The 115,343-nt window shown below is 43.7% G+C and carries 92 protein-coding genes, 1 pseudogene and 1 other annotated feature (2 of these 94 cut by a window edge); of the genes and pseudogenes, 76 read left to right on the forward strand and 17 right to left on the reverse strand.

Annotated features, from left to right (window positions below):
• The 49 genes and pseudogenes from pyrH to MKY52_RS21230 all read left to right on the forward strand — a co-directional run.
• Window positions 1-237 carry the 3' portion of a UMP kinase gene (pyrH, locus tag MKY52_RS20990; protein WP_036688491.1) on the forward strand. It extends 492 nt beyond the left edge of the window, so only the last 237 of its 729 coding nucleotides appear in the window; its start codon lies off the left edge, out of view; the stop codon is at window positions 235-237.
• Window positions 237-791 carry a ribosome recycling factor gene (gene frr / locus MKY52_RS20995; protein WP_042189424.1) on the forward strand — a complete coding sequence of 185 codons (555 nt, stop codon included), beginning with the start codon at window positions 237-239 and terminating at the stop codon, window positions 789-791. Before pyrH ends, frr begins: the two co-directional genes overlap by 1 nt.
• 78 nt (window positions 792-869) lie before the next feature.
• Entirely contained in the window at window positions 870-1,637 is a 768-nt protein-coding gene (locus tag MKY52_RS21000) for an isoprenyl transferase (RefSeq protein ID WP_042189423.1), read from the forward strand.
• 21 nt (window positions 1,638-1,658) lie between these two features.
• Complete coding sequence (locus tag MKY52_RS21005) at window positions 1,659-2,462, forward strand: phosphatidate cytidylyltransferase (RefSeq protein ID WP_042189422.1); 804 nt, start codon at window positions 1,659-1,661, stop codon at window positions 2,460-2,462.
• Window positions 2,463-2,482: 20 nt separating this feature from the next.
• Complete coding sequence (locus MKY52_RS21010) at window positions 2,483-3,622, forward strand: 1-deoxy-D-xylulose-5-phosphate reductoisomerase (RefSeq protein WP_341053187.1); 1,140 nt, start codon at window positions 2,483-2,485, stop codon at window positions 3,620-3,622.
• A gap of 247 nt (window positions 3,623-3,869) precedes the next feature.
• Window positions 3,870-5,144: an RIP metalloprotease RseP gene (gene rseP, locus MKY52_RS21015; RefSeq protein ID WP_042189420.1), complete on the forward strand. Its 1,275-nt coding sequence runs from the start codon at window positions 3,870-3,872 to the stop codon at window positions 5,142-5,144.
• A gap of 25 nt (window positions 5,145-5,169) precedes the next feature.
• The gene (gene proS, locus MKY52_RS21020) at window positions 5,170-6,618 is read left to right on the forward strand and encodes a proline--tRNA ligase (protein WP_042189419.1); all 1,449 of its coding nucleotides are present in this window, start codon (window positions 5,170-5,172) and stop codon (window positions 6,616-6,618) included.
• Window positions 6,619-6,892: 274 nt separating this feature from the next.
• Entirely contained in the window at window positions 6,893-11,221 is a 4,329-nt protein-coding gene (locus tag MKY52_RS21025; protein WP_339242107.1) for a PolC-type DNA polymerase III, read from the forward strand.
• A 299-nt stretch (window positions 11,222-11,520) separates the two neighbouring features.
• Entirely contained in the window at window positions 11,521-11,988 is a 468-nt protein-coding gene (gene rimP, locus MKY52_RS21030) for a ribosome maturation factor RimP (protein WP_042128863.1), read from the forward strand.
• Window positions 11,989-12,014: 26 nt separating this feature from the next.
• Window positions 12,015-13,112 carry a transcription termination factor NusA gene (gene nusA, locus MKY52_RS21035; RefSeq protein WP_042189417.1) on the forward strand — a complete coding sequence of 366 codons (1,098 nt, stop codon included), beginning with the start codon at window positions 12,015-12,017 and terminating at the stop codon, window positions 13,110-13,112.
• A gap of 27 nt (window positions 13,113-13,139) precedes the next feature.
• Complete coding sequence (rnpM, locus tag MKY52_RS21040; protein WP_042189416.1) at window positions 13,140-13,448, forward strand: RNase P modulator RnpM; 309 nt, start codon at window positions 13,140-13,142, stop codon at window positions 13,446-13,448.
• Window positions 13,441-13,762, forward strand: a pseudogene (locus tag MKY52_RS21045) (YlxQ family RNA-binding protein); the annotation flags it as partial. The gene rnpM and the pseudogene MKY52_RS21045, both read left to right, overlap by 8 nt.
• Complete coding sequence (gene infB, locus MKY52_RS21050) at window positions 13,757-16,402, forward strand: translation initiation factor IF-2 (protein WP_042189415.1); 2,646 nt, start codon at window positions 13,757-13,759, stop codon at window positions 16,400-16,402. The pseudogene MKY52_RS21045 and the gene infB, both read left to right, overlap by 6 nt.
• An 18-nt stretch (window positions 16,403-16,420) precedes the next feature.
• A complete protein-coding gene (gene rbfA, locus MKY52_RS21055) occupies window positions 16,421-16,768 on the forward strand; it encodes a 30S ribosome-binding factor RbfA (protein ID WP_042128856.1) in 348 nt (115 codons plus the stop codon).
• Window positions 16,769-16,838: 70 nt separating this feature from the next.
• On the forward strand, window positions 16,839-17,816 hold the full coding sequence (locus MKY52_RS21060; RefSeq protein WP_341053189.1) for a DHH family phosphoesterase: 978 nt from the start codon (window positions 16,839-16,841) through the stop codon (window positions 17,814-17,816).
• A complete protein-coding gene (gene truB / locus MKY52_RS21065; protein WP_149646128.1) occupies window positions 17,813-18,727 on the forward strand; it encodes a tRNA pseudouridine(55) synthase TruB in 915 nt (304 codons plus the stop codon). Before MKY52_RS21060 ends, truB begins: the two co-directional genes overlap by 4 nt.
• Window positions 18,728-18,764: 37 nt before the next feature.
• Window positions 18,765-19,712 (forward strand): bifunctional riboflavin kinase/FAD synthetase, encoded by a 948-nt coding sequence (locus MKY52_RS21070; protein WP_341053190.1) that lies wholly within the window; start codon window positions 18,765-18,767, stop codon window positions 19,710-19,712.
• Between the two features lie 148 nt (window positions 19,713-19,860).
• Entirely contained in the window at window positions 19,861-20,130 is a 270-nt protein-coding gene (gene rpsO / locus MKY52_RS21075; protein ID WP_036656390.1) for a 30S ribosomal protein S15, read from the forward strand.
• Between the two features lie 391 nt (window positions 20,131-20,521).
• Window positions 20,522-22,624, forward strand: a complete 2,103-nt coding sequence (gene pnp, locus MKY52_RS21080; protein WP_341053191.1) for a polyribonucleotide nucleotidyltransferase — start codon at window positions 20,522-20,524, stop codon at window positions 22,622-22,624.
• Between the two features lie 247 nt (window positions 22,625-22,871).
• Complete coding sequence (locus MKY52_RS21085; RefSeq protein WP_076285434.1) at window positions 22,872-23,855, forward strand: polysaccharide deacetylase family protein; 984 nt, start codon at window positions 22,872-22,874, stop codon at window positions 23,853-23,855.
• A 76-nt stretch (window positions 23,856-23,931) separates the two neighbouring features.
• Window positions 23,932-25,200, forward strand: a complete 1,269-nt coding sequence (locus MKY52_RS21090) for a M16 family metallopeptidase (protein WP_042189409.1) — start codon at window positions 23,932-23,934, stop codon at window positions 25,198-25,200.
• On the forward strand, window positions 25,175-25,621 hold the full coding sequence (dut, locus tag MKY52_RS21095) for a dUTP diphosphatase (RefSeq protein WP_197071224.1): 447 nt from the start codon (window positions 25,175-25,177) through the stop codon (window positions 25,619-25,621). Before MKY52_RS21090 ends, dut begins: the two co-directional genes overlap by 26 nt.
• Before the next feature lie 195 nt (window positions 25,622-25,816).
• Complete coding sequence (dpsA, locus tag MKY52_RS21100; RefSeq protein WP_042189407.1) at window positions 25,817-26,713, forward strand: dipicolinate synthase subunit DpsA; 897 nt, start codon at window positions 25,817-25,819, stop codon at window positions 26,711-26,713.
• A gap of 1 nt (window position 26,714) precedes the next feature.
• On the forward strand, window positions 26,715-27,311 hold the full coding sequence (locus MKY52_RS21105; protein WP_042189406.1) for a dipicolinate synthase subunit B: 597 nt from the start codon (window positions 26,715-26,717) through the stop codon (window positions 27,309-27,311).
• Between the two features lie 355 nt (window positions 27,312-27,666).
• Window positions 27,667-28,890: an aspartate kinase gene (gene dapG, locus MKY52_RS21110; RefSeq protein WP_340970891.1), complete on the forward strand. Its 1,224-nt coding sequence runs from the start codon at window positions 27,667-27,669 to the stop codon at window positions 28,888-28,890.
• Between the two features lie 13 nt (window positions 28,891-28,903).
• Complete coding sequence (dapA, locus tag MKY52_RS21115) at window positions 28,904-29,779, forward strand: 4-hydroxy-tetrahydrodipicolinate synthase (protein ID WP_341053193.1); 876 nt, start codon at window positions 28,904-28,906, stop codon at window positions 29,777-29,779.
• Between the two features lie 510 nt (window positions 29,780-30,289).
• Window positions 30,290-31,969: a ribonuclease J gene (locus tag MKY52_RS21120; protein WP_042189403.1), complete on the forward strand. Its 1,680-nt coding sequence runs from the start codon at window positions 30,290-30,292 to the stop codon at window positions 31,967-31,969.
• A gap of 215 nt (window positions 31,970-32,184) precedes the next feature.
• Entirely contained in the window at window positions 32,185-32,964 is a 780-nt protein-coding gene (locus MKY52_RS21125) for a ClpP family protease (RefSeq protein WP_179281594.1), read from the forward strand.
• Window positions 32,961-33,173 (forward strand): YlzJ-like family protein, encoded by a 213-nt coding sequence (locus MKY52_RS21130; protein WP_042128829.1) that lies wholly within the window; start codon window positions 32,961-32,963, stop codon window positions 33,171-33,173. Before MKY52_RS21125 ends, MKY52_RS21130 begins: the two co-directional genes overlap by 4 nt.
• Before the next feature lie 78 nt (window positions 33,174-33,251).
• Window positions 33,252-35,912 carry an FtsK/SpoIIIE family DNA translocase gene (locus MKY52_RS21135; RefSeq protein ID WP_341053194.1) on the forward strand — a complete coding sequence of 887 codons (2,661 nt, stop codon included), beginning with the start codon at window positions 33,252-33,254 and terminating at the stop codon, window positions 35,910-35,912.
• A gap of 576 nt (window positions 35,913-36,488) precedes the next feature.
• Complete coding sequence (sleB, locus tag MKY52_RS21140; protein ID WP_341053197.1) at window positions 36,489-37,361, forward strand: spore cortex-lytic enzyme; 873 nt, start codon at window positions 36,489-36,491, stop codon at window positions 37,359-37,361.
• A 136-nt stretch (window positions 37,362-37,497) separates the two neighbouring features.
• Window positions 37,498-38,775 carry an EF-P 5-aminopentanol modification-associated protein YfmF gene (yfmF, locus tag MKY52_RS21145; protein WP_445671002.1) on the forward strand — a complete coding sequence of 426 codons (1,278 nt, stop codon included), beginning with the start codon at window positions 37,498-37,500 and terminating at the stop codon, window positions 38,773-38,775.
• 2 nt (window positions 38,776-38,777) lie between these two features.
• Window positions 38,778-40,058, forward strand: a complete 1,281-nt coding sequence (gene yfmH, locus MKY52_RS21150) for an EF-P 5-aminopentanol modification-associated protein YfmH (RefSeq protein ID WP_341053198.1) — start codon at window positions 38,778-38,780, stop codon at window positions 40,056-40,058.
• A 39-nt stretch (window positions 40,059-40,097) separates the two neighbouring features.
• Window positions 40,098-40,826 (forward strand): elongation factor P 5-aminopentanone reductase, encoded by a 729-nt coding sequence (gene ymfI / locus MKY52_RS21155; protein WP_341053473.1) that lies wholly within the window; start codon window positions 40,098-40,100, stop codon window positions 40,824-40,826.
• Window positions 40,827-40,962: 136 nt separating this feature from the next.
• Window positions 40,963-41,226, forward strand: a complete 264-nt coding sequence (locus tag MKY52_RS21160) for a DUF3243 domain-containing protein (RefSeq protein WP_042189396.1) — start codon at window positions 40,963-40,965, stop codon at window positions 41,224-41,226.
• 176 nt (window positions 41,227-41,402) lie between these two features.
• Entirely contained in the window at window positions 41,403-42,170 is a 768-nt protein-coding gene (locus MKY52_RS21165; RefSeq protein ID WP_042128818.1) for a DUF3388 domain-containing protein, read from the forward strand.
• 48 nt (window positions 42,171-42,218) lie between these two features.
• Window positions 42,219-43,181: a RodZ domain-containing protein gene (locus MKY52_RS21170; protein ID WP_341053199.1), complete on the forward strand. Its 963-nt coding sequence runs from the start codon at window positions 42,219-42,221 to the stop codon at window positions 43,179-43,181.
• 79 nt (window positions 43,182-43,260) lie between these two features.
• On the forward strand, window positions 43,261-43,422 hold the full coding sequence (locus MKY52_RS21175; RefSeq protein WP_179086684.1) for a hypothetical protein: 162 nt from the start codon (window positions 43,261-43,263) through the stop codon (window positions 43,420-43,422).
• Window positions 43,423-43,623: 201 nt separating this feature from the next.
• Window positions 43,624-44,115 carry a YajQ family cyclic di-GMP-binding protein gene (locus tag MKY52_RS21180; RefSeq protein ID WP_042128814.1) on the forward strand — a complete coding sequence of 164 codons (492 nt, stop codon included), beginning with the start codon at window positions 43,624-43,626 and terminating at the stop codon, window positions 44,113-44,115.
• Window positions 44,116-44,268: 153 nt separating this feature from the next.
• The gene (gene pgsA / locus MKY52_RS21185; RefSeq protein ID WP_036688397.1) at window positions 44,269-44,856 is read left to right on the forward strand and encodes a CDP-diacylglycerol--glycerol-3-phosphate 3-phosphatidyltransferase; all 588 of its coding nucleotides are present in this window, start codon (window positions 44,269-44,271) and stop codon (window positions 44,854-44,856) included.
• A 109-nt stretch (window positions 44,857-44,965) separates the two neighbouring features.
• On the forward strand, window positions 44,966-46,252 hold the full coding sequence (locus MKY52_RS21190; RefSeq protein ID WP_042189391.1) for a competence/damage-inducible protein A: 1,287 nt from the start codon (window positions 44,966-44,968) through the stop codon (window positions 46,250-46,252).
• A gap of 299 nt (window positions 46,253-46,551) precedes the next feature.
• Window positions 46,552-47,619 (forward strand): recombinase RecA, encoded by a 1,068-nt coding sequence (gene recA / locus MKY52_RS21195; protein ID WP_042128809.1) that lies wholly within the window; start codon window positions 46,552-46,554, stop codon window positions 47,617-47,619.
• 165 nt (window positions 47,620-47,784) lie between these two features.
• On the forward strand, window positions 47,785-48,516 hold the full coding sequence (locus tag MKY52_RS21200) for a regulatory protein RecX (RefSeq protein WP_094870271.1): 732 nt from the start codon (window positions 47,785-47,787) through the stop codon (window positions 48,514-48,516).
• A gap of 316 nt (window positions 48,517-48,832) precedes the next feature.
• Window positions 48,833-50,374: a ribonuclease Y gene (gene rny, locus MKY52_RS21205; RefSeq protein ID WP_042128807.1), complete on the forward strand. Its 1,542-nt coding sequence runs from the start codon at window positions 48,833-48,835 to the stop codon at window positions 50,372-50,374.
• A 142-nt stretch (window positions 50,375-50,516) separates the two neighbouring features.
• Complete coding sequence (locus MKY52_RS21210) at window positions 50,517-51,311, forward strand: TIGR00282 family metallophosphoesterase (protein WP_042189389.1); 795 nt, start codon at window positions 50,517-50,519, stop codon at window positions 51,309-51,311.
• Window positions 51,312-51,511: 200 nt separating this feature from the next.
• A complete protein-coding gene (locus MKY52_RS21215; RefSeq protein WP_019910496.1) occupies window positions 51,512-51,772 on the forward strand; it encodes a stage V sporulation protein S in 261 nt (86 codons plus the stop codon).
• Between the two features lie 148 nt (window positions 51,773-51,920).
• A complete protein-coding gene (locus tag MKY52_RS21220) occupies window positions 51,921-52,886 on the forward strand; it encodes a dipeptidase (protein WP_341053201.1) in 966 nt (321 codons plus the stop codon).
• 138 nt (window positions 52,887-53,024) lie between these two features.
• On the forward strand, window positions 53,025-53,597 hold the full coding sequence (gene pduL / locus MKY52_RS21225; RefSeq protein ID WP_042128797.1) for a phosphate propanoyltransferase: 573 nt from the start codon (window positions 53,025-53,027) through the stop codon (window positions 53,595-53,597).
• 339 nt (window positions 53,598-53,936) lie between these two features.
• Entirely contained in the window at window positions 53,937-55,292 is a 1,356-nt protein-coding gene (locus MKY52_RS21230) for a DEAD/DEAH box helicase (protein ID WP_341053202.1), read from the forward strand.
• 212 nt (window positions 55,293-55,504) lie between these two features.
• Here the strand turns inward: MKY52_RS21230 and dapA (MKY52_RS21235) are convergent, their stop codons facing one another.
• Window positions 55,505-56,401, reverse strand: a complete 897-nt coding sequence (gene dapA, locus MKY52_RS21235) for a 4-hydroxy-tetrahydrodipicolinate synthase (RefSeq protein WP_341053203.1) — start codon at window positions 56,399-56,401, stop codon at window positions 55,505-55,507.
• Between the two features lie 121 nt (window positions 56,402-56,522).
• Here dapA (MKY52_RS21235) and MKY52_RS21240 point away from each other — a divergent pair, with 121 nt between their 5' ends.
• Window positions 56,523-57,398, forward strand: coding sequence for a LysR family transcriptional regulator (locus MKY52_RS21240; RefSeq protein ID WP_042189369.1), 876 nt, complete (start codon window positions 56,523-56,525; stop codon window positions 57,396-57,398).
• Here the strand turns inward: MKY52_RS21240 and MKY52_RS21245 are convergent.
• Window positions 57,381-57,791 carry a VOC family protein gene (locus tag MKY52_RS21245; RefSeq protein ID WP_042128790.1) on the reverse strand — a complete coding sequence of 137 codons (411 nt, stop codon included), beginning with the start codon at window positions 57,789-57,791 and terminating at the stop codon, window positions 57,381-57,383. The two genes, MKY52_RS21240 and MKY52_RS21245, sit on opposite strands and share 18 nt — an antisense overlap.
• A 283-nt stretch (window positions 57,792-58,074) precedes the next feature.
• Between MKY52_RS21245 and htpG the strand changes: the two genes are divergently transcribed.
• On the forward strand, window positions 58,075-59,955 hold the full coding sequence (gene htpG, locus MKY52_RS21250) for a molecular chaperone HtpG (RefSeq protein WP_076286274.1): 1,881 nt from the start codon (window positions 58,075-58,077) through the stop codon (window positions 59,953-59,955).
• 25 nt (window positions 59,956-59,980) lie between these two features.
• On the opposite strand, the gene MKY52_RS21255 is transcribed toward htpG, so the two are convergent.
• On the reverse strand, window positions 59,981-60,457 hold the full coding sequence (locus tag MKY52_RS21255; RefSeq protein WP_341053204.1) for a DUF4362 domain-containing protein: 477 nt from the start codon (window positions 60,455-60,457) through the stop codon (window positions 59,981-59,983).
• Between the two features lie 128 nt (window positions 60,458-60,585).
• Window positions 60,586-60,847, forward strand: a binding site (T-box leader).
• Between the two features lie 44 nt (window positions 60,848-60,891).
• Here MKY52_RS21255 and metG point away from each other — a divergent pair.
• Complete coding sequence (metG, locus tag MKY52_RS21260; RefSeq protein ID WP_341053206.1) at window positions 60,892-62,538, forward strand: methionine--tRNA ligase; 1,647 nt, start codon at window positions 60,892-60,894, stop codon at window positions 62,536-62,538.
• Window positions 62,539-62,608: 70 nt separating this feature from the next.
• Window positions 62,609-62,755 (forward strand): hypothetical protein, encoded by a 147-nt coding sequence (locus MKY52_RS21265; RefSeq protein WP_341053207.1) that lies wholly within the window; start codon window positions 62,609-62,611, stop codon window positions 62,753-62,755.
• A 257-nt stretch (window positions 62,756-63,012) separates the two neighbouring features.
• Here the strand turns inward: MKY52_RS21265 and MKY52_RS21270 are convergent, their stop codons facing one another.
• A complete protein-coding gene (locus MKY52_RS21270; RefSeq protein WP_341053209.1) occupies window positions 63,013-65,460 on the reverse strand; it encodes a glycoside hydrolase family 38 N-terminal domain-containing protein in 2,448 nt (815 codons plus the stop codon).
• A gap of 28 nt (window positions 65,461-65,488) precedes the next feature.
• Entirely contained in the window at window positions 65,489-67,612 is a 2,124-nt protein-coding gene (locus MKY52_RS21275) for a DUF5054 domain-containing protein (protein ID WP_341053210.1), read from the reverse strand.
• A gap of 155 nt (window positions 67,613-67,767) precedes the next feature.
• On the opposite strand from MKY52_RS21275, the gene MKY52_RS21280 reads away from it, so the two are divergent.
• The 7 genes from MKY52_RS21280 to MKY52_RS21310 all read left to right on the forward strand — a co-directional run bounded on the left by MKY52_RS21280 (window position 67,768) and on the right by MKY52_RS21310 (window position 73,757).
• Complete coding sequence (locus MKY52_RS21280) at window positions 67,768-68,652, forward strand: AraC family transcriptional regulator (protein WP_341053474.1); 885 nt, start codon at window positions 67,768-67,770, stop codon at window positions 68,650-68,652.
• Between the two features lie 90 nt (window positions 68,653-68,742).
• Window positions 68,743-69,417: a GntR family transcriptional regulator gene (locus MKY52_RS21285; protein WP_341053211.1), complete on the forward strand. Its 675-nt coding sequence runs from the start codon at window positions 68,743-68,745 to the stop codon at window positions 69,415-69,417.
• A 542-nt stretch (window positions 69,418-69,959) separates the two neighbouring features.
• The gene (locus tag MKY52_RS21290) at window positions 69,960-70,088 is read left to right on the forward strand and encodes a hypothetical protein (RefSeq protein WP_341053212.1); all 129 of its coding nucleotides are present in this window, start codon (window positions 69,960-69,962) and stop codon (window positions 70,086-70,088) included.
• Window positions 70,089-70,205: 117 nt separating this feature from the next.
• Window positions 70,206-71,282, forward strand: a complete 1,077-nt coding sequence (locus tag MKY52_RS21295; protein ID WP_341053213.1) for a mannonate dehydratase — start codon at window positions 70,206-70,208, stop codon at window positions 71,280-71,282.
• A gap of 33 nt (window positions 71,283-71,315) precedes the next feature.
• Window positions 71,316-71,972 carry an RraA family protein gene (locus MKY52_RS21300; RefSeq protein WP_179086738.1) on the forward strand — a complete coding sequence of 219 codons (657 nt, stop codon included), beginning with the start codon at window positions 71,316-71,318 and terminating at the stop codon, window positions 71,970-71,972.
• 1 nt (window position 71,973) lies between these two features.
• Window positions 71,974-72,969, forward strand: coding sequence for a DUF4432 family protein (locus MKY52_RS21305; RefSeq protein ID WP_341053214.1), 996 nt, complete (start codon window positions 71,974-71,976; stop codon window positions 72,967-72,969).
• A 17-nt stretch (window positions 72,970-72,986) separates the two neighbouring features.
• The gene (locus MKY52_RS21310; RefSeq protein ID WP_341053215.1) at window positions 72,987-73,757 is read left to right on the forward strand and encodes a glucose 1-dehydrogenase; all 771 of its coding nucleotides are present in this window, start codon (window positions 72,987-72,989) and stop codon (window positions 73,755-73,757) included.
• 207 nt (window positions 73,758-73,964) lie between these two features.
• Here MKY52_RS21310 and MKY52_RS21315 read toward each other — a convergent pair whose 3' ends face one another.
• The 6 genes from MKY52_RS21315 to MKY52_RS21340 form a co-directional block, all read right to left on the reverse strand.
• Window positions 73,965-75,425, reverse strand: coding sequence for an ABC transporter substrate-binding protein (locus MKY52_RS21315; RefSeq protein ID WP_341053216.1), 1,461 nt, complete (start codon window positions 75,423-75,425; stop codon window positions 73,965-73,967).
• A 51-nt stretch (window positions 75,426-75,476) separates the two neighbouring features.
• Window positions 75,477-76,229 (reverse strand): response regulator transcription factor, encoded by a 753-nt coding sequence (locus MKY52_RS21320; RefSeq protein WP_076286262.1) that lies wholly within the window; start codon window positions 76,227-76,229, stop codon window positions 75,477-75,479.
• Window positions 76,207-77,958 carry a sensor histidine kinase gene (locus tag MKY52_RS21325; protein ID WP_341053217.1) on the reverse strand — a complete coding sequence of 584 codons (1,752 nt, stop codon included), beginning with the start codon at window positions 77,956-77,958 and terminating at the stop codon, window positions 76,207-76,209. Before MKY52_RS21325 ends, MKY52_RS21320 begins: the two co-directional genes overlap by 23 nt.
• Window positions 77,959-78,096: 138 nt before the next feature.
• Window positions 78,097-79,596: an ABC transporter substrate-binding protein gene (locus MKY52_RS21330; RefSeq protein ID WP_341053218.1), complete on the reverse strand. Its 1,500-nt coding sequence runs from the start codon at window positions 79,594-79,596 to the stop codon at window positions 78,097-78,099.
• 69 nt (window positions 79,597-79,665) lie between these two features.
• Complete coding sequence (locus MKY52_RS21335; RefSeq protein ID WP_340970792.1) at window positions 79,666-80,592, reverse strand: carbohydrate ABC transporter permease; 927 nt, start codon at window positions 80,590-80,592, stop codon at window positions 79,666-79,668.
• An 11-nt stretch (window positions 80,593-80,603) separates the two neighbouring features.
• Window positions 80,604-81,554, reverse strand: a complete 951-nt coding sequence (locus MKY52_RS21340) for an ABC transporter permease (RefSeq protein WP_341053220.1) — start codon at window positions 81,552-81,554, stop codon at window positions 80,604-80,606.
• Window positions 81,555-82,057: 503 nt separating this feature from the next.
• On the opposite strand from MKY52_RS21340, the gene MKY52_RS21345 reads away from it, so the two are divergent.
• Genes MKY52_RS21345 through MKY52_RS21355 form a run of 3 tightly spaced genes read left to right on the forward strand, consistent with a single transcriptional unit; the run spans window position 82,058 to window position 85,579 of the window.
• Entirely contained in the window at window positions 82,058-83,005 is a 948-nt protein-coding gene (locus MKY52_RS21345; protein WP_076300648.1) for an ABC transporter permease, read from the forward strand.
• Window positions 83,006-83,021: 16 nt separating this feature from the next.
• Window positions 83,022-83,930 (forward strand): carbohydrate ABC transporter permease, encoded by a 909-nt coding sequence (locus tag MKY52_RS21350; protein WP_076286257.1) that lies wholly within the window; start codon window positions 83,022-83,024, stop codon window positions 83,928-83,930.
• Between the two features lie 35 nt (window positions 83,931-83,965).
• On the forward strand, window positions 83,966-85,579 hold the full coding sequence (locus tag MKY52_RS21355) for an extracellular solute-binding protein (RefSeq protein WP_076286256.1): 1,614 nt from the start codon (window positions 83,966-83,968) through the stop codon (window positions 85,577-85,579).
• A gap of 93 nt (window positions 85,580-85,672) precedes the next feature.
• Here the strand turns inward: MKY52_RS21355 and MKY52_RS21360 are convergent, their stop codons facing one another.
• The gene (locus tag MKY52_RS21360) at window positions 85,673-87,934 is read right to left on the reverse strand and encodes a helix-turn-helix domain-containing protein (protein ID WP_341053221.1); all 2,262 of its coding nucleotides are present in this window, start codon (window positions 87,932-87,934) and stop codon (window positions 85,673-85,675) included.
• A 216-nt stretch (window positions 87,935-88,150) separates the two neighbouring features.
• Here MKY52_RS21360 and MKY52_RS21365 point away from each other — a divergent pair, with 216 nt between their 5' ends.
• From MKY52_RS21365 to MKY52_RS21420, 12 genes are all read left to right on the forward strand, one after another.
• Entirely contained in the window at window positions 88,151-89,539 is a 1,389-nt protein-coding gene (locus MKY52_RS21365; protein ID WP_341053222.1) for an alpha-L-fucosidase, read from the forward strand.
• Window positions 89,540-89,566: 27 nt separating this feature from the next.
• Window positions 89,567-90,853 carry an alpha-L-fucosidase gene (locus MKY52_RS21370; protein WP_341053224.1) on the forward strand — a complete coding sequence of 429 codons (1,287 nt, stop codon included), beginning with the start codon at window positions 89,567-89,569 and terminating at the stop codon, window positions 90,851-90,853.
• Between the two features lie 29 nt (window positions 90,854-90,882).
• Entirely contained in the window at window positions 90,883-91,908 is a 1,026-nt protein-coding gene (locus MKY52_RS21375) for a carbohydrate-binding family 9-like protein (RefSeq protein WP_076300649.1), read from the forward strand.
• 6 nt (window positions 91,909-91,914) lie between these two features.
• Entirely contained in the window at window positions 91,915-94,530 is a 2,616-nt protein-coding gene (locus tag MKY52_RS21380) for a transglutaminase domain-containing protein (RefSeq protein ID WP_341053225.1), read from the forward strand.
• A 4-nt stretch (window positions 94,531-94,534) separates the two neighbouring features.
• A complete protein-coding gene (locus MKY52_RS21385) occupies window positions 94,535-95,572 on the forward strand; it encodes a glycoside hydrolase family 18 protein (RefSeq protein ID WP_341053227.1) in 1,038 nt (345 codons plus the stop codon).
• A 179-nt stretch (window positions 95,573-95,751) separates the two neighbouring features.
• Entirely contained in the window at window positions 95,752-96,738 is a 987-nt protein-coding gene (locus tag MKY52_RS21390; protein ID WP_076300575.1) for a glycoside hydrolase family 130 protein, read from the forward strand.
• A gap of 50 nt (window positions 96,739-96,788) precedes the next feature.
• The gene (locus MKY52_RS21395; protein ID WP_341053228.1) at window positions 96,789-98,108 is read left to right on the forward strand and encodes a glycoside hydrolase family 125 protein; all 1,320 of its coding nucleotides are present in this window, start codon (window positions 96,789-96,791) and stop codon (window positions 98,106-98,108) included.
• A 19-nt stretch (window positions 98,109-98,127) separates the two neighbouring features.
• Window positions 98,128-100,866 (forward strand): alpha-mannosidase, encoded by a 2,739-nt coding sequence (locus MKY52_RS21400; RefSeq protein WP_341053230.1) that lies wholly within the window; start codon window positions 98,128-98,130, stop codon window positions 100,864-100,866.
• 24 nt (window positions 100,867-100,890) lie between these two features.
• Window positions 100,891-103,335: a glycoside hydrolase family 38 N-terminal domain-containing protein gene (locus tag MKY52_RS21405; RefSeq protein WP_339265537.1), complete on the forward strand. Its 2,445-nt coding sequence runs from the start codon at window positions 100,891-100,893 to the stop codon at window positions 103,333-103,335.
• Window positions 103,336-103,362: 27 nt separating this feature from the next.
• Complete coding sequence (locus MKY52_RS21410; protein WP_339796663.1) at window positions 103,363-105,657, forward strand: glycoside hydrolase family 3 N-terminal domain-containing protein; 2,295 nt, start codon at window positions 103,363-103,365, stop codon at window positions 105,655-105,657.
• 37 nt (window positions 105,658-105,694) lie between these two features.
• On the forward strand, window positions 105,695-108,847 hold the full coding sequence (locus MKY52_RS21415) for an alpha-mannosidase (RefSeq protein WP_341053231.1): 3,153 nt from the start codon (window positions 105,695-105,697) through the stop codon (window positions 108,845-108,847).
• A gap of 129 nt (window positions 108,848-108,976) precedes the next feature.
• Window positions 108,977-112,384, forward strand: coding sequence for a glycoside hydrolase family 2 protein (locus MKY52_RS21420; RefSeq protein WP_341053232.1), 3,408 nt, complete (start codon window positions 108,977-108,979; stop codon window positions 112,382-112,384).
• A gap of 57 nt (window positions 112,385-112,441) precedes the next feature.
• On the opposite strand, the gene MKY52_RS21425 is transcribed toward MKY52_RS21420, so the two are convergent.
• From MKY52_RS21425 to MKY52_RS21445, 5 genes are all read right to left on the reverse strand, one after another.
• A complete protein-coding gene (locus tag MKY52_RS21425; protein WP_341053233.1) occupies window positions 112,442-112,711 on the reverse strand; it encodes a hypothetical protein in 270 nt (89 codons plus the stop codon).
• A 183-nt stretch (window positions 112,712-112,894) separates the two neighbouring features.
• Entirely contained in the window at window positions 112,895-113,134 is a 240-nt protein-coding gene (locus MKY52_RS21430) for a hypothetical protein (RefSeq protein WP_341053234.1), read from the reverse strand.
• Complete coding sequence (locus tag MKY52_RS21435) at window positions 113,124-113,300, reverse strand: hypothetical protein (protein ID WP_341053235.1); 177 nt, start codon at window positions 113,298-113,300, stop codon at window positions 113,124-113,126. The genes MKY52_RS21430 and MKY52_RS21435 overlap by 11 nt, the downstream gene beginning before the upstream one ends.
• Before the next feature lie 57 nt (window positions 113,301-113,357).
• Complete coding sequence (locus MKY52_RS21440; RefSeq protein ID WP_341053237.1) at window positions 113,358-113,852, reverse strand: hypothetical protein; 495 nt, start codon at window positions 113,850-113,852, stop codon at window positions 113,358-113,360.
• Window positions 113,853-114,112: 260 nt separating this feature from the next.
• Window positions 114,113-114,982 (reverse strand): LysR family transcriptional regulator, encoded by an 870-nt coding sequence (locus MKY52_RS21445; RefSeq protein WP_076286242.1) that lies wholly within the window; start codon window positions 114,980-114,982, stop codon window positions 114,113-114,115.
• A 151-nt stretch (window positions 114,983-115,133) separates the two neighbouring features.
• Here MKY52_RS21445 and MKY52_RS21450 point away from each other — a divergent pair, with 151 nt between their 5' ends.
• Window positions 115,134-115,343, forward strand: the start of a protein-coding gene (locus MKY52_RS21450; protein WP_341053238.1) for an ABC transporter ATP-binding protein. It continues 1,527 nt past the right edge of the window; only the first 210 of its 1,737 coding nucleotides appear in the window; it begins with the start codon at window positions 115,134-115,136; its stop codon lies off the right edge, out of view.

Below are 115,343 nucleotides of genomic sequence, written 5' to 3' on the forward strand. Positions count from 1 at the left end.
GTTGATGGTGTATATTCAGCAGATCCGTTTAAAGACAGCACAGCCGAGAAATTTGAACAGCTCACTTACATGGATGTTCTGAACAAAAACCTTGGTGTTATGGATTCCACAGCTTCATCTCTATGTATGGATAATAATATACCGCTCATTGTATTTGCCATTACTGAACAAGGCAATATCAAACGTGTCGTTCTCGGTGAGAAGATCGGAACGATTGTTAAAGGGAGTGTAGATTAATGCCACAATCGGTCAAAAAAAATGCCGAAGAGCGTATGGAAAAAGCGATTTCATCGCTGAAACGTGACTTGGCAACATTGCGTGCAGGACGTGCAACAACATCACTGCTAGATCGCATTCAAGTTGAATATTATGGTTCCCCAACTCCAATCAATCAGCTGGCGAACATCAGTACTCCGGATTCCCGGACACTGTTAATCCAGCCGTGGGACAAAACATCGATGTCTGACATTGAACGGGCGATTATGAAATCGGATATCGGTTTGACGCCTGCTAATGACGGCACAATCATTCGTCTTTCTATCCCTCCGCTGACTGAAGAACGTCGGACGGATTTGGTGAAATTGACGAAGAAATTTGGTGAAGAAGCGAAAGTAGCGATCCGCAACATTCGCCGTGATGCCAACGATGATATTAAGAAGATGGAGAAAAACGGTATCTCGGAAGATGAGTCCCGTGGCCATCAGGAAGACATTCAAAAGACAACGGATAAGTTCATAGCCGAGGTCGACAAAGTGCTTGTATCCAAAGAAAAAGAGATTATGGAAGTATAAAGATATTCTAGAGACTTAAGGCCCCTCCGTTAATGGTGGGGTTTGTCTCTTTCTGATAAGAGCTTGGAGGAAACGGAAATGATCAAACGGGTTCAAGCGTGGCTGAGCCGTAAAGACAGGCAACAGCCAGTCGAGATTTCACCGGATAACATTCCCCGGCACGTGGCTGTTATTATGGACGGCAATGGGCGTTGGGCTAAGCGTCGCGGGTTGCCGCGCGTTGTGGGTCATCAGAATGGCATGAAGGCTGTTAAACGTGCTACAATCGCTGCAGACGAACTGGGTGTTGAGTTTTTGACGATGTATGCGTTCTCGACAGAAAATTGGAAACGACCAAAGGAAGAAGTCGATTATCTGATGCGCTTGCCAGTGGAGTTTCTAGCCATTGAGCTTGATGAACTGATTGAGAAGAATGTCCAAGTACGTATGATGGGGGATACAGATGCACTACCTTCATACACACGCAAGGCTATGGAAGAAGCGGTTTCTCGAACACAGGGCAATACTGGACTTATATTGAATTTTGCTCTTAATTATGGGGGACGTAAAGAAATTGAGGACTGCATGCGCAGCATTGGTAAGGACATCCAATCAGGGGCTTTGTCACCGGAAGATATTACGACTGATCTAATCGATAGCCGAATGTTATCTGGTGGGTTACCAGATCCGGATTTGCTTATACGTACAAGCGGAGAAATGCGACTTAGCAATTTCATGCTATGGCAGCTTGCTTATAGTGAGCTGTGGTTTACTGATGTGTATTGGCCTGAATTTGATAAGGAGCATTTGCATCAGGCAGTTGCTGAATATCAACGCCGTACACGCCGTTATGGTGGACTGAAGTAGCTTGATAGGAGATGGAAACCTTTGAAGCAGCGATTGATTACCGGAATTGTTGCCGGAGCACTATTTTTAGGCTTATGCGTGTTGGGAAACTGGCCATACCAGTTGTTACTTACTGCCATGGCTTTTATCGGGTTTTATGAATTTGTGAAAATGATAGGGATACCTGCGCTTTCCGGTTCTACCGTTCTTGGTTATGCAGCCATTCTAAGTTTTATGATCCCTTGGAATTTGCTTGGGATCTCTGCACCCTTATCGTGGGAACAAGGAATTTGGATTCTGCTGCTGTTGTTCCTTTTAGTTACAGTTTTTACTAAAAATAAATTAGATATTCGAGTAACAGCCTTGCTGTTTACTGGTATAGTATACATTGGAATGGGTTTTTCTTATATGGCCATGGCTCGTGCATCGGATGACGGACATGGTTTGTTCTGGACTTTTTTACTCCTTTTCTGCATTTGGGGTAGTGATGCCGGGGCTTACTTTGTTGGAAGAAGCATGGGGAAGAACAAACTTTGGCCTGCCATCAGTCCCAACAAAACGGTGGAAGGTGCAGTAGGTGGGGTACTGATCTCGATGCTAATCGCGATCGTATTTGCAATATTTGCTCCTGAACATCTAGCGATAGGACGAGCGCTACTTATAGGGCTTTCTTGTGCGGTCTTGGGTCAGCTTGGTGATCTTGTGCAATCTGCCTATAAACGTGCGTATGGTATCAAAGATTCAGGCACACTTCTGCCAGGTCACGGTGGTATTCTTGATCGATGTGACAGCTGGATTATCGTATTTCCATTCGTACATATCCTAACGCTCATGCCTTACTATTAACGGAAGGAGAGGGTATAACTATGAAAAAAATAAGTGTTCTTGGTTCCACAGGTTCGATCGGCACTCAGACTCTAGATGTCATCGCTATGCACCCAGACTCTTTTCAAGTAGATGGCTTGGCAGCTGGAACGAATACAGCGTTATTGCTGGAACAAGTTCGTCGGTTTAATCCTCGTCGTGTTTCTGTTGCAACAAAGGAGTTGGCAGATGAGATTAGATCCAGTCTGCCTTCTGGCATACAGCTATACAGCGGGAATGAAGGTCTTGTTGAGGTGGCAGCTGGTGGAGATGCCGAAATGGTCGTAACGGCTGTTATGGGTAGTGTAGGCCTCCAATCCACGTTAGCTGCGATCGAAGCAGGCAAACATATTGGACTAGCTAATAAAGAGACTTTGGTAACGGCAGGACACCTCGTCACTGATCTAGCTAATCGTAAGGGTGTTAAGTTGTTACCTATTGATAGCGAGCATTCTGCTATTTTTCAGTGCTTAAATGGTGAGAATCTCGCGGATATTGCTTGCATCACTTTAACGGCTTCTGGTGGATCCTTCCGGGATTTCACTCGTGATCAACTCAAGAATGTAACAGTAGAAGATGCACTTCGTCATCCGAATTGGAGCATGGGCGCGAAAATCACGATTGATTCTGCTACAATGGTGAATAAAGGGCTTGAGGTGATTGAAGCGCATTGGCTATTTGGTCTACCTTATGAACAAGTAAATGTACTTTTGCATCCAGAGAGTATCATTCACTCATATGTGGAGTTCCGCGATAGCAGCATTATTGCTCAGCTTGGTAATCCCGATATGCGTGTCCCGATTCAATATGCGCTCACGTATCCTGAACGCTGGGAATCGCCGGCACAGCGTTTGTCGTTAGCTGAAGTTGGACGTTTGACTTTCCGAGAAATGGACTATGAACGTTTCCCTGCGCTTAAGCTAGCCATGGATTGTGGAAAAGCTGGAGGGACAGCTACTACTGCTTTTAATGCTGCGAATGAAATTGCTGTTGCTCGTTTCTTGAGTCATGAGATCCCATTCCTGCGAATTGAGGAGATCATCGGGGAAGTGCTGCATCGTCATATTAACGAGAACAATCCGAATTTGGAACAAATTGAATCCTGTGATAAGCGTGTTCGTGAGCTGGCAGCAACGCTGTAGAAGGTAGAAAGTTCTCTTTTTAAAAATATAAGAAAGTATAAGTTTCACTTTATACATTATCCTTATATTTCTCGCGTAAACGCGTACCGTCTCCTTAAGGGATGCCAATGGCGTTATTGCTTGACTGGAAATACTTACTTTGCCCTAAAAATAGGTTGGGACAGTTGATTCTCTTGTGCCTGATCGGAGAATAATGATAAATTAAGAGGACATACTTCGGTCTTACACCTAAAGGGGGATGATACGTTTGGAAATGGTTCAAGTCGTTTTATTAACGGTGCTCATGTTTTTTGTCCTGGTGACTGTACATGAATGGGGTCACTATTATTTTGCCAAACGCGCCGGTATTCTCGTGAGGGAATTTGCTATCGGTTTCGGTCCGAAACTGTTTTCTTATAAACGGAATGAGACACAGTTCACTTTGCGTTTACTGCCTTTTGGCGGTTATGCTCGGATGGCTGGTGAAGATCCAGAAATTATTGAAATTGGCTCAGGACAGACGATTGCAGTAAGACTCGGTCAGGATAACAAAGTGAAAAATATTTATCTGGACGCACTGGATACACGTAAAAATGTAATCCGTGGTGAGGCTTTGCATACTGATCTTGAAAATGATCTGCAAATCCGCTTGGATGTGGATGGCGAAGTTACTACTTATGATGTTCATCCTCAAGCGATGATGATTAAAGGAACGCAACAGACTCAAATTGCGCCTAAAGATCGCCAATTCGGTAGTAAGACCGTGGGTCAGCGTGCATTGGCTATTGTTGCGGGTCCTGTGATGAACTTCCTGTTAGCCTTTGTTCTGTTTGCCATCCATTTGCAAATGGTTGGAATTCCGGTGGAGAATCCTACTTATGTTAAGATCGGTGATGTCTCTGAAGGAATGCCTGCACAAGAGGCGGGATTGCAGAAGGGTGACATTATTGTCTCCATCAACGGTGAGAAGATTGGTGCCGATTACCAAAAAATGATTGACTTAACCTCGGAGTCCAAAGGGAAAGAAATGAAATGGATGCTTCAACGTGGTGATGAGACCCTTAATGTGACTCTCGTTCCTCGTAGCATGGAGGGACAAGAAGGCGGCAAAATCGGGATTACACCTGAACTTCCTACCCGCAAAGCAGGGGTTGGAGAGACGTTGACAGGTTCAGGTAAAGCTATGGTCGATACGACGGAAGCTATCTTTCTGGGCTTTAAGCAATTGATCAATAAATTCAATATGGATGATATTGGAGGTCCGGTTCGTACCTTTGAAGTAACCGGTCAAATTGCCCAACAAGGCATTCAGTATCTTACCTATTGGGCTGCTATCCTAAGCTTGTATCTGGGGATTTTCAACCTATTGCCGATTCCAGCACTCGATGGAAGCCGTCTGGCGTTCCTAGGTGTGGAGGCATTACGCGGTAAACCTGTAGATCCGAGTCGTGAAGGTATGGTTCACTTTGTCGGATTTGCTCTGTTATTTTTATTAATGATTGCTGTTACGTATAATGATATTTTACGTTTGATCAGCGGCTAATTTTCTTCGGGAGGCATTCCATTACATGGCAAAAGATAAGCAATTCGTTACGGAAATCACGCCGCAAAGCGAGGATTTCTCACGCTGGTATATTGATGTTATAAAAAAAGGAGACTTGATGGACTACTCTCCTGTTCGTGGCTGTATCGTATTTAAGCCAGAGGGCTATGAAATATGGGAGCATATTCAGGAGGAAATGAACCGCCGCCTCAAGGAAACTGGGCATCGTAATGCTTACTTTCCAGTGTTCATTCCAGAGAGTTTCTTTCAAAAGGAAAAAGATCATATTGAAGGCTTTAATCCCGAACTGCCATGGGTAACTGAGGCTGGTGGAGACGTGCTTGAAGAACGTCTGGCTGTCCGACCTACTTCTGAGACCATGTTCGGGCACATGTATTCCAAATGGATTCAGTCCTATCGTGATCTTCCTGTACTTATCAATCAATGGGCGAACGTGGTTCGTTGGGAGAAGCGTACTTTACCATTTATCCGCACTACTGAGTTTCTTTGGCAAGAAGGGCATACTGCGCATGAGAATGAGGCCGAAGCTCGTGAAGAAACCATGAAGATGCTGGATAACTACCGTGATTTTGCCGAGACATTCCTTGCCATTCCGGTGATCACTGGACAAAAGACACCTTCCGAGCGTTTTGCTGGTGCAGTAGATACGTATTCTATTGAAGCGATGATGAAAGATGGACGTGCTGTTCAGGCTGCTACCTCACATTACTTGGGTACCAAGTTTGCAACAGCATTTGAGATCCAGTATTTGAGCCGCGACAATAATTTAGAATATGTGCATACCACCTCATGGGGATCCACTACACGCTTGATTGGTTCGCTGATTATGGTGCATGGCGATGACCGTGGTCTTGTTCTGCCACCTAAGGTAGCGCCAACTCAAGTGATTATGATTCCAATCGGACCTCCTAAAACTCGCGAAGCCGTGATTGGACGGACAGACGAGCTGTTCAAGGAGCTGAAGAACGCAGGTGTTCGTGTACGTGTGGATGATCGTTCGGATGTAACGCCAGGTTGGAAGTTCAATGAATATGAAATGCGCGGTATACCTGTACGCTTGGAGCTTGGACCACGCGATATGGAGAATGGCGTTTGCGTTATCGTATCCCGTGTCACAGGTGAGAAGAAGGTAATTCAGCAGGAGAACCTTGTTGAAGAGGTACAAGCAATGCTCGAGCAGGTTCATAATGAAATGTTCGAACGTGCCCTGAAATTCCGCGAGGACCATTTCTATTCTGTAGATTCCTTGGAAGAAATGAAAGCTTCAATGGAAGAAAAACGCGGCTTTGCACTAGCTGGCTGGTGTGGTTCCGAAGAATGCGAGTCCAAAGTTAAGGAAGAGACAGGTGCGGGTAGCCGCAACATTCCTTTCGATCCGGCGGAGAAGAAGCAAGTCTGTATTTGCTGTGGCAAACCAGCTGAGCATACAGTGGTTTTTGCAAAGGCATATTAATCTTTTGGTACCGATCAACAGTCTTGTAGTATTTTAATCTAGCTTCTGGAGAGAGGAGTCAGCGGGCCGAAAAAACCCAATGCTTTTTGAATCCAGAAGCTTTTTAAAATATAAGAATAAAGTATAAGTTTCACACTATACTTTATCCTTATATTTTCACGAGAAACAGTTATCATCTTTAAAAGACGACAACGTCGTTTCTTCTTATCATATTGTACTTTCACTGAATATCATTGATTGTGTTTTACGGAGTTATCAAAGGTGGGAGGAAAGCATGGAACAAAACCAGGAGAGAAGAAAAAGATTCGAGCTCTTGATGAAGCAAGGTGAAATTCCACCTGCAATTATGGATCCCTACTTTTTAGATGGATATATAGAGCGTGTAGAGATCAGCCGTGGTAACCGAGACTGGCAAATTGTGATTGCGAAAGAAAGTCTGGTTCCAGCGCAGGTATACCGGACATTTTGCCTCAGAATGCGCGAGAAGCTACAGCATATAGCCAAAGTAAGCTTTTTATTCGTATATGATCAAAAAGTTAGTAGAGCAGAGCTAGTCCAAGAATATTGGGGATTGTTTCTGGAGTGGGTGACTCGCGAGATCCCTTCGGTTAATGGCTGGCTGACACGTTCTACCCAAGAGCTTAAAGATGACACTTTAATGCTGACGATGAGTGACTCCACTTCTATGGAGCTGGCTCGTAAAAAAGGCATCGATGGGGCAATTATTAAATTTTATGATAAGTATTTCGGTCTCTCCTTAAAAGTTAAAGTGCTAATGGCAGAGAACGAAAATAATAATGTTGAAGCATACGAAGAATTTCAGCAAAAGCTTCAGCAAGAACAACGCGAGATCGTTGAGCAGATGATGACTGCTGTAGAAACAGAAGCTCCTGCTGATGATAGCGATCCTAATGAAGTAATTAAGCTTCAAGTGGGGTATGAAATTAAGGAACAGGCCGTGCCGATTCTTGAAATTCAAGATGAAGAGAAGAAAATTACAATTCAGGGTACCATTTTTGGTCTGGATCGTAAGGAACTTCGCAATGGCAGTACTTTGTTCACCTTCAGTTTGACCGATTTCACGGATTCTCTACAAATGAAGATGTTCGCGAAGACTAAAGATGATCTGAAGGTTATGAGTCAGCTAGCAAACGGTAAATGGGTAAGAGCACGCGGGAAAGTTGAATATGACCGTTTTATGCAGATTCCTGAGCTAGTGATGATCCCTTCGGATTTAACGGAAGTTAAGGCACCGCCTGCGCGTAAAGATACGGCTCCTAAGAAACGGGTGGAATTCCACCTTCACACTACGATGAGTACGATGGATGCAGTCACTCCGATCACTACCTATGTCAAAACAGCTGCCCAGTGGGGGCATCCTGCGATTGCTATTTCTGATCATGGCGGAGTTCAGGCTTTTCCTGATGCGAACCATGCAGCTCATAAGCATAAGATAAAAATGATTTATGGCGTGGAAGCCAATGTTGTGAATGACTCTGTTAATATTGTCGAGAATGCTCAGCCTTTGGACTTGAAGACAGCTACCTATGTAGTGTTTGATATAGAGACCACGGGGTTATCGATTACCCGCAATAATATTACGGAGCTGGCGGCCATTAAAATGTGCGAAGGCAAAGAAGTAGACCGTTATTCTACTTTTGTTAATCCGCATGAGAAAATCCCTTATCATATTCAGCAATTGACCAATATTACGGATGAAATGGTTAAGGATGCTCCTGATCTTGAACCAGTGCTGCGTAAGTTTGTTGAATTTGTGGGTGATAGTATCCTTGTTGCTCATAACGCCAGATTTGATATGGGTTTTATTCAGGCCTCGTTACGTAAAATAGGTGAACCTGTGCTTCCGAATCCATCTCTTGATACGCTTGAGCTCGCTCGGTTACTATATCCAAGCATGAAGAATCACAGGCTGAACACATTAGCCGATAAATATAAAGTTCTTCTGGAAAGCCATCACCGTGCGATTGATGATACCATAGCGCTCGGCGGTATATTAACAGGATTGCTCGCAGATGCTGAAAAGATGAAGGGCATGACCCGCCTTGATCGACTAAACGATTATGTGGGTAATGATCTTTCGAACACAAGACCATTCCACTGTAATATTTATGCACTTAATCAAGTAGGCAAAAAAAATCTCTATAAGCTCATTTCCATGTCACATACGGAATATTTCAAACGTGTACCTTGTATTCCGAAATCCAAGCTGGAAGAGCATAGAGATGGACTGCTCGTGATTTCCGGTTGTGAACGTGGAGAGTTTTTTGAAGCAGTACTCAACAAAACGACTGAGGAAGCCATGGAGGTTGCTCATTTTTATGATGTGCTGGAGATTCAGCCATTGACCATGTACATGCACTTAGTGGACAAGGGCTTTGTAGCAGGCCCTGATGAGCTTCGCGATGTAGTCCGCAAGGTTTGCGAAATAGGGGAACAGTTGAATAAACCTGTTATCGCAACGGGGAATGTGCATTATCTTGAACCCCGGGACAAGCTGTATCGTGATATTACGATTAATGGGATCACAGGCTTTAGTCCGCTTAAAGACCAACGCAAACCGGATGCACACTTCCGCACAACGGATGAAATGCTGTCTGAATTCGAATTTCTCGGTGCTGAAAAAGCGATGGAAGTCGTGGTTACGAATACAGTTGAGCTGGCAGAACGTTTTGAAGAGCTGGAGCTATTTCCAGATAAGCTATTTACACCAATTCTTGAAGGGGCGGACGAAGAAATTCGCGAGACCTGTTATAACACTGCCAAATCCATTTATGGCGAAGAACTACCTGAAGTAGTTATTGCCCGTTTGGAGAAAGAGCTTGCACCGATTATTAAATTCGGGTTCTCTGCCAACTATTTGATTTCTGAACGTCTCGTTAAAAAATCAAATCGAGATGGATATCTCGTAGGCTCGCGGGGTTCTGTAGGCTCTTCTGTAGTAGCTACATTTCTTGGAATTTCAGAAGTTAATCCTTTGCCTGCGCATTATATTTGCCTAAACCCCGAGTGTCGCCATAGTGAATGGTTCCTGGACGGTAGTGTGCGTAGCGGATTCGATTTACCAGATAAAGTCTGCCCGGATTGCGGTCAGAAGCTCAAAGGTGAAGGCCAGGATATTCCGTTCGAGACCTTCCTTGGATTTAAAGGGGATAAAGTTCCCGATATCGACTTGAACTTCTCAGGGGAATATCAGCCGAATGCACATAACTTTACCAAAGAAATGTTTGGTGAGAAAAATGTATTCCGTGCCGGAACGATTGGTACCGTAGCCGAGAAGACAGCCTTCGGATTTGCAAAAAAATACGAAGAACTTCACCAAAAACGTTGGCGAGGAGCTGAAGTTGGCCGTCTGGCGGCTGGCTGTACAGGCGTTAAACGTAGTACGGGACAGCATCCTGGTGGTATAGTCGTTGTTCCAGACTATATGGAGGTAGAAGATATTACGCCAGTACAATTCCCGGCGGATGATGTCAATGCCGAATGGAAGACCACACACTTTGATTATCACGCTTTTGACGCGAATTTGCTGAAGCTTGATATTCTGGGTCATGATGATCCGACGATGATGCGGATGCTGCAGGATTTGACAGGTGTTGATCCAACTTCTATCCCGATGAATGATCCGAAAGTAATGAGCATGTTTAACTCTACAGATGCACTTGGAGTGAGACCTGACGAAATCAGATCACCGGTTGCGACCTATGGTGTGCCCGAAATGGGTACCAAATTCGTACGTCAAATGCTTATTGAGTCGAAACCGTCCAGCTTTGCTGACTTACTGCAAATATCAGGTTTGTCTCATGGTACTGGAGTTTGGCTTGGTAACGCGCAAGAGCTTATAAAGAATAACACTTGTAACATTAAGACCGTTATCGGTTGTCGGGATGACATCATGCTCTTCTTAATTTATAAAGCGGGAATGGATGCGAGCTTGGCCTTTAAAATTACCGAGAGTGTTCGTAAAGGTAAAGGTTTATCTGACGAATGGATCGAGGAAATGAAAAAGTGCAAGGTTCCACAATGGTATATTGATTCTTGTCTGAAGATTCAATACATGTTCCCGAAGGCGCATGCTGCTGCATACGTAATTTCTGCAGTGCGTACCGCCTACTTCAAGCTGTATCATCCTATTGAATATTATGCGACTTATTTCTCTGTACGTGCAGCAGATTTTGATATTGAATTGTGCTGTAAGGGATATGAAGCGATCAACCGTCAGATCGTAGAAATTGAGCAAAAAGGATTTCAAGCTTTGCCTAAGGAAAAGGCTATGTTGCCTGTCCTTGAGATGGCTTTGGAGATGACGGCACGTGGGTTTACATTCAAAAACATTGATCTTTACCGTTCGGAAGCGAATAAGTTTATTGTTGATGACAAGAGTTTGATTCCTCCGTTTTCCGCATTAGCGGGAATTGGTGAGAATGCTGCTATCAACATTGCTGCTGCGAAAGATGCCGGGGAGTTCCTTTCTATTGAGGATTTCCAGCAAAAATCCAAGGCGAGTAAGACAGTTATTGAGCTGCTAACCAATATGGGCTGCTTCCGCGGTTTACCGGAGAGCAATCAACTTTCCCTATTTTAAAGGCTTTAACAACACTTATTTCATGGTAAGCAGAACCGGCTTTGCCGTCCTTTTAGGGACGGTACCGGTTTCTGCGAAAAATACAAAACGTATAGGATGACGTGAAACTTATACTTTCTTGTATTTCTAGAAAAGAGAGCTCCAAAGGGGGAGTCAAGGGCTAGCACTTGTCAGTCCAGACTCACTATGGTATAATTTCTTTGGTAATAATGAGATAAGTCCGTTGTGTAAAGAGTGGGGAAACCCACTCTTTATCTTTGGTATATAGCAAAAGACAAGTTCGTGGAGGTAATTTTCTTTTGAGCACACCCAAATCTAAAATTAAACAAACGGTAGAGCAGATGCTCGGGCCCTATCTCGACGACAATGGTTTCGAACTGGTGGACGTTGAATACGTGAAGGAAGGCTCCAATTGGTTTCTGCGTATATTCGTAGATAAAGAAGGCGGCATTGATATTGATGACTGCGGAAGCATTAGCGAATATTTCAGTCAGCAGTTGGATGAGAATGATCCTATCCCTGAGGCATATTTCCTTGAGGTTTCCTCACCGGGAGCAGAGCGTCCTCTCAAAAAAGCTGCGGATGTAGCTAAAGCGGTAGGTAAGGACGTGTATGTGACTGTTTATGAGCCGATTCAAGGACTCAAAGAATTTGAAGGTCGTTTGCTCTCGTTCGAGAACGAGGAACTGCTCATCTCCGCGGGCAAAAAAGAACATGTAGTACCGTATGCCAAAGTCGCAAGCGCGAGATTGGCCATTATTTTTTAACGTCTTGAAAGGGGGGCCGGAAATTCATGAGTATGGAGTTTATTGAAGCAATGAATGAGCTGGAAAGGGAGAGAGGCATCAGTAAAGATGTGCTGTTCGAAGCGATCGAAGCGGCGCTGATCTCTAGTTATAAACGTAATTTCAATGCAGCACAGAACGTGCGTGTTGACATGAACCGCAACACAGGTGTCATTAAAGTGTTTGCCCGCAAGCTAATTGTTGAAGAGGTCCTGGATACAAGGACTGAAATCTCATTGCCGGCAGCCAGAGAAATTAACCCGCATTTCCAGCTTGAAGACATTGCTGAGCTTGAAGTAACACCACGTGATTTCGGGCGTATTGCTGCACAGACTGCAAAGCAGGTTGTAACACAACGGATTCGCGAAGCAGAGCGTGGACTCATCTATAATGCCTTTATTGACAAAGAAGATGATATTGTAACAGGACTTGTACAACGTCAAGATATGCGGAACATCTACATTGATCTTGGTAAAATCGAAGCGGTGTTGCCGCTTAGTGAATTGATGCCAGGTGAGAAGTTTAAACAAAGCGAGCGTATCAAGGCTTATATCACTAAAGTTGAGAACACCACTAAAGGACCGCAAATTATGCTGTCCCGCAGTCATCCCGGATTGCTGAAGCGTCTGTTCGAACTAGAAGTTCCGGAAATTTTTGATGGTGTAGTTGAAATTCGTTCCGTAGCTCGTGAAGCTGGCTTCCGTTCGAAGATTGCTGTGTATTCCCGCAATCCGGAAGTGGATCCAGTTGGTTCTTGCGTAGGCCCAAGAGGAACACGCGTTCAAACCATCGTTACTGAGCTTCGTGGCGAGAAGATCGATATCGTCCGTTACTCTGATCTGGTGCAGGAGTATGTCGCTAATGCACTCAGCCCTTCTAAGGTGCTTGAAGTTCAAGTCTTTGAAGCAGAGAAAATGGCACGGGTGATCGTTCCTGATTATCAATTATCACTGGCAATCGGTATTAAAGGGCAAAATGCACGTCTTGCCGCTAAGCTTACCGGCTGGAAAATTGATATCAAGAGTGAAAGTCAAGCGGAGCAGGAATACGGTAGACCGAGAACTTCTATTGATGAAATGCATCAGGATTCCGTCTCTATTGATTAATTAACCTGCTTGACGGGAGGCGTATGTATGAAACAAAGAAAGGTGCCGCTGCGCAAATGCGTTGCTACCCAGGAGATGATGCCGAAGAAAGAGCTGATTCGAGTGGTTAGAACGCCCGAGGGCGAAGTACTGATTGATCTGACAGGTAAGAAGTCAGGCCGTGGTGCTTACATATGCGGCAAGCTTGAATGCTTTAAGCTGGCACAGAAGAATAAAGCACTTGACCGCGCTTTGAAATGTCAAGTGAGTCCTGAAATCTATGACCAGCTTGCCCGGGAGTTTACTTCCGTGGAAGAGCAGTTTCTAGCAGCAAAGGATAGTGAGGATAATGAGTAAGGCGCTTTCTTATTTAGGGCTTGCCATGAGAGCAGGCAAGATAGTCACCGGCGATGAGGCTGTACTCAAAGCTGTACGGTCTTCAGAGGCGAAGCTGGTCGTTCTGGCAGGTGACGCTTCAGATAATACCCAAAAAAAGTTCCGTGATAAATGCGGAACCTACGATATTCCACTAGTAATCGCATTTCACCGAGACAGCCTCGGTGCAAGTATTGGTAAAGACCAGCGTGTAGTACTGGCCATTACGGATAAAGGATTCGCGGAAATGATCTCCAAGCAACTCGGAGATACTGTCGGAGGTGGATTTATTGACTAAAGAAGAGAACAAAGATAAATTGCGCGTGTACGAATACGCCAAGTCACTAAACATGAGCAGTAAAGAAATTATTACAATTCTGAAGCGTTTGAATGTCCCTGTGAATAATCATATGAGTGTCATGGAGAACGGTTCCGTGAACAAAGTAGAGCAATTCTTCAAGGATATCAAGTCGAACGCTGCAGCCAAACGGGATACCAGCTCCAGCAGCCGTCCGGTGACAACCGGTGCGGTAACTGCCGAACCCCAAAGTGCTCAGAATGCCAACAAAAATCAACAGGAAAAGCAGGTAGGTATGAACAGTAACCAAAACAACAACCAATCGACGACGTCCCCAAGGCCCCAAAGCGGACAAGATTCCCGCAGAACAACAACAGGTTCAACGCAGAACGCACGTCCGCAACAAAGCGGAGCTCCACGTACTAACAGTACTAGCGGAAGCCGTCCGCAAGGAAGTAGCACAGGCGGCAATCGTCCACAAGGTAGCAACACTGGTGGCAGCCGTCCGCAAGGAAGTAATACTGGCAGCCGTCCACAAGGTAGCAGTACCGGTGGCAGCCGTCCGCAAGGTAGCAGCACTGGTGGAAGCCGTCCACAAGGAAGTAATACCGGTGGTAGCCGTCCACAAGGAAGCAATACTGGCAGCCGTCCGCAAGGACAAAGCAGTGCACCTCGCACTGACAGCCGCCCACAAGGTCAATCTGGCACTGGCGGTGGCTTCACACGCGGTGACGACAGAGGTCCTAAGAAGAACACAACTGGTGGTAGACCAAATACGAACAATAGACGGTTTGATGATGGCAAAGGCGGTAACTACCGCGGTCGTGGTGGTAAGAATGGCCGCGGCAAGAATCAGCCAATGGTTCACCGTGAGAAGATCGATAACACACCTAAGAAGATTATCGTTCGTGGTAGCATGACTGTTGGTGAAACAGCAAAATTGCTTCACAAAGACGCTTCTGAAGTAATTAAGAAGCTGATCTCTATGGGTGTTATGGCAACCATCAACCAAGAGCTGGATATCGACACCATCCTGCTACTCGCTGCTGAATTCGGCGTAGAAGTAGAAGTGAAGATTCCTGTTGATGAGGATAGCTTTGAAACTGTGGAAGAGAATGATGCTGAAGAAGAACTTCAGTCACGTCCTCCAGTAGTTACGATCATGGGTCACGTTGACCACGGTAAAACTACTTTGCTGGATGCCATTCGTTCGACGAGTGTATCTCTTGGCGAAGCAGGCGGAATCACACAGCATATCGGTGCTTATCAAGTTGAAATCAACCAGAAGAAAATCACGTTCCTAGATACACCTGGTCACGAAGCATTTACTGCTATGCGTGCTCGTGGTGCACAGGTAACAGATATGACTATTATCGTAGTTGCTGCTGATGACGGTGTTATGCCTCAGACCGTTGAAGCTATTGCACACGCTAAGGCTGCTGGACTTCCGATTATTGTCGCTGTTAATAAAATCGACAAGCCGGGTGCAGATCCTGACAAAGTGAAGCAAGAGCTTACAAGCTATGAACTGGTTCCTGAAGAGTGGGGCGGAGATACCATCTTCGTTAACCTTTCTGCAAAACAACGTATTAACTTGGAAGAACTGCTGGAAATGATTCTGCTCGTTGCTGAAGTAAATGAGTACAAAGCGAACCCTGACAAACGGGCACGTGGTACGGTTATAGAAGCTGAGCTTGATAAGAATCGTGGACCAGTTGCACGTGTTCTGGTACAGAACGGTACATTGAAAGTCGGCGATGCTTTCGTAGCAGGTAACTGCTTCGGACGTGTACGTGCGATGGTTAATGATAAAGGACGTAAGATCAAGGAAGCTGGACCTTCCACTCCAGTAGAAATTACTGGTTTGACTGAGGTACCACAAGCTGGCGATCCGTTTATGGCTTTCGAAGACGAGCGTAAAGCCCGTGCGATTGCTGATAGACGTTCCACATCCCAACGTCAATCTGAGCTGAATACGAACACCCGTGTAACATTGGATGATTTGTTCCAGCACATTAAAGACGGCGAAATCAAAGACCTTAACGTTATCATTAAAGCTGACGTACAAGGTTCAGTCGAGGCACTTAAAGGTTCCCTGGCTAAGATCGAAGTGGAAGGCGTCCGCGTGAAGATCATTCACAGCGGTGCTGGTGCCATTACGGAATCCGATATTACACTTGCAGCAGCATCTAATGCTATTGTTATTGGCTTTAACGTTCGTCCGGACGCTCAGACCAAGGCAGCTGCTGAACAAGAAAAAGTAGATGTTCGTCTCCATAACATCATCTACAATGTAATCGAGGAAATCGAAAGTGCAATGAAGGGTATGCTTGATCCTATCTATAAAGAGAACGTTATCGGTCACGCTGAAGTACGTAGCGTCTTCAAAATCAGTAAAGTGGGTACCATTGCAGGTTGTATGGTAATTGATGGTAAAATTACCCGTAATGCTGAAATGCGCTTGATCCGTAGCGGAATCGTTGTATTTACAGGTAAAGTTGATACCTTGAAACGCTTTAAAGATGATGCCAAAGAAGTGGCGCAAGGTTATGAATGCGGCATAACTTTGGAACGCTATAATGACGTCCAAGAGGGCGACATTATCGAAGCGTTTCTTATGGAAACTGTAGAGCGCTAAGCGAAGAGGTGAATATTGATGTCTAAAATTAGAGCAGGACGAGTGGGCGAGCAGATCAAGAAAGAGCTTAGTCAACTTATCCAAAGCGGACTGAAAGATCCTCGAATCGGTTTTGTAACTGTAACTGGCGTAGACGTGACTAACGATCTGTCGCAAGCGAAAGTATACCTAAGCGTGTTCGGGGATGAAGAGCAGAAGTCAGGCTCCCTTAAAGCGATTGAGAAAGCTAATGGTTTTCTTCGCTCCGAGCTTGGCAAGGCGATTCGCCTTCGGCATACACCGGAACTGATCTTCAAGATCGATGAATCTGTCGCTTATGGCAGTCACATTGAGAAACTTCTTGGAGAGCTTCATAAGAACGATTAGAAATAGGTACTAAAAGGAGTTCAAAATAGCTTAAGGCTATTTTGAACAACCTTTATAAAGGAGACGGCGAATGCAGAGCTATGAACAAAGTCTCCAGCAGACCCGTGAGTTTCTGCTGGAACACGACGATTACCTTGTAGTGTCGCATGTTCAGCCGGACGGAGATGCAGTCAGCTCCACCCTAGCGGTGGGCTGGCTTCTCTCATGTCTGGGCAAAAAATACACTATGCTGAATGAAGGACCGATACCGAAGCGGATGGAATATTTATGGCATTCGGATGAAATCATCAATATGGCCTCTAGTGAGCCGCCCCGTCAATACAGCAATGTGATCTGTGTGGATTGTGCTGATTTTCAGCGAGTAGGATTGACTCATCGCTATTTTGCGAAGGATGCACTAATCCTGAACATTGACCATCATCCCACTAACAACGGTTATGGACTTGTGAATTTAATCAAACCGGATGCTGCTGCGACTGCGGAAATTTTGTTCGATCTGCTGAAGACGTTCGAGATTGAATGGGACATTGATATCGCCACAGCTTTATACACAGGTATTTTGACAGATACTGGTGGATTTCGATATACCAACACATCACCAAAAGTAATGGCAGCCGTATCTGAACTGCTTTCTTATGGCGTTAACGGTCCTGAACTGGCTGAGACATTACTTGAAGAAATGACATTGCCACAGATTAAAATTTTAAATAAAGCGTTAAATACTCTTCAATTATCACCCGAAGGGGATATTGCCTGGCTCTATGTTACACCGGAGGATATGATTGAATGTGCTGCTGCTAATGAAGATTTAGAAGGTCTCGTGAACTACCCTCGCAATATTCGAGGTGTGGAAGTAGGGATTCTGTTCAAAGTCATTCATGAACATGCGGTTAAAGTTAGTTTACGTTCTGCGGGTAAGGTGGACGTGGCTGATCTAGCGCAAACGTTTGGAGGTGGCGGTCATACCCGTGCTGCAGGTGCGCGTATAGAAGCTACACTCGAAACGGCAATAGCGCAGGTGCTTGAGGAGGTAAGACGTCATTTATGAGTGAATTAGAAGGTGTACTGGCGGTTTACAAGCCAGCTGGGTTCACTTCACATGATGTTGTGGCCAAGGCACGTCGAATTCTCGGCATGAAACGGATCGGACATACGGGAACGCTTGACCCACAGGTAACAGGTGTGCTACCACTTTGTCTGGGACGTGCTACTCGTGTAGTGGAGTATATTCAGGAGTTGCCCAAAGAATATGTGGCAACACTGAGACTAGGGATGTCCAGTGATACTGAGGACTTAACTGGGACTATTATAGAAACTGTAGATGAGGTGCATGTAACTGAAGAAGAGATTCTATCAGTGCTTGCTTCATTTAAAGGGGTTATTTCTCAGGTTCCACCGATGTATTCTGCGGTTAAAGTTGACGGCAAACGTCTTTATGAGTTAGCAAGAGAAGGTAAAACCGTTGAACGTAAAAGCCGTGAAGTAGAGATTTATGAAATTGAAATGACGGATATGACTTGGGAAGGCAATCATCCCGATATCACATTCCGGGTGCTTTGCTCTAAGGGGACGTACATTCGTACGCTCTGTGTCGATATCGGACGAGCACTTGGACTGCCGGGTGTGATGGTGAAACTAGAGAGAACGATGTCGGCAGGGATTTCTGCCAGTCATTGTCTTACGCTAGAGGATATTGCGATTCACAAAGAAGCCGGAACATTGGAAGATCATTTAATCGCTGCAGACGAAGCCATTTCTCATATGCCAAAGCACACTGTAATGGATGAGAAAAAGAAGGCAGCTTTGCAGGGGCAGCGTTTGTCCTCACGATTTATCGCTCCAGAGGTGAAGACAAACAGTCAATTTCGGCTATACGATCTTCAAGGTGGATTTCTTGGCATTTATGAATTGGAAGATACAGGTGCAATTGCTCCAGTGAAGGTATTTGCACAAGCTTAAATCAATTTTACCAAGTGAATTGTAGGTGAGAAACAGCGTGAGAACCGTAACGTTAACCTATCCGATGTCTCCAGAGACTGCTGCAGAGTGGGCTCAGCCTCAAGTGGCTGCTCTAGGGCAGTTTGACGGATTGCATCGTGGACATGCTAGCGTCATTACATCCGCTGTGGCCCTAGCCCGTAAACAAGGTGTGCCGGCCGCAGTCCTTACATTTCATCCCCATCCTAAAGATGTTATGGGTAAGGGTGATTATGAAGGGTATTTGACGCCACCCGTAGAAAAGCAGGAGATTCTTGCTAGTTTGGGTGTCGATATCTTATATGTTATTGAATTTAACGAGCAGCTTTCCCGTGTAAGTCCACAGAATTTTGTCTCTGTTATGCTTTTGCCGCTACATATTGTAACTGCAGTTGTCGGCTTTGACTTTCGTTTTGGTTATCAAGGTGAAGGCGATGTTGAAATGCTTCGCAAGCTGGGTGAAGGTGTTATGAATGTAGAGGTTGCTCCCCCTTTTCTGTTAGATGGTGAGAAGGTCAGCAGCTCCGGCATTCGTAAAAGTCTCCAAAACAGGGATTTAGAGCTGGCAAACTCCTGGTTCGGACGTAGCTACTATCTGCGCGGTGAAGTGGGTCATGGTGAGAAGAGAGGTCGCACCATTGGTTTTCCAACGGCGAATTTGAAGCTCAGTGCTCATTTTGTTATTCCGACTAAAGGTGTATATGCGGTCAGAGTCTTTTATAAGGATAAAGTTTTGTACGGGGTCATGAATGTGGGCGTTAAACCTACCTTTCATGAGGGTGTATTGACGCCAAGCTTTGAGGTCCATCTGTTTGACTTCGAAGGTGATTTGTATGATCAAGAGCTCAAGGTAGAGTTAGTATCTTACATTCGTCCTGAACGAAAATTCGAATCCATTGGTGCATTGATTACTCAAATCGGTGAGGATGCAGAAACCGCGAAGAAGATTTTGGGGTATAATCTATAGTCATCCCGGACAAGCCGTTTACTTTTGTTAATGGAGATGCTATACTAATAAACGTTGCTGGCTTACAGCACCATAACCTTAGCTTGGTTGCACGTTCTCACCGACGGTGACGAGGCTAATGGCGATTATATTGAAGGAGGTGAACAGGATGGCATTAACTCAAGAACGTAAACATCAATTGATCGACGAGCACAAAACTCACGAATCCGATACTGGATCCCCTGAGGTGCAAGTTGCTATCCTAACGGAGAACATCGTTAATTTGACTGACCACTTGCGTACGCACAAGAAAGATCATCACTCCCGTCGCGGATTGTTGAAAATGGTTGGACAACGTCGTAAACTTCTGGCGTATTTGAAAAACAAAGACATCAGACGTTACAGCGCCCTGATCGAAAGACTGGGATTGCGTCGTTAATTTTCCATAAGATAACCCTTAAAGCAGCCTGGTTGTATACCGTATGTCCTTCTCGGAGCGACAGCGGGACAGCTGGGTTGCTTTTTGAAAATTTAGGGAAAACTTATAGCAAGACTGATGAGATTATTCGTAAAAACGGCCACTTTACATCATCTGTAAGACTTAGCCGTTTCTTCTTATATGCATACAGAACAGGCTACATACCTTAAATTATAAGAAAGTATAAGTTTCATGCTATACTTTATCCTTATAATTCTCGCATAAACGCTACCGTCCTTATAAGGACGCCGAAGGCGTTTTTAGCTTGGGGACAAGCCTTTCCGATTCATTAGATCGATATGTGAACCTGCAATATTTGACTGCGGGTCTACTACTATTCAAGGAGGTATTTATGGAAAAACGTGTAGAAATGCAGCTAGGCGGAAGACGCCTTGTGCTGGAAACGGGCCGACTAGCTAAACAAGCAAACGCAGCCGTTATGGTGCGTTATGGGGATACTTCGGTATTATGTACCGTTACGGCTTCGAAAGAGCCGAAGGACCTGGATTTTTTCCCGCTTACAGTTAACTATGAGGAAAGATTATATGCGGTAGGTAAAATTCCGGGCGGATTTATTAAACGGGAAGGTAGACCGAGTGAGAAAGCGATTCTGTCCAGCCGTTTGACTGACCGTCCAATCAGACCACTGTTCCCTGAAGGTTTCCGTAACGATGTTCAGGTATTGAACATGGTAATGAGTGTGGATCAGGACTGCGCACCAGATATTGCTGCTATGATCGGTACTTCAGCTGCACTTAGTATTTCCGATGTGCCTTTTGATGGACCCATCGGCGGCGTTGCTGTAGGTCGGATTAATGGAGAATTTGTGATCAATCCGGATATGGCTCAGCAAGCGATCAGTGATATTTATGTAGTGGTTGCTGGAACGAAGGAAGCAATCATGATGGTTGAAGCAGAAGCGAACGAAGTGACGGAAGATGTGATGCTCGAAGCGATTATGTTCGGTCATGATGAAATCCGTAAGATCGTTGCAACCATTGAAGAACTGGTCAAAGTGGCTGGTAAAGAAAAAATGGCTGTGAAGCTGCATGCAGTGAATGCTGACGTGAATACTGAGGTCCGTGCATTTGCTGAGGCTCGTCTGGTGGAAGCCGTTAAAATTGCTGAAAAACATGCTCGTCAGGAAGCGATTGATGTCGTTAATGATGAAGCGGTTGCGTATTTCGTAGAGAAGTACATAGAAGCACCGGAGCTTCTGAAAGATGTTAAAGAAGTCCTACATGATATCGTGAAGGATGAAGTGAGACGTCTAATCACGCATGATAAGGTTCGTCCAGATGGACGTAAACTTGATGAAATCCGTCCGATTGAATGTGATACAAGTCTGTTGCCGCGTACACACGGTTCCGGTCTGTTCACACGTGGACAAACACAAATCCTTAGCGTTTGTACCCTTGGAGCTCTAGGTGATGTACAAATCCTCGATGGAATCGATCCTACTGAAACGAAACGTTTCATGCACCATTACAACTTCCCTCCGTTCAGCGTAGGGGAAGCTCGTCCGCTTAGAGCACCAGGACGTCGTGAAATCGGTCACGGAGCACTTGGAGAACGTGCATTATCCAAGGTAATTCCTAGTGAAACTGAATTCCCGTACACGATTCGTCTAGTATCAGAAGCGATTGAATCTAATGGTTCTACTTCTCAGGCAAGTATCTGTGCCAGCATTCTGGCTATGATGGACGCTGGTGTGCCAATCAAAGCACCAGTAGCCGGAGTAGCAATGGGTCTGATCAAAGACGGAGATCATGTCTCCATCCTGACGGATATTCAAGGTATGGAAGATCATCTCGGAGATATGGACTTCAAGGTAGCTGGTACAGCAGAAGGTGTTACAGCTATTCAAATGGACATTAAGATTGCCGGTATCGACCGCAACATTCTTCAAGATGCACTTCAGCAGGCTAAAGACGGCCGTTTGTTCATCTTGGACAAAATGAATGAAGCGATCTCTGCACCAAGACCTAATCTGTCCAAATATGCTCCAAAAATCATTATTATCAACATCAATCCGGACAAAATCCGTGATGTTATCGGTGCTGGTGGTAAGATTATCAATAAAATTATTGAAGAAACCGGCGTGAAAATCGACATCGAACAAGATGGCCGTGTCTTTATCGGTTCTTCAGATGAAGAAATGATCCAAAAGGCTCGTTCGATTATCGAAGGTCTTGTGCGTGAAGTACAAGTCGGAGAAATCTATGTGGGTACAGTTAGACGTATTGAGAAATTTGGTGCATTTGTTGAACTTATTCCGGGCAAAGACGGATTGGTACACATTTCCCAATTGTCTACTGAGCGTGTAGCTAAGGTAGAAGATGTTGTTGCTATTGGTGACACCATTACCGTTAAAGTTACCGAGATCGATCCACAAGGCCGGGTTAACCTGTCTCGTAAAGCAGTGTTGACTTCGGAAACTGGAGCTAAAGCGTAAGATTGATCTTAGTAATAACTTTTACTAAAGGGATCTAATTTCATTATTAAAAGAGACAGAAGCGATTTGCGTTCTGGCTCTTTTTTTATATGAACGAAGCTGGAAAACTGTAGCAAACATTCCTATCTATTAGTCTTGAATCTGTTCATGACATAAAATCCTCCCTTGTCTCATAGATTGGGACAAAGTGTCTTTGTAATCGTGTGGAACGAACCTGAAATTCGTTTCTACCGGGGAGGAAGTCGTCATGAAGACGGAAAAAGTGGCATTAGTGGTTGCTTGTGTAGCAATCGTGATAGGAATTGGTAGCACACAGGGACCAGTCAAAGACATGCTTGCGCAATTGAAGCCGCAGGATGATCTCGCGGTGTGGATGGATATCCCTAAGGCGGCGAACAACGATCTTCGTCTGAGGATTGAGACCGCCGCGGCCAAACTAAATGCACCTCCAGTGGATGCAGTGGTTGACCGGGTGTGGAAAGCCATTCCGGGCTATAACGGACTTGAGATTGATGTAGAGAGTACCTATCGGAATGCTCTTTTGGCACCAAAAGAGCCCATAAAGTTAGTGTATCGGCAGATCGAACCAAAAGTATCGTTAAATGAACTGGGAGCAGAACCTATATATCGAGGAAATCCGGCGAAGCCGATGGTATCACTGATGATTAATGTGGCTTGGGGGAATCAGTATATCGTGCCAATGCTGGATATTTTGGATGAAGAGAACGTGAAAGTTACGTTTTTTCTGGATGGAAGCTGGCTGAGTAAGAATCCAGAGCTTGCTACGGAAATGTTAAAGCGTGGTCATGAGATGGAGAATCACGCCTATACCCACCCCAATATGAGTACTTTAAGTCGAGCGCGGGCTACCGTTGAGATTGAGAAGACGCAAAAGCTGCTAAAGGAATCGCTTGGAGTCACTAATAAATGGTTCGCGCCTCCATCTGGTGATTTCGATCAAGAGACAGTAGAAATCGCTAGCAGCTTGGGCTTAAAGACTGTACTCTGGACTGTAGATACGGTGGATTGGCGCAATCCTTCTCCTGAATCTATAGTTGCCAAAATCACAAGCAAAGCTGAACCCGGCACACTTGTTCTAATGCATCCTACTGCCTCATCCTCCAAGGCGCTGAAGGCCATGATACGCGGGATAAAGGCAAAAGGGTTACAGCTAGGAACAGTTAGCCAAACGCTGTCAGCGGAGCGTCTAATCCCCTCTGATGTTGAGTGAGTGATCTATTTCTGGTAGGATTATAGGCACGTGTATTAATTTAGATAGAACATGGCTATTGCCAGGAGGACATGAAGTGGAAAAAATAGTATTATCCAATGGATTACGAGTAGTGATGGAAAAAATTCCGACCGGCCGGTCCGTTTCATTTGGAATATGGGTGAAGACAGGTTCGCGGAATGAACACCCTGGAAACAACGGGATATCCCATTTTGTAGAGCATATGCTTTTTAAAGGTACGGACCGATATAGTGCTAAGGATATTGCCGAGCAGTTCGATGCTATTGGCGGCAATGTAAATGCGTTTACCTCTAAGGAATATACTTGCTATTATGCAAAAGTACTGGATGAGCATCTGCCTATCGCAGTAGATGTGCTAGCAGATATGTTTTTCCGTTCACGTATGGATGCTGAAGAGCTGGAGAAAGAAAAGAACGTCATCCTTGAGGAAATTTCTATGTGCGAAGATACACCAGACGATCTTGTGCATGATTTGATGTGTGCTGCTGCTTACAAGGATCATCCGCTTGCGTATTCTATCCTTGGCTTAAAGGAACGGCTGATGGAGATGAAGCCGGATGATCTTCGTGCCTACATGAAGGAGCAGTATACGATTGAGAATACGGTAATTAGTGTAGCTGGGAACATCAGCGATGGATTGATTGAGCTGCTGGAGCAGCATTTTGGTTCTTTTGCTAATCATGGCACATCTGCGCCGTTGACTCCACCGGATTATTATGGGGACTTGTTGTTTCACCGCAAAAAAACAGAACAGAATCATATCTGTCTTTCCCTACCAGGGGTCCGCTCTGGCGACCCATTGCAATATGCTATGGTGCTTATTAATAATGCCATTGGCGGCGGTATGAGCTCACGGATGTTCCAAGAGATTCGCGAAAAACGTGGCCTAGCCTATTCTGTATATTCATACCACAGTTCTCAAGCGGATTCTGGTTTGTTCACGGTCTATGCTGGAACAGCACCGAAGCAAACTAAGGATGTAACGGAGCTAATTAAGGAAATGATGTACGAACTTGCTACTGAGGGTCTTAGTGAAGATGAACTGAGAAAAGGCAAGGAGCAGCTTAAAGGTAGCCTTATTCTTAGCCTGGAAAGTACTAGTAGCCGGATGAATCGGATTGGAAAAAATGAACTTATGCTCGGAAAACATAACACATTAGACGATATGATCGCCAAGATTCAGTTAGTAACGATGGACAATATCAACAGTGTGCTTGATAATATGTTTGCTGAGCCGCTTTCTTTAGCGATGGTAGGTTCAACAGATAAAGCTATTGCAAATGTTAGGAGAGATGATCTTGTCTTATTACGTACAAATCAATAAACTAGCTGGAAACGAGGATGTTAATCTTCCTTGTAAAATGTCAGAACAGGCTTCCGGGTATGATCTATATGCCGCAGTTGGTAGCGAAGTCGTGCTTGCACCTGGAGAACGTGCATTAATTCCAACAGGCATATCATTAGCTATGCCAGACGGATTAGAAGCTCAAATTCGTCCACGAAGTGGACTAGCCTTGAAGCATGGGATTACGTGTTTGAACACACCTGGAACGATTGATGCTGATTATCGTGGAGAGATCAAAGTGTTGTTGATCAATCTAGGGCAAGAGCCATTTGCTATCGCTCGTAATGAGCGCATTGCCCAAATGGTATTTCAAGCGGTTCCAGTGGTCACTTTGGTTGAAGTAGATGCTTTATCCGAAACAGAACGTGGAGCCGGAGGCTTTGGTCACACTGGCAAATAATATGACTTATTAAAAAGCTTGCGAATTTATGCCTAATCGGCGTGATTCGCGAGCTTTTTTTCGTTTGAATATGACAATTTATAAGTTTCACATTTAAGCCTGCATGGTAATTCTTCTCCGCTTTTCACCCATTAAGAATGCCCAGCATAAGATGCTCTATAGTCGATAGTGTATGTTGAAAGGAGCGTCATCCCTATGCTTACTGGCGTCAGGATCGTGTTCCTGGGCGGGGACGCGAGACAGCTTGAAGTGATTCGGAAATGTGTGGAATTGGATGCGACGGTAAGCGCTGCCGGGTTCGATAAATGGGAAGCCCCTTGCCCAGGGGTGAGCCTGGAACAGATGACGGTAGAGCTGCTTAGTAATGCAGATGTATTAGTGTTGCCTACGGTTGGTTGTGATGATGAAGGGAATATTAGTGCTTTATTTTCTTCTGAACGCTTGATGCTCTTGGAAGAACATTTTGCTGCTCTGCCACCCCATTGTTTGGTGTATAGCGGTATGGCTAAAAGCTACTTACGCGGCATGTGCGCCAAGCATTCGTTAAAGTTAATTGAATTGCTTAATCGTGATGATGTAGCCATCTACAACTCCATCCCAACAGCGGAAGGGGCACTGGTTATGGCCATACAGAACACGGATTTTACCATTCACAGTTCCAAATCGATGGTACTGGGCTTGGGCAGAACGGGTTTTACAATGGCAAGAAGTCTACAAGGATTGGGTGCTAGTGTCAAAGCCGGTGTTAGAAAACAGGAACATTATGCACGTGCTGAGGAAATGGGCTGGAAGCCGTTTATGACCAGTGAACTGTTGCTTCATGTGCCGGATGTTGATCTGATATTTAATACGATTCCAAGTATGATCATCACCGCACAAGTACTCTCACGTATCTCACCGCATTGCTTAATTGTCGACCTGGCTTCCGCTCCAGGTGGATGTGACTTTCGTTATGCTGAGAAAAGAGGAATTAAAGCGATGCTGGCACCTGGACTCCCTGGCATTGTAGCTCCTAAAAGCGCTGGGATTATTATGGCAAATGCGCTGGTTCAGTCGATATCGGACGAGGCTTTAATCAAGGGGGACGAATAAAATGGATTGGCACGGAAAAACAGTAGGGTATGCGATTACCGGATCTCACTGCACATTTGCGGAGGTAATGCCGCAAATTCAACGCTTCGTAGATGGAGGAGCAAACGTAGTGCCCATAGTTTCAGCATCCGTACTAGGCACCGACACCCGCTTTGGAACATCGCAAAATTGGCTAAAACAGTTGAAAGATATAACAGGTAATGATATCATTTCTACAATTGTTGAAGCGGAACCGCTGGGTCCTTCCAAGCTGCTGGATGTGCTGACGATAGCACCTTGCACTGGAAATACAACGAGTAAATTGGCAAATGCTATGACCGATAGTCCAGTGCTCATGGCTGCAAAATCGCAGATGCGCAATGGACGTCCACTTGTTCTCGCGATATCTACCAATGATGGCTTAGGTCTTAATGCCGCAAATATTGCAAAGCTTCTAGTGGCTAAACATATTTATTTTGTGCCATTCGGACAGGATAACCCTGAGGGCAAACCTAATTCGTTAGTAGCGCGTATGGATCTTATCCCAGAAGCTTGCTATGCCGCTTTGCAAGGTAAACAACTACAGCCGATGATTATTGAAAAGTTTCATTCCGTCTAGAATAGGGCGGAATCGGTGGAGCTAGTTGCGGACATAAAAAGGGGAGATGCACTAAATGAGCAATGAGAAGTTAAATGCCGCCTTGGTCGGAGTTACTTCTTAATCAATAGATACGGTCGTAAACATTCAAAGCCAAGATCTGCTAAACCCATTGCTGAGATCATTGCCACCAAAAAATATAAGCTTTACTGCTACCGTCCTCATTTCGAGGGCGGTACAACCATTTTTCAAAATAAAAGAAAATTACTTAAGAAATAAGCTTACGTACTGTAAAGGAATTTCTCATTAGAGACGAAATGAGTTCTATTTACGAACGATTAGTGTGTTTGCTTTGACAATAATGGAGGAATTATACATGGGTATTCTGGTACAAAAATTCGGAGGAACATCACTTTCAACACCACAAGCTAGAGAGCACGTCATTCGTAATGTCAAGCGGGAGCTCGCTAGCGGCTATAGTTTGGTCATTGTCGTTTCGGCAATGGGCAGACGCGGAGAACCTTATGCAACAGATACTCTGCTGGATTGGGCTGTTCAGAATGGAGATTCACTCCCAGAGCGTGAGAAGGATCTCTTGATGTGCTGTGGTGAGATTATCTCTGCTACTACACTTTGTGGCCTGCTGGAGAATGAAGGGATTGCTTCTACGGTACTAACGGGAGCTCAGGCTGGTTTTATGACAGATAGCAACTATGGCAATGCAAGAATTCTAGATGTACGTCCTGATCGTATTCTTCGTGAACTGCGTGAAGATAAAGTAGTTATAGTGACCGGGTTCCAAGGACAGACTGAAGCAGGTGATTTGACGACTTTGGGCCGTGGAGGAAGTGACACCTCTGCGACTGCACTGGGTGCTGCCCTTCATGCAGATATGGTTGATATCTATACAGATGTTAACGGGATTCTTACAGCAGATCCGCGGATCGTTGAAGATGCAAAACCGCTAACGTATGTTAGTTATACAGAAATTTGTAATATGGCTCATCAAGGAGCAAAAGTGATCCATCCACGTGCGGTTGAGATTGCTATGCAGGCACAAATTCCAGTACGCGTTCGTTCAACATTTTCTGAGACTGAAGGTACGCTGGTTACGAATCCTGAAGGATTCAACGACATTCAGTCTGGCGGCATTGTAGATCGCTTCGTAACAGGGATTGCTTATGTCAGCAACGTTACACAGATTTCTGTGGAGTGTCCAGATGGAAATGGTACGGGCGTTCAACTGCAAATTTTTAAAAGTATGGCCGACAACGGAATAAGCGTTGATTTTATTAATGTAACACCTACTGAAGCTCTTTATACTGTGTTCGATGACAAATCAGAAAAGGCCATCTCAGTTCTTCAGCAATTGGGCTTGCGTCCTAAGAGTTTATCAGGTTGTGCAAAAGTTTCCGTTATCGGGGGCGGAATTAATGGTGTGCCTGGTATTATGGCGCGTATCGTTGAGGCACTTAGCTCACAAAATATTCAGATTCTCCAATCCGCAGATTCGAATACAACGATTTGGGTGCTGGTGAAGAAAGAGGATATGGTGCAGTCCCTGCGTTCGCTGCACGCTATGTTTGAATTGCACCGCTAAGGAGGAATTCAAAGTGGATTTCGGAAGATTAATAACAGCCATGGTAACCCCCTTTGACGGGGATGGAGAAATCAACTGGGATGTAACTTCACAGCTTGTCGATTATTTAATTGAGGAACAGAAATCAGAGGCATTGGTTGTCTGTGGTACAACTGGGGAATCCCCAACGTTAAGTGATGAGGAGAAACTGCAGCTGTTTTCTTTTGTACTAGAGAAGGCGAATGGTCGCTGTAAAATTATTGCTGGAACAGGCAGTAATAACACGAAGCACTCTATTCACCTCACGAAGGAAGCGGAGAAAATAGGTGTGGATGGCGTACTTTTGGTCGTTCCTTATTACAATAAGCCTAATCAGGAAGGGCTCTATCAGCATTTTTCTGCGATTGCTACGGAGACTTCATTGCCAGTCATGCTGTATAATGTTCCCGGTCGCACGGGTGTAAGTATGAGCGTGGACACAACCCTTCGACTTGCTGAAATATCGAATATTGTTGCGACAAAGGAATGTGCATCTGTCGATCAAGTAACACTTATCGCTTCTGCGTGTTCCGATGACTTCCGTGTATTTACTGGTGATGACTCTACGGGCTTAGCTAGTCTAGCCGTAGGAGGATACGGAATTATCAGTGTAGCTAGTCATGTGGTTGGTGCACAGATGTCAGAAATGATCTATGCATTCACCTCAGGAAATGTTCAGCGAGCGGGAGAGATCCATCGGCAATTGTTCCCTATTTACAAGGGGTTGTTCGAATGTCCACAACCTTTACCGAATCCTTCAGCGGTTAAATATGCTTTAAGTCTGAAAGGTCTGCCTGTTGGAGGCGTCAGATTGCCGCTTATTTCACCTACTGAAGCTGAGGCGGCCTTTATCGAGGCACTATTTCACTAAGTGCTGAACAATGATATTCTAGTCTTTAAACCGGCTTCTCCTGTGGAGAGCCGGTTTTTATATTTATTATATTTTGCTAAAATAATGGGTCACATTTAAGGAAAGAATTTGGATACGAGATAGGGTGACTTGTCTTTTGCCAAAAAAATCATGTATAATGATCTTAAGTGACTGGGTGCGGTTAAAATTAAATATGCGGTAATCTTCCGTCAATGGTATACATTGTGAGACAGGATAGGTCCCAAGATGAGTCTGTGTAAATGATTGAAATGTCTTCGCGCGAGGGGCGCGACGGTGAATTTTGACGGCATTTGTCCGCTTCAATATGAACTTTACTGCCCGGAATCGGGAGCTTTCGCATTGCGCATTTTACAGATATCAGGAATATCCTTGTTAATTAAGGAAGCTATCAGCTGTTTGAAGAATGTGTTCAGCGCCGCTGAAATAATCGAAGTTCAATATTTACCAATAAAAGTATGACGTCCAACATCATAGGAGGGTTAGATTCATTTGTCCAAAAAAAACAACAACGATAAATTGATGATTTTCGCATTGGGCGGAGTCGGAGAAATCGGGAAAAACATGTATGTCATTCAATATGGAGCTGACATTGTAGTCGTGGATTCGGGACTAAAGTTCCCGGAAGAAGATATGCTCGGTATTGATATTGTAATTCCTGATATCTCTTATTTGACAGAGAACCGTGACAAGGTAAGAGGGATTGTACTTACCCACGGACACGAGGATCACATCGGTGGTCTCCCATATGTCCTGAAGAATTTGAATGTTCCGGTTTACGGAACAAGACTTACATTAGGCCTTGTAGAAAACAAATTGAAGGAAGCAAACTTACTGGGTGACACCAAACGAATTCTGATCAATGAAGATTCAGAAATTCAACTGGGAAGTTCGCTCAAAGTTACTTTCTTCAGAACCAATCACAGTATTCCTGATTCCGTCGGTGTATGCATAGAAACACCGGAAGGTAACGTAGTTCATACGGGAGATTTCAAATTTGACCACACTCCAGTCAACGGTCAATTTGCAAATCTGCATCGGATGGCTGAAATTGGTCAGAAGGGCGTGCTTGCTCTTTTGTCGGATAGTACAAATGCTGAGAAACCAGGCTTTACCCCATCTGAGAAAAATGTCGGTATCGTTCTGGAAGACATTTTCCGCAAAGCTGAACAACGTGTCGTTGTAGCAACTTTTGCTTCCAATGTGCACCGCATTCAACAAGTGGTTAATGCAGCAGAATCCACAGGCCGTAAGATTACAGTTATTGGCCGTAGTATGGTAAACGTTGTATCCATCGCTTCTGAGCTTGGATATCTGAACGTACCTGACGGTATGCTGATCGAGCCTGAAGAAATGAACAGAATGGCAGCGAACCGTGTCGTTGTTCTTTGCACAGGATCCCAAGGCGAGCCAATGTCCGCATTGACCCGTATGGCACGTTCCAGTCATCGTAAAGTAGATATCTTGCCAGGTGATACTGTTATTATTGCAGCAACACCGGTACCAGGTAACGAGAAATATGTAGGTCGTACCATTGATGAATTGTTCCGTCTTGGCGCTAACGTAATTTATAGCGGTTCCAATTCTGGCGTTCACGTATCCGGTCACGGTAGCCAGGAAGAGCTTAAGCTTATGCTCAACTTGATGAAACCTAAATATTTCATTCCAATTCACGGTGAATACCGTATGCAACGCAAACATGCGCTTTTGGCAGAATCGGTTGGCGTAGAGTCTCAGAACATTTTCATCACTGAAATCGGTGAGATAGTGGAAATTCAAGGCGGTGCCGCTCGTAAAGCTGGTAAAGTAACGGCTGGTAACGTATTGATTGACGGTCTGGGTGTAGGTGATGTAGGTAATATTGTATTGCGTGACCGTAAGTTGCTGTCTCAAGATGGTATTTTGGTTGTCGTGGTTACACTAAGCAAACAGAATGGTGCAATTGTCTCCGGACCTGACATCATTTCTCGTGGTTTCGTTTATGTTCGTGAGTCCGAAGGACTGCTTGACGAAGCGAACCGAATTGTTTCCAGTACACTGCAGCGCCTGATGAGTGAGAAAGTAAATGAGTGGGCATCGCTTAAAACAAGCGTAAAAGATTCACTCGGTCGATTCTTATATGAGCAAACGCGTCGTAGACCGATGATTTTGCCAATTATCATGGAAGTGTAAGGAGAATTCTCCTTAAATAAATATATAGCTTGGGCATTGGCCCCTTTTCCCCGGAAATATTGGACGGTTTCTACGGGAAAAGGGGTTTTTGTATTGTTTATATTCACATCATGAGGAGAGGTTTGCATAATGCGGGGCCCTGAAATGTCATACTAATGAAAGTTAGTAAGGCTATAGCAGACCAGAGCTGCATAAGAAAAGGGAGAGCTGCGAAAATGAACTACATGAATGGATCAAATGGAGCAAAGAATGAGGAAGTTATACCACAAGAGGGAAATCCAAGTACAAATGAAAACATGCCGCCCACTACAATGGGTGCACTTAAAGAGCTTGGACAAACAGCTGTTCCTACCGGTGAACCGGATATCTTTTGCATAACGATCATCGGTCAGATTGAAGGCCATATTGTAATGCCTCCTCAGAACAAAACGACAAAATACGAACATATCATTCCTCAGCTGGTGGCAGCTGAACAGAATAAGAATATTAAAGGTCTGCTTATTATTTTAAATACTGTTGGTGGAGATGTAGAAGCTGGTCTAGCGATTGCCGAAATGATTTCTTCGCTCTCTAAACCAACGGTAACAGTAGTCATTGGAGGAGGCCATAGTATTGGCGTTCCTATCGCTGTATCCTCTACGTATTCAATTATTGCGGAAAGTGCAACAATGACGATACATCCGATTCGTATGAATGGCTTAGTAATTGGAGTGCCACAGACGTTCGAATACATGGAAAAAATGCAGGAGCGTGTAGTAAAATTCGTTACTTCTCATTCTCGGATTTCTGAAGAACAGTTCCGTGACCTCATGTTTAAGACAGGTGAGCTCAATCGAGATATTGGAACAGCCGTTGGGGGGTTGGACGCCGTTAAATATGGTCTCATGGATGAGGTGGGCGGGATCGGAGCTGCCTTAGCGCATCTTAACCGCATGATTGGTGGAGATTTCTCTGCAGCGCCTACAGCAGCGATTTCGGGAGGGCTTACGCAATGACACTCTATACGATAATGTCGATGGAACAGGTGTGGGAGGGGGCATTTAATAATTACGCTACAACGCGAGAAGTAAGTGTTCAAGGGATGCTCATGCAGGTTGAGCCAATGGAGGAAGGACGCGCGCGCATAGTAAGATTGCTGGATTGTCCTTTGGAGCGATATTTAGATCCGTCGTTCTCTCCTGGAGCGATAATTACGTTAACATAAAGATTCATTTTTTGACAAAAGAGAACATAGGTACGCCACGCCATTATATGGTATAATGTTGTTCCGGGGGTGGCTGGCGTGGCTAAACGAAAAAAGAAAAAGAAAAAAGCGCTGCTCGGCAGCGTTTTAAAATATGAAATTTACGGAATTTTACTAATAACGATATCCGTTATTGCTCTGTCCGGTGAAGCGGCGGTAGGGCGGTCACTTTCAAGTATGGCGGGTTATTTATTAGGGAGATTTTATTTTGTGTTGCCGCTTATTGGTATTTTTTATGGGCTTATGGTTATGATCCATCGAAGATGGCCTTCTTCTTGGAACAGTCGACATACAGGCGTGCTTCTGCTTCTGCTATCCATGTGCCTTATGAGCACTATTTCTGCAATGGAGCAGAAGCTTGGCCCGTTGTCCTTGCTCCATCCTGGAAACGTGATGACACAAATACATAATGATCTTTCGGGATCTCTTTCGCCCGGTGTTAACAATAGTAATGTCTATATGCTGGGTAAGGATATAAGTGGTGGATATATTGGCGGATTGGAGTATGCTGCACTGCTGTGGCTCTTTGGTAGTCTGGGAGCTAAGCTGCTCATGATCGTTATGCTTGCCATCAGCTTTATGTTAATTACAAATCTCTCCTATGTAGAGATTATTACTCTTTTGCGAGTTCGTACGGTTAAGTTTGTGGAAGGGATTCGTCTCCATGCGGCAAACCGTCCGAAGGCAGTCCCAGTAGCAGCTAGACCTTCCAAAGCAGCCGCACCCGCAAAGACTCGGCCAGTGAAGCAGCCTGTCTATGACGAAGATGACGAAGAGGAAGAAGACGATCGATATTTACCTAATCGTAAGCAACCTGTTCTATTGAAAAAAATATCCGGTTGGTTCACAGGCTCCACCCGTTCAGAGGCGGAAGCCGATTCTGAAGATGATGATCAAGGTCCAATTGTAACAAGTGCTTCGCACGGTCCGATCATTTCTGGGCTTTCAGTAGATAGTCGTGTGACTCCACTTGAGGATATCCAACATGATTTTGATGATGCAGATATGGATATGGAACCTGTGACTCCAATTATTCGCGACTTCTTTGAGCATATCCGCTCTGAAGGGCTGAATGAGGAAGATCGGGAGGAATGGAGTGAATTCTCTCCAGCAGCTCGTGGTGTTACCGTCAAAGCTCCTGTTGCTGGGGTTAATCCAGTTAGTCAACAGCCTTCAGATGAGCCTGAGGAGAATGTGACTATTGACTTGGATGGATTGCTTAGCGCCACTCCTGATGGACAGATCATTCCTGCTCCACCGGCACCACCTCCACCAAAACCTTATAAGCTGCCATCTTTCCGACTTCTAGCCAAACCTAACAACAGCGGCAAAGCGGGAGATCAGAATGATTATATGCAGACCGCCCGTAAGCTAGAAGCTACCCTAGAGAGTTTCGGTGTAAGAGCAAAGGTTCTCGAAGTAGTTAGAGGTCCAGCGGTTACACGGTATGAGATTCAGCCGGATATCGGTGTCAAAGTTAGCCGTATTGTTAATCTGACAGATGACATTGCGCTTGCTCTTGCAGCCAAAGATATACGTATGGAGGCGCCAATTCCGGGTAAATCAGCCATTGGGATAGAGGTACCAAATTCCGAAGTGTCTATTGTGACCATGCGTGAAGTTATGGAGACACAGATCTTTCAGGAAGCTGAATCCAGATTATCGATTGCTTTTGGACGTGATATTTCGGGTCAGACGATTATTGGTAATTTAGCGAAGATGCCCCATTTATTGGTGGCTGGTGCAACGGGTTCTGGTAAATCGGTTTGTATTAACGGGATTATTACGAGTATTTTATACAAAGCTAAACCCGATGAAGTCAAATTCCTGATGGTGGACCCGAAGATGGTAGAGCTGAATGTCTATAATGGGATTCCGCATCTTCTGGCTCCAGTCGTTACTGATCCGAAGCGGGCGAGCTTAGCTTTAAAGAAGATTGTTGTGGAAATGGAGAAAAGGTATGAACTCTTCTCCAAATCAGGTACACGCAACATGGAAGGCTATAATAAGCTGATGGCTGAGAACCCAGCTGCTATACTTCCGTATATCGTTGTTATTGTGGACGAGCTTGCGGATTTGATGATGGTTGCCGCTAACGATGTAGAGGATGCTATCTGTCGGCTTGCACAGATGGCGCGTGCAGCTGGTATACATCTAATTATCGCCACTCAGCGTCCTTCCGTGGATGTCATTACAGGTTTGATTAAGGCGAATATTCCATCTCGTATCGCTTTCGGCGTATCTTCCAATGTAGACTCACGTACCATTCTGGATATGCCAGGTGCGGAGAAGCTGTTAGGTCGGGGAGACATGCTGTTCTTACCGATGGGGGCTTCTAAACCGATTCGTGTGCAGGGTGCCTTTATGAGCGATCAAGAGGTTGAGACAATCGTTCAATATGTCAGCAGTCAAGGTGAAGCAGAATATGACGAGTCCATTGTTCCAGAGGTTGATGACACAATTGCTGAAGACCAGGAGCCACAGGATGAATTATATGAGCAGGCCGTAACGATCGTGCTTGAAGCGAAGCAAGCTTCAGTCTCGCTACTACAGCGCCGGATGAGGGTTGGTTACACCCGTGCAGCCCGTTTGATTGACTCTATGGAGGCTCGTGGGGTAATAGGGCCTTACGAGGGCAGCAAGCCGCGTGAGGTGCTTGTATCACTTGAGCAGTATCAGCATAACAAGATCAGTTCTTAAGCTGAACAAGTCAGTTTAAACCTTAAATAGACAGTAAAAAGGGGCCGTCGCCAAGTAGTTTGTACTACTTGGCGACGGCCCCTTACTCATGCTGAAGAAGTGTAAATGACAATTCAAATAATGGCTTTAGTGAAGCTTCATTAAAATAATTAGGGAATTTCTCCCTGAAATTCTGTGATTATTGGTTCTCAGACTTATAATTAGGGAAAAGCTCCCTATAATTTATTAATTTTGGTAAGAAATAAAGGAATTAGCCTGATTTTTAGGGAGGAATTCCCTAAAAGTGCGAACCTGTTACTTGGACTATTATGAATTCATATCACTAAAATGTTGAAAAGTATGACGTATATCTATAATTTCAATTAATGCGTGGTTCCACAGTAAAATGTGGTCCTTTAAATTCAGGATTCATATCAACTCCATGGTTTTCTTATTTCGATTATAGTTGATAATTATTCTTAATTACAATGAAAAGCTATTTCTTCTTTTTTAGTAATGCATAGGATGCGCTGACAGTCGTCATAATAACTTTAGCCATCCATGCAGAACTTACAAAAGAAAGGTAGAGCGAACCCTATGAAGAAACAAAAGATGTGGATATTTGCTGCTTTAACTCTTGCACTTGCTGCCGCGCCGTTTGCAGGAACGTTTTTCAAGGGGAATGGCATTGGCATTGTTCAGACCAAGCAAAGTGCTGCTGCGTCATTTGTCCACGAGTTAAATAATCCTGACGAAGAAGTCTTGCCGGCTTTCAGTACAGCACCCATTAAACTTGGGTCCACGGGTCAGGATGTCTATGAATTGCAGGGGCGATTAAAGCATTTAGGTTATTATGCCGGAAAAATAGACAGTCATTTTGGGCCAAAAACGAAGAATGCAGTAACTTGGTTTCAATGGAAATTCGGAATGAAGTCTGATGGCATTGTGGGTGCCAAAACTAAGCTGAAGCTGTATAACGCCACGAAGAACTGGAAGCCTACTGAGCCTTCTACGGGCACGGGAAATAAGACAGCACAGAATAACACTGGCAATAAAACAAATACGTCCAATAAAACGAATTCGCCAGGATTGTCTTCAGGTAATTCGATGGGCTTATCGGAGAATGATCTCAAGATCATGGCTAATGCCGTGTATGGAGAAGCCAGAGGTGAGCCTTTCGAAGGTCAGGTTGCTGTTGCTGCGGTCATTTTAAACCGAGTGAAATCACCTAGTTTCCCGAATACGCCGTCTGGCGTTATTTTTCAACCGAGAGCATTTACAGCTGTGGCCGATGGTCAGATCTATTTGGAGCCGAATGAGCAAGCACGTAAGGCAGTAGAGCAAGCACTCAGTGGTTGGGACCCTTCCGGAGGATGTTTGTATTACTTCAATCCTAAAACAGCGACCTCTAAATGGATTTGGACCCGTCCTCAGGTGAAGACGATTGGTCAGCATATTTTCTGTATGTAAAAAGAAGGATAGAGAATTCAGAGAGCAACCGGGAAGAGGCTTCCGGTTGCTTCCTTACTTTGGAATGGTTTAGAATGGTTAATAATTCATAAACATGATGTAGAGCAACTATCCACGCCGTAAAGGAGTTTTGGACTTGACTAATAATGTATTTCAGCATGGCACCGTAGGAGGCTTGCGCATTCACGTTATGCCAACCAAGGCATTTAAGACCTACGCGATCTCACTTTATGCTGGGATCCCACTTGATGAGAATACAGTAACCTCTACTGCACTAGCTCCATTCGTGCTTCGCAGAGGTACCGCGACTTATCCGGAGACCACACAATTCCGCGAGCGTTTGGAGGAACTGTATGGCGCTGGATTCGGGTTTGATATTTATAAAAGAGGCGATTATCAAATCGTTCAGTTCCGCATGGATACTATTAATGACTCTTTTGTGCAAAGCCAGGAGAGCTTACTTGAACAATCCTTCGCTTTCTTAGGTGAAGTACTGACTCGTCCATTAGTTGAAGACGGCAGCTTCCGACCTTCGTATGTTGCAACGGAGCGTGAAACCGTTCGCAAGAAGCTGGAGTCCATCGTAAATGACAAGATACGTTACGCTGCTGAGCGCTGTATTGAGGAAATGTGCCGTAACGAGCCATATCGTCTTCACCCTCTGGGGCAAAGAGCGGATCTGGATCAAATCACTCCGAAAAGTTTGTATGAATCGTATAATTCCTGGCTGGATGATGCCATCCTTGATCTCTATGTAGTGGGTGACACTACAGCTGAGGAAGTAGAAAAGCTTGTACAGCGTCATTTCGGCCTGGTTCAGTCCGAGGTGGGCTTATATAGCTCTAAGTTCGTACCTGTATCAGTTAATGAGGTGCGGACTGTAGAAGAGAAGCTGGATGTCAGTCAGGGCAAGTTGAACCTGGGTCTACGCACCTCTATTACTTATAAGGATGATAATTACGCGTCCGCACTTATGTACAACGGAATATTAGGAGGGTATCCCCACTCTAAACTCTTCGTTAACGTACGTGAGAAGGCAAGCCTAGCCTATTATGCTTCGTCTCGTTATGACGGCCACAAGGGCATTGGAACGATTCAATCAGGTATCGAAACGCAAAATTACGGCAAAGCCGTGGACATTATAGAGAAGCAATTGGAAGAGATGAAAGCTGGCAATATCAGTGATCTGGAACTGAGTCAGACTAAAGCTATGATCCGAAATCAGCTTTCCGAGATTCCGGATTCTGCTTTTGAAATGATCTCTTACGACTTCAACCGCCAGTTGTCAGGAAAAGAACGGACAGCGGATCAGCTATTGGAGCAGGTGGAACAAATCGGTGCTGAAGATGTAAAAGCTGCCGCTGAAACCTTTCAGCTGGATACGATATATTTCTTGACAGGAAAGGAGGAATAACGATGGAACAAATTCATTACGACAGACTTCAAGAGACCATTTATCATGAGGTCATGGATAACGGACTTCAGGTATATGTGTTGCCGAAACGAACCTTTAAAAAGACTTATGCTACATTTGCAACTAAATACGGTTCCGTTGACAATCATTTTCATGTCGCAGGTGAAGAAGAGACCACTGTTCCTGATGGTATAGCTCACTTTTTAGAGCACAAAATGTTCGAAGAGCCAGAAGGCGATATTTTTGCTACCTTTGCTTCAAATGGAGCCTCGGCCAATGCTTTTACAAGCTTTGATCAGACAGTTTATCTTTTCTCAGCAACAGAAAATATAGAGACCAATCTTAGTACGCTCGTTGATTTTGTTCAGCGTCCTTATTTTACAGATGAGAATGTAGAAAAGGAAAAGGGAATTATTGGTCAAGAAATCAATATGTATGCTGATAATCCGGACTGGCGCGTGTATTTTGGCCTTATTGAAGCGATGTATTCGAAGCATCCGGTTCGGATTGACATTGCAGGTACGGTAGAATCGATTAGTACGATCACGAAAGAAACGCTGTACACATGTTATAACGCTTTTTATCACCCTAGCAATATGTTGTTGTTCGTGGTTGGGGGTGTGGACCCGGAGAAAGTATTTTCCTTGATTCGCGCTAACCAAAAGGGTAAAACCTACGGCAAGCAGGGTGAAATCAAGCGTATTTTTGAAGATGAACCCGAACAAGTTGCTACAAAACGGCTAGAAAGCAAGCTTGCTGTTTCGATGCCGAAAATCATGTTTGGTTTCAAGGAAAAAGTAGAAGATCTAACAGGTGAAGCTTCTCTGAAACGCGACCTGATAACGAAGCTAATGCTCGATTTGTTGGTAGGTAGTAGCACAGCATTGTATCAAAAGCTTTATGATGAGGAATTGATCTCGGACAGCTTTGGACATGAATTTAATAGTTCTCCGCAGTATGCTTTTTCTGCAATGGGTGGGGATACAAAGGATCCGGATTTGCTTTTAAAACGAATTAAAGAAGAAGTAGATCTAATCTTAAAGTCTGGCTTTGCGGAGAAGGATTTCGAGCGGGCACGGAAAAAGAAAATTGGCGGTTATTTGCGCATGCTGAACTCCCCTGAAAGTATCGCACATGAATTTACACGCTACCAGTTCCGTGGTGGTGACCTGTTTGAAGTTCTGCCTATGTATGAATCGATCACTCTGGCAGAAGTAAATGAGCGTCTGCAAGCCCATGTAAACTGGGAACAGCTTGCCGTTTCATTGGTGGTGAGTCCTTAGGTGAGCGTTTTGGGAGAGAGCAGCAAACCACTAGGGGAAATGACAGTGCTCATTACAGGAGGAAGCGGAGGGATCGGCGGCGCCATTGCGGAACGATTTGCTTCTGTGGGGATGAATATAGTTATTCATTACAAACACTCACATGAAGCTGCGAATGATGTCGCTCGGCGTTGTATGGCCCTTGGCGCAAAGGTAATGACAGTAAACGCGGATATGAAGGATCGTAGTCAGCTTGTACGTATGGCGGAAAAGCTTGAGAGTAATGGGATGCAGCCGGATATTCTCGTCAATAATGCCGGTAAATCGCATTACGGAATGCTAGCTGATGTGACCGAAGAGGAATGGGATGACATTATGTCCATTAACTTGAAGGGAACCTTTATGTGCAGTCAGATCTTTATGCCGTACATGGTGTCACAACGTTATGGTCGTATCATCAACGTTTCTTCCGTATGGGGAATCACTGGAGCTTCTTGCGAAGTAGCTTATTCGGCTAGCAAAGGTGGAGTGAATGCCTTTACAAAGGCTTTAGCTAAAGAGCTGGCTCCATCTGGTGTAACGGTTAACGCGGTAGCTCCAGGAGCGGTTAATACGAACATGCTGTCCAATTTACAGGAGGATGAAGTCCGTATGCTGGAGGATGAGATTCCAGTAGGGCGTTTGGCTACGCCTAATGAAATATCTTCACTAATTTATTTTTTGGCTTTGCCTGAGTCCGGGTATATCACTGGTCAGATTATTAGTCCAAATGGTGGATGGATTACCTGATCTTCAGTTGGAGAAAAACTCCAGCATAATAACTTAGCTTCTAAGACATATTATAAGTGTTGTTTTTAAATCTCACGTAAGGCGGCTTACAGCCTGTATGCAGGTGTTTGACCGTAAACATGAAGGAGGATTTAAGATGACACAAGAAGATAGCGTAATCAAAAATTTTGACACCTGGAAGAAATTTCTAGGAAAACGAGTTGTACAGGCGGAGAAACTTGGGATGAGTGAAGACACAATCTCAAAGCTGGCTTTTGAAATTGGGGAATTCCTCGATGAAAAAGTGGATCCAGCAAACACTCAAAACCGTGCAATCAAAGAGCTATGGGACGTCGGCAACGATGAAGAAAAGCAGACGATTGCTAAACTCATGGTCAAGTTGGCGAAAAATCACGCCTAAGCTTGCGGAAAAGCTCCCCTTGTGGGAGCTTTTCTGCAATTATTACAGGACTGACCTTGCCTTTCATTTTTATTTTATATATCATTAACATGACCCGTGTTTCAGACCGCTTTGTCTGAACGGCATTTTTTTGATGTATATCAAAGTGCGGGAAAAGGAATCTATGAGGTGTACAAGTGGAATATAAACAATGGTATATGGAATACAAGATTCACAAGAACAGACCCGGTCTGCTTGGTGATATCGCTTCAATGTTAGGGATGCTAGAAGTCAACATTCTGACGATTAATGGCGTTGAAGGAAAGACTCGCGGAATGTTGCTGGAGACCAATGATGATGACAAAATAATGCTGATGGGCGAAATGCTCAAGAAAGTTGATAATATTACAGTTTCAGCTCTGCGGTCTCCAAGACTCGTAGACAAGCTGGCTGTGCGCCATGGGCGATATATTGAACGGGATTCAGATGATCGGAAGACGTTTCGTTTTACTCGGGATGAGCTTGGTCTATTGGTCGATTTTCTCGGGGAACTGTTTAAAAAAGATGGAAATCAGGTAATAGGACTTCGAGGTATGCCCCGTGTAGGAAAGACGGAATCAATCATTGCTGGCAGTGTCTGCGCGATGAAGCGTTGGACATTTGTCTCCTCGACACTTTTACGTCAGACGGTTCGAAGTCAATTAGCAGAAGATGAGATGAACCCACATAATGTATTTATTATTGACGGTATTGTTAGTACGATCCGCTCTAATGAGAAGCATTATAATTTATTACAAAATGTTATGAGTATGCCAAGCACGAAAGTGATCGAGCATCCAGATATTTTTGTGCGGGAATCTGAGTACACCTTTGATGATTTTGATATTATTATCGAGCTTCGCAATAATCCAAATGAAGAAATATTGTACGAGTCGTTTACGACTAGCTACAGTGATGATTTATAGAACAAGAATGAACAATGATATTCATTGAAATTTACAGGAGGTGATGGTATGTCGGAACTGGGCCGGCAATTGAAAGAGGCGCGTCTGCAAAAAGGGATGAGTCTTGACGATGTCCAGGAAGTAACGAAAATTCGCAAAAAGTATTTGGAAGCCATCGAGTCTGGAGACTATAAGGTGCTTCCAGGAAGTTTTTATGTTAGGGCGTTTATCAAAACGTACGCAGAGGCAGTAGGGATGAGTCCTGACGAACTGCTAGAGGAGCATGGGAATGTACCTGCACCTCCCGAAGACACAGCCATGGAAACGGTGATTCAAAAACGCAGCCGTAGACCTGAAACCGAACGGAATGCAAAATGGCTGCCAACAGTGCTAATGTGGACATTTCCAATATTAATTATTGTTGTGATTTACATTTATGCATCTAGTTTGAACAAACCGGATCCTGATCAGATTGATCAGACGAATCTGACGAATGAACAGCAGGATCCTACGACTGCTCAAACATCTCCACCGGCTTCAGGAGGTGGAGTTGTGGCGCCAACTTCTTCGGCAGGAACAGAAGCAACAACTGAACCTACTGCAGAGCCAACGCCATTACCAACACCAACGCTTTCCCCGCAATCCATTACAGTTACACCGGATGGGAAAGCAGGAAAAACAACAAAATTCAAAGTTTCAGCTCCGGCTGGAAGTGAAGTTAAGGTTGAGATTTCTGCTACTGGGGTAAGCTGGCTTGAGGTGTATAAAGGTGAGAACTCAAAAGGTGAAAAACTCTCATTTGGTAACACAGCGGCAGGAGATCGTATGAGCTTTGTGCTTGGAAGTGAAGGAATGTATATTAAATCTGGTTATTCACCAGCTACTGAGATTACTGTCAATGGACAAGTAATTACGGATGAAAAGACCTCATCTCGTCTGCTACTTAATCTGGATGATGGTACAGGAAGTGAAACGACCCAGAATGAAGGTACCACCGATACTACCGACCAGACTAATGAAACAGGCCAATAAGAAAAATGATGCATAAACTTTGGCTTTGCGGGGAACATAAGACTGTTTCTAGTTCTTAGCCAAAGTGGGGTGTACATTCATGATTGTTAGCTGGATTGTAGCTGGACTTGGGGTTGTTGTCAGTCTTATCGGATACTATATGACACCAAGTGCTTGGGGTTATGGAATTCTCGGGTTCGGTCTTGCACATATCGTGCTTGGAATTCTAGATATGTTTCGAAGCCCGCTTCGAAGCAGATAGAGAATTTAGAATGTGCGTCTCCAAGGGTATTTTCCATTGGAGACGTATTTCTACCTGAAACACAACTCATTTCGAAGGGAAAGCTCCACTATGTGGGGCTGTTTTCTGTGTCGGGTGAGGTACATATTATCCAATATTAGACTTAAGGGTATCATTCTTTTATAATAGTAGCAGACTAAAAAGTACAAAGGACGTGTAGTTATGAGTTCAGAAAGTTCATTTGATATCGTATCTAAAATGGATATGCAGGAATTAACCAATGCGATCCACCAAACAGAGAAAGAAATTGACAACCGCTTTGACTTTAAGAACAGCAAGAGCAGTCTGAAGCTGGAGAAAGACGCACTTATTATCGCCTCTGAGGACGAATATAAGTTAAACGCTGTTATTGATATTTTACAATCGAAGATGGTGAAGAGAGGTATCACGCTGAAAAACTTGGATTTCGGCAAAGTGGAGCCTGCTTCTCTGGGTAGTGTTCGTCAGCGTTTAGGTCTTAAGCAAGGGATTGATCAGGAGAACGCAAAAAAAATTAACATCCTGATTCGTGATTCGAAATTGAAGGTGAAGAGCCAGATTCAAGGAGATCAGATCCGCGTAACTGGTAAGAGTCGCGATGATTTACAACAAATTATCCAGATTTTACGTAAAGCTGATTTGCCTCTGGACCTGCAGTTCAACAACTTAAAATAGCATTTTGTACCCCGCAGTGCTTATCAGCGCCATTATGCGGGGTGCTTTGTATTTTTTTTGACACCTATTTATAGCTATAATATACTTGCTTAAGTAGAAATAGATGAGCCTGACTCAGGCAATTTGTATGAACGATTTAGGGGAGGAACTTCAGTGAATTTGCCCAACCGCATCACGCTAGCACGTATTTGCCTGATCCCGATTATGATGTTTTTCTTACTGGTGGATTTCAGTTTTTATCCAGAACCGATACATTGGGGCTCTTTTCAGCTATCTGTTAATCATTTGGTGGCAGCTGTAATCTTTTTGCTTGCAGCGAGCACAGATGGAATAGACGGCTACATAGCAAGGAAATATAATATGGTCACCAATCTCGGTAAGCTCCTTGATCCGTTAGCGGACAAGCTGTTAGTTTCTGCAGTTCTGATTTCACTTGTGGAATTGGGCAGATGTGATTCATGGATCGCAATTGTTATCATTAGTCGTGAGTTCGCAGTAACCGGGCTTCGCCAGATAGCATTGTTAGAGGGAAAAGTGGTTGCCGCCAGCAAATGGGGTAAGATAAAGACGGTTGTACAAATTGTAGCGATCTCACTGCTGTTGTTAAATAATTTCCCATTTCAATTCGTCAGCATTCCTGTAGACGATATTGCCATCTGGGCTGCAGCCTTGATCACTATTTACTCTGGAATTGATTATTTTGTGAAGAATAAGGATCTATTACAGCTGCATAATGCTTAAGCGTTTTAGGCAGCTACATATAGGAGAGGTAATAGGTAAAGCACCTATTACCTTTTTTAAACCCTAAAAGCAGTGTATCTACATTATAACGAGGAGGCGAAAGCCAGGTATGAAAGCGGAGATTATTGCAGTAGGCACGGAGCTTTTGCTCGGTCAAATCGTAAATAGTAATGCCCAGTTTTTGTCTATTGAGCTAGCTGCTATTGGGATTGATGTATATTTTCAAACCGTAGTTGGGGATAACAGCAGTCGCTTGCAGCAAGCCATTGAGATCGCTCAAAGCAGAGCGGATGTTATCATATTTACCGGTGGTATTGGTCCTACAGAAGATGATCTAACGAAGGACGCGCTGGCTGCTTCCTTAGGTCGCACACTTCATATAGATCGCTTGGCAATGGATCATGTACAACGATTCTTTGATGATCGAAAGATTGTAATGACGGAGAATAATCGTAAACAGGCACTTATAATTGAAGGAACTACACCGTTGCCAAATGAGATTGGTCTTGCTGTTGGCATTGCTTTTGAGCATGAAAAGAAATATTATATTGTGCTTCCTGGTCCGCCTCGCGAGATGAAGCCGATGTTCGTAGATAAAGCTGTACCGTGGCTCCAGCAGCACGCTCTGACGACAGAAATGCCACTTTATTCTAAAATGCTTAAATTTGCCGGTATCGGAGAATCACTGCTTGAGGATAAGCTCATTGATCTTATTCACAGCCAGACAGACCCAACCATAGCTCCTTACGCTAAAGAGGGAGAGGTAACCGTTCGTATTTCGACAAAGGCGCCTTCCGAGCATGAAGCTTACAAGAAGCTGGAGATTCTGGAGAAACAGATCAAAGAGATTTTGCCAGAACATTTATATGCAAATATTGATGTGCCACTGGAACAATTGATTGTGGATTGGATGGCGGATGCAGGTCTGACTTTAAGTGCGGCAGAGAGTTGCACTGGAGGCTTACTGATGGAGAGTATAACTAACATTCCAGGCAGTGCTTCGATGTTTGCGGGAGGAATCGTCTGTTATTCCAACGACCTGAAGAAAAAGCTTCTGAATGTGCCAAGTGCTTATTTGGAGGGGCCAGATGCTCCAGGGGCAGTTAGTCGTGAAGTTGCCGAGGTGTTAGCTGATCAGGTGAGAATGATCGCGGATAGTGATTTCGGTTTATCTGTAACTGGTGTAGCGGGACCAGGCTATTCTGAACGTAAGCCAGTCGGACTTGTATTTATTGGTTTAGCTGAACGCGGGCGTAAGACAGAGGTGTATGAGCTTAATCTTAAAGGTACACGTGAAAATATACGACTGCGTACTGTTAAAGCTCTGTTGTATCGTCTATGGCGCAGACTTGAGGAACGGAAGGTGGAGACACCTCTTGAAGGCTCAGACTTGTAATGGGAGATTAGCCCAGTTATAATTGAGACATACGGAAGAACCGTGGCACTGAGATTTCTTTGCTGCGGTTTTTTGTATATCTGCGGAGATTTTGATCGCTGTTTTGGTTTTGATCATAAGTCGTTGATGTCCGGTGAAGTAGAGAAATCAGTTAACTTCTATGTCCGGAGGGAGGCTTACAATAAAAGGGATAATTAACGCTTGAGACAAAAAAAACGAATGTATGTTCGAAAAAAAGCTTGGCAAGACCTCAAAAACACGTTATTATATTATTATAAACAGTGAAGGAAGTGGTCTGATTGTCAGATCGTCGTGCAGCGCTTGATATGGCGCTTCGTCAAATAGAAAAACAATTTGGTAAAGGTTCGATCATGAAACTGGGAGAATCCACTCATATGCAAGTGGAAGTTGTACCTAGCGGATCTTTGGCACTTGATATTGCGTTAGGTATAGGCGGACTTCCAAAGGGACGTATTATTGAAGTATACGGACCTGAATCCTCCGGTAAAACGACTGTTGCTCTTCATGCTATTGCAGAAGTGCAAAAACAAGGAGGACAAGCTGCATTTATCGATGCTGAGCATGCGCTCGATCCGAAGTATGCACGTAACTTGGGCGTAAACATTGATGAATTGTTGCTATCTCAGCCAGATACGGGTGAACAGGCACTTGAGATTGCTGAAGCACTTGTCCGTAGTGGTGCAGTAGACATTATTGTCGTTGACTCCGTAGCTGCGTTGGTTCCTAAAGCGGAAATCGAAGGTGATATGGGTGACTCTCACGTCGGCCTACAGGCTCGTTTGATGTCTCAAGCGCTTCGGAAGCTATCTGGTGCCATTAGTAAATCGAATACAATTGCTATCTTTATTAACCAGCTTCGTGAGAAAATTGGAGTTATGTTCGGTAACCCTGAGACAACCCCGGGTGGTCGGGCGTTGAAATTCTATTCTTCCGTACGGTTGGATGTTCGTCGTGTCGAAAGTATTAAGATGGGTAACGACGTTGTAGGTAACCGCACCAAGATCAAGATTGTGAAGAATAAGGTAGCACCTCCATTTAAACAAGCTGATGTTGATATCATGTATGGTGAAGGGATTTCCAGAGAAGGAAGTCTTGTAGACATCGGTACTGAAATGGACATCGTGAATAAGAGTGGTGCATGGTATTCCTATGAGGGTGAGCGTCTCGGTCAAGGACGTGAGAATGCCAAACAGTTCTTGAAAGAACATCAAGATATTGCACTTATCATTGAGAACAAGATCCGTGAAGCAAGTAACCTGTCCACTATTGTTGCTGCACCAAATGAAGCGGAAATCATTGCAGAGCAAGAGGAAGAAGAAAAGCTACTTCTCGAAATCGAACAATAGAATTTACTAAGGAATAGGACGCCCTGTGATTCATTGTTGCAGGGTGTCTTTTCTTAACAGTGTAAGAACATATATATTTGGGGTCCCCCCAAAGTACCTGAGTACGCACCGAAGTTAAGCCGCACTTTGTGGGGATATTTTATTGCTATGAGGTGACAAGCAACTATGGTAATACAGCTGGATATGGATTTTGAATCGGATGAGCAGGACGTACAGGTCCTATCTGATTTTCCTGATGGAGAACTTTTAGAAATTACTAAGGTAGAACGTCAGAAGAAGTCGGACCACCGCTACATCATACATTTCGGAGCCTATAACATGACTGTACACGAAGACGTCATGATTAAATATCGGATGATTACTGGAAATTCTTTTATGAAAGCCGATTTGGAGGAAATTGTTGTTGCTGATGAGCGACAACGAGCTTATGTAGAAGGACTTCGTTATCTAGAACGGAAGCCACGTACCGCTATGGAAATGACTCGCCGTTTACGGCAGAAGGAAATAGGGGAGACTATTATTGCGGAAGTGGTGCAACGGCTACAGCAGGAAAGATTTCTTGATGACCCCTTGTATGCAAAGCAATGGGCGGAGCAACGCATTACGAACCAGCGAAAAGGGAAAATGTGGATTCGCCAAGAGCTACGTGAGAAAGGAATCGACAAAACCTTGATCTCGGAAGCACTGGAGAATGTCAGTCCTGAACAAGAACTAGAGAGTGCACTTCAGATTGGTCGTAAGAAATGGAATCTTATTCGTGGTGAAGCCACAGATAAGCGCAGAAAGACTGGAGCCTTCTTAATGCGGCGTGGATTCTCGGGTGATATGGTGCGACAAGTGATCAATACTTTACTTGAGGAAGACAATTATGAGGGTGAAGATGAGGAATTTTACTAGACTCACTGATTCTCTTGACATTAATGCGCATATCGACTCTCTTGACAATGTCTTTTTATAAATAATAAAATATAACATGAATCGGCATAAAGTAAGAATCCTTTTTCCTTCCCAAAAAGGTGACTTTTTAAAACGGTTCGCGTACAACTCATATGAAATGTAATCGCCGGATAAGGCGGGCAGTGTGCATGTGCAGCATGTGCAGTATGGCAATCGGTTATTTACCGGTTTTTTGTATGGTGATGAACGGATAGTTTAACAACTGCACAATTCCCAGGGATATACCTTGGAGAGGAACCAACGAGGAGGTGAACAGATGCAAGCATGGATCTGGGTCATTATCGTTCTCGTTGTAGCTGCATTATTCTTTGGGTTCGGTTATTTTATTCGTAAATCCCTTGCAGAAGCTAAAATTCAAAGCGCAGAAAGAGAAGCCGTAGTCATCGTGGAGAACGCGAAGAAAGACGCAGAGGCGCTGAAGAAAGAAACAGTATTGGAAGCTAAGGACGAAGTCCATAGAATCCGTACTGAAGCTGAGAAAGAAACTCGTGAACGTCGGAATGAAATCCAACGGCAAGAGAGACGTTTGCTGCAAAAGGAAGAATCTCTGGATAAAAAAATGGAATCGCTTGAAAGAAAAGAAGAACAAGTAGCTAACAAAGAGAAACGAATTGATGAAACCCAACAGCAAATTGATGTTATTTACAAAAACCAAGTCACTGAATTGGAGAGAATTTCCAATTTAAGCATCGAAGATGCAAGAAGTATTATTCTTAGCAATGTTGAGCAAGAAGTTCGCCATGAAACGGCTCAAATGATCAAAGAGATTGAACAGCAGGCGAAAGAGGAAGCGGATAAGAAATCCCGCGAAATCATCACACTCGCTATCCAACGCTGTGCAGCTGATCACGTAGCGGAGACAACAGTTTCAGTTGTTACCCTGCCGAACGAAGAGATGAAGGGGCGGATTATCGGTCGTGAAGGCCGTAATATTCGTGCACTCGAAACTCTTACAGGTATCGACCTCATTATTGATGATACGCCGGAAGCAGTTATTTTGTCGGGATTTGATCCGATCCGCCGTGAAGTGGCCCGTACGGCACTTGAGAAGCTTGTGGCAGATGGACGTATCCATCCCGCTCGAATTGAAGAGATGGTGGAGAAATCCCGTAAAGAAGTGGACGAACGAATTCGCGAATATGGTGAACAAGCTACTTTCGAAGTGGGTGTTCACGGATTGCATCCAGATTTGATCAAGATTCTGGGTCGTCTGAAATTCCGTACAAGCTATGGTCAAAATGTATTGAAGCACTCCATGGAGGTTGCTTATTTAACTGGACTGATGGCCGGTGAGCTTGGGGAAGACATCGTGCTTGCAAAACGTGCAGGATTGCTCCATGATATCGGCAAAGCGCTGGATCATGAAGTAGAAGGCTCGCATGTTGAGATCGGCGTTGAACTAGCGAAGAAATATAAGGAACATCCGGTTGTTATCAACAGTATCGCGTCTCATCATGGAGATTGCGAAGCTACCTCGGTTATTGCTATGTTGGTTGGTGCAGCTGATGCATTGTCAGCAGCAAGACCTGGCGCACGCCGTGAAACACTGGAAACGTATATTAAACGTCTAGAAAAACTGGAAGAAATCTCAGAGTCATTCGAAGGCGTTGAGAAATCATTTGCTATTCAGGCGGGCCGTGAGGTACGCGTGATGGTACAGCCAGAGAAGATTGACGATGCAGAGGCATTCCGTCTAGCTCGCGATATTACGAAAATGATTGAAAGTGAACTGGATTATCCAGGACATATCAAAGTTACCGTTATTCGTGAGACACGGGCTGTTGAATACGCTAAATAGGTGGAATATAAGGTTAAGGGATAAGATGTAACTTATACTTTCTTATATTTGTTGAGAATTGGCCCCTAAGCGGGGCCTTTTTTCTTTTGAATATGAGGTCTTATCCATTAGATATAGCAGTTATGATTAGGAGGAGAGAATCATTAAAGTACTATTTATTGGAGATATCGTTGGAAATGTTGGCAGAAAGGCTCTTCGTGAGATGTTGCCCTCACTAAAAAGTAAATATCAGCCACATATCATTATTGTTAATGGTGAAAATTCTGCTGCCGGTAGAGGGATCACCAAGGCGATCGCTAATGAGTTTTTTAACTGGGGCGTTCACGGTATAACTATGGGAAACCACACATGGGACAACAAAGATATTTTTGAGTTCATCGATGATGAGGCTCGGATTATTCGTCCCGCTAATTTTCCGCCAGGAACACCGGGAAGAGGTTATACAGTCGTTAAAGGGAACGGTAAAGAACTGGCCATAGTAAATTTGCAAGGCCGGACATTCTTACCTGCTATCGATTGTCCTTTCCGTGTCGGGGAAGAAATTGTGGAAGAGCTTCGTAGAGATCACAAATGTATTTTAGTCGATTTCCATGCAGAGGTAACCTCTGAGAAAATCGCCATGGGATATTTTATGGATGGTCGTGCATCGATTGTTGTTGGGACACATACTCATGTTCAGACAAATGATGATGTGATTTTACCAGGAGGAACTGCGTATTTGACCGATGCGGGAATGGTTGGTTCAAGCGAAGGAATTCTGGGTATGGAAAGAGATGCAGTACTTTATAAGTTCACAACTCAGCTTCCAGCACGATTTGTTGTCGATGAAGGCAAGTGGCAGCTTCACGGTTTATTTGCAGAATTAGATGAAAATACTGGTGCGGCAACTCGTCTGGAGAAGATACGGTTACGTGAAGATGAATGGGTTATGAGCTAAACGTAGAACAGAGTATGGTTTAATCCGGGTAATTTCGCTGAGTTAGGGTAAAGTGTGATATTTTTAATATCATAAAAGAGTATCTTTTATACCGTTTTTGGAAGACGTGGTCCGTAAAAAGAAGGAATTATTTCTTCTCTCGCGAATAACATCTAAAGTAGTGGAAGAACACCATTATTTTCCCAGGGGAGGTACTTACTATGGATGTATTAAAAGTATCAGCTAAATCCAATCCAAATTCCGTCGCCGGCGCATTAGCGGGTGTTCTTCGTGAACGTGGATCGGCCGAATTACAAGCTATTGGAGCTGGAGCACTGAATCAAGCAGTCAAAGCAGTTGCCATTGCCCGGGGATTTGTTGCACCAAGCGGAGTAGATTTGATCTGCATTCCTGCGTTCACTGATATAGTGATTGATGGGGAAGATCGAACCGCGATTAAACTGATTGTTGAACCCAGATAATAGACCTATAGAATGATTGAACCTGTTTACTTTTGTAAACAGGTTTTTTGCTTTTGATTTATAGTCTGGCGTTTTTTTGCATAGTATCTGAAATAGGCATTTGGAAATGAAATGAACGGCTGGGACTGTGAGAAAGTGGGGTTGTAAAATGAGGGCTGATAAGTTTAAAGTAGCGGATTTCCATTGTGATGTGCTAAGCAAAATGCAAGCCTCCCCAGATATAAATTTTGACAATGATCCTCGATTAGATGTTACTGCAGAGCGGCTGGCTTCTGGTGGAGTGGAGTTGCAATGTTTTGCAATATATCTTTCAACTAACAGAGGAAAACCAAGCTTTGAACATGTTCTAGGGCAAATTGATCTCTTTAGGCAAAAGATAGTGAACACAGATGGGCTTCAGTGGTTACAGTGGAAGGAGCAAGTAGGGAATCGATCAGTAGGCGCACCTCCACAAGCAATGCTCTCTCTGGAGGGCGTAGACGGCTTAGAAGGGAACTTGTTCTATGCTCAGCTCTGCTTCGAACTTGGAGTACGGTTTCTTGGTGTGACTTGGAATTATGCGAACTGGGCAGCAGATGGTGTGCTAGAGAAGCGTAATGGTGGATTTACGGAAAAAGGGAGAAAGCTGATAGAATGGTGCAACGAAAGTGGAATGCTGCTTGATGTGTCGCATTTGTCACAAGCGGGGTTCTGGGAGTTGGCTGATTTAAGCAATCGTCCGTTTATTGCTTCCCATTCGAATGCTGCGGCTATATGTGGGCATGTTAGAAATTTAAATGATGAACAGATTAAAGCTTTGATTGCAATGGATGGAAGAATGGGCCTGACCTTTTATCCTTGGTTTGTAAGTGATGATGGGAAAGCTCGGATGGATGATTTGTTAAAGCACATTGAACATGTATGTAGTCTCGGCGGTGAGAAGCATATGATGTTTGGCTCGGATTTTGACGGCATTGATACTTGGGTAGAGAAGTTGGAGCATCCGGGAAAATACCCTGATCTTATAGAGCAGCTGCTTCGTTATTATTCAGAGGATACTGTGAAAGGCTGGATGTATGAGAATGCGACCTCTTTTTTAAGCGCAAACTTGCCCTCTCAGGTGTCTAATCCATGACAATCTTGTGCAAAAAACAAAAATTGTCGAAAAAAGGGGCTTCGTTATGATGCAGCCCTTTTTATTTTTGGGTAAGAAGATGTATAATGGTTAATGGCTTGTACAGATACTAGAGAAAATACAAGGAGTGACTTTACAATGAGTAAGACTGTACCCGTAGGTGTGTCGGCTAGACATATTCACCTTACGCAAGAGCACGTGGAGGCTCTGTTTGGCCCAGGATATCAATTAACTGAGTTCAAACCACTTTCCCAACCAGGACAATTTGCAGCAAATGAACAAGTAGCAGTTATCGGTAGCAAAGGTAAATTTGACAAGGTAAGAATTTTGGGACCTGCACGTCCGGCTTCCCAATTAGAAATTTCCCGTACTGACTCCTTCGCACTTGGCGTGAAAGCTCCAGTTCGCGAATCTGGAAATATTGAAGGAACACCTGGCATTACGCTCAAAGGACCTGCTGGTGAAGTTGAATTAGAACAAGGCGTTATCATCGCAGCTCGTCACATTCACTTCCACACTTCTGAAGCTGAAGCTTGGGGCATTGCGGATAAGCAATTGCTTAAAGTTCGTCTCGGTGGCGACCGCGGTCTCGTATTGGAGAACGTAATTGCTCGTGTATCCGACAGCTTCAAACTTGATATGCATATTGATACTGACGAAGCTAATGCTGCTGGTGCCAACAATGGCGACACTGCTGAAATCGTAGACTAGTCTTCATAGTTATTCGAATGATAAGAAGCGGGGGAGAAATCCTTCGCTTTTTTTGTTGTGTATTGGGTAACATTATTTGGCTGATACGCATACTTAAACATTTTTCAGACTGTATAGCAGCTATTTCGGTATTTTGATGTGTTTTGCTAAGGTATCGGACTGCATAGCTCTTATTAGCTATTAATTGTACTGGTATCCTGAAATGGATTTTTAATGAAAATTGGTGTGATGATAAAGAATATCTATTATTATGTAACTAATTGTGTTATGATTATTGTTTATGACGTGACAAATGGATTTAATGTTAAGAATATATGTATTAGAAATTAAGGAGACCCAATGACATTTAACGAACTGAATATTATGCCTGCGATTTTAAAGGCTTTAACCAAAGAAAATTATACATCACCTACACCTATACAGGAGCAATCGATCCCAGCTGTATTAGCAGGTAGAGATTTACTTGGATGTGCTCAAACGGGAACAGGAAAGACAGCTGCATTTTCTGTACCTATTATTCAATTATTAAGCGAACAAACAAGTCCCAATAAATCAAGCGATGTGCGACGCATTCGCTCGCTGATCTTAACACCGACAAGAGAACTAGCGATTCAAATTGCTGATAACATAAAAGCGTATAGCCAATACACAGATATTCGCTCTGCTGCCATCGTTGGCGGTGTATCACAGAAAGTACAAGAGCGTGCCCTGAATCAAGGTGCTGATATCTTAATTGCTACACCAGGAAGACTTATCGACCTGATCAATCAAAAACGTGTGGATTTACAGTATGTCCAAATTCTTGTCTTGGATGAGGCTGACCGCATGCTAGATATGGGTTTCATTCATGACGTGAAGCGAATTATCGCCAAAATGCCAACGAAGAAACAAACACTGTTCTTCTCGGCAACAATGCCTACTGAGATCTCCAAATTGATCAAAACTTTGCTTGTGAATCCAGTAAAAGTAGAAATCACACCCGTGTCATCTACTGCGGATAGAATCGATCAATCGATCTATTTATTAGAGAATGGAAATAAGCAGAATCAATTGAATCTTTTGTTACAGGATAAATCAATCATTTCTGCGCTGGTGTTTACTCGTACAAAACGTGGTGCTGACCGTGTTACACGCGATCTAGCGAAAGTGAACATTTCTGCACAAGCCATTCACGGCAATAAATCGCAGAATGATCGTCAGAATGCATTGCGGAATTTTAAAAGTGGTGCAACCCGCGTTCTTGTAGCTACGGATATCGCCGCGCGAGGAATTGATATTGATGAGTTATCTCATGTAATCAACTTCAACTTGCCGAATATTCCAGAAACCTATGTGCACCGGATCGGTCGTACGGGTAGAGCTGGGTTAAGCGGAACGGCAATATCTTTTTGCGAATCTGAAGAGCTTCCGTTCCTTAAAGATATCGAGAAATTGATCGGAAAATCGATTCCAGAAGTGAAGGATCATCCGTATCCGATGTCTCGTAAAACGCAAATGAAGACAGAAAGATCTTCGAAACCGTCAGGTTCGAGATCTGCATCTTCTAAACCATCGACTTCCAGACCATCAACAGCTAAACCAGCGGGGGCAAAACCAACGGCATCTAAACCTGCCAAAGCAAAACCTAAGTCTAACCCTCCATTAAAGCCAAAGTCCGAGTGGTTCACTAAAGGAAGACAAACAAGCAGCAGATAAGTTACTTTGAACGCTGTACGTTTTTTATAGTGAGATCTCAAAACCGTCAGAGAAATCTGATGGTTTTTTTGTTATTTGATGATAAGGTGAATCAAGATAGGGTATAGTTTTTGACACAAATACAGATGTAATCATCACCATTAAGAATGGAGAGAGGCAAAAAAATAGCCGCTAAACAGTTCCTCACTGTATAACGGCTGTTATACTTTCTCTTATGCAGTCGCTTCAATTGCATTGTCCTGAACATAAGAACTAAGCTCTTGCTGAAGCGCTGTGCTGATGGAAGTCATTGGGAGGCGAAGCGTATCCGAATTGATTAGGCCATTCTGGCTAAGCATCCATTTGATTGGAGCGGGGTTCGATTCCTTGAACAAGAGACGGATGATCGGCAGTAGTTGTTCAAAGTTTTCTTTTGCCAAGTCGAATTGACCCGATTTGAAGGCTTCGTATATACGGATACATTCTGCTGGATAAACGTTCGCAGTAGCAAGCATACCGCCAGCTGCCCCGGAGCTAAGCATTTCATAAAAGAGTGAATCGTCGCCGCCGAGCACAGGTTTGCTACCTGTACGAACTAGTTCAGTAACCATTTTGGTGCTACCTGAGCAGTCTTTTAATCCGACAACATTATTCATTTCTAGGATTGTGCGTGCAGTGTCTAGAGTCATAGCAGTACCAGTACGACTTGGAATGTCATAAGCCATGATCGGAATACCTACTTCTGCTGCTTTGCGGAAATGGGCAATGATGCCATCTTGCGATGGACGACTATAATAAGGGACGACTACTAGTGCGCAATCCGCACCAAGGTTAGCTGCGATCTCTGTGCGTGCTACCGTAGAAGCTGTGTCATTGGTTCCTGTACCGACTACTAAGGGGATAGATGTTGATTGTAAAAGCTCACGAGAAGTGTTTACTAGAAGCTGCATTTCATTTACGGTTACAGTTGGCGATTCACCGGTGGTTCCATTAACGACCAGACCTTGTATGCTGTTGTTAATAATGTTCTTTGCATAACGCTGATACGAATCCAGATCGACTTCACCAGCAGCATTGAACGGGGTGACCACGGGGACATAAATTCCATAAATCTGTTGTTCTGTAAGCATAAATTATCGGCCTCCAAAATATTTTAATTCCTCTACATACACTTTACCATGGAATGTTGCATCGTCGTTAGCTATAATAAATGATGTGTATCATCAAAAATATTGATGTTAGGGTGAGGTTATGGATTTAACCTATTTACGAACATTCCGCGAGGTAGCTAAACGTCAGAGCTTTACACGGGCTGCTGAAGAGCTGGGTTACGCGCAGTCGAGCGTTACGATGCAAATACAGAAAATAGAGAAGGAATACGGAGTGCCATTGATAGAAAGGCATGGTCGACAGCTGCGTCTTACCCCGCCTGGAGAAGAGTTGTTGAAGCTATTCGTGGAGATTTTGGATCTGTATGATCGTTCTAAAGAAACCATCGCCCAGCAAATTGGAGGTACGCTAACGATTGGTACGATTGATTCATTAGCTGCTTTCTACTTACCACCCTACTTACAGCAGTTGAGGACGAAATTTCCGAAACTTGATATCCATCTACAAACGATGCAGGAAGCTAACCTCTTGGCCAAAATAAAAGATGGGGAAGTAGACATTGGTTTGATGCTCGATCGTACCACTACGGATTCTTTACTTGATCGTACGATCATTAGAGATGAACCACTCGTGTTGATAGCCCCCATTAACCATCCCCTTGCCCAGATGGATACAGTAACGCTACAGGATCTAAATAACTGCGAATTAATTGTTTCTGAAGAGAGCTGTATTTACCGGAGTCTGTTCGAGAATTTGTTAAAAGAGCACGGGATTATATTCCGCATTGGTTTTGAGCTTTCGAATCTAGAAGCGATCAAACGATGTGTTATGAATGGTTTAGGGATTGCATTATTACCTAAAATTGTTGCAGAGGAAGAAATTGAGCGGGGGAACTTGGCTGAGCTGCCATTCGCACATCAAGAAATTCATTTTGATCTGCAGCTTTTGATGCATCCTAAGAAGTGGAAGTCTCAGCCATTGCAATTTCTAACGCAAATGTTACTTGCAAATCATTAGTTTATTCCCATCAGGGTCTTTCACCACAAACCATTGTTGATCTTGAATTTCGGTTACTATCTCTACACCGAGCTCCTTCATATAGTTGAAAGAGTCTTGCAAATCATCGGTTATAAGCATAAGAGCAGGTGTTGTAATTGGAGGAGCGCCTTCAGGCTCTAAACCTCCCCACATGGGCATGGTGTCCAGAATGATCCCAGTGCTTCCTTGCATAGTTAACGGGCATAAATGACCGTTCATAATCGGATGATCCGCTTCATGGAGTCCTAGGACTTGGCAATACCAGCTACGGGCTTTTTCAATATCGTGTACGGGGATAAATACACTGCCAATCAAATTCTTAATGGGACTTGTTGCTGAAGAATTTACAATGGACTGCGCTTGTTTATTCATTCGAATTCCTCCTAGGTCTGATAATGATAACCCTTTATTTGGAATTTATGCATCTAGTCTATTTAAAACATAGAATTAGCCTACGCGCAAGTGGGTCATTAGTGATCAATAAAATCTTAAATTTGTATGCAAAAGATAGCATTCTTTAATGAAAGTCGCTGTAAATATTGACATTCAAAATCAGTTTATGTTATATAAAAAGAAGAATTAGCACTCATCTAATAAGAGTGCTAATCACAAAGTGTTGGACAAGATGTTATTTTGAAAGGAGATTTACTTATTCATGGCCAAAAAAGAGTTTAAAGCCGAATCGAAAAGATTGCTGGAAATGATGATTAACTCCATTTATACACAACGGGAAATTTTTCTGCGCGAGTTGATTTCCAATGCAAGTGATGCAATTGATAAGATCTATTACAAAGCATTAGCTGATGAAAGCCTGGTCTTCAATAAAGAAGATTATTATATTAAAGTGACTGCCGATAAGGCGAACAGAACTTTGACGATCTCCGATACAGGTATCGGGATGACACAAGAAGAGCTGGAGAATAACTTAGGAACAATCGCGAAGAGCGGATCCCTTGCATTTAAGAAAGAGAACGAAGCCAAAGATGGTCACAATATCATCGGACAGTTCGGTGTTGGCTTCTATGCTGCGTTTATGGTAGCAGATGACGTAATTGTGATCAGTAAGGCGCTTGGTAGCGACGAGGCCTTTAAATGGGAGTCTAAGGGCGCTGATGGCTATACTATCGAGCCTGTCGAGAAGGATTCTGTAGGAACTGAAGTGATTTTGAAGATTAAAGAGAATACCGAAGAAGATCAATACGATGAATATTTGGAAGAGTATCGCCTGAAATCCATCATTAAAAAATATTCTGACTTCATTCGTTTCCCAATTAAAATGGACGTGAAGGAGCAGAAGCCAAAAGAAGGCACAGAGAACGAGTTCGAGGAAGTTGTTCAAGAACAAACCGTGAACAGTATGGTGCCAATCTGGCGGAAGAACAAAAACGAGCTGACTACAGAAGATTACGATAACTTCTATGCAGAGAAACGTTACGGCTTCGATAAGCCGCTTAAACATATTCATATCAGTGCCGATGGTGCTGTAGTGTATAATGCGATCTTGTTTATCCCAGAAAATACACCATTTGATTATTACACAAAGGAATATGAAAAAGGTCTTGAGCTCTATTCCAATGGTGTATTGATCATGAACAAATGTGCGGATCTGCTGCCTGACTATTTTAGCTTTGTAAAAGGTATGGTAGATTCAGAGGATCTTTCGCTAAACATCTCCAGAGAAATGCTCCAGCATGACCGTCAGCTGACTCTGATCGCTAAGAACATTAAGAATAAAGTGAAGAGTCAACTGCAAAGCTTGCTGAAGGATGAAAGAGAGAAATACGAGCAGTTCTATAACGCTTTTGGCAGACAGCTTAAGTTTGGTGTGTATAACGATTATGGAATGCACAAAGATACACTTCAAGATTTGCTGATGTTCTACTCCTCCAAGGAGAAGAAACTGGTAACACTGGACGAATATGTATCAAGAATGCCAGAAGATCAGAAGTACATCTACTATGCATCCGGAGAGTCGATCGACAGAATCGAAAAGCTCCCACAAACCGAGCTTGTATCGGATAAAGGGTATGAAATTCTCTACTTCACTGATGATATTGATGAATTTGCGATCAAGATGATCATGTCTTATAAAGAAAAAGAATTTAAATCCGTATCCAGTGGTGATCTGGGTATCGAAGCAGACGAAGCGGACAAGCCAACGGAAGCGGAAGAGAACGAAAACAAGGAGCTTTTTGAAGCGATGAAGGACATCTTGTCCGGCAAAGTGAAGAATGTTAAAGCTTCCAAACGTTTGAAGACTCATCCGGTATGCCTCTCTGCTGAAGGTGAACTGACAATCGAGATGGAAAAAATCCTGAAATCGATGCCGAATGGGCAAGAGGTTCAAGCGGATAAGGTACTCGAAATCAACATCCATCACGAAGTCTTCCAGTCTTTGAAAGCAGCAGCTGAGAACGATAAAGAGAAGCTCGGTTTATACACGAACCTGCTGTACAACCAAGCACTGTTGATCGAAGGTCTACAGGTTAGTGATCCTGTTCAATTCACCAATGATATTTGCAAAATCATGAAATAGATATTAGAAAAGCCATCCTATCGTATTACGATTGGGTGGCTTTTTTTGTGCGGAAAAGGTAGTAATCGATTTCAGAGTCATTATTTGTGCAACCGCTGATCGAATAGATTATTTCACCTTGTGTGTTTTTTTTACTCGTCACTTCGGAGCAGGTATCGGTTCTAACTCCTGTGTTACTTCCACCGAATGCATCATTAGAAGTATCGTAGCTATAACTAATTACATTGCCATCAAACTTCAAATCCTTAAATATGGGATCGCCCTCATCTGTGTAACTTGTAACTCGTATATTGTCTGCTTTTTTGCTGGAGAGATTAGTTATAAATTGCTCAAATTTATAGAGGTTGTACACTTTTTCAAAAGAAACAATATCCCCTCTACTGATGGCTTTTTCGGAAGTATAGGGTTCACTTTTGGGAACAGAATTAACCTTATTATCGGAACAACCCCATACCCCTGCTAGTAAAAGAACAGAGAGTATAAGCAAGATTACTTTTTTCATTGAAGGACCTTCTCCTTGTAACTAATCTATATAAAAGACGAAAATTAATTGAAAAAGTTACAGTGAGCTTGATGTTTCACATTGACAATAAACAGAAAATTAAGTATCATTTCCAGTAACTTGAATATTTAAAGGCAAAGAAGAGAAAGAGTACCACGGCAATTCTTTCTACAGAGAGCTCCGGTCGCTGAAAAGGAGTAAAGAAAAACCTTGGGAATATGGTCTCAGAGCTGCGCATCGAAACCTTTTGGGTTGTAGGCTGCGCCGGAACCTGCATCCGTTATAGTGCTAGGGTATAAACGTTTATTAACGTCGTACCTGAAGAGGTAAATGTCATGAGGCATTTATAAAATTAGGTGGTAACACGTGAGTAGAACTCTCGTCCTTTGTGGATGGGAGTTTTTTTGTTGTCTAAAAAAAGGAGGAGAAGGTTAATGAGTAATGTGTTTATTGGTGGTGCTTGGCCGTATGCGAATGGATCTTTACATCTTGGAAGATTATCAAGTGTGTTGCCTGGGGATGTGCTGGCACGCTATTTTCGCAGCAAGGGGGATAACGTTTTATATGTGTCAGGCAGCGATTGTCATGGCACACCTGTAGCGGTTCAGGCTGCTAATGAAGGGATCACACCCGAAGCTTTTGCCAGTCGATACCACGAAGAGTTTCTGCAGTGTTTTGAACAGCTGGGATTTAGTTATGATCTTTATACTCGAACGGATCAACAGCAGCATCATAAGGTTGTGCAAGAGTTGTTTGCGAAGCTACTAGAGAATGGTCATTTATATAAAAAAACCATTGCGCAATGTTACTGTGAGGTGGATCAGCGCTTTTTGCCAGACAGATACGTGGAAGGGACTTGTCCAGTTTGTGGCCAGCGGGCGCGTGGAGATCAATGCGATTATTGTTCTACGATTCTAGACCCTGCCGATTTATTGGACAGAGTCTGTAAATTATGTGGGAATACACCGTCAGAACGACCGACAGAACATTTTTATCTTAGCTTATCTAAATTTCAATCTGAATTAACGGAATATGTAGAGGAAGCACAATTTTGGAGAGAAAACGCTATAAAACTGACCAAACGTTATTTAAAAGAAGAACTGCAGGACCGCGCGGTAACAAGAGACTTATCTTGGGGTGTAGATGTTCCTATAGCTGGATTTGAAGACAAGAAGATTTATGTTTGGATTGAGGCGGTAAGTGGTTATTTATCAGCCAGTAAGCAGTGGGCTGCACAGTCTGGGCGGAGCTGGGAGGATTTTTGGTCAGAGGAACAAGAGGACATCACCGCTTATTATGTCCATGGAAAAGATAATATTCCTTTTCACACCCTGATTTGGCCAGCCGTCTTATTAGGAGCAAGAGAACTACATTTACCGGATCGGATTATATCCAGCGAATATTTAACCCTTGAAGGGCAGAAGTTCTCCACTAGCCGTAATTGGGCAGTCTGGGTACCTGATATTCTAGAGCGGTATCATCCTGACTCTATTCGTTATTTCTTAATTGCCAACGGGCCTGAGAAGCGGGATACGGATTTTTCCTGGAGAGAGTTTATTTATAGTCATAATGGTGAGCTGCTTGGAGCATTTGGTAACTTTGTGAATCGCTCATTGGCTTTTGTAGAGAAGTTTTATGAAGGGATCGTGCCAAGTGGAAAGTTAGACAAGGGGTGGAGCGACAACATTGACCTCTTGTATCTGGAGTCAGGACGCCTAATTGAAGCGGGAGATTTGAAGGATGCGCTCGAGTATAATTTCTTTTATGTACGTAAGGCAAATCAGTATTTTGATCGGCAAAAACCTTGGATTCAGGTAAAAGAAGATCAGGAGTCCTGTGGTTCTACGATATATACATGCGTGCAGATTATAGCTAATTTGGCGAATTTGCTGCATCCGTTTCTACCGTTTTCTTGTGAGGAGATCAGGGGATTCCTATCGCTTGAACTACCGAATTGGAAGCCCCGCTCGGTTCCCCCTTATCAACAGGTAACTGATTTGCAATTGTTGTTTGAACGAATTGATATAAGTCAAATTAAAGAAGAAGAGCAAAGATTAGAACAACAAAAAGTCAATAAATAGGAATGGTTAAGACAAGCTCCGGGCAGGATCCTTAACCCTTTCACGAACTCCAAAAAGAGGAGGTTTCCGAATGGATATCGAATGGATTAATGAGCATTACAAGGAAGCAATTAAAATATTGGACTCTACCCGAGAAGTCTATGAATGGGCTGATTCTCTCTATCCTGACTTCTCAGGTGGACTAAGAGTTAACGTTGGGTATACGCAAGAGATTTAATAGATTTATTATTTTCTACAGAGGTTACTAAAGAATGAACATTTATATAAAAACATCCCTGCTGATTAACCAATAAATTACATCACAGCATAGCAAAAAGGACGCCTTTTTTTGTGGAATCATTTGTACCATCAAATGACTCTGTAACAGAAAGAGGCGACCTCATGTGAAAGTCTAAAATGCTTCCAAATCTTATTCAATCCGTACTTCTCGAGGAAGACTTTGTGATTCGTCTAACTGATAATATGATTATTCTCTTACTTACTTGTTCTCCATGCAAGGATACCCTCGTTCATACTCTTACAAGCCTCTAATGCTACTTCTGACGTATTAAGCTCATCCCCCCAAGCGATGTAGTAACGGAATTCATAGAATCCACCTAGTGTCGCCTTAAAGTTCGTTTCCCAATAATTATTCATGGGCCATGAATAGAGATGGGCTGGATCATGCGCGAGTCCAGGGTGTCCGCTCAATAGTCGATCCTCATAGTCTAAGGAGCCGAGTTGGATGAGAGGTGTATCTGGCATCGCAATGGCAACACCACGTGTGTCACGGACAAAAGCTACACCTTCATCGACACAATAGAAATCTGCTAAGGATCCAGGCAATTGATCAATTCGTGGACGTAAGGCTGCGCCTGTCTTTTCTATCCACAGCGCATCTTGCCCAGCAGCGGGAGCACTCCCAAACGGAAGTGAAATGTACACATTTTCTGGATCCCATACACTTTCCTTATGCATGCGTACGGCTACATCAGCACGTGCGCGATCACCGTATACGGTGACGAGTAAGGAATAGTGACTGCAACCATTCACGCGATATGTCAATTGAACTTTTCCATAAAGGGCACCCTTTTCAATGATATTGACATCAACTAATGCTCCGACAGAGGTTATTGCATCAGCGCCTCTACGATTACGTCCCATCTTACGGCGTACATCATACATGCCAAATTCATTAGGTGCTTCTGTTACGTTGTAGACAGGGGAGAATGCATTGTGATTACGATCAGACCGCAGTAAATCTTGTTGACTGCTCTTGTCAAACCACTTCGTAATCCCTGCCCCGAGTTCCCATTCGATTCGAACGAAAGGTGACTCGATAAATTTAGGCGTCACATGTAGCTTCGGTGGAACCGGAGGAATAATATCCAGCATGCGATCGGATCCAACATAATCGGTTCGATATGCTGTTACGGGCGGATGCTCTTCGATTGCCTTAATCGTCAATTGTACCTTTTGATTAGGCTGCAAAGTTACTGGAATGGTAATGACGACCCCGCGGTGTCCCGTCACCATTTGAGCTTCGTAGACGGTTCCAGTCACTTCATCGATCACTTCAAAGCCATTTTTAAGCTCTGTAATGTACCAGCCCTCCATAATTAATTGGGCATAATCGGTTTGTACAAATTTACTTGGGTTATGCAATTCAAATTTCATAGGACGATCTGGTCCTAATAGTGCATCTCCTTGTGCCTCGAGGATATCGTATAATGCGGTATGGGCAAGTGAACTCGCATTTGCGGCATAAGCTTCTTTACGACAGCCCAGCTCTTGTACGAATGGGTTCCAAGGTTCTGTCACAGAGGAATGGTATCCCCATGTATGTTCAGCAAATAAAGCCAACTCGTACTCAATCGCCTCAAGCCGCTCTTGGTCAACAATCTCACGGGTAGGATCTAATTGCTTCACTTTCGTGTACACGCGTTGCGCCTCTCGGAAGATCTGAACATGCATCGGAGTAGTAGCTGAGCCATCTGTCCACCAATCCGGCCAATCTCCTCGAAAGGTCTCGATCTCATCCGGATACTCGTTCGCATATGCTCTTAAATCTGTAAAGAAATCATCCAGTGTGGCTGGTTGAATCAAGATCCGATCACCATGCAACGCATTCCAATGGTTTACAAAATCCATTAATGCGGCATTCGGTGAGCCATTATCTGTAGGGAGGCCAGATACCATGACAGGTACTAACGGGAAGGTATAGCCATCTTCAACTAATTGCTCTAAATATCGATCAAACCGCGCTTCAGAGACTTCCAAGGACACGCCTTTTCGCACGTCATGCTCATCACGAATCGTATAGGAACCTCCTATACCAGGAATCAAGCCGAGGTCATTTCCAAACATATAATGCTCGCCACTCCACGTTAGAATTCGATCACCTTTTGGTGTTTCCCACCAGAATGGAATTTGCTTCTTCCATAATGGAAACATGGAGTGATGTGTATGAATACAGGTTATTAAATTCTCGATACCAGCATCTGCCAAGACTTGACTATATCCCCAACCAAAGCCAGTGATGTCTGCAGTCATAGCAGAACGTACCGGGAATTGAATCGATTGACCATAGTCAGTAATCCGTTGAATCATGACGGAGAGCATCTCTTGATTTAATTGCTCGCCGAAATTGAGATAGGTTCCAGATAGACCGATATAGCCTTTTTGTACCGCTTGCGCGAATTCTTCTTTTTCTGTTGGTGTCGCTTTTAAGAGGAAGGATTCAACAGGCCAGAACGTTTCGCATACCCATTTGTAGCCCTTCCAATCTAGGCGAGCACCGCTTTCGATGTCACGTACAATTTGTAACGCTTGCCGAATGTAATTGACATGATACTGCCGGATTTTCTCTTGACGTTCTGTATAGCCAACATCCGTATGGGAATGTTGAATGACGTAAATTTTCCATGGTTTGTGGGTGTTCATTGTAAAGCTCCTCTCAGGTATTTTATGATTAAAGATGAGATTGGAATTTCAGCTTGAAGCGGAATAACGCATCTTCTTCGTACCAAGCCTGGAAATTTGTACCCCAGACATTGTTGTGTAAATTGACATGCATTCCTCCAGTAAGTGAAGCAAATGTATGATCAAATTGCACAAGCCGTGGTTCTCCAGGAGATACGAGCGCGGCATCTAATGTCGTGATATCCACTTGACCGTCCGCTGCCGCATAATATATGCCCTGATCTACCGCATGCAGATTGCGATTTCCCCCTTTAACAACGTCTAGTGGGGAAGTGAGTTGTCCGATTTTATCAAGCTTCCATTGATTTGGATTATTGACGATCGGATTGAAACTCATCCATGCTGCTTCTGGGAGGCGATATGCATCCTTATGGAACCATTGAAGCTCACATTCTACGGTAGCAGTGTGCTTCTTAAATATATATTCGATGGTCAACTCTCGTGGAGCACCCATTCCTTCACTAGCTGCTCTAGGCATCTTTAACGTAGCAAGGACAACATCCTGTTCTTCTCCACATAATGCTTGCAAGGATAATAGTTTGGGTTTCGTCACGGTATGCATTATCCATTCTTTCGTCAGATCCATACCTGGTTTCCCGAAATCTCCGGTTGCCCATACATGCGTATTTTTCCATCGCACGTGATATTCACGGTACCAACGATCATAATCCGCTTGGGAGAAAGTCTCATATGAGAATAATCCGATCGGGTTGTTCGGCCCAGCCCACTCTCGATTACGTTGGTCTAGCAAACTGATAATAGAACCGTTATCCTCAAACACGACCTCAAAGTCTCCTAAAGTATAGGATTGATCCGTGTACAGGATTGTCGCATCCGCATTAGCAATCTGTCGACGAACCGGTCGTAATGCGGCTAGAGCAGCTCGTGCTTCGATCTGACGTTTTACGCCCAGAGTAGATACGGCATTTTCTAAATATTCCCGTTGCTCTTGCCAAGACTGCTCCATAAGACTAAATGAGCGGGCACTAAGCTTCTCCACGGCTTCCACGCCGAACATCTCGATCATTTCAGCGCGTGAATTTTTTTCGTAAAAACGATATTCAAGTGGGTTTAAGTTCACATCAACCTTGTCTCGAGCTCGTGCTTGCTGAAAATCTTCCTTATCATAATGAATGTAATCTGCCAGATAACGCTTAATATCTACACCCCAAGTATGCTCAGGAATCATAATTAATTCATCGCAGAAGTTGTGATATTCCTCGTCGGCTGCAGCAAGAGATCCTTCTAGTAGCCATTTACTCTTTAAGCGAAGTAGTTCACGATAACAAGCTAATTTGTAGGGATCAGTCGAAGATCCATGGATCCAGCTATCCCCAATCTCTTCTTCGACGATCGGTAACGTATCACGAATGGCCCATACCTTCTCCGCATATTGATCCAACGTGGATGCTCTGATATCCGCATGTGGATAGGCCTCACGAAGTTGAGTGAATTCCGCTTTAATTTGTTCAACGGTGGAAGGACCATGATTATCATGCGTATGAGCAAAGTATAAAACATCATTCAAGCCTTCTGTTTCGAAGGTTGTTCCATAATCTTTACTATATTGAACGACGATTTCAGAACCATCTGGATTTCTCCACAAAAACATCTCAGGAACATGAGGAACATGGCTTGATGGGTTTACACCTAAATGAAGATACTTCATACCCGCCTTGGCCATATGTGTAATCAGCGCACGTGTATGACCAGGGACATCCGTCATTTTGGCTGCAATGGTGTGGATACCAAAGCGTTGGTCAAGACGTGTGGCCATTTGAATACCGTAATCTAGAAGCTCGGCATCGTATAATTCGGTATAGGTCGTGAAAGGGAGGCCATGCCATCTTAAATAGCCTTTTGCAATAGCTTCCTCTACTTGCTGTTTCTCCTCGGTTGTTCCATGTTTGAGTAAGTGATGAATTAACCAAGAACCCGTTGTCCAGATAAAAGAACCTTGATCAGGATGTTCATCAAAGTACTGTGCTGTTGTGATCGCACTTGGGAAAAATAGTTTCATATAACGATCAGTAACATGTTTAGCGAGATCGGTATATCCGATATCTAAATGTGTCTTGAATACAACATGGATCTGTGGTGTGCTGTGTGGCACGTTTATCACTCCTTATTCGTGTTTACGCTTTCAGTTTAAAACAATTTATATCATTTGACTTTTCAATTTGTATCTAATAGGATCAGAAACATAAATGAGCAAATATACGATTCGGAGTAAGCTAATGTGATCAGAAGAAAGGCAGCGTGTATACGATGACAGACGCTATAAAGAGTGAACGCTGGGTATATTTAATCGATTGGGAAGAGGGTCCTGCAGCCCATGTTAAAGATCTGATCCTTCTGGGATACGACCATTTCAGTAGAGCCATGCCTTTGACAAATCACGTGCACGAAGATGCTTATGAGTTTGTATATATGGAGCAAGGAACCGCAGTGTGGGAAGTTAATGGACAATTTCACCCAACGAGCGCACAGCATATCATTTATACACGACCTGGTGAACGTCACCGTGCTAGTTTTGATTATATTGGGCCATGTAGGATCTGGTGGATCATCGTTCGTGATCCGCTGCAGCATGGTCATTGGTTCGGACTGGATGATGCTGAACGCCAAGTATTTGCACAATGGATACATCGCTGTCCTCGTATTCAGTTGGTTAGCAAGGAAATCGTAAATTATTTCAAAAGGGTCCAACAGTTAATTAACCAGCAGGATACAGAGCTTGTGGAATTTCAGATTCGTCATGGAGTTCTGGAAATTCTACAACGCATTTTGCATAACACTCCACTCAAAGCGCAGTCGCATGATATGCACGCGTATACGCTGGAGCTTAAGACAAGACTGGAACAGAGTCCATCTGAACGCTATACGATAGGACAGCTTGCGTCGGAGATTGGTTTAAGTGAGTCGCACTTTTACCGTATATTTCGTGAAATGAACGGACAATCACCAACAGCGTTTATGGATCGGATTCGAATGGACTGTGCTTGTCATATGTTAGAGGAATCGAAGCTGAGTATAACAGACATTGCCATGGAGCTTGGGTTTAAGACGAGCCAACATTTCGCGACGGTCTTCAAGAAATTAATTGGCGTAACGCCGAAGGCATGGCGCACACATTCGAAAGTCTGTAATTAAGTATTGAATTTCTGTAAGCTGCAGATTATAATGAACTAAAATCTAAAATCTGATATTTCAGTTTGAACCTGAATCAAATGGAGTTGTCCTATGAATGTAAAGATTGAACGACTAGATTTAAATGAGCAAGTGTACCAAATTTTGAAGAATCAAATCCTTACGCGGGAATATAAAGGTGGTGCACGACTGGATCTCAATGATTTAAGCGAGAAGATGGGGGTTAGTAAAACTCCTGTGAAGCTTGCGATCCATCGTTTGGCGAATGATGGACTTATTGAAGTCGTATCACGGTCAGGTACCTATGTTAGTCAATTAACGAGTGGGCGAATCGCTGAAGTGATGGATGCGCGCATCATGGTTGAGAAATGGTGCATGGAACACCTATCGAAGGAAGATCGTGAGCAGCTTGTTACGCAATTGACAGAGTTTGTTGAGCGTGCCAGAACCCATTTGAATAGTTCCCAATTTTTCTACCAGCAATTTCTAGAGGCAGATGTTCTGTTTCATAAAGCTATTGTGACGATGAGCCATAATCAGTTAATTCTAAATCAATATGAGCTCTTAAATAGCTTTCTGTATATTTCACGTATATTTCATTTCCAGAACTTCGATCGATCTAATGAAGGTTTAATAGAGCATGAACAGATTATTGAGGAAATAAAGCATGATCGTCTGGAACAAGCGACTCATTTACTCGTGTCGCACTTGGAGAAGAGTAAGAAACACATGATGTTTCTAATAGAAGAGAATGGTGGGGCTATCTAAGATCGGGTGGAATCCCATTACCAATTTCACGCACAAATGCTATTCACCCTTAAATGGACGACGTAGTCGTTTATGCTTGACATACTAGAAAGTATAAAATTTCTAGACTGCGGAGAAATAGGATACGAATTCAAGGGATGGGCCTATATTCAACGGGTGGCCATGGGGGGCTTTTTTTTATTAAGGTCAGGCCTCTTTGGGAAGGACCGACCAAGCTTACAGACAAATGTATGCGAAAAACCGAATACAATATGCCACCGGTAACGTAACCGAGCCAAATGTATGCGAAAAACCGAATACAATGTGCCGCCGGTAACGTAACCGAGCCAAATGTATGCGAAAAACCGAATACAATGTGTCGCCGATAACGTAAACGTGCCAAATGTATGCGAAAAACCGAATATAATGTGCCACCGGTAACGTAAACGTGCTAGCGCCGTTATCCGACCCTAAATCACCCGGAATTGGCTTATTGGAATCAAGATTTACTTGGCATTGGAAAAGTAGAAGAAAGCACCCAAGTTGAATAGGAGGGGACGGATATGGAATGGAAAAGCGAAGCGGTCACCTTTGAAGTTCTTGTTTCAACCCAACCCATAAAAATAATAAAGGAAACAAGAACTTCAACAGCGATTGGAATCCATACCGGTCCCTCCACCCCTGCAGTGTGATGGATTTACTTCAGATCTTTAAAGGACCGAGCCGTAGGTGAGGTTTTTCTTGCTTTGACTGATATTTCAGATTTTAGTTTAGGTATCTTACGAACAATATGTAAAGGAGCAAAAGAAATGCGATTAGGTATTGGTTTATATCGTCATATGTTACATACAGATTATTATCGTTTTGCGAAACAGGCAGGCTGTGAGGCGGTTGTTGTCCATCTCGTAAATTATTATGGAGATATTGATGATGAGGGACTTCCTTCAACAGATGGGCAACGAAATTATGGTGTAGCACGCTTAAATGACCCAATCTGGGAATATGAGAATCTTGTGAAATTAAAAGAAGAGCTCAATCAAGAAGGACTTGAATTCGCAGCGATTGAAAATTTTAATCCATCGGATTGGTATGATGTGTTACTTGCTGGCCCAAAACGAGATGAACAAATTGAACAGATTAAGCAGATCATCCGGAATGTAGGTCGAGCAGGGATTCCTGTAATTGGATATAACTTCAGTATTGCTGGTGTGTGGGGACATATTCAAAAGCCATCTGCACGAGGAGGAGCGCTAACATCGACGTTTCATCCTGACAGCAATGAGTTAAATCATCCAATCCCACTGGGTCAGGTGTGGAATATGACGTATGACGCGAGTTTGTTAGATAAGGGATATCTCCCACCAACCTCGGAGCAAGAAATATGGGATCGTTTGGCCTATTTTCTAGAACGTGTTCTACCTGTTGCGGAAGAAGCTGGGGTTAAATTAGCATTACATCCAGATGATCCGCCGATGCCGCAAATCCGTCAGCATGCTCGATTAGTGAATGAGCCTGATAAATATCAGAAAATGATAGACCTTGTTCCTAGCCAAAGTAATTCGATTGAGTTCTGTATGGGCTCTATTCAAGAAATGGTGAGTGGAGATGTGTATGAAGCAATTGATCAATATGCTTCACAGGATAAAATTTCATATGTTCATTTTCGTAATGTTAAAGGGAAGGTGCCTCATTACACAGAGGTTTTTGTCGATGAAGGTGATATTGATATGTTGAAAGCATTACGTGTATTGAAGAAGCATCAGTTTACAGGTGTACTTATACCCGACCATACGCCACTAATGACTTGTGATGCGCCTTGGCATGCGGGGATGGCGTATGCGTTAGGTTATATGCGTGCCATTTTGCGTCAAGTTGAACAAGAATAAGAGCATAAATATTATAGAAAAGGGATGAATCCTATGAAAAATCAAGCCTATTTAGATCAATTGCAAGAAAAACTATATTCTGCCGTCATATCTGATATTTTGGATAGTCTAGAGCTACGTAATCAGGCATTACCACAGCATATTCGTCCCCTAGACCCGGATATGGTCGTATGCGGTTACGCCAAAACAGTCCAAGTAGCAGACGTCTATCGAAAACCGGCTCAAGCCTATAAAAAGCAAATTGAAGTGCTAGATGGTATGCAGCCTGGTGAAGTTTTTGTTGGTGATGTCGGGGGTTCCGAGCGCTCTGCCTTCTTCGGTGAGTTAATGTCCGCAGCTACGAAGGTGGCTGGAGGTAGAGGTGCTGTTATTGATGGCCTGTGCCGTGATGTAAAGAAAATCAAACAACTAGGCTTCCCTGTGTTTGTAAAAGGGACGCGTCCAACCGATTCTTATGCCCGCAATGAGGTGATTGATTTTGATGTACCGATCAAAATTGGTGACGTACAGATACAGCCAGGTGATCTTATTTTCGGAGATATAGATGGTATTGTTGTCGTTCCGAAGGATGTCGAGGATGAAGTCATTGCAAAAGCATTCGAGAAGGTGAACGGAGAGAATATGGTTCGTGAGCATATTTTGAAGGGGATGAAAGTATCCGAGGTATTTGAGAAGTTCGGGATCCTGTAATATGGACATTCGAACCATTTCAAACCCTGGTCACATGGACGTGTTACAGGTCGTGGGAGACGGATTAATCGTAGAGTTTCTGCCAGAGAAAGGTGGAGATATCTATAAAATTTGTATTGATCGTACGAATATATTATGGGAAAGTCCTTGGGGGATCTCCAAGCTAGGGAATCGCATCGATTTCTGTCATACGTCCAAGGAGCGCTGGTTACAAAGCTACCCGGGGGGCTGGCAAATTTTATTCCCCAATGCAGGGGATGATAGCTATAACTATGGAGTTATGCATAATTTTCACGGCGAGGCTTGTCAGGTACCCTGGACATATAAGCTCGGAGAAGTAACGGATACAAAGGTTCAGATTATATTCTCCACACTACTCTATAAATCACCTTTTGCGATGGAGCGAATTGTAACGATAGACGAAGTAGAGCAGTGCATTGAGTTGAAGGAATCCGTTACGAATCAGGGGCAGCAAGCTTTGTATGCCGAATGGGGACAGCATATCGCGTTCGGTGCGCCATTCATTGGACCTGGAACACGGCTTGAAGCATCTGCGAGATCGGTCGAATCGTATGAGCGGGATTCGGAATTATCTCGTTTGAAAAAAGGTGTATTTTCATGGCCGATCGAAGATATGAGTTGTGATCTAGGACATGTTCCTTCAGGGAAGGCTACAGATTTTGCGATTCTAAAAGAGTTGACGATGGGATGCTATACGATTATAAATGATAAAATGGATTTACGTGTTCGTGTAGAATGGGATGTAGACACGATGCCAAACCTGTGGTTGTGGCAAGAATTTAATGGTCTTCAAGACTATCCATTCTACGGGGCCTGTTATGTCATGGGTGTAGAACCAAATTCGGCTTCACATGAAGCGGGGTTACAGGAATCGATCCAACGTGGTGAAGCCATTGAGATTAAGGCGCAGCAGACAAAGACATTTGCATTGAAATTATCATGGAGTAGCTCGATGAATGGAAGTCATACGACGTAGTGTAAGGAGATGTTCCTATGTTTGACGATTTACAGGGAAAGGTATTTATTGTCACAGGTGCAGCGCAAGGCATTGGTAGAGGGATCGCGCTTCGCTTGGGCAAAGAAAAATGTAAAGTCGTTATCAATTTTACGAGTGATCAAAGTAAAGCTTTAGCCGAGGAAGCGATTGCGCTCATTGAAGCCTCAGGCGGGCAAGCTGTTGCGTGCCAAGGTGATGTAGGACAAGTGGATACCGCCAATAAATTAGTTGATGTGGCGGTAGGTCATTTCGGAACATTACATGGAATTGTTAATAATGCAGGGGTACAGTCTCAATATCCATCGGAGCAATTACCTATAGATGAGTGGAATCGGATCATGGATGTGAATCTGCGCGGAACATTCCTAGGGTGCCAAGAAACGATTAAATATCTCCTGAAGAAAGATATGCAGGGAAGTATTGTGAATGTATCGAGCGTGCATCAACAGATTCCTAAGCCTCAATATGTACATTATGCTTCGTCCAAAGGTGGGTTAAAGCTACTAACGGAATCATTAGCACGTGAATATGCCGATCGAGGAATTCGGATTAATGCCGTTGCTCCTGGAGCGATTGATACGCCTATGAACGGTAAATTACTCAGTGATCCGCAGATTACTGATCAAATATTGAACAAAATTCCTTCACGTCAAATTGGAACACCGGAACAAATTGCTGCACCTGTAGCTTGGTTACTGTCTCAAGAAGCAAGCTATGTGACGGGAGTTACGATATTTGCTGATGGTGGAATGGTCCTGTATCCGTAGAGTATTTGATGAATATGAATGTGAAAAAGAGGCTGTCCCAATAGCCATAGAAATGGCTACTTGGGACAGCTTTGATTTTATCTAGGATTAACGTCACCGCTCCGCTTTTCCACAATCTGTCGTTCTCTTCACTGTTTAAGCGGAAATAGCAACCAATTCGTTAGTCTAGAAAGTTCTTCAGCATCGGTTAAAGATGCTAACCTCACCTTACTTGGAATGATGCTTCTGCCAAGTATTTAACTGCGCTTGAATGGCTTTGCGTACGTCGTCAATACCTGCTTCGTGCAACTCTTGATTGAATTTGGGCAGAAAGGTATCTACATCGACGCTGCCGGTCATGAGAATCGGATAATATTTATTCCAGACGATTTCGATCTCATCGACTTGCTCAGATAGCGAGGAAAGGTCTGGATTAAAGCCGAGTACTTTAGATTCCACCACTTTAGCATTGTACGCTCTGTATTGTTCCCATTTATCTAGCGGATCAGGATATTTTCCACCAAGTGTTTTTAAGATAAACCAATTGCCTTGTGTATACTGTATCCCAGTATAATTTGGTGAAACGAGGATAACCTGGCCATCTTTATTTAAATTGTAATGGACTCCTTCGATCCCATAGTTGAATAAATTACGTAACTCGGGATCAGTATTTAATAAATTTAGAAATTTAATACTTTCCTCGGGATGCTTCGTATTTGCATTTATAGTCATCATGCCGCCAAGAACGGATTCTGTCGTTGCCACTTCTGGTGTTACCGGATGAGCGACCACTTGATACCCCAGATCCTTACTCCAAACACTGTCGGATAGCGGGCCTCCGCTTGCGGATTTCCAGAAAACTTTCAACCCGCGTTGAAGTGAACTTGGTTCACGCAGCGCAGCATCTTTATTAATGAAACCAAGTTGATAGTATCGTCGAACGGTCTTTAAAATTTGTTTGGCTACATCCGTTTCGAAAATATTGACGATCGAAGCATTTGATTGTGTCGATTGAATCATTAATGGAATTTTATAGTTCGTTATATATTCATATCCATACATCTTAAAGAAATTATGAGCATCCCGGTTAAATTCCATGGGCAAGTAATCGGGCTCATTTATTTGAATCATACGTAACAGTGGCTCTAGCGATTCTAGCGTGTTGTATTTCGTAATATCAATGTGATATTTCTTTACAAGGTCAGCGGGATACATCCAATGCTCAACTACGGCTAATTCTTTATTCGTCGGTATGCCGTAAATGCTGCCATCAGGTAAACGGACACCTTTCCAGAAGATTGGATCAATTGCATTATACATGTCCTTGCCTTGGTTCATTAAATAGTCATTCAGCTTCAACCACTTTCCCTGTTTTGCATACGTAGAGTAATCCGGTGCAAAGGCAATATCAAAGGGGGTATCGGATGAAATAATTGTATTTAATCGGCTATCGTATTCTTGCCAGCCAATTTTGTTATAGGTGATCGTAATGCCGATTTTACGCAAAAGGACTTCATTTATTTTGTCATTCACCTTACGTAGATCATTGTCCGGCTCGCCGATCGTATAATAAATAAGGTTAACGGGCGTTTCATTATTAGATATTGGAGCCTCTGTATGTTTGGTGCAACCGATTAATTGAATGATTAGTAATAGAAAAAGGCCAAAGATAAACCAACGTTTATACATGACATGCATCTCCTTGACTCGTTCTTGGTAGCAAATCGTTGTCTAACTTTTTTAGCGCAGATCGGAAGGAGATTTTCCGTAATAGCTATGGAAATGTGTGTAGAAATAATTCATATTATTATATCCAACTGAACATGCGATCCAATGGATTTTCTCATTCGTGGTCTGGATAAGCTCTTTAGCACGTTGCATGCGATACAGCATTAAATATTCGGAAAGCTTCATATTCGTTTCTTTAATGAACAATTGCCCGAGATAGGTGCTATTCATTTGAAAACGATCGGCGACAGATTTTAAGGTAATATTCTGATTAAAATCTTCTCTGACCATGAGCAAAATGCGATTTACTAGCTTCGATAACGAATCGTAAGGAACACCCATGACTGGATCCAAGTGGGCAGTGCTCGTCTGTGGATCCCCAATGCTACCATGAAGATCGTCAACAATTATTTTCTCGATAACTTGCTGGAGCTTTTCTTTCTCTAATGGCTTTAATAAATAATCTTTGACCCCACATCGGATAGCCTGTTGAGCGTAGCTAAAATCACTATACCCGCTCATAATTATATACTTCGTAGGAAGTTGAACTTCATTGAGTTGTCGAATGGCATCATAACCAAGATTTTTACCAATACATACATCAAAAATAGCGATATCAGGAATTAATTGTACGGCTCTGGATACAGCAGCATCCGTCGAAACACAGGTTTCGACATAATCAAATCCATAGTGCTTCCAATCTAGAATTCGTTTCATGCCTTCTAAGATTTGTGGCTCGTCATCAACGATTAAAAGTTTGTACATCTCTAGTCACCTCTTTAGAAATCTGTACAGAAATCCTTACGCCTGCTTCATCATTGTTCTCAATGTGCATTGAAAAACCTTCATCATAGTAAAAGTTTAATCTTGCATAAACATTATATAAACCAATACTCTTGGTCGATATTTCATGTTTACTAGACAGTATTCGTCGTATATCGGCTAAGCGTTCTTCCTCAATCCACACCCCGTTATCAATAAATTCCAATCTGTAGTAATGCTCATCTTCGCTACCCTTGACGACAAATAAATTAAATTCTTTCTCTTTGTCAAAGCCATGAATGAAAAAGTTCTCCGCCAAAGGCTGCATCCAAAATTTAATGGTGGGTACATCGAGTAACGAATCTTCCATATCAATTTGGTAATAAAAGTGGTCAGGATACTTGAACTCCATAATTTTTAAATATTTTTCGAGTAGCTCTAACTCGCTTCCAATAGAGATAATGTTCTCTTTTTTTACCATTTCACGATAAAGGGCACCTAAGGTAGCAATCGCATCGGCTGTATGCGCATCTTGATTGACTAATGCGGTAGAACGAATGACCTCCAAGGTGTTATATAGAAAATGAGGATTAATTTGATGCTGTAGCGCTTTCATTTCAGCTTCTTGCTGTTTCAATTTTAGCAAATATTCATTACGAATATGTTTATCTAACTTGTGAATCATGTCATCCACTTCACGTGCAATCATACCATATTCATTTCGACGATAGCGTGCAGGTTTGTTTGGAGTGAAGTTCGCTGTCTTCACGCGTTTTATAGACTGAATAATACGGTGCAGGAATCGTGCGTCATCTCGCAGGTTATAGACAACGAGTAAAAGAACACAGGTCATGGCTGTTAAAATAACTAGAAATAATAAAATAAGCGTAGACGCATGCTGCTGAACCAATACCTTTAATTCAATGGTGCTAACAAACTTATAATTAAATTTGGTAGATGGAAAAGTGACATAGAAAATGGGAGACATCCAGTTTTTTAGTATTACACCATGCGTATTTTTATTGGCAATGGCCTGCTGAATAATCTGCTCAGACATTGGATTGTCGTTGCCGATCAGATACACTTCTCCTGATTCATTAATCGCTGCTGCATGGCCAAGCTGATAATTATTAACGATGCTAAAAATTCGCTCACTGCTAATTTGAAAGCGAATTTCGGCGGAACCCTCCGCAAGCTGAAGCAATTTTTTGCGATATACAAACCCCCGTTGATTATTCTCAGTAAACATAAGATCATCATTGGATAGACCAAACTGGAAGTGGGGAATGCCATTACTATTAAAGTCTATAACATTGCCTTGCTTCACTGTATGAACACTAATTTGTGTAATATCTCCTTGCGCCCAATTGTACAGATAAGTTTTCACATCTTCAGGAAAAGAGATAAGCGGTCGTTGATTGAATGTACTGTTCTTTAATCGTTTAGTAAGATACTCATCAATGGTTGGACTCAGAAAATAGCTAGCATCGTTCATCAAATCTTGATTTGAATAAATACGCTGCATATAAGCTTCAATACGATCTGCGTCATTCTGTAAGTTGTTCTCTGTGCGAGAAAAGGCATTTGCAGCCTCGATGCGGGCATTACCAACGGACTGATTGATGACGATGGCACTGGTTAGTGCCCCTAACGTCAGTCCGATTAACAGAATGAATATCACATAGGTCCAAAATTTACTACGATAAATTTTAATGCGTAGAAACGTATTCATGTGGCACCTCAATACATGTTGGTTGTAATTGAATATAGTACAAAAAGATCTATATAATCAATTACAACTTGCCTATTCTACAACAAAAGCACATGGTATAGTTGTCAAACTATACCATGTGTCGTATTGGTGTATGGCTTACTTGAAATAATTATCGATTTCTTCCTGCGCTTTTTGAATTATTTTATCCATTCCCGCTTTTTTCAATTCGGCTAACATTTTTGGTACAATCTTCTCTGGGTCAGAAGCACCTGTTAGCAATTCGTATTTATATTTATCAAATGTAGACTGTGCGTTCGCAACTTCTGTCTGAATTTCGCTGATATCGAGTGCGAAGCCTAGAACAGTAGATGCTACAGCTTGTTCGTTTAATTTCTTCACTTGGTCCCATTGATCTTCAGGTGCGCCTTTGGTTATAGCCATATTGAAGAAGGTACCTTGTGAGTAAGCAGCGAGTGGCCATGTATCCGATGTGCGCTCGATAACGTTATCTTTACCATCTACATATTTGAAATCAACGTCTTCTTCACCAAATGCTAGCATATTACGGAGCTTTGAATCTGTGTTTACTAATTGCAGATATTTCAAAGCTTCTTTTTTGTACTTGGAATTCGCAGAGATTGCGTTTAAGGAACCTTGAATTGTACTTGTCGTATAAAGCGGACCAAATGTTTTGTTCATAACAAATTTTTCTACGCCCGCATTGATTTGCATCGCGATCTCTGCTCCTGGGAAGGCTTGTTGCGTACCAAATGGGTTATATTTTTCTTTTTCTGTTTTGGTTGGAGCATCTGGATTGATAATTCCATCTTGATACCATTTATGAAGCAATTTCAAATTTGCCATGACATCAGGCTGTTCGAAAACGGAGATCACCTTGCGAGAAGGATCATCTACTTTTACACCTACAGGGAAGAATCCTAACGTTAAATCATCATAGTTATTGAACATACCCGAGAAGGCTTCACTTTGAATAAGTCGAAGTGGGTAGAAGCTCTTGCCTTCACCAGCTTTTATATCATGAAGTGGCTTATCTAAATCTTGCATCGATGTAATGTTCTGGTAATCGATATTGTATTTCTGTACGAGCTTGTCATCATAGCTCCAATATTGAGAAACAGAAGAGTCTTTATAAGTTGGAACTGCATAGTATTTCCCGCCAATTTTTGTGCCATCCCATACTTCGGACGGAATTAATTTGTACAGGTCTGGGGCTTCGCTTTGGACTAAATCCGTGATGTCCGTAAGAGCTCCCATCGAGACTTGTTTACTGTACTTCGTGTTATTCGTGAACATCATGTCGAACGGCTCACCTGTGTTCACAATGGTGTTCATCTTCGTATCCCATTCGCCCCAGCTGGCCACACGAAGATCGACTTTTACCCCGATTTTCTCCGCAGTATATTCATTCATCTTGTCAATTGCTTTACTAAAGTTCGCAGGAAGTGGCGTATTACCGATCTGCCACCATACCAGGGTCGGAATATCCTTTTTACCTGCTGCTTCTGTTGATGTAGAGTTGTTTGATGGTTCATTCGTCGATGAAGCCGAGTTGTTGGAACTACCGCATGCTGCTAAGGCGGATCCCATTAATGTCAGAATACAGAGTGTTGAGGCAATCTTGAAGATTTTCTTCACTTTAACTCCCCCTATGGATTGGTTGTTTGCTATATCATAAACCAGTATAAATTTGGCTTACTTCGTAATTTAGCCTTTGACTGCGCCGACTGTCAGACCAGAAATAAAATATCTCTGGAAGAATGGATATGCACAAGCAACAGGCAAGATGATGAGGATGGCGACCGCCATACGCGCGGACTCTTTAGGCATTTTCGCGATGAGCTCTGCAGAACTAACGCCCATACTTGAAGCATTTCTGGCAAGTGCATCGGCATTGGTCATTAGATTGTTAAGCAACGCCTGTAACGAGTAGAGATTCGGGTTATCAATATACAACATGGATTGGAACCAGTCGTTCCAATAGTTGAAGCATAGGAACAATCCTATCGTTGCGAGAACAGGTAGCGATATAGGCAATATGATCGAGAAGAAGATCCTAATTTGATTAGCACCATCAATTTCTGCCGATTCGATTACACCATCTGGAATCGTGCTTGTGAAAAAGGTTTTACAAATAATGACGTTAAAGGATGAGACTGCAAGCGGTAAGATCAGAGCCCAGAAACTATCCTTCAGCCCTAGTAAGTTTGCATTGATGAAATAACTGGATACGAGACCACCATTGAAAACCATCGGAATGAATACGATCCAAGTCAGAAAGCTTTTTAACTTGTATGACGGGCGTGAAATAACATAACCCATCGATGTTGTAAGAAGGACGCCAAGTACAGTACCTACTACAGTGACAAGGGTCGAGGTGCCTAGAGCACGTAGAATCATCGTTCCTTGCTTGGCAATAAAACTGTAAGCTTCAAAAGAAAAATCGGCTGGAAAGATACTGTAGCCAACGTCTCGGATATAAGATTCATTGGTTAATGAAATCGATAATACGACGATAACGGGCACAACACAGGCAAGTGCGATGACCAGAAAAATGGAGTTAAATAGGATGTTAATTCCTTTACTTGTTCGATTAAACTTATCAAGCCCGGATTCATAGGTTTTTGTTGCCATGTTCTTACCTCCTAAATCATTGCGCTATCTGGATCAATCTTCTTCACAATCCAGTTGGCGGACAGAATCGTAATACATCCCAAAACGGATTGAACAAATGCAGCAGCAGATGCCATACCGATCGTTGCGCTTTTCAGTTGCTTATAGACGAGGACATCAACGGTCGTGGCCACATTATATAAGGAGTTAGAATCACGCGTGACCTGGAAGAAGAGACCGAAGTCAGTATAGAATATCCGTCCGACCGACAGGATGAACATCATCACGATCACCAGTTTGAGTAAAGGTAGTGTGATGAAGCGAGTCTGTTGCCAAATTGAGGCTCCATCAATGACAGCGGCTTCATAATACGAACTATCGATCGCTGTAATGGTAGCGAGATAGATAATCATGCCATAGCCGATACCTTTCCATATATTTAATAGAACGAGAATGTAAGGCCAATACTCAGGCTGCATGTACCAATTCACGGGATCATGTCCGATGTTGCCGAGAAATTGATTCAGGATCCCTTTGTCAAAGCTGAAGAATGCCCAACCGACTGCAGAGATGACGACCCAAGAGAGGAAATAAGGGAGGAACATCATCGTTTGATACACTTTGCTGGCTTTGCGATTATGGAGTAATCCAATCATGATCGCGAACAACACTGGGAGTACGATGCCCGTAATAATAAAAATGATGTTATACCCAATCGTATTGCGGATAATAATCCAGGCATCATTGGATTTAAATAAAAATTCGAAGTTTTTAAAACCGACCCAAGGACTATTTACTACATTGCTAATAAAGCCCCCAGAAATTCTGAACTGCTTGAAAGCGATGATAATGCCGAACATGGGTAAGTAACAGAACAGAATGTACCAAATCGTTGTGGGAATGGCTAATAGTGTTAATTCAAAATCTTGTTTCCTCCAAGTAAAGCGCTTTCTACGCTTCAGTTGTTCAGGTTTTGCGCTCATCTCGTTCACTCCTTCATGTAAGTCATTTGTAAATTCACACGCTCTTGAAACCGCTTTACGCAAGTTCATTGTATAAGAGCAATGCGATTATCATCCAGATAACAAACATGATTTATTAGTCAACAAACGTTAGATTATGTGTTAATTGAGTTGTACTACGCAAAAAAAACACATGTTGTGGAGATTTACATACACTGCCCTGTGTGCAGGTGAGCATGGTAATACAACGAAATGATCAACGAGAAAGCACAAGAATGACATACTGTTATGATGCCCACATAGCGTTGTGACACGGTTATTCCCGCACTACAACACGTAATTTTTGACAAGCGAGAATGACATATTTACGATTGGGTCAATTGTTTATATTGTAAATGTAAGCGCTAACAACAATGCGATAGATAACAATGCAACAGATAATGATGCTCACTCGATGATCTGAGTGTTCTCATCATTACCTACAAGGAGGGGATGTCGCGATGCATGAAACGGAAAGCGTACACATGCGAACTGTGAACTCAGAACCGAAAGAAAAGCGTAAGGGCAGAAACGAGACATGGAAGAAGATTTGGCAGAATTGGGAGCTTTACATTTTTATCGCACCCGCATTCTTTTACTTCCTCATTTTCAGCTATGGACCGATGTATGGGATTCAGATTGCTTTTAAGAACTACATTCCGTCAAAAGGCTATTTTGGCAGTGAATGGGTAGGCTTTGATCATTTCATTCGATTTTTTAACTCGTACTATTTCTGGGATTTGCTGTGGAACACGCTCAGTATTAGCTTGTATGAATTAGCCATTGGATTCCCAATCCCAATTATTCTGGCGCTTGCGTTTAACGAAGTGAAGGATGGCTTCTTCAAGCGACTTGTTCAGACCGTTACGTATGCACCTCATTTCATTTCTGTCGTTGTTATGGCGGGGATGATTATTACCTTCTTGTCTCCATCGAACGGAATGATTATTCATGCCATTGAAAGCTTAGGCTTTAGTGCACCGCAGTTTCTGACAAGCCCTGGTTGGTTTAAGACGATGTATGTATTCTCAGGCGTGTGGCAGAGTGCGGGGTGGGGGACGATTATTTATTTGGCGGCACTCTCGGGAGTAGACCCAGGCTTGCATGAAGCGGCAATTATTGACGGAGCCTCTCGCTTCCAGCGTGTTCGCCACATCAATATTCCAACGCTTATACCGACCATGACCATTCTATTAATTCTAAATATGGGTGGCTTGTTAAGTGTAGGTTTTGAGAAGATATTACTTCTGCAAAATTCATTGAATATGTCAAGCTCTGACGTGATTTCAACCTTTGTCTATCGATCTGGTCTTGTCGATGCGCAATATAGCTTCTCAACAGCTGTTGGTTTATTTAACTCCATTGTGAATTGCATCCTGCTTATTACGGTGAATCAAATTGTCCGCCGTACGAGCGAGAACAGTCTATGGTAGAAGGAGGTTGGAATTTATGGTATCAGGTATAAAGCTATCTAAGCGAGATCGAATATTTCTAATTTGCACCTATACGTATGTGACAATTGCATTGTTGTTAGTCGCATATCCCATCTTATATATTATTAGCGCATCTATCAGTGATCCGAAGATGGTTGCTTCCGGTGAAATGTGGCTTCTTCCAAAAGGTATTACCTTTAAGGGGTATGAAATTGTATTTCAGAACTCGAAGATTTGGACGGGGTATGGAAATACGATTTTGTATACATTGCTAGGCACAACGATTAACTTGGTCGTTACGATGCCAGCGGCATATGCACTTAGTCGTAAGGACTTTGTAGGTCGTGGGTTTTTCATGGGGATGTTCATGGTAACGATGTTCATTGGAGGGGGTCTCGTCCCTACATACATGTTGGTAAAAGGGCTAGGCATGGTCAACACGATGTGGGCACTAGTACTTCCTGGCGCAGCGTCAATCTGGAATATTATTGTCTCTCGTACCTTCTTCGCGAACTCCATTCCAGCTGAGCTACAAGATGCGGCTCAAATCGATGGCGCGACGAATATTCGCTTATTCCTGCGGATTGTTCTCCCGTTATCGATGCCAATTATCGCAGTTATGGCCTTATTCTACGGGGTAGGGCATTGGAACAGCTATTTCGGCGCCATGATCTACTTGAATGATGATGCGAAGTATCCATTGCAGCTTGTGCTTCGTCAGATTCTCGTGCTTCAGGAAATGCAATCTCAAGTAGGTGGCATTATCGATGCGACAGCTGCAGCAGCCCAGAACAACAAGGCAGAAATTGCTTCACTTGTGAAGTATGGGGTCATTATCGTATCTACGCTTCCGATTATTGTTGTCTATCCATTCTTACAGCGTTATTTCGTGCAAGGTGTCATGATTGGCTCTGTTAAGGGTTGATCTTAAGATACAAATAACAAAGGGGAGGTTTTTGTATGACGATTTATCGTAAAGCTGGACTCATGTTGTTAGTTCTTTCCATGTCAATGTCTATTCTTACTGCATGTGGATCAAGTAGCGATAAGGGGACAGCAAGCACAGAAGGCTCAGACACAGCCACAGAGGTTCATAAGACGGGCTTTCCTATCGTGGATAAACCGATTGAGCTATCCATTATGGCACCGGATATAGGACGTCAGGATTGGAACAAGATGCCTGTTATTCAGGAATACGAGAAGATGACGAATATTAAGTTAAAGATTCAAAACGCCCCACAAGACAGCTTTGAGACGAAAAAGAATTTGGTATTTGCAAGCGGTACGCTTCCCGATATTTTCTATGCGGCGGATCTAAAAGGATCGGATCAAGTTACCTACGGAAGTCAAGGATTGTTGCTGCCTTTAGAAAAATACATTGATGAGGGCTACGCACCTAACTTAAAAAAAATTCTCGATGCAAATCCGGATATTCGCAAATCAATGACAACACCAGATGGACATATCTATGCACTACGCAATATTCAGCCATCTGCGGTATGGTATCGTGGACCGATGTGGTATAACGGGAAGTTCTTGAAGAAGTTCGGCATGGAAAACAAATTACCGCAGACAACAGAAGAGCTATACAACTATTTGAAGAAGGTTAAAGAGGAAGATGCGAACGGAAACGGTAAAGACGATGAGGTTCCTCTATCCTCTGTGAAATTAGATGATTTACGGATGTTCTTCCTCGGATTCTGGGGGATGTATAACGAGGATATCTACGTAGATAAGGAGAACAAAGTACACTTTCCACAAGCTGAACCAGCCTACAAAGAATATTTAACCTTCTTGAATCGCTTATGGAACGAGGATTTGCTGGATCATGAAACATTCTCTCAAACCGATGAGCAGAAGAAAGCAAAAGGGAAAAACAATCAAGTGGCCTTATTCTCCGATTATTTCCCATACTTCACGCTTGGTGGTGAACCGAGTGAAGATAACCCGATGATGCAGCCTGTATCTAGTGATATTGCTGGAACACCTGTATACGGTAAGCATCCTGGTATTAACACCATTGGCGGTTTCGCGATTTCAAACACGAACCCGAACCCGGAAGCAAGTATGCGCTGGATTGATTACCAATTTAGCGAAGAAGGGTATTCCTTCTGGGCGTATGGACCTGAAGGTACGTTATTTAAATACAAAGATAAAGCAACAGGCGAGAAAGAATGGCTGCCAGTTCCAGATGGTACGGATCGTGAAGAATACCGCGGTACAATCACGCCAAACTACGGGATTAATACACCAGGTTCCTATGAGAACAGCTATGTTTTAGGTCTTCGTACTAGCTTTGATGACTGGATTGACAAAGAAACAGCTACAAAGCTTACACCTATTGCAAAGACTCCCTTCCCATCGGTATTCCTGACGGTAGACCAACAGACGGAAATCAAAACACTCCGTTCCGATTTGGATAAATACGTGAAGGAAATGGAAGCGAAATTCGTTACAGGCGCAGAGCCATTATCCAATTGGGACAAATATATCGCTCAAATGAAAAAAATGGGGTATGAGAAGCTCGAATCAACGTATCAACAAGCATACGATACATGGGCTGCTAGCGAATAATTTGTGAAGCTTATACATTCTCATATTTTGAAAAACTTCCCGGTCATCCTAAGCATGACCGGGAAGTTATGATGAACCCTAAGCGAGGAAGGATTATACGGTATCGTTAGGCTCAGTATTGGGATGATTACTATTCATCTGTCGATACTGGCCCGGGGTATAACCGGTTTCCTTTTTGAATTTTCGAATAAAGTTTGGTGTGTCGAGGTAGCCGACGCGCTGGATAATATCTTTTAACGAATCACTTGTTATTACGAGCTGTTCCTTGACCTTATCTAATCGTTTTTGCCAAATATATTGGACGAAGTTGATGCCGACCTTATCCTTGAATGAACGACTGAGATGGGAAGGTGAAATCGTAAACGCAGCAGAAACAGATTCAAGGCTAAGTGAATGATCAACATAGTGCTGGTCGATAAAAGCAACGATATGATCCATGAGTGAATGTTCTTCTTTTTTATGCGTCTGCTCTACCTGTGTACAAATCTGAGTGGCTAAACGGTAGAAATTCTGCTCTATAAGATGGACGGGACCATTCATGAAATGGGGAGAAGCAGACTGCATCATGTTATCCATCTTTAGCTCAACTGCAGTTTTGAGCATGGTATTCAGCAGGTCGAACAATACGCATCGCATCAGCAGGGTAGATCGTTGTTTATTATCAAGCCCATGGATGGCTGTGTGAATAATTTGTTTGGCGACTTCGTAGTTGCCCTGCTTCAAGCTTTGTGCAAGCTTTAATAGCTCGTTACTAGGGAGTAACACTGTTTGATCATGGGCACTGGATAGCTTTTCAAAATACACGGTGGTTCCATGCTCGGTCGATTTACGCAATTCGAAGGCGGAGCAAGCCTCAACAAAGGATTGATTAAGCTGCTGAGGGCTCTCATAACATTTGCCTACACCGATCATCGGGTGGATATCCATTATGCCTAACGTATATTCACGGATCGCATCCACGATGTGAACGATTTGTGCAGCGAGTGCCTCATCATCTTCGAGCTGTAAGCTCACAATGAGTGCGAGCTGATCCAATTGCGGGAGCTCTACACCGTATACTTGTGTAGCAAGCGCTGGAAATTCAATAAACGCAAGCTTGCGATGTACTTCTTGTCGCGCCTGAAGATGCTGCTGTTCTAAGTCATCCCAGCCCATCATCATGACAAAATGATGACTTTGGTCGAAGTGCAGATGAAAGGTATCGAATATTCCATGCGTCATCATTTGTGCATGTCCATGCTTTAATAGCATGGAGAGAACATGGTTGCGTGCATAGGGCTCTTGGAGATCAACCTTGGAGCTATACTGCTGTAATGTTGTTCGTATATACTCGAGCTCATTTCCGGAGGCCGGTGTATCTGTTTTTTTGTTCGTGAAGCGAACGAGCTCAGCAATCGGAAGATATTGCATCCGAGCGAATAATAGAGCGATGGCCGTTCCTACAATGGCGATCACAATGAATAAAATAATGATGAAGCTCCGAACATTAAGTACGCTACTGAAAAATTGATTACTCGCCATTAAAGTCACATATGACCAGCCATTGACATCCGATGTGACGGAAATAACCGAATGATCTTCGTTGTCTATCGATAGATTATGTATGCCGGGTGGAAGCTCTGATAACCGTTGGATATCCTGTTGGCTAGCTGTATCTCCATGGCCACTATAGGATAAAACACGTCCATGATTATCAAAAATATACGTTAATCCTCGATAGTTACCGAGAACGGAATCGATCAGATATGCCAACTCTTTCTCTTTAATGAGGTACATGACAGAAGCATATGGATCTGAGGTGTTGGGAATGATCGGCAGGATATAGGTTAATACAGATTGCTCGAGTGGTGAATTTTGATTCAGCATGTTCGTAAGTCGAATAGATGGAAATTTGGACGAGTTTAAAGCAGTCACAAGTTCATCATTCTTCCAGCTTCCAAACTGATAGGAGCTACGAAATACATCCAGGCTATACATGCCATGGTTGGAATAAATATTAGGGTCATGATGATAGTACAGAAATATATCCTCCACAATGGAATTGGAAGATTTGTAGCTATCAAGTGCCGCTATGGCATCACGACTTTCATAAGGATCCAGTATGCGATAATGAGCGAGACGAGCGTCGTATGACATCCGTGACGCCATATCTCTTAAATCATTCATGCGTCCATCCACCACCGTTTTAATTTGGGTGAGCTGATTAAAGTGAGCATTTTCAATCTCCTTTTGTAAATTATCGGTAGCATTTCGGTAAATGAAAACGATTACAAATATAAGCGGAATAAGAAGGATAAGTAGATACGAACCGGTGAATTTCAGAAACAATTTCGATTTGAAATAGTTATAGTTCAAAGTGTTTTCCCCCTTTTTATGGCGTATACATGGAGATGTTCCTATCAAGCTATGAATACAGCAAGATATAGATCGGCGCTTGAATACTTATTTATATTCCATAATAGGATGTTTATAGCGGATATTTATTATTATGTCAAATGTTTTTTTGAAAATATATCATACTAAATCAATAGAATCGCAGCCTCAGAAGAGCTGCATGGAGGTCGTGCAAAAATGAATGACACTAATGTTGTCGAGGAGCAAATTGTTGTTGAAGGAGTTCACAATTACAGCACAGAGGAGGAGTACGTTAAGCCGGAGGATTCGCAGCTATTAGATCAGCTGGAATGGTTCAAGGATCAGAAGCTGGGCCTGATGATGCATTGGGGACCTTATTCGCAGCTTGGACTTGTTGAATCGTGGGCGCTTAGTGATAAGGATGGAGATTGGTCACGAGATGATATTGATTGGGGAGTTGATTCGGCGGAATTGAAGCGGCAATACTTCGGGCTGAATAAAACCTTTAATCCGCTCCGTTTCGAACCTGAGAAGTGGGCAGAGGTTGCGGCAGAGGGTGGCTTTAAATATTTGAACTTTACGACGAAGCATCACGATGGCTTCTGTATGTGGGACACGCAGACAACAGACTATCGCATTACGGGCAAGGATTGTCCTTTCCATGCACATAAGTACGCGGATATTTGTAAGAACGTATTTGATGCTTTTCGGGCCAAGGGACTTGGGATCTCCGCCTACTTCTCCAAAGCCGATTGGCACACACCAACATACTGGGCCCCAGGTATGGAGACGGGGACGTTCATGAATCGAGGTCCTTCGTATCCAACACAAGATTATCCATGGCTATGGGAGCAATTCGTACAGTTCACACATGATCAGATCATGGAATTGATGACGAAATATGGCCGGATTGAAATGCTCTGGTTGGATGCGGGGTGGGTATGTCCACAGAATAAGAATAATCCACAGGATATTCGGTTGGGTGAAGTGGTGGAGAAGGCACGTCAGCAGCAGCCATGGCTGCTAAGTGCAGACCGTACCGTTGGCGGCCCGTATGAGAATGTCGTTACACCTGAACAAACGTTGCCCGAGCATCCCCTGCTTATTCCATGGGAGAGCTGTATTACGATGGGGACAGCGTTCTCTTATCGGTATGAGGATCACTACAAGACGACACGTCAATTAATCCATTTGCTCGTTGAAGTTGTAGCCAAAGGCGGAAACCTGGCACTTAATGTCGCTCCACAACCAGATGGCCGCTTGTCACCAACAGCGTTGGATCGGATGAAAGGAATGGGCGATTGGCTCAACGTTCATGGGGAGGCGATCTATGGAACGCGCGTATGCGCGCCATACTCTGCTGGAAATACACATTTCACGAAAAAAGGCGATATCACCTATGCCATTCATTTGTACCCGAAAGAGCAGGAAACGGTGAGCAAAGTAATTTGTATTCCACTCGAGCAGGCTGTAACGCAAATGGATCTTGTTGGCGGACAAGAAAATCTAACATTCGAACGAACAACAACGGGAGTGATCGTTCATTTACCAGAGAGCGAGCTTACGGGAGTTGCCCCAATTGCACATGTATTTCGCATAAAATAACGAGTTGAACTATGGGAGGAAGAGCAGATGCAACAATGGTTTACGGAGGCAAAGCTAGGAATTTTCATTCACTATGGGATTTATGCGGTGCAAGGTGTAGCGGAATCATGGTCGTTTTATAACGGGAAAATGTCACATGGGGAGTATATGAAGCAGTTGGATGGTTTTACAGCGTCCAAATTCGATGCGAAGCATTGGGCAGATATCATTGCGAGATCAGGTGCAAAATATTCTGTGCTTACAACCAAGCATCATGATGGTGTTGCGTTGTTCGATACGCAGTACAGTGATTTGAGCGTCATGAAGGCGACACCAGCCAAGCGGGATATTGTAAAAGAATGGTCCAATGCGATCCGTGAACGTGGTCTGCATGTAGGCATGTATTATTCCTTAATTGACTGGTCTCATCCCGATTATCCTTCCGTATTCGAGAGTGGTATCGTACCGGCTGATTTGAGTCAGGTGAATCGTTTCTCAAGTCCGGTAGATGGCATACAGGATGAAGAGACATGGCAGAAATTCCTCACGTTTAACAATAATCAGCTACGTGAAATCATGACGAATTACGGTACTGTCGATTTATTATGGTTCGATGGTGACTGGGAGCGTAGTGCAGAACAGTGGGGGCTGCCAGCATTCAAGGAATATTTGAGATCCTTGTCTCCGAATGTGATTATCAACTCACGCTTGCAAGGGCATGGCGATTATAAGACACCAGAGCAAGGCATTCCCATTACTCGCCCAGAAGGCGCTTGGGAATTCTGTACGACCATTAATACATCTTGGGGCTATGTCCACGATGATCATAAATATAAATCCTTGAACCAAATTATCCGCATGTTCTGCGATTGCATCAGTATGGGCGGAAATATGTTGCTGGATATTGGACCGATGGAGGATGGCACCATTGATCCAAGACAGGAGGACATTCTTCTGGGACTAGGTGACTGGATTCGTGCACACGAGGAGGCAATCTACGGTACGCAGGAAGGGATTATGACACGCTATTATCTGGGTGGGAGTACCTTTTCCGCGGACAAGAAGACCTTATATTTATTCGTCTACGATACGCCGAAGGAGAATATCTGTCTCAAGGGACTATGCAATCCGATCAAGAAAATTACGGTACTACACTCGGGCAAAGAGCTGACTCACGAAATTCATGGTGGTGTACCCTGGTTCGATATTCCGGGAACGACTTGGATTCATATGACACCAGCGGAAACGCATGAGCAGGTAAGCGTGCTTAAGCTGGAATTTGATGAAAAGGTTAGGATGTACGGTGGAGCTGGCACTGTTGTTACGCATAACTAAATGCCGAAGGGAGGGAGAGGTCAATGATGATGAACCGAAGTGGAGTACCAGAACCGCAAGTTGTGACATATGCGCCTAAGCATTATTTATGCAAAAGAGCGACGGAGTCGCTTGTCTTAGATGGGAAGCTGGATAAGCCCTTTTGGCAGCATGCAACATGGACGGATGATTTCGTAGATATTGAAGGGGACCAACGTCCGCTACCCGCGAAGCAGACACGTGTAAAGATGCTATGGGATGATGAGTATTTTTACTTTGGTGCAGAGCTGATGGAGGATCAGATCTGGGGCACGCTGACTGAACGTGATTCCGTTATTTTCTATGATAATGATTTTGAGATCTTTATCGATCCAACAGGGGATTCACATCAATATTACGAGTTTGAGATTAACGCTTTGAACACGGTGTGGGACTTACTGCTTGTGAAACCATATCGTGACGGGGGACCTCCAATTAATGGATGGGATATCCAAGGTCTGAAAACAGCTATTCATATCGAGGGGGAGTTAAATAACCCGCATGCTGATCATCGGAAATGGACGATTGAAGTTGCCATGCCATGGCGTAGTTTGAAAGAATGTGCTGCGAATAGACAACCACCTGTTGCAGGTGAATTCTGGCGTGTTAATTTCTCTCGTGTTGAATGGCGGACTGAGGTTGTGGACGATCAGTACCGCAAGGTTATGAACCCGGATACTGGAAAGCCTTATCCGGAAGACAACTGGGTATGGTCACCTCAGGGGATTATCAATATGCATTATCCAGAGCTATGGGGTTATGTGATGTTCGTAGGTGTTGATGGCCCGCAGTCATTCGACATGCCTACGGATGAACTGGTGAAATGGCAGCTCCGTAAGCTGTATTATCGTGAACGTAATTATTTTGAAGCACATGGACACTATGCAGCAACGTTCGAGCTGCTGCGAGGTGAAGATGATTGGAGCATTGAGCCTCACATGGAGATAACGAGTAAATCATTTCATATCTCAGCTCTAACAACCGATGGAACCGCTCGCCTATATATTCGCGAAGACGGCTTACTGTGGAAGGAGTAATCATTCATGACCATGTTGACCCCTACCTCAGTATTTTCATTGTCGCAGGAAGCCTTAGCGTTCATTGAGCAGAAGTTTCAGGCCAAGAAGCAGCTCGCCAGATCACGTGAGCAGCAGCTATTCCATGTATTCGAGCACGAGCTAACGGCAGAAGAAGCTTGGGCATTAAAGCTACTCTTCGCGTATATGCCAGCCAATGACTTGGCGGATTATAACGGGGAGCTTTTCTTCAATTATGTAAGAACGATGCTGCAGATTCGCCGCGATATGCCATGGCAAGTACCTGATCATTTATTTTTACATTTCGTGCTACCGTATCGAGTGAATACTGAGAACATTGAAGAGCATCGCCATATTATTCATGAACAGTTAGCGGAACGAACACGTAATCTTCCCATGAAGGAAGCGATTCTAGAGGCCAATTACTGGTGCCACGAAGTGGCGACGTACATTGGGAGCGATCTGCGGACGATTTCACCATTAACGATGATGCGAAATGCACGCGGTCGTTGTGGGGAAGAATCTACGCTAGCTGTAGCAGCGCTTCGTAGTATCGGGATCCCTGCACGTCAAGTGTATACCCCGCGTTGGGCGCATTGTGACGATAACCACGCATGGGTGGAGGCATGGGCTGATGGTGAATGGTATTTCATTGGGGCTTGTGAGCCGGAAGCGCGTCATAATCAAGGATGGTTTGGCCCACCAGCGCGCCGAGCCATGCTCATTAACACACGTATTTTCGCGAATTATGAAGGACCCGAAGATATTACACTCGCAGATGAATGGTTTACTGAAATTAATGTACTAGAAAATTATGCGCCTACGAAGACAATTACGGTACATGTAAAAGATGCATACGGACAGCCCGTGCACGCTGCAGAGGTGCAATTCCAGTTATATAACATGGCGGAATTTTACCCAATTGCCAGCATTCCGTCTAATGCACAGGGGGAAGCTTCGTTCAAGACAGGTCTTGGTGACCTCATCATTCGTGCAGCGAAGGACGGCATTTGGGGAGAAATGAAAATATCCATGGCTGATTGTGAGCACATTGAGCTTGTATTGAATCAAGAGGATCAGCCACTTGTAGGAACGATCGTTGACTATGATATGGTTCCACCACCAGCGCGTGAAGGCGAGGTCATGGAGGACTTGTCCGAGGCACGGATAGAGCGACACAATAAGCGTTTGGAGGAAGGAATCGCGATTCGTGCACATTATGAAGCGACCTTCTTGAATGAAGAAGCTGCGAGGAAGCTCGGAGAATCGCTTGATCTATCAGCGGATCGAGTATGGAACGTACTTCAGACAGCACGTGGCAATAGTGCTGAGATCGCAGCTTATCTAAGTAAAGCAACACCTCTATATGGAGAATGGGCATTACGATTATTGGAGTGTGTTCATGACAAGGATCTCATCGATACATTCCTTCCAACCCTTATAGATCATGTGGCTGGTGCGCTTGCTGTACGTGGTGAGCTCACGGAGGACGTCTTCATTCCCTACATTTTGTGTCCTCGCGTTCATTACGAGATGATTACACCGTATCGTACATTTTTCCAACAAGCCTTCACTTCAGAAGAAGTGGAATTGTTCCGTGAGGACCCAATGAAGCTTGTTCAATTCATCGATGAAGCGTGGGATATATGGAATGATCTACCGAATTTGCAAGGGAAGGGTACTGCTGTTGGAACTTTCGAACTGCGTGTAGGAGATCGTAGCTCTCTCGATATTATGTTCGTATCTATATGTCGTAGCCTAGGCATTCCAGCGCGACTGCATCCCATTGAGGCTAAGCCGCAATTTATGGTGAATGGTCATTTTGTGGATGCCCCATTTACGAAAGGTATAGTTGGAAATGAGGCAGCAGTAGCGAACGGAACTCTAATTATTCTTCGTGATCAGGATGCAGCGTCAGACCAGCCAGCGGCTGCATACTATGAGAATTTTACGATCGCTCGTCTGGAGAACGGTTTTTATAAAACGTTAAGCTACCCGCACGGCGCCAATAACCTGTATGATACGCCCCTTGAGATGGAGCAGGGAGCATATCGTCTGACGACGGGGATTCGCTTGAAGGATGGAACCGTGCTGACCAAGCTCACCTATTTTGAAATGACAGAAGTCGAAGAGACGAAGCTGGTTATGAAGTATCGTCAAGCTACGCAGGACATTCCCGTGTATGGCAAGGTAGATCGATTCGAGAAGCTAGCTACATGGGATGGATCGGAGCAGATCTTCGCTGAGTTTCTGGGCAGTCAAGGCGCCTATGTCGCATGGCTGGAACCGGAACGGGAGCCTTCGAAGCATCTGCTTCGCGAGCTGTCGGAGTTGAAGCATGAGTTCGATATGATAGATGCTCCTATCATTCTTGTGGTGGGTGACAAGCAATGGACAACTTCATTTCAACCAGCCGATTATCCGAATCTTCCAGCAAGGACATTATTTGTACGTGATTCAACGTATCATCTATTACCTGAATTGTTTACAGTGGCCCAATCGAGTGAAGCGGGCTTCCCACATCTGATGATTCTAGATCGTGATGATCAGATTCGTTATATGTCTTCGGGATATAAGATTGCAGCCAGTAAGGAAGCGATGCAAATTTTATCGAGGATGTGAAAGGATGGATCAACAAATGATTGTAGCAGGCTACGTGAGTGATTCCAAATTACCTGAGCTAACGCGCGACCACGTGATGAAGCTGACGCATATGAACGTTGCATTCGGTTATGTGTTGGATGATCAGATTACAACGGCACATTTGCAATATACGAACCAGTTGCACGAGATTAAAGCGATGAATCCGAACGTACAGCTGCTGCTCTCTGTTGGCGGATGGGGAAATGGGGGCTTCTCCGAGGCGGCATCTACCGAAGAAGGACGTCAGAAATTCGCAGCTTCGGCTGTACGAGTAGTAACAGAACTTCCATTCGATGGTGTCGATCTGGACTGGGAATATCCCTGCTACAGTGAAGCCAATATTACCTCGTCACCGGATGATAAACGTCATTTTACGCTGCTGTTGAAGACCATTCGAGAAGCGTTAGATATGAAAGGTGCAGCTGAGGGCAGGCATTACTTGCTTACGATCGCTGCAGGAGCAGATCAATATTATATCGATGGTACAGAGATGGATCAAGTACAACAATATTTAGATTTTGTTCAATTGATGACCTACGATATGCGTGGAGGATTCCAGATTCTAACGGGACATCACACCAATCTGTACAATTCAACGGGAGATTTGTTCCGAATTAGTACAGAAGCATCCGTCAATATGTTCATGCAGGCAGGTGTACCCCGAGAGAAAATCGTCATTGGCGTAGCATTCTATTCCCGGATGTGGAAGCAGGTGCCGAACAGGAATGATGGATTTCTACAAATGGCGGGTACAACAGGAGGTTATGGTCCGGAATATACAGAACTTCTAGCCTATTATATCGACAAGAATGGGTTCACACGTCATTGGGATGATGAGGCCAAAGCGCCACATTTATTTAATGGAGATACGTTTATTTCCTATGATGACGTGGAATCGATCACACATAAATGTGAATATGTCCAACGTGAAAAGCTTGCGGGTGCGATGTTCTGGGAGTACAGCTGCGACAAGACACATACACTGCTGGATGCGATGTATGCAGGCCTAACGAGAGACTGAAATGATGCGCCCCATTCAATTAGTTAACAAACATGATTTCCTAGTCAACAAACGTTAGATTACGAATAAATAGACTTTTAATGCGCTTTATTATCATTTACAGTATGGGGGAAAGGTTGGACTCAATCGTTGAGGACAGGCCGTAGACTACATTCAAAGACGTGGGAGGAGTTTAGGAAATGAGCAAAATTATTGGTGAGGCACTACCAAATATGCCGTGGCAGGATAAGCCGAGTGGCTATAATGCCCCAGTGTGGCGGTATACTCAAAATCCGATTATTCAGCGTGATGCACAGGTGAACTCGAACAGTATTTTTAATTCTGCGGTGATTCCGTTCGAAGGTGGATTTGCAGGGGTGTTCCGCTGTGACTCTAGATCCGTAAGTATGGATATATTCGCTGGCTTTAGTCAGGACGGGCTACATTGGGAAATTAATGAGCAACCGCTCCAATTCGAAGGTGACGAATATGTAACGAAGCGGGAATATCGCTACGATCCGCGCGTGTGCAAAATCGAGGATAAATATTATATTTCATGGTGTAACGGGTATCATGGACCAACGATTGGTCTTGCTTATACGTATGATTTCAAAACATTTCATCAATTGGAAAACGCTTTCTTGCCATATAACCGTAATGGAGTGCTCTTCCCACGCTTAATAAATGGCAAGTATGCCATGATAAGCCGTCCAAGTGATACAGGCCATACGCCATTTGGAGATATTTTCTTTAGTGAGAGTCCAGATCTAACGTATTGGGGTAAACATCGTTATGTGATGGGGACGATTAATTCAGATGCATCCGCATGGCAATCGAAGAAAATTGGTCCAGGGCCGGTTCCGATTGAAACCGATCGTGGTTGGTTGTTGATCTATCATGGTGTCATTAATACATGTAACGGGTTCGTATATCGTATGGGTGCGGCATTATTAGATCTTCACGAACCATGGAAGGTGCTCGCACGATCACGGAATTACATTCTTGGACCAGAAACATTGTATGAGTGTGTAGGAGATGTACCGAATGTCACTTTCCCTTGTGCCGCATTGTCAGATAGCGAGACAGGTCGCATTGCCATTTACTATGGTTGTGCCGATACCGTAACAGGCGTGGCATTTACAACAGTGGATGAGCTGCTGGACTATATGGATAAGTATCCGCTGTAACGACATCATCAGATGCAATGACAGAATTTCAATTGTAGAGGAGCTTATCAATGGAACAGTTTAGATTACCCAAAATTACGATGCCATCCTTAAACTTGCCACAATCGATTCAAGAAGTTCTACAAGAAGCAGAAGAGAAGCTTGCGCATCGACCGAAGCTACTTCAGCTATTTAAGAACTGCTTCCCGAATACTTTGGAAACGACGACGAAATTAAAAGAGGATGGAACGACTTTTGTCATCACAGGAGACATTCCAGCTTGTTGGTTACGGGATTCGGTAGAGCAGGTCATTCATTATGTACCGTTTGCCAAAGAGGACGAAGATCTTCAACGCATTCTTAAAGGCTTAGTAAAGCGTCATATACAGTACATTCATATTGATCCATACGCGAATGCATTTAATGAATCTGCGAATGATTGGCATTGGAATACGACGGATATAACAGACATGTCCCCTTGGGTATGGGAGCGTAAATTTGAAATTGACTCCTTATGTTTCTCGATGCGGCTTGCTTATGCGCTATGGAAGGAAACAGGGATTACAGATATATTCGATGCTGGGTTCAAATCGGCTATGCGTATCATGTATAACTTGTTCATCACAGAACAGCGTCACTTTGAAGAATCGCCATACCGCTTCACTCGAAATAACGGTATTCCTGAGGATTCCTTACGGAATAAAGGCCTTGGAATGCCTGTCAACTATACAGGAATGGTGTGGTCAGGCTTCCGCTCAAGCGATGATGTATGCGAATTCCACTACAACATTCCAGGGAATATGTTCGCGGTGGTTACACTTCGCCAAATGCAGGAATTTGCGGAGTGGATATTCCGTGATATGGAATTTTTGCAAGAGCTGAAGGATTTAGAAGCAGATATCGATCATGGGATCAAAACATACGGTATTTATCGTCATCCGGAATTCGGACCGATTTATGCCTTCGAGACGGATGGTTATGGTAACCACTGTCTCATGGATGATGCGGGAACGCCGGGATTGATTTCGATTCCTTACTTGGGCTACTGCACAACGGAGGATGAAATCTATCAGAACACGAGAAGATTTGTGTTATCCAAGGAAAACCCTTTTTACTTTGAAGGTAAAGTAGCAAAAGGTATTGGTAGTCCACATACACCGGCAGGATATGTCTGGCATTTGTCATTATCTATGCAAGGGCTCACAGCAACGACAGCGGAAGAGAAGCTAGCGATGATCGAGTTACTGGAGAAGACGGATGCGGATACAGGCTTTATGCATGAAGGATTCCATTCTGACGATCCAACGATTTTCACAAGAAAATGGTTTGCTTGGTCAAATAGCTTGTTCTCTCAACTCGTGTACAAGGCGATGCAGGAAGGTATCTTGTAGTGAAAGGGGGAGCAATGGCATGACGAAGAAAAGAACGGCACATATCGTTTCCCATTCGCACTGGGATCGTGAATGGTATTTACCCTATGAGAAGCATCATGTTCGTCTCGTTCAATTGGTAGATAGTTTACTAGATCGGTTGGACGAGGAGTCAGAATTTCGTAGCTTTTTCATGGATGGGCAGACGATCATTCTCGAGGATTATCTTCAAGTTAGACCGGATCAGAAGGAGCGGCTGTTGCGTCATATTCAAAATGGTCGAATCCTTATTGGTCCATGGTATATATTGCAGGATGCGTTCCTCACCAGTAGTGAAGCCAATGTAAGAAATATGCAGATCGGTCATCAAGATGCGCTGAAGTATGGGGAAGTATCCAAAATTGGATACTTTCCTGATACCTTCGGGTTGTGTGGACAGACACCACAGCTGATGCAGCAGTCAGGTATTCAGAACGCCTTCTTCGGTCGTGGTGTGAAGCCGACGGGCTTCAACAATGAGGTATCGGATGGAGATTATGAATCGACTTACTCCGAATTGATCTGGGAAGGTCCTGATGGCTCCAAGGTACTCGGTATTCTATTTGCGAATTGGTATTCAAATGGAAATGAAGTCCCAGTAGATTCTGTAGAAGCCAAGGCATATTGGGATCGGAAGCTAGCGGATGCGGAGAAATATGCATCGACGAGCGAGCTACTGTATATGAACGGCTGTGATCATCAGCCAGCTCAGCTGGACTTGCCGGAAGCCATTCGGACAGCACGCGAGCTCTATCCCGATACGGAGTTTATTCACTCCAATTTTAACGATTATTTGAATGCACTGCATCGTTCACTAGATTGTGAATTATCAACCGTCCAAGGGGAGCTTAGAAGTCAGCGAACAGATGGATGGGGAACATTAGTGAATACGGCTTCCTCCCGTATATATTTGAAGCAAATGAATCAGCAGGGTCAGACTTTGCTTGAGAAAGTTGCTGAGCCGTTATCTGCTTATGCTCATCAATTGGGACATGCGTATCCACATCACTTATTCACCTATGCATGGAAGACGCTCATGCAGAATCATCCGCATGATAGCATCTGTGGTTGTAGTGTGGATGAGGTACATCGTGAGATGGTAACGCGATTCGACAAGAGTCGTCACGTTACAGAATCTATTGTACAGAACAGTATGGAGTCGATCGCAAATCATGTGGATACATCATGCTTCGCTGAATACGGGGATCACGCATGTCCATTCATTGTGTTTAATACGACAGGCCTTGACCGCAGTGGGGTAGTTACGGTGGAGCTGGATATTGCTCGTATCTATTTCCGGGAAGGCGAAACGATCGAGAAGATGCGTAATCAGATGACATCGCTCGAGATTCATCCTCATCGCGTGATAGATCATGGTGGGCGTCAGCTAGATTATCAGCAAACCGATCTGGGGCTCCACTTCGGCTATGACTTGCCTGATAATAAATTTCGTCAGCCGTATTTCTCACGACGTGTTCGATTAGAGCTTCATGTTGAAGCAGTTCCTGCAAATGGTCATCAAGTTTATGCCTGGATGAAGGATGTAGTGGACAGACCACATTCTGAAATAAAGGAAAGCTCGCTACTTCATGAACGGACGCTAGAGAATGAGTTTATTGCTGCACGGATTGAAGATAATGGCTCGATCACATTAACGGATAAGGCAAATGGTAAAGTATATCGCGGTCTCGGTATTTATGAGAATAGCGGCGATATCGGAAATGAATACATGTATTGTCGGCCGAAGAATACGAACGTATTGACGACAGAAGCGCTTATAGCTGATATTTCTATCGTATCCGATCAGCCATACGCATGTACGGTACAAATCGTTCATGATTGGGACATTCCAGTAAGTGCGGATGAATTGCTCGCAGCAGAGCAGCAAGGCATCGTGTGGTTCCCGAGTCGTCAGGCTGGACGTTCAACCGAAACCGTGAAGCTCCATATAACAACGACTGTAACGCTTGAGAAATATAGTAAGGGACTTCAAGTGAAGAGCTCCTTCGATAATCAAGCGAAGGATCATCGCATCAGAATGCTGTTCCCAACGGATCTCGTCAGCGATGTGCATCAGGCGGATTCGATGTTTGAGATCGCAACACGAAGCACAGAACCTTCGAGTGAGTGGACGAACCCAGACAATAGTCAACATCAGCAAGCGTTCGTTAGTGTGAAGGACGACGTGACGGGCTTAACCATCGCTAATAAAGGGTTAAATGAATACGAAGTGTTACGTGATGGACGGAATACGATTGCCGTTACATTGCTACGCTGCACAGGTGAGCTTGGAGATTGGGGCGTCTTCTACACACCAGAAGCACAATGTCTAGGTCCTGCTCAGGCGGAGCTCATGATTATTCCACATGGTTCTGCGGTAGCTGAAGAAGCGTATGCGCTTGCCTATCAATATCAAATACCATGGATGACTGTATCGACAGATATTCATAATGGTAGTCTTCAGCCGAAACATCAATGGTTGCAGGCGAGTGGAAATGACATGCAGCTCTCTTCCGTGAAGGTAGCTGAAGCAACGGGTGATCTTGCGATTCGTTGGTTCAACATGACCACTTCACCAACGACTTTAGTCTTCGAACCTCGTATGAACTATAGTCAGGCGTATAAAAGTAATATACTCGAATCACATGAGGAAGCGCTTACGGCCGATTCAAACGCTGTCATCCAGCTTGAAGTAAAGGCGGCCGAGATCGTAACTGTTGTTCTTAATAAATCGATATGAGCACCAAGTAGAGGAGAATAAAAGATGACTAACACAAAACCTTGGAAAATTTATGCAATTCATCATTCCCATACCGATATCGGCTACACAGAGCGTCAGGAGAAGATCCAACAATATCATGTAGACTTTATCCGGCAGGTGCTTCACATTTTGCGTGAAATTCAATCCGGTCGTCGACCTGAATGGGAGGGGTTTAAGTGGGTATGTGAAACGTTTTGGCCTATCGAAACCTTCCTGAGTCGGGCAACGGAGCAAGAAAAGGAAGAGTTCGTAGCCGGAGTTAAGCGTGGTGATATCGGCTTGTCCGGTACGTACTTGAATATGACGGAATTAATCGGCAAAGATTTGTTCACATCGATGATTGCCCGTGTACGAGATTTTGGATATTCCATTGAAGCTCCAATTACATCAGCGATGACTGCAGACATTAACGGCTTCAGCTGGGGGTATGGTCAGGCATTGTTAGATGCCGGTATTCATAATTTATCTACATGCATTCATACCCATCACGGAATGTTTCCTTGCTGGAAGAAGCAGCAGCCTTTCTGGTGGGAAATGCCTTCCGGTGATCGCTTGCTGACCTGGAGTGGGGAGCATTATGTATTCGGTAATGATCTGGGGCTTGTACCTGGTATGGGCGGGAAATATACGATCAAAGATGAATTTGATATGAGTCATGGCGCCACATTCGAGATTGCTGAACAGCGTATACTTCGCTACATTGAGCGTTTGCAAGAGGATGGCTATGCCTTTAACTTCTTCCCGGCTATGTTCTCAGGGCTACCAACGGATAACAATCCACCGAATGCGGAGACGATGACCTTCATTCGTCAATGGAATGCGAAGCACGGCGAAAATATTGAGATTCAGATGGCAACTTTAGATGATTTCTTCGATGAAGTTCGTGCTCATGCACAGCAGCATGCGGAAGATATTCCTGTGTATCGTGGAGATTGGCCAGACTGGTGGACGGATGGCGTAGGTTCAACACCGAAGCATGTACAAGTATTCCGTGAAGCACAACGTGTATATCAAAAGGTTAGAAGGCTGGATCCGAACTGTGAAATCGTTACATCGGAGACGATGAAGGAGATGGAATATCAGTTAACGATGTTTGCTGAGCATACATGGGGCTATCATTCATCCATTTCCGAGCCTTGGAATCCGTTCGTTCAGGAATTAGGCTTGCGGAAGGAAGCCTTTGCTGCCAATGCAAGTACGATTGCGCATCGTGCGTTGTATGACATTCTTGAGGCGAAGGGCGATGCATTACTTGCTCCTGGGCGCCCTATGAAGTTTAAAATTCATAATCCATATCATTTCGTACAAGAAGATTATGCGCATCTCATTCTCGAAGGATGGTATCACGATGAGATCAAGAATGGCTTCGAGGTGCGTGATATTACGACGAATGAGGTCATTCCAGCACAGCTTCGTCTGGCATCTCGAGGTGTGATCGTAACGATTCCGGTAACATTGCAGCCAAGTGAAGAGAGAGTACTTCAGATCTTCGCCGTGAAACCAAGTATCGGAACCGCTTTTATGAACGATTATTTAGCATCCGATCGCGTGATGGATCTGGATGTTACGCATGATGTGAAGAATTTCCGTATGACATCTTCCTATGTAGAAACTCCATTTGTACACATCACGTGGAAAAAGGGCGAAGGGATCACCTCGTGGGTCGATAAAACGACAGGAAAAGAGCTACTTCGAGCTGATCGCCAGCACGCAGCTTTTACGCCAGTCTATGATGTTACACCTGCAACGAAGGTTGGAGAAATGACCGAGGTGCGTCGTCTGATGGGCCGTAATCGGAAGGGACCGGATGCGATCGTTTCAACGGGCGAGTTAATTAGTGCGGAGCTCATTACGCAAGGTCCGGTGTATGGCATTATTCAATTGACCTATAAGGTGGATGGCTGTGAGCATTATTCCTTGTTCTTAACAGTATACGCGGATCGTCCACGTGTGGATGTGGCCGTACGTATGCATAAAGAGAGCGTATGGAAGCCTGAAAACTTATATGTTTCACTTCCTTTTGGTGGCTCATTATCAACGGATAAGTATGACTTATGGGTGGATAAGATGGATGCTTTGACACGGATGCGGAAGGATCAATTACCAGGCAGCTTAGCAGATTACACAGCGGTTGGAGAAGGAGCTGTATATGTTTCCGAATCGCAAGGCGTTGTGATCGCGATGCCAGACACTCCATTAATTCAGCTAGGTTCGCTAGAACATGGGTATCGATTGCTTAACGGTGATGAGAAGCTAGAGCAGGATCCAGCTCATTTGTACGCTTGGGTGATGAATAACTATTGGGAAACTAATTTCTCTGCGACATTGGGTGGTTTCTATGAATTTAGATATTTCATCACTTGGGGCGAGAACTATAGCAAACCGGATGCTTCCATGGATGCATGCCGTGGAATGAATGCTGGCATTCTAGCTTGGCGCCAACACTAGCTCAACAAAACTGGAGGTATATATCGAATGAAATATAAAAACCCTTCGTTATCTATTGCTGAGCGTGTTGCAGATTTGTTGGCCGAAATGACGCTGGAGGAGAAGCTTGGACAGCTTCTCCAGCCTTTTGGCTGGAAGACATATGTAAAAGGCGACGGAGATGTTCAGCTCACGGATACATTTAAAGACGCAATTGCGAATGGTGGAGTCGGTTCACTATATGGTGTGCTTCGAGCAGATCCATGGACAGAGGTTACACTTGAAACAGGCTTGTCCCTGCGTGAAGGGGCCGAGGTTACTAATCTTATTCAGCGATATGCAATGGAGCATACGCGACTGGGCATTCCAATTCTATTTGGTGAGGAATGCTCCCATGGACATATGGCCATAGGGAACACGGTGTTCCCTGTACCACTGACCATAGGAAGTAGCTGGAATACAGAGTTGTTCCGACAGGTTTGTCAAGCTGTAGCGGTAGAGACTCGTGCACAAGGGGGAGCAGCTACCTATTCTCCTGTATTGGACGTGACACGTGATCCGCGATGGGGGCGGACAGAGGAATGCTTTGGTGAAGATCCTTATTTGATTAGTGAAATGGCAATAGCTGCGGTGAAAGGGTTGCAAGGGGATTCGTTAAATACGGATCATACCATTCTTGCAACCTTGAAGCATTTTGTAGCTTATGGTAGTCCAGATGGTGGGCGTAATGCGGATACCGTACGTATGGGCATGCGTGAGCTGATGGAGAAGGATTTACTTCCTTTTCAGCGTGCGGTTGCGGCAGGAGCCAAATCCATTATGACGGCCTATAACGAAATTGATGGGGTACCTTGTACGTCTAGTAAAGAGCTGTTGACGCATATTTTACGTGACAAGTGGGGCTTTGACGGCTTCGTCATCACGGATTGTGGAGCGATGAGCCAGCTCAGACATGGTCATCAAATCTGTGAGACGGAAGAGGAAGCGGCCAGCCTAGCATTGAAAGCGGGCGTAGATATGGAGATGTCCGGTGAGACCTTTGGCCAATATCTACAATCTGCTCTTGATCAGCAATTGATCGCGGTGTCAGATCTAGATCTTGCGGTGGAGCGAATCTTGCGCTTGAAATTTGAATTAGGATTATTCGAACGTCCTTATGTGAATCCAGCGTTGGCAGAGCAGGTTATTGGTCAATCCTCTCATCGAGAATTGGCTCGGCAAGCTGCACGCGAAGGCATTGTGTTACTGAAGAATAAGGAACAGGCATTACCGTTATCTCCATCCCGTGGCAAGATCGCCGTGATTGGACCGAACGCGAACAATATGTATAACCAGTTAGGCGATTATACGTCACCGCAGGAGCGGGAGCAGATTGTTACCGTGTTGGATGGCGTTCGCGCGAAGTGTTCAGGCTTTAGTGAGGTTGTGTATGCACCAGGCTGTCGAGTGAAGGACCCATCTCGGGAAGGATTCGAAGCGGCGATCGCAGCTGCGGCTTCAGCAGAGACAATTATTGCTGTTGTAGGCGGATCGAGTGCACGTGATTTTGGAGAAGGTACGATTGATTTGAAGACTGGGGCTGCGGTCATTACCGATACGTTTATGCTAAGTGATATGGATTGTGGAGAAGGCTTTGATCGTGCCCAACTGAATTTATGTGGAGTACAGCTCGAGCTGTTGCAGGAGCTTCACAGTTTAGGCAAGAAGCTGATTGTTGTGTATATCAATGGTCGCCCAATTGTTGAGCCATGGATTGATGAGCATGCTGATGCGATTGTGGAGGCATGGTACCCAGGGCAAGAGGGCGGTCATGCGATTGCGGATATCCTGTTTGGTGACTACAACCCATCAGGAAGATTAACGCTATCAATTCCGAAGCATCTGGGACAATTACCTGTGTACTATAATAAGAAGCGTTCGCGTGGGCATCGATATTTAGAGACGGATTTCCATCCGCAGTATGTATTTGGGTATGGGCTTAGCTACACGAGCTTTCACTATGACAATATACAATTGAATCAACCAAGTATTTCTGTTGATGGTACGTGTACGGTTTCAGTGGATGTGATGAATACGGGTGATATGGCTGGACACGAGGTCGTGCAATTGTACATCAAGGACTGTGTTAGTTCGATATCACGCCCGGATAAGGAGCTGAAGGGCTTTTGTAAAATTTATTTGGAGCCTGGGGAGAAGCGTACCGTTCACTTTACTATTTCATCACAGGAGCTGCAATTTGTCTCAGCAGATTTAACGTGGATCGTCGAGCCGGGTCGATTTGAACTTTATACGGGCTCGAATGTAGAGCAAACATTGTCCATCGATTTACAGGTTGTACAATGAGTGCGATGAAGCGGACGAACGATCAGGGGGATTATTAATGATTAGAATACAACGGTTCATTCGAGAGTTATCTGAACGACAGTGGCTCGAATCGATCCCCATTAAAGACTGGGACGTACAATCAACAGAATATATTTTACCGGGTAAATATTCGGAGGAACGCGCTTTTGTAGGAAGCGAAGCCTTTGATTTATTCCCAAGCAAACAAGGTACAACGTATATGCTGCGTACGACGTTATCCATTCCGAACGAATGGCCTGAGGATGCAGTAGGGTTATATTTTACCTCTGGATCAGGTGGGGAAGGGCTGCTTCGTATTAACGGACAGTCCTTTCAAGGGTTGGATCGAAATCACCCATTTGTAAAATTACCTGATCGGGTTGGCAAACAAATCGAAGTGGAGATTGAACTGTTTGATGCTGTACCGGAGCCTGTGGATCCCTTAAATCAGCAAGCAACCATTCATGCACCCATTCGCAAGATTCATAGCACGCTAGTCTATGTGAACACAACAGTGCAGTCGTTGATGTATTCTGTGAGCGTCATTATGAATGCTGCGGAATTGCTACCAGCGTCAGATTTTCGTCGTACTCGCGTGATGGAAGCTCTATATACAGCTATGGATGCATTTACTTTGCTATCACAAGAGAAGATTGCAGGCGGTGCCGCAGCTTCAATTGAACACCACCTTGTCGAACAAATAAGACAGATCGGTGGCAATAGCGAAGGTGTCATCCATATGGTAGGACAATCTCATATTGATATTGCATGGCTGTGGCCATGTCGTGAGACAGTGCGTAAGACGAGTCGGACGTTCTCAACTGTAAATGCTTTAATGGATGAATTTCCTGAATATCGGTATGCACAGAGTCAGCCGTTGCTCTTCGAGTATTTGAAGTTGAATGATCCAGTGTTATATGAGCGTGTAAAAGAACGAATTCGTGAAGGCCGCTGGGAGCTTGTCGGTGGCATGTGGGTGGAGCCGGATCTCAATATACCAAGTGGTGAATCATTGATGCGGCAAATGCTCTACGGTCAACGATTTTATCAGCAGGAATTTGGAAAGCGATCCTTTATAGAATGGTTACCGGATACCTTTGGCTACTGTGCATCATTACCGCAAATTTTGAAGCATGGTGGCATGCGTTACTTCATGACGACGAAGCTGAATTGGAATGATACGAACCCATTTCCGTATGACTTGTTTTATTGGGTAGGCATTGATGGAACGCCAATACTATCGTATTGCAACCATGGGGTAAACGAGGATACGCAGCCGAAGGATGTTCATGAACATTGGCAATCTTATAAAGAGAAAGTTAAGCATCCGGAACAAATGTTATTGTATGGGCATGGGGATGGCGGTGGTGGTGTCACGCGTGAGATGCTCGAATATATTCATCGCTCGGATCTCATGATCGGTCAGCCCTCATCTCAATTTAGTAGCGCGGAGGCATTCTTCACGGGTATTTCCGAAGCAAATCCAAATTTACCGAGCTGGCACGGTGACCTGTATCTTGAATTACATCGAGGTACTTATACGACACATGGGCGTAACAAACGTAATAATCGGAAGGCTGAGGTTCTGTATCGTGAAGCAGAGTTATGGTCTACGTTGGCACGATCATTGCTGAGCTCAGAACAAGCAAAGACGTTACAGCATGATTTACATGAGGGATGGAAGTTGATTTTATTAAATCAGTTCCACGACATTATTCCGGGTTCTGCCATTACAGAAACGTATGAGACATCGATGAGAGAGTATGAGGAAGTATTCCAGCGCGGGAAGACAAGCTTAGAGATCGGGATGGCAGCCATTGCATCTCATGTTCAGATCGAAGGGACGATGGAAGGAACACCGTTCCTTGTATTGAATAGTATGGGCTGGAGCCGTGATTGTGTATTAGAGCTGACTACCCAGGATCTTATCGATCAAGGTGTTACGAATATTGAATGGAATCGCTTAACGATCGTGACTACGGATGGTGAATCATTGGATTATGAAGTTAGTAGCCATGGAACGACCAAGATCCTTCGAATTCGCGTACCGAATGTTCCAGCAATGGGCTACAATACGATTCTAGTACGTGAAAATGAAGTAGCTGCAGTGCCAGAATCGCCGAAAGTATTACCAAAGCTGCTTGATGAGTGGGAGACAGCCTACTATCGTATACGCTTCAATGAACAAGGAGAAATCATAAGCTTATACGATAAACAAGCGAATCGTGAAATCGTGAAGGCGGGAGAGCGGGCGAATCAGTTCCATTTCTTCCATGATCGTCCGACGCTATGGGATGCGTGGGACATTGATCCGCGCTATGAGCAACAGTCTGCTGGAGAGGCATTTCTGTTAGAGAAGAAGCTAATCAGCTCAGGAGCTGTTGCTGATGTTATAGGCTTCCGTTGGCGTATAGGACAATCCACGATTGAGCAGGAGATGGTTCTATATCATCATCATGCTCGCATTGAGTTTAGAACAAAGGTGGATTGGCAGGAAGCTCATAAGCTGCTGAAGGTGGGCTTCCCACTCGATGTTGTAACAAGTCGAGCCACTTATGAAATACCGTTCGGTGCTTTAGAGCGGAATACACATCGCAATACAAGCTGGGATCAAGCGCAATATGAAGTATGTGGTCATCGCTTCGCTGATGTGTCTGAGCATAGCTATGGTGTCAGTGTGCTGAATGATTGTAAGTATGGTTATGATACCCAAGGAAGTACGATTCGTCTTTCCTTGCTACGTGCGCCAAGATGGCCGGATATATCGGCAGATCAGGGATATCATGAGTTCACCTATGCACTGTATCCACATGCCGGCGATTGGCGCCAAGGACACACACTTCGAGCAGCAGCAGAGCTGAATCATCCACCTGCTTATATTGCAGCATCCACCGTAGATGCTACAGAGCTACAGAGCACGAATGTATGGGATCGATGTTGTTCATTGCTTCCTTTTACAAGTGAGCATGTTGTCTTGGAGACGGTCAAATGGGCTGAGGATGACGATGGCATCATTCTTCGTATGTATGAATCCGCTGGAGGTCGTGAGACGATCGAGCTGAAGTGGCCGTATCCACATCAAGCGGTGTATGTATCGAATGCCTTGGAAGAAGAAGTCATGTTAATGGACAGCTGGCAACTGACCTTTACACCTTATGAAATAAAAACGATCAAGATTAAGACTGTATAGTCAAAATTGGACGAATCCTGCATCTGAAAGACATAGGAAGACGACTGCGGTTCGTTCTCTTCCTATGTCCATTTTGGAATGATATTGACGCTAGGCATCCATCAATCTATGTTCGGAGGTTGAATTAGCATGATCATGGCAACATCAGTACTAAACAATTCGACAGCATGGAAAAGACCTACAATAATTACGAAGCCTACCTATACTTCGGGCACGAAAGATCCTGTGATATGTCTCAATACATGTCTTGAGAATCAATGGTATTTCAGTATGAATCCACTCTCAACTGAACATATTGAGGCACAAAACCTCGATTCTTATGATTGGCATGAAATCATTGTTCCTGGTGAAGTTGCTATGCAAGGCTATAATATCGAAAATGACACACCATACTACTACACAACTTCTTTTATGATTCCAGAAGATTATGATGGAAAGCATGTAATCCTAAGGTTCCATGGTATATATTCCAAAGCTAAGGTATGGATAAACGGTTTGTATAACCGTGATCATCAGGGTGGATTTACGACATGGGATTGTGATATTACGGATCAGATCCGCGCTGGGCAAGCTACTACTATCGTCGTTGAATTCATCGATGACATATGGGACCCTTCAATTGGTAGCAAATACGCTCATCATAATATTGGTGGGATTCTAAGATCGATAGAGCTTATTGCAGTACCTAAGACGCATCTTACTAGATTTCATTATGACATTGAATTTGACACCGCTTACAATAACGCGTTTTTGCATGTATCATTAGGTGCCGAACTGAATCAAGCTAATGCTGCTTATGTTCAATTGGAGCTAACAGACCAACAACAATCCCTCGTAACACTTGAAGAGCACTCTATCTTTTTTGAGCCTGAGCAACAACACCTCGATATATCCTTCAACATTCAACACCCAAAGAAATGGAATGCTGAGCAGCCCTATCTATACACCCTACATGCCAAGTTATTTGACGATGAGCATCAATTGATCGAGCAAGCTGAAGTACAGGTTGGATTCCGACAAATCTGCTTCGCAGGAAAGAACGGGACAGATCCGAAAGAAATCTACATTAATGGAGAACGAATTAAATTAAGAGGCACATGCCGCCATAGTATCCATCCAAAGCTCGGTAGAACAACAACACCAGAAATGGATATACAGGATGTCATATTGCTACGAGAGCAAAATGTTAACTACGTACGAACCTCCCACTATCCACCATCGGAGGAGTTTCTTGCGGCGTGCGATGAGCTTGGCATGTATGTAGAGGAAGAAACAGCCGTTAACTTCCAGTATGCAAATGGACCTGGACCATGGCGGGATGACGAACCATGGTATATGAATCAATTAGCAGAAATGATAGAACGTGATCGTTCTCATCCTAGCGTCATAATATGGTCATTAGCTAATGAGAGTGGCTGGCACGCTAATGAGGAAGGGGATAAATTCAGAAGACAACTGCAGTACGTTCAGCAAGAGGAGACGACTCGGCCAACTAAATTCAGTTATCCGTTCTTAGTTGAGGATGGCAGTACAACCGATATTTACAGCGCACATTATATTGATTATACAAATGATATGGATTATCACTTAGTCACTTATGGGGTGTCTGAGAAAGATATCGTAATTAACTATTCTTCCCCTGTTATTCATGATGAATATGCACATATCGCTTGTTATAACATCGAGGAACTTGAACGAGACAATAACGTACGCAACTTCTGGGGTGAGAGTGTATATAAGATGTGGGATAAAATTGTAAATACGCATGGTGCGCTTGGTGGTGCATTGTGGGCTAATATTGATGATATATTCTTCCTGCCAGAAGGTGTCCCCGAACGACATCAACAGCATTCAATTGGTACTGCCGCAGGTTACGGAGAATGGGGGAATATGAGTGATGTCTGGCGCAGACAAAAGCCTGAATATTGGATGACTAAGAAAGCCTACTCCCCAATTCGGATTATGGAAGGCACCGTAGGGAATCCAGGATATGCCCCACTCGTCATCTCAATTAGTAACTGGTTCAATCACACTAACCTGAATGAAGTGAACATTTGCTACAGCATTCACGTGGATGGGCAAATTATTGCTCAACCGTCTTTCTATGGACCTGATATTAAGCCATACTCAAGTGGGCAACTCGAACTTCCAGCACGAGATTGGAGCGATCGAGAGCGCATACATTTACAGTTTCAAACATCGGATGGGATAGTCGTAGATGAATATCTGCTCCCAATTGCAACAAGAAAGTTCATATTCTGTGATGCCCAGTATGAAGCATTAAAGGTCGAAGAAACGGATGAGCAATATCTCATTCGTAACAACATGGTTTCTTTCACATATTGCAAAGAATCAGCGATGCTCTCTCAAGCAACTTTCCAAAACCGAGTCATACTTACAGGTGGCCCGCATTTGAATTTGACTGGTGTCGAGCTTGGTCATTGGATTCCAGGTTCCATTCATGTAGAAACTTGCGAGAATGACCAGCAGATTGTAGTCACAACTACTGGTCATTACACACTAGGCATAAAAGTTTTATTTGTTCAGAAGCTGTTCGCAAGTGGTAAATTTGAAATTCGCTATACGGTGGACAATGTTGAACTTGAGCTTGAGATACAAGAACTTGGTGTAGCAATCGATATGCCTGAGCACATCGATTATGTGGAATGGCAGAAATCAGGACGATTCAGTGTTTATCCTGAGAATCATATAGGGAGACTTACCGGGCGTGCCAACCGGGTTCGTAAAGCTAGTGATGAACAACCAGATGTTTACGGAGAGCAACCTGCGTGGGAATGGAAAGACGATATGCGCAACTATTATTTGGAACGTAAAGACGATTCTACTAAAGGAATAGTTACTAATGATTTCCAAACGATGCGAGAGTATATTCACTTCTATGCTGTTGGCCTAGCAGATACGGACGCCACTCTACGCGTAGAATCCAACGGAAACGAGGCTGCTCGAATAGCTTATATGTATCAACCGCCTACATTAGTTAGTTATGCGGATACCGATTCATTAACCTATAAGGGTGAATGGCAGCACCTACAAGATTCAAAAGCTATCATAGGTACGGTGTGGCATTCGAATACTCCGGGATCTACCATTGAACTCTCATTTTACGGTACAGGCGTTCAGTTCATGTATAAGAAACATAAAACTGGTGGAACGATGCATGTTCACGTAGATGATCAGCCCAAGCATATCATTGGTACACATAGTGATATTGGTATGCCACTGTACCAACAACGATTTACTTGCAGAGAACTTCCACTCGCGTACCATAAGATTACCATTGGAGTCCCCTTCGATTACGAGGGAGCGGAAGTTGTCATCGAGGCATTCGAAATTCTGAATGATACCATTCCTGCAAAAATCATAGCACAGCTTATTATCAATCAAGCCTGGTATTACCCAGCGTTAGGCTGGGGGAACTATTGCGGAGAACCAATCCGTATTGAATCAGGTTATTCGCAAATGACTACGTTCAGAATGACTAATAATCCTCAAATGATTATAGAGTACGGTAAATAACGTATGATAGTATGAAAGGTCGGCTACTCAAATAATGGGTAGCCGACCTTCCATTTTTTATGAGAAAAATTGATCAATACCTTTGAACGTATTCTCTATAACATGCTCAGATGTATAAATAGATAGATGATGTGGTAGTAGTCCCTGTTCGTGCGCAGGTCCAAATACATCAAAACTTTTCGCGATTTGTCCGCCAAGCACGAGTAGCTGTGCTCCAAAGCCCACGATATAGGGATCAAGCATCTCAGCTAGACACGAACCAAATTCTTCGAATACTTGTTGATAGGCGAGGTTTCCCTGTCTTGCCAGATCAGCGAGCTCCTTCACATCCATGCCTTCTATCCAAACGTTCCTGTGCGGCATGTAGAATACCAGGACGGGAGAACACTTCATCGATCATTGTATGGCGATAAGGCTTATCATAGAGCTCTCCATTACGAGGAACTCCCTCACCCTCAATTCGGATTTTTCCTTGATCAATGAAAGCAGAGCCCAGCCCTGTGCCGAGTGTTAAAGAGATAAAACGTTCTTGTGGAACACTGCAGCAGATAAATCGTTCGATAATGTTGTTCCAAACATATATTGGTATTGCATGATCGTCATGAATTGCTGGAGCGTAGTGCTGGCATCCTCACTTGCAAGCGAAGGGACTTGGAATTGAGAAGCTTGAATGGAGCAGCCATTCATGACGAGACTGGACTTGATAAAGGTCCCGCCAACATCGAGTACGATAACGAATTTAGTCTTCAAGAAAGCTCACATCCCAAGATTTGGATACCCCAGTTTTTATGAGCGTACAGGGCTGGCTACCTAAATTCTCAACTCGATAGGCACCGAATGCAGCAGGCAGGATATAGGACTCCGCATACCGGAATTCGACTGAGACGGATTCATTGTCGCAGGATATAATTCTCACCTTCTCACCTTCTACGAGATTGAACATGACCATTTGGTGATCCGTATGATCTTCCCATTAATCAGTTAAATGTAATCGGTGTACATAGAAAAGTAGATCCTCTCGTTGACCAAGTTCCACCATTTCGTTGCGACCTTGAGATTGTAATAGTACGGGCTTAGCGATTAAATTCTCGTGCACCCACGCTGTTTTCTTATAGAAATCAATATTCGGAAAGGCGTGATCAATATAAATCGGACGAGGTTTACCATCCATTCCTTTGCGCAAGAAATCATAGATTTTAAACGCAAACCACCATGTTGTTGATGAAATCTCGAGGACAAGATTATTTTTTCCTGATGCATGCATTGTACCTGTTGGAATGAGGAATAGGTCGCCTTTTTCAGCTTCAAACTCGTTTACATAGTCTTTTAATGGGATAGGAATAGCCGTTTCCTGCGCTGTCTTCACCGCTTGATAGAAATTTTCTTCGGTGCAAGTATCCGTTAATCCCAAGTAGACATGGGATGTTCCTTGCTTCTCCATAATGTTATAGGATTCTTGCTGCTCCATAAATTCATTAAATTCACTTCGAATATAGGATTGCTTAGGATGGACTTGGCAAGATAAATTGTCACCCTCTATCGTATCCAATTAGTCGAAGCGAATCGGGAAGTAATCTCCGAATAATTGAACGTTGCGTTCGCCGAGAATGGCAAGATACTCATAATGCATCACAGTAAGGAAGGGGATTTCGATGTACTCACCTTGATATTCCAGAATAATAGAGTTCTTCGGTGCGATCGCTACATATATAGTAACATGCCTGTTGTTTAACCATTCTTAAAGCTTTCAATAAACTTGGAAGCTAGTGATGATAAGTATTTATCTTTGATCCAGACGGCGGCGACCCGCGTGCGAAGCGACTCACTACTGATTTCTTTATAGATCAAATTACGATTACTCGTTAATTCGAAAGCGGATTTGGGGATAATTCCGATGCCAAGACCAGCATTTGCCCAGAGCAGTGTTGTTCGCGCATCATCATTCATACAGAAAATTAGCGGATCAAAACCATTCTCAAGACAGGTTTCCCGGATAAGCTGCTCAAAACGGCGGTAGATAATGAGCGGCTTATCTTTTAACTCACCGATCTCAACGAAGTTTTCATCTGTTTTCCAGTCATACTCTGGAGTCATTACGGCAATCATAGGCTCAGCTTGTGTGTAAAGACATTCTAAATTTGTAGCATTAAAGGGTGTCCGAACAATGCCAATCTCGACAATGCCCTTGTTCAAAAGGTCGATGATTCTGAAGGTATTCCCTTCATGGATTTCAAATTTAACGCCTTGATACGTTTTGTGAAACTCACATAGTCGATCTTGGAGCAGGGTCGCTCCTGAGGAAGACACAGTGCCAATGGCGAGAGTTCCTTTTAAGCCTTTGACAAAATCATTGAGCTCCCGGGCAGTGGAATCAGCTAGCTCCAGAATTTGTTGAGCCCGGTCACGCAAAATGGCTCCTGCTTCGGTAAGTTGTACACTGCGCGGACCTCGATCTACAAGCTTGACGCCTAGTTCTTCCTCAAGCAGCTTAAGCTGTTGACTGAGCGGAGGCTGAGCCATTTGCAGCTTTCTGGCTGCAGAAGTAATCTGTCCTTCCTCAGCGATAGCCATAAAATATTTAAGCTGTCTAATATCCATAAAAAGAATCCTCCGAACTTGAGATATGTTAATCGTATGGGAGCGATACGAATCAAATATTATTAATATGTGAGTAGATATGCCATAATCATAACTGTTATTATACATATTTCAAGTGCTTAAATACTTCTTATGTTGGGTGTGGATGACGTTGTTTAAAATTGCAGTCTATTTAAAGCCGTACAAAAAAGAAGCCATCATCGGTCCAATCTTCAAGCTGATGGAAGCGATTCTGGAGCTGATTTTGCCTACTATTGTCGCATTAATCATCAATAACGGGGTAGGAAATCATGACAGTGCTTATGTATACCGTATGGGTGGCCTGATGGTGCTGATGTCTCTGCTTGGATTCGGTTGCTCC

Source organism: Paenibacillus sp. FSL P4-0184, from assembly GCF_038004625.1.
GTDB lineage: Bacteria > Bacillota > Bacilli > Paenibacillales > Paenibacillaceae > Paenibacillus_AQ.

Excerpts from the sequence above, each read along its gene's own strand:
- dapG (WP_340970891.1), top strand. The coding sequence starts at position 27,667 with ATGGGTATTCTGGTACAAAAATTCGGAGGAACATCACTTTCAACACCA.
- MKY52_RS21440 (WP_341053237.1), bottom strand. The coding sequence starts at position 113,852 with ATGGAGCAGCAAGAATCCTATAACATTATGGAGAAGCAAGGAACATCC.
- MKY52_RS21240 (WP_042189369.1), top strand. The coding sequence starts at position 56,523 with ATGGATTTAACCTATTTACGAACATTCCGCGAGGTAGCTAAACGTCAG.
- sleB (WP_341053197.1), top strand. The coding sequence starts at position 36,489 with ATGAAGAAACAAAAGATGTGGATATTTGCTGCTTTAACTCTTGCACTT.
- MKY52_RS21305 (WP_341053214.1), top strand. The coding sequence starts at position 71,974 with ATGGACATTCGAACCATTTCAAACCCTGGTCACATGGACGTGTTACAG.
- MKY52_RS21130 (WP_042128829.1), top strand. The coding sequence starts at position 32,961 with ATGACACTCTATACGATAATGTCGATGGAACAGGTGTGGGAGGGGGCA.
- nusA (WP_042189417.1), top strand. The coding sequence starts at position 12,015 with ATGAGTATGGAGTTTATTGAAGCAATGAATGAGCTGGAAAGGGAGAGA.
- ymfI (WP_341053473.1), top strand. The coding sequence starts at position 40,098 with ATGACAGTGCTCATTACAGGAGGAAGCGGAGGGATCGGCGGCGCCATT.
- dpsA (WP_042189407.1), top strand. The coding sequence starts at position 25,817 with ATGCTTACTGGCGTCAGGATCGTGTTCCTGGGCGGGGACGCGAGACAG.
- MKY52_RS21000 (WP_042189423.1), top strand. The coding sequence starts at position 870 with ATGATCAAACGGGTTCAAGCGTGGCTGAGCCGTAAAGACAGGCAACAG.
- MKY52_RS21160 (WP_042189396.1), top strand. The coding sequence starts at position 40,963 with ATGACACAAGAAGATAGCGTAATCAAAAATTTTGACACCTGGAAGAAA.
- MKY52_RS21290 (WP_341053212.1), top strand. The coding sequence starts at position 69,960 with ATGGAATGGAAAAGCGAAGCGGTCACCTTTGAAGTTCTTGTTTCAACC.
- MKY52_RS21380 (WP_341053225.1), top strand. The coding sequence starts at position 91,915 with ATGACCATGTTGACCCCTACCTCAGTATTTTCATTGTCGCAGGAAGCC.
- MKY52_RS21365 (WP_341053222.1), top strand. The coding sequence starts at position 88,151 with ATGAATGACACTAATGTTGTCGAGGAGCAAATTGTTGTTGAAGGAGTT.
- rpsO (WP_036656390.1), top strand. The coding sequence starts at position 19,861 with ATGGCATTAACTCAAGAACGTAAACATCAATTGATCGACGAGCACAAA.
- MKY52_RS21025 (WP_339242107.1), top strand. The coding sequence starts at position 6,893 with ATGGAACAAAACCAGGAGAGAAGAAAAAGATTCGAGCTCTTGATGAAG.
- yfmH (WP_341053198.1), top strand. The coding sequence starts at position 38,778 with ATGGAACAAATTCATTACGACAGACTTCAAGAGACCATTTATCATGAG.
- MKY52_RS21415 (WP_341053231.1), top strand. The coding sequence starts at position 105,695 with ATGATTAGAATACAACGGTTCATTCGAGAGTTATCTGAACGACAGTGG.
- htpG (WP_076286274.1), top strand. The coding sequence starts at position 58,075 with ATGGCCAAAAAAGAGTTTAAAGCCGAATCGAAAAGATTGCTGGAAATG.
- MKY52_RS21270 (WP_341053209.1), bottom strand. The coding sequence starts at position 65,460 with ATGAACACCCACAAACCATGGAAAATTTACGTCATTCAACATTCCCAT.
- MKY52_RS21255 (WP_341053204.1), bottom strand. The coding sequence starts at position 60,457 with ATGAAAAAAGTAATCTTGCTTATACTCTCTGTTCTTTTACTAGCAGGG.
- rnpM (WP_042189416.1), top strand. The coding sequence starts at position 13,140 with ATGAAACAAAGAAAGGTGCCGCTGCGCAAATGCGTTGCTACCCAGGAG.
- MKY52_RS21325 (WP_341053217.1), bottom strand. The coding sequence starts at position 77,958 with ATGAATACGTTTCTACGCATTAAAATTTATCGTAGTAAATTTTGGACC.
- MKY52_RS21400 (WP_341053230.1), top strand. The coding sequence starts at position 98,128 with ATGACGAAGAAAAGAACGGCACATATCGTTTCCCATTCGCACTGGGAT.
- MKY52_RS21010 (WP_341053187.1), top strand. The coding sequence starts at position 2,483 with ATGAAAAAAATAAGTGTTCTTGGTTCCACAGGTTCGATCGGCACTCAG.
- MKY52_RS21200 (WP_094870271.1), top strand. The coding sequence starts at position 47,785 with ATGGTAATACAGCTGGATATGGATTTTGAATCGGATGAGCAGGACGTA.
- MKY52_RS21220 (WP_341053201.1), top strand. The coding sequence starts at position 51,921 with ATGAGGGCTGATAAGTTTAAAGTAGCGGATTTCCATTGTGATGTGCTA.
- MKY52_RS21175 (WP_179086684.1), top strand. The coding sequence starts at position 43,261 with ATGATTGTTAGCTGGATTGTAGCTGGACTTGGGGTTGTTGTCAGTCTT.
- MKY52_RS21060 (WP_341053189.1), top strand. The coding sequence starts at position 16,839 with ATGCAGAGCTATGAACAAAGTCTCCAGCAGACCCGTGAGTTTCTGCTG.
- MKY52_RS21395 (WP_341053228.1), top strand. The coding sequence starts at position 96,789 with ATGGAACAGTTTAGATTACCCAAAATTACGATGCCATCCTTAAACTTG.
- MKY52_RS21300 (WP_179086738.1), top strand. The coding sequence starts at position 71,316 with ATGAAAAATCAAGCCTATTTAGATCAATTGCAAGAAAAACTATATTCT.
- dapA (WP_341053203.1), bottom strand. The coding sequence starts at position 56,401 with ATGCTTACAGAACAACAGATTTATGGAATTTATGTCCCCGTGGTCACC.
- MKY52_RS21230 (WP_341053202.1), top strand. The coding sequence starts at position 53,937 with ATGACATTTAACGAACTGAATATTATGCCTGCGATTTTAAAGGCTTTA.
- MKY52_RS21405 (WP_339265537.1), top strand. The coding sequence starts at position 100,891 with ATGACTAACACAAAACCTTGGAAAATTTATGCAATTCATCATTCCCAT.
- MKY52_RS21315 (WP_341053216.1), bottom strand. The coding sequence starts at position 75,425 with ATGTATAAACGTTGGTTTATCTTTGGCCTTTTTCTATTACTAATCATT.
- MKY52_RS21215 (WP_019910496.1), top strand. The coding sequence starts at position 51,512 with ATGGATGTATTAAAAGTATCAGCTAAATCCAATCCAAATTCCGTCGCC.
- MKY52_RS21085 (WP_076285434.1), top strand. The coding sequence starts at position 22,872 with ATGAAGACGGAAAAAGTGGCATTAGTGGTTGCTTGTGTAGCAATCGTG.
- MKY52_RS21190 (WP_042189391.1), top strand. The coding sequence starts at position 44,966 with ATGAAAGCGGAGATTATTGCAGTAGGCACGGAGCTTTTGCTCGGTCAA.
- MKY52_RS21345 (WP_076300648.1), top strand. The coding sequence starts at position 82,058 with ATGCGAACTGTGAACTCAGAACCGAAAGAAAAGCGTAAGGGCAGAAAC.
- MKY52_RS21245 (WP_042128790.1), bottom strand. The coding sequence starts at position 57,791 with ATGAATAAACAAGCGCAGTCCATTGTAAATTCTTCAGCAACAAGTCCC.
- MKY52_RS21370 (WP_341053224.1), top strand. The coding sequence starts at position 89,567 with ATGCAACAATGGTTTACGGAGGCAAAGCTAGGAATTTTCATTCACTAT.
- MKY52_RS21170 (WP_341053199.1), top strand. The coding sequence starts at position 42,219 with ATGTCGGAACTGGGCCGGCAATTGAAAGAGGCGCGTCTGCAAAAAGGG.
- MKY52_RS21385 (WP_341053227.1), top strand. The coding sequence starts at position 94,535 with ATGGATCAACAAATGATTGTAGCAGGCTACGTGAGTGATTCCAAATTA.
- frr (WP_042189424.1), top strand. The coding sequence starts at position 237 with ATGCCACAATCGGTCAAAAAAAATGCCGAAGAGCGTATGGAAAAAGCG.
- MKY52_RS21265 (WP_341053207.1), top strand. The coding sequence starts at position 62,609 with ATGGATATCGAATGGATTAATGAGCATTACAAGGAAGCAATTAAAATA.
- MKY52_RS21335 (WP_340970792.1), bottom strand. The coding sequence starts at position 80,592 with ATGGCAACAAAAACCTATGAATCCGGGCTTGATAAGTTTAATCGAACA.
- MKY52_RS21280 (WP_341053474.1), top strand. The coding sequence starts at position 67,768 with ATGACAGACGCTATAAAGAGTGAACGCTGGGTATATTTAATCGATTGG.
- MKY52_RS21350 (WP_076286257.1), top strand. The coding sequence starts at position 83,022 with ATGGTATCAGGTATAAAGCTATCTAAGCGAGATCGAATATTTCTAATT.
- truB (WP_149646128.1), top strand. The coding sequence starts at position 17,813 with ATGAGTGAATTAGAAGGTGTACTGGCGGTTTACAAGCCAGCTGGGTTC.
- MKY52_RS21310 (WP_341053215.1), top strand. The coding sequence starts at position 72,987 with ATGTTTGACGATTTACAGGGAAAGGTATTTATTGTCACAGGTGCAGCG.
- MKY52_RS21180 (WP_042128814.1), top strand. The coding sequence starts at position 43,624 with ATGAGTTCAGAAAGTTCATTTGATATCGTATCTAAAATGGATATGCAG.
- MKY52_RS21420 (WP_341053232.1), top strand. The coding sequence starts at position 108,977 with ATGATCATGGCAACATCAGTACTAAACAATTCGACAGCATGGAAAAGA.
- MKY52_RS21445 (WP_076286242.1), bottom strand. The coding sequence starts at position 114,982 with ATGGATATTAGACAGCTTAAATATTTTATGGCTATCGCTGAGGAAGGA.
- MKY52_RS21295 (WP_341053213.1), top strand. The coding sequence starts at position 70,206 with ATGCGATTAGGTATTGGTTTATATCGTCATATGTTACATACAGATTAT.
- rny (WP_042128807.1), top strand. The coding sequence starts at position 48,833 with ATGCAAGCATGGATCTGGGTCATTATCGTTCTCGTTGTAGCTGCATTA.
- pduL (WP_042128797.1), top strand. The coding sequence starts at position 53,025 with ATGAGTAAGACTGTACCCGTAGGTGTGTCGGCTAGACATATTCACCTT.
- proS (WP_042189419.1), top strand. The coding sequence starts at position 5,170 with ATGGCAAAAGATAAGCAATTCGTTACGGAAATCACGCCGCAAAGCGAG.
- rbfA (WP_042128856.1), top strand. The coding sequence starts at position 16,421 with ATGTCTAAAATTAGAGCAGGACGAGTGGGCGAGCAGATCAAGAAAGAG.
- MKY52_RS21355 (WP_076286256.1), top strand. The coding sequence starts at position 83,966 with ATGACGATTTATCGTAAAGCTGGACTCATGTTGTTAGTTCTTTCCATG.
- pnp (WP_341053191.1), top strand. The coding sequence starts at position 20,522 with ATGGAAAAACGTGTAGAAATGCAGCTAGGCGGAAGACGCCTTGTGCTG.
- MKY52_RS21105 (WP_042189406.1), top strand. The coding sequence starts at position 26,715 with ATGGATTGGCACGGAAAAACAGTAGGGTATGCGATTACCGGATCTCAC.
- MKY52_RS21285 (WP_341053211.1), top strand. The coding sequence starts at position 68,743 with ATGAATGTAAAGATTGAACGACTAGATTTAAATGAGCAAGTGTACCAA.
- MKY52_RS21340 (WP_341053220.1), bottom strand. The coding sequence starts at position 81,554 with ATGAGCGCAAAACCTGAACAACTGAAGCGTAGAAAGCGCTTTACTTGG.
- metG (WP_341053206.1), top strand. The coding sequence starts at position 60,892 with ATGAGTAATGTGTTTATTGGTGGTGCTTGGCCGTATGCGAATGGATCT.
- MKY52_RS21320 (WP_076286262.1), bottom strand. The coding sequence starts at position 76,229 with ATGTACAAACTTTTAATCGTTGATGACGAGCCACAAATCTTAGAAGGC.
- MKY52_RS21375 (WP_076300649.1), top strand. The coding sequence starts at position 90,883 with ATGAACCGAAGTGGAGTACCAGAACCGCAAGTTGTGACATATGCGCCT.
- MKY52_RS21390 (WP_076300575.1), top strand. The coding sequence starts at position 95,752 with ATGAGCAAAATTATTGGTGAGGCACTACCAAATATGCCGTGGCAGGAT.
- MKY52_RS21125 (WP_179281594.1), top strand. The coding sequence starts at position 32,185 with ATGAACTACATGAATGGATCAAATGGAGCAAAGAATGAGGAAGTTATA.
- MKY52_RS21410 (WP_339796663.1), top strand. The coding sequence starts at position 103,363 with ATGAAATATAAAAACCCTTCGTTATCTATTGCTGAGCGTGTTGCAGAT.